Source organism: Micromonospora sp. WMMD730 (assembly GCF_049178955.1).
In the GTDB taxonomy this organism is placed as follows: Bacteria; Actinomycetota; Actinomycetes; order Mycobacteriales; family Micromonosporaceae; genus Micromonospora; species Micromonospora wenchangensis.
The window spans coordinates 6,871,390-6,983,757 of the sequence record NZ_JBMHML010000002.1; the positions used below are offsets into that span (position 1 = coordinate 6,871,390).

Below are 112,368 nucleotides of genomic sequence, written 5' to 3' on the forward strand. Positions count from 1 at the left end.
GCCGACGTTGACCCGGCCGTCACCGAGGCCGAAGATCCAGCCGTAGCCGGGCAGCAGCGCGTCGCTGTCCTTGCTGCGCAGCTCCAGCCAGGACTCCAGGTAGTCGTCGTCGTGCTTGGCCGGCGAGTGGTAGTAACGCCGCACGGCGACGCCGATCGGCCGGTCCTCCCGCTTGGCCAGGCCGAGGGCGAGCGGGAACCGGCCGGAGACGCCGTCCGCGGCGACCACCAGCGGGGCGTGGAAGGTGGCCGGCTCCCGGTCGGGGCCGACCTCGGCGGTCACCCCGACCACCCGGTCGTCGCCGTCGAGCACCGGGCCGATGACGTTGACGTTGGTCCGCAGCTCGGCACCGGCGGAGACCGCCCGCTGGGCGAGCAGGTCGTCGAAGTCCAGCCGGGTGCGGACCAGGCCGTAGTTGGGGAAGCTGGCCAGGTCGGGCCAGTCCAGTTCGAGGCGTACCCCGCCGCCGATCACCCGCAGGCCCTTGTTGTGCAGCCAGCCGGCCTCGGGCGAGGTGTCCACGCCCATCCGGATGAGCTGCCGGGTCGCCCGGGGGGTGAGCCCGTCCCCGCACACCTTCTCGCGGGGGAACTCGGTCTTCTCCAGCAGCAGCACGCGTACGCCGTGCCGCGCCAGGTGGTACGCCGTCGCCGATCCGCCGGGACCGGCGCCCACCACGATCACGTCGGCGTCGTTCTCCACCGAAGTCATCTGCGCCTCCTCCCGCACGCTCGTGAAATGCTTCACAAGCCCGATCGGGTTGGAGTCTATGACCGTGGTTACTCCGCTGCCGGGTGAGGGGTACCTAACTTCCTGGAAACATGCCGGTCGGGGTGGGTTCGTCCCTCAGTGCCGGGCGACGTCGAGCCCGTCCTCGGGCCGGATCGCCGCCGGCAGGTGGTCACGCAGCGCTCCGCCGGCCGCCCGGTCGAGGGCACCCAGCACCTCGGCCACCACCTGACGGACCTCGGTCGGGTCCGCGCCGGCCAACTCTCTGAGCTGGGCGACCAGCTCGGCGGCATCGTCGTCGCCGAGGGCCGTCGGGTCGGTGGGCACTACTCCGGTCATGCCGGGGAGCTTACGCGCCGAAAAGCGATAAATATGGACATCAGGGAAAGATGTCGTTCACCCTCGGTCAGGTTCGGACGGCCCGGTGCAGGGCCACCACCCCGCCGGTCAGGTTGCGCCACGCCACCCGGCCCCAACCGGTCGCACCGACCCGCGCCGCCAGGGCCGCCTGGTCCGGCCAGGCCCGGATCGACTCGGCCAGGTAGACGTACGCGTCGGGGTTGCTGGACACCGTCCGCGCCACCGTCGGCAACGACCGCATCAGGTACGACAGGTAGACCGTCCGGAAGGCCGGGTTCACCGGCGTGCTGAACTCGCAGACCACCAGCCGCCCGCCCGGCCGGGTCACCCGGGCCAGCTCCCGCAGGGCCGCGTCGGGGTCGTTGACGTTACGCAGGGCGAAGGAGATCGTCACCGCGTCGAACGAGGCGTCGGCGAAGGGCAGCCGCAGCGCGTCCCCGGCCAGCAGCGGCACCTCCGGACGGACCCGCCGGCCGGCCTGCAGCATGCCCTGCGACAGGTCCGCGCCCACCGCGTACGCCCCGGAGCGGGCCAGCTCCTGCGTCGACACGCCGGTGCCGGCACCCACGTCCAGCACCCGCTCGCCGGGGAGCAGCCCGAGCGCCGCCCGGGTGGCCCGTCGCCACGACCGGTCCTGCCCGAAGGACAGGACCGTGTTGGTCAGGTCGTAACGGGCGGCCACCCCGTCGAACATCGCGGCGACCTCGGGTGGCGACTTGTCCAGGCCGGCGCGCTGGCCCTGCGGGGTGCGACTCACCCCTCCACTCTGCCAGCCTGACCCCACCCACCCACCGCTGGGTCCGACCCGACCCGGGTCGGCCGGCGGCCTGCCGGCGCGGGGGTGGGACGGACGCACGGCGGGCGGGGTGGATGACCACCCCGCCCGCCGTCCTACCGTGGTACGGAAGACCTGCCTCCGGTCAGCTCCGCGGCTTCTCGTCGCCCGGTGCCACCAGCACCAGCCGACGCCGACGGGCGAGCATCAGCAGCGCGCCGCCCGCGAGTAGCACGACGGCACCGATGCCACCGATCAGGGTGGCCTGTGCGCCGGTCACCGGCAGACCGCCGTCGCCGCCACCGGTGCCACCACCGGTCGTCGGGCTGACGCTGGTGCTCGGGCTCGGCTGACCGCTGGTGCTCGGGCTCGGCTCAGCGGTCGGGCTCGGGCTCGGGCCGGTGCTCAGGTCGACGAACACGTCGAACAGCGAGGTGTTGTCACCGTCGTCGGTCTCGGTGAAGACCTTGCGCTGCGCCTTGCTGGCGACCTGCGGCTCCTCCTCCGGAGTGCCCTCGGCCTCGGTCAGCCCGGCGGCGAACAGGACGCCCGGGGTGAGCACCTTCTCGGTGACGCCCGTGCCGACCTTCACCCGTACGTCGGCGGTGTAGAACTCGCCCGGCCGCAGCACCGCGCCGCTGTCCTCGCAGTACGCCACCACGCCGCCCAGGTCCTGCGTGACGCAGCTCTCCGGCAGGTCGACGAAGCTGGCGCCGTCCGGCAGGGCGATGCCGTAGAAGATGCCGGTGGCCCGACGGCTGCCGCCGTTGTAGAGCGCCCAGTCCAGCGGGGCGGTGCCGCCGGGCTTGACGCCGGTCAGTCCGCTCTCGCCGGCCTCGTCACCGTCGACCACCACGTCGGCGTAGACGTCCTGCACCCAGGTGGTCAGGTCGTAGCCGGGCTTGACGACCATGATGTCGTGGTCGACCGAGTCCGAGGTGGTGTTGGACCCGCTCACGGTCACCTTCAGCACGCCACCCTTGCCGCGCGTGTCGGTGCCGAACAGCGGGATGCCGAACTCCTCGGTGGTGCCGGCGGCGATGTCGTCGGTGGTGCCCCCCAGGTCGGACAGGGAGCAGGTGAACGCGGTGCCGCTGACGTCGCAGGCGTCCGGTTTGAGCACCCCGACCTTGTTCGCCTTCAGGCCCGCGGTCTCGACGGTGACCTTCACGTCCTTGGCGTCGACCGTGCCACGGACGTTCTGCACGGAGAACTTGAACGGCTTGGCCTTGGCCTCCTTGACGCCCAGGGCCAGCTGGGAGCTGAGCGGCACGAGGTCGAGCTGCGCCTGGTCGGCGGCGCTGGCCGGGGCGGCGACGGTGGCCAGGCCACCGACGGCGAGCAGGGCCACGGCGCCGAGGCGGGCCAGGGCCGAGCGGTGGAACAGAGTCATCGATCCCCCGGGGGGCTAGGGACTGCTGGGAAAGGTGTGACTGATGTGGCGAACCGAGCGGACGTTATCCGAGATCGACGCCGGTACGCCAGCCGTGACGTGCGTTTTTACCCGAGACGGGGCCGAACGGACGAAGAGCGGGGGCGGGACGGTCACCCGTCCCGCCCCCGTTTTATATGAACGGCCCTCCCGGGCCGATGGAGGACGTACGACACTCGTCATCCGCTCGCCGCAGGCGGTGGGCGGAGGTACGTCGGGCGCACGTTAGCGGGCACCGCCGCGCCACGCCAACCCCCGCGCCGCAGCGCCGGGAGCGGGATATCCGCCCAGCGTGCCGCACGCCGCCCCAATTGCCGCCTCTTGTGCGGGCTGGTCCCGCGCCGCCTCGGCCGAACGGCGACCACGAATATCCCCTGGGCCGACACCCGGACCCATTCAGCCAGTCACCGCAACGACCTGATCGGTTACCCGTAGTGACGGTCGGGATGGCTCAGCGGGCCTCGACGAGCGGCAGCGTACGGCCGGCGCCACCGCCGGGCATGGCGATCGAGGAGAAGTGCGACACCACCCGCTCGTCGGTCGGGTCGTCGGCGGGGGTGTGGTGCACCGCCAGCCGACGGTAGAGGGTGTCCCGCTGGGCGGGGATCCGGTCCGCCGAACGGATCATGCCGATCAGCTCGTGCAGGTTGGACCGGTGCCGCGCGCCGGCCGAGGAGATGACGTTCTCCTCCAGCATGATGGAACCGAGGTCGTCGACGCCCATGTGCAGGGCGAGCTGCCCGACGTCCTTGCCGGTGGTCAGCCAGGACGCCTGCAGGTGCGGCACGGTCTCGAAGAACAGCCGGGCCACCGCCACCAGGCGCAGGTACTCCAGGGTGGTGGCCTGGGTGCGGCCCTTGAGGTGGTTGTTCTCCGGCTGGTACGTCCACGGGATGAACGCCCGGAACCCACGGGTGCGGTCCTGCACGTCGCGGATCATCCGCAGGTGCTCGATCCGCTCGGCGTTGGTCTCGCCGGTGCCCATCATCATCGTCGCGGTGGACTCCAGGCCCTGCCGGTGGGCCAGCTCCATGACCTCCAGCCAGCGCGCGCCGGACTCCTTGAGCGGGGCGATCGCCTTACGCGGACGGTCCGGCAGCATCTCGGCCCCGGCGCCGGCGATCGAGTCCAGCCCGGCGGTCTTGATCCGGGCGATGGCCTCGTCCAGGCTGACGCCGGAGACCTTCGCCATGTGCAGGATCTCGCTCGGCCCGATCGAGTGGATCGCGAGCTGCGGGTACGCCGTCTTGACCGAGGAGAACAGCTCCTCGTAGTACTCCACGCCGTAGTCCGGGTGGTGGCCGCCCTGGAGCATGACCTGGGTGGCGCCCAGCTCGACCGCCTCGCCGCAGCGACGCAGGATCTCCTCGGTCGGGTGGGTCCAGCCCTCGGCGTGCTTGGGGGCCCGGTAGAAGGCGCAGAACTTGCACGCCGTCACGCAGACGTTGGTGTAGTTGATGTTGCGGTCGATCAGGTAGGTGACGATGTTGTCCGGGTAGCGCCGCCGGCGTACCGCGTCCGCCGCCTCGCCCAACGCGTGGAAGGGCGCCTCGGTGTAGAGCAGCAGCGCCTCCTCGGGCGTGATCCGCCCGCCGTCAGCGCCGCGTTGCAGGATGTCGTCGATCTCCCGGTTCGCCGTCACATCCCGAGCGTACGCCGGGCTGCCTGCTGGTTCCGCACAGCACCGGGGGCGGGTGACGAGCACCCCACCGGCACCCGGTGCACACCGGAAAACCCACCCACCTCGCCCGGCGCGGGCAGTCGGGCCCGTCCGGGTGACCTGCCCGTGACTCCTCACGCCATCAGGCGGCGAGATGGCTTCGCAGCGCCATCAACCTGCCACGCATCTCCTCGGTGTCGAAGGTGCGCCGACCCAGCCGCTCAGGCACCTTCTCGGTGGTGTCCATCAGGACCGACGACCAGGCACGCGACAGACGTCCCTGGAGCATGAGAGTGACCGTGGTGGTCGACGCCGCCTCCACCCGGTGCAGCAGGTCGTACGGCATCGAGTAGGACGAGCCTGGCGTGAGTTGGACTGCCAGGGTCTCCCGTACGGACACCATGTCCACGAGGTCGAACCGCCAGGCGGATTCGCCGTCCCGGCTCGACTCCCGATAGCGGGTGAGGATCGCTCCGCTCCTGGCCGGATGGTAGTAGCGGCAGTCGAGTCGACCGGCGACCACCACCGAGGAAAAGTCGAAGCGGTGATCATGGATATCTTCGCGCATCCTGGCCCGCCCGGGCCACCAGACGTGCATACGCAACTGGCCGAGGTCACCGAAGGTGGCCAGAATGAACTTGTCGAAGCCGAGAGCATGCGGATGCGAACGAGCGGCCACAGCGTCCGCGCGGGAGTCGTCGTCCAGTAACTCGGTGAGCAGGGCGCTCAACCGTTCCGGCCGGCCAAGCCGCCGCAGGATGCTGATGGCCGACCCGGACGGCTGCCCCGAACTGCCGGCGAGTGCCGCCATGATCTGCCGCTCGACAGACGACATCGAGCTTGCGTCCAGCACGAGCGACGACATGTCACCACCTCGACACGAGATCCACCATACATAGTTCGTGATCCGAGAAATTGCTCACCAGCTTCGGCTCGACCGCCGGCGACAGGTCAGCCGAGAAGAGAATGTCGTCGATGGCCATTCCGTTGTGCGTTGCCATCTCGCCGAACGCCCGGACCATCGGGTTCTCCATCGAGCCCAGCACGAGGTCGCGATCCTCCGTGTTGAAGTCACCGCAAATGACCACCTGTCCGCTGTCGGACCGGGGCAGGGCCGCCGACACCGACTTCCATATCCCGGAGAACGCCGGCTCACCAGCGTCCCGACCAAACCGGTGGAAGGGGAACGAATGCAGCGAAGCGACGGTCACCTCGGTGAACCCGAAATCGAGCGTGCAGGACACCATTCCCTTGTCGTGCAGCGCCATGACGGTGCGGCCCCTGGTGGTGGAGAGCCGCGGGTTGGGCAGCACGACTCCCCCGATCCGGCTGACCGGGTAGCGGCTGGCGACAGCGACACCCGCCCGCTTGCCCTTCTCGAACGACGACTCGGAGAGCGGCATGGTGGCCGCGTACTGCAACGCCGTTCTGGTGAGCAGCGCCGACAGGACCTCCGACTCGCCCTCGGCGGTGAAGTCCACCTCCTGTAGGGCGAGCACGTCGATGTCGAACTCGTCCACGAGATCGACCATCTGGGCCAGGGCCTCTGGCCGGCGGGTCACGTCGTCACTCGCGGCGGGCAATCCCTCCCGGACGTTCCAGGTCGCGACCCGGATCCGATCGGTCAGGGTGGCCAGGGAAGATTCAGCATCGAGTAGTCCCGTACGACCAGCACCCCCTGATAGGTCATCCATGTGGGCTCCTTTCGCTCCTCTTTCCACTTCCACACCCCATTCTCTTGAAGATCGAGCACTGCCCTGACCGCCTGCCGCAGGTGCGGCAGGCGCCGCTCGTCGACCGCGCGACACATCAATGCCCGCGCCACCCAGGCCGGCGTGAAGTGACCGACGATGATGGTGTCCATCGCGTCGCCCGCACTGGTCAACCGTCGTAGCTGTTCATCAGTGACGTCGTAGTGGGAGTTTCGGATCAGCCATTCGATGCCCGCGTCCACACACTCGTCGAGCTTCTCCCGTCGGTCACCGCGAACGGCCTGAGCCGCCTTGCGGAGAGCCACCACGGCTCTCGCGGTGTGCGGTACGGATACCGCATTCCCGTGGTTCACTGTCATGCCCCAGGACATGCATGACGGTTCCCCCTCCGCCTGCTGCCGGACGGCCCCCTTCACCAGGTGGGTCGTCAACTCGTCGAGCTTGGCCGAGCCGGGCTCAACCTCGGCGAGCGCCGAGATCGCCGAACTGAGAACAGTCACGCGCTGCCAGCCGACAGTGTCGACATCTGGCGTCATCATGCGTTCGAGTTGTCCCACCAGCTCGGAGCGCATGGCGGGATCCAGGCCCGTTCGCACGAGTGCGGTGAGCACCCAGGCCGTGACTTCCGGCCGGGCGACATCCTGTTGTGAGCGGGCGACCCAACCCCCTGCCGGCCGTTGTAGCGCCACCACGTTCTCCACCAGCCGTCGGCGGTCGAGCCGCGCTTCCCTGATGTCCAGGGCGAGGGCGATCCGAAGGCCGTACGACGTCCCGATGGCGCTCGGCGGGACCTGCTCCCCCATGAACTGCGACCAGCCGAAGACCTCCCCCTGGCTCCCGCTGAAGGTACGCAGATCGGCCATCAACCGACTCCGGGTGCCCTCCATGATCTGCCGTGCGGAGACGAACGGCCTCGGCTGCGGTTCCCGGCCCCCGGGCAGCATGGTGCCGGCAGCCAACGAAGGGCCAAGGAATCTCTGCAGCCCCGGCCGCTGGACGAGCCATTTGAGGGCGATCCCCACGCACAGGGCGGCCAGCACGGCAAAGGCATAACGCACCCAGTCCTGGCTGAACCACTGATTGGGTAGATGATCGACCAGGAGACTGTAGGTCGCGAAGATGAGCGCGAAGGGACCCAGATCGGCTATCCGCCGTCCGAGGCTCCGGAGCCGGCCGCGAGTCGGACCGGCGGGTTCACGCTGAGGTTCATGCGCCGACAACGGCTCGTTGCCACGGGCCGTCTTCTCACTCAGCGTCACGCGCTCTCCGATCAGATCGCCCAGAGTGTGCGCCTTGGGACACAGCGTTTGATTGCCGGAGAACCCTAGCGAGACGCGTCAATGAAGAACATCGTGCGGGGGTAGGGGGCGGGAATGACCGAACGGGTATGTTTCTTCACCGCCGTTGACATGGGCTCGCCCATCTGATTTGTCATGGTCGGGAGGCCGACCAAGAAGGCCCTCCCGTACGGGCCCGTGACGCCAGCAGGTCATTCTCGATCAGCGGCAAACGGCGCGACGACCGCCTCTCAGTCGTACATTCCCGACTGCCATGTCCACGGAGCCCGGCCAATCCATCAAAAGCACGGGCTGTCTCCGAACCGACACTTGGGCGGCTCCGTCAATCCCAGAGTCCGAGCTTGGTCCCGGTGCGGCTGGACGGCGGGACAGGCCGCTTGGCGGGATTGGGACCAGCCCGCTCACCGTCACCCGTCGTAGTCGACCGTCAGCTCGTCGGTCACCGGGCTGGCCTGGCAGGTCAACACGTACCCGGCGGCCACCTCGTCCGGCTCCAGGGCGTAGTTGCGGGCCATCGTCACCGCGCCGGAGACCACCTTCGCCCGGCAGGTCGAGCAGACCCCACCCTTGCACGCGTACGGCAGCTCGCCGCGCACCTTCAGCGCCGCGTCCAGCACCCGCTCGTCGCGGCCCATCGTGAACCGGGACGACCGGCCGTCCAGCACGATGGTCACTTCCGCGCCGCCGGTCGACTCGCCGCTGCGGCGGACCGGCTCCGGTGGGGTGTCGACGTGGAACAGCTCGGTGTGCACCGCCGACTCGGGCAGGCCCCGGCCGGTCAGCACCGCCTTCGCGTCCAGCACCAACTGGTAGGGGCCGCAGAGGAACCACTCGGCGATCGCGTCGCCGGGCACGATGGTGTCCAGCAGCCGGGTCAGCCGGTCGGCGTCGATCCGGCCGGACAGCAGCGGCGACTCGCCCGGCTCCCGGGACAGCACGTGCACCAGGTGCAGCCGGGTCGGGTAGCGGTCCTTGAGGTCAGCCAGTTCCTCGGCGAACATCACCGTGCCGGCCGTGCGGTTGCCGTACACCAGGGTGAAGGTGCTGGCCGGTTCGACGGCCAGCGCGGTCGCGACCAGCGCGAGCACCGGGGTGATGCCGGAGCCGGCGGCCACCGCGCCGTAGTGCCGCACCCGGTCCGGCGTGAACGCGCTGGTGAAGTGCCCCAGCGGGGGCAGCACGTCGACGGTGTCGCCGTGCCGCAGCGCGCCGCAGGCGTAGCTGGAGAACGCACCGCCGGGGATCTCCCGCACCCCGATCCGCAGCCGGCCGTGCCGGGCCAGGTCGTCCGGCGTCGAGCAGATCGAGTACGACCGCCGCACGTCCGCACCGGCCCCGGGCCCGCCGCCGGTGCCGGCCGCGTCCGACGGCGGCGCGGGCAGCCGTACGGTCAGGTGCTGGCCGGCGGAGAACGCGAAGGTGGCCCGCAGCTCCTCGGGCACCGCGAAGGTGATCGCCACGGCGTCGTCGGTGAGCCGGTCCACGGCGGCGACCGCAAGCGGGTGGAAGGCCGGCCGGCGACGGACCGGGCGGGAGATCGTGACAGTCACAGCGCCTTCAGGTGGTCGAAGGGTTCGGAACAGGACCGGCAGCGCCACAGCGCCTTGCACGCGGTGGAGCCGAACCGGCTGAGCTGTGCGGTCTCCGGCGACCCGCAGCGCGGGCAGCGCACCGCCAGGGTCACCGGCACCGCCGTGCCGTCGCCGCGCGGGGCGGGCGGGGCGATGCCGGCGGCGGCGAGCTTGGCCCGGCCGTCGGCGGAGATCCAGTCGGTGCTCCAGGCGGGGCTGAAGACCGTGCGGACCTCGGCGTCGGGGTGCCCGGCGACCGCGAGCGCCCGCCGGATGTCGGCCCGGATCACGTCCATCGCGGGGCAGCCGGTGTAGGTGGGGGTGATCGTGACGACCACCCGCCCGGTGGCCGGGTCCTCGTCGACCGCCCGCAGGATGCCCAGCTCGTCGATGGTGATCACCCGGATCTCCGGGTCCACCACCGCCGCGACGGCCGTCCTGGGGTCGGTCACCGCCGCCGTCCCCGGCCCGACCCGCTCACCACCGCGCCCCGGGGTGGGCGCGGTGCAGCACCTGCATCTCGGCCAGCAGGAAGGACAGGTGCTCGGTGTGCACGCCGTCGCGACCGCCGCCCGGCGTCCAGCCGGTCTCCGGCCGGGTCAGGGTGGCCTCGGCGAGCACCGCGTGCACCACGGCGTCGAAGTCGGCCCGCAGGGTGGCCGGGTCGACCGGGGCCGCCGGGTCCGCCGTGAACAGCTCGTGGTGGTACGGCCAGAGCTGGTCCAGCGCGGCCTGGGCGCGGCGGTGCGACTCGTCGGTGCCGTCGCCGAGCCGCTTCACCCACAGCGCGGAGTGGTCCAGGTGGTAGGCGGACTCCTTGCGGGCCTTCGCGCCGATCGCGGCGAGCCGCTCGTCGGGGCAGCCGGCCAGCGCGGTGTAGAGCGGCACCTGGTACGCCGCGAGCAGCAGCAGTTTCACCATGGTCACCGCGAAGTCGCCGTTGGGCAGCTCGACCAGCAGGCAGTTGCGGAACTCCCGGTCGTCGCGCAGGTACGCCAACGCGTCCTCGTCCCGGCCGGCACCTTCCAGTTCCCCCGCGTACGACAGCAGCAGGCGGGCCGCGCCGAGCTGGTCGAGGGCGATGTTGGCCAGCGCGATGTCCTCTTCCATCTCGGGCGCGCGGGTGGCCCACTCGCCGAGCCGCTGGGCGGCCACCAGCGCGTCGTCGCCGAGGGCGAGGGTGAAGTCGAAGGGGCCGTTCACAGGTGGGCCACCCCGTCCGGCACCTCGTAGAAGGTGGGGTGGCGGTAGACCTTGTCGGCGGCCGGGTCGAAGAAGGCGTCCTTCTCGTCGGGGCTGGACGCGGTGATCGCACCGGCCGGCACCACCCAGATGGAGACGCCCTCCTGCCGCCGGGTGTAGAGGTCCCGGGCGTTGCGCAGGGCCAGCTCGGCGTCGGGGGCGTGCAGGCTGCCGACGTGGGTGTGGGACAGACCACGTCGGGCCCGGACGAAGACCTCCCACAGCGGCGAGGTCACCGGCGTCCGGGGCGGTTCGTTCTGCTCGCTCACGCGGCCACCTTCTCCCGCTGGTCCGTGGCCCGGCTCTGCGCGGCCCGCTTCGCGGCGTACGCCGTGGCGGCCTCGCGCACCCAGGCGCCGTCGGCGTGGGCCCGCCGCCGGTGTTCCATCCGTTGCCGGTTGCAGGGGCCCTCACCGGAGATCACCCGCATCAGCTCGTCGTAGTCGGGCTGGGTGAAGTCGTACGCCTGCCGCTCGTCGTTCCAGCGCAGGTCGGGGTCGGGGATGCGGAGGCCGAGGACCTCCGCCTGCTGCACGCACATGTCGACGAAGCGCTGCCGCAGCTCGTCGTTGGAGAACCGCTTGATCTTCCAGGCCATCGACTGCGCGGAGTGGGTGGAGTCACCGTCCGGCGGGCCGAACATCGCCAGTGACGGGTACCACCAGCGGTCGAGCGCGTCCTGCGCCATCGCCCGCTGGGCCGGGGTGCCGTGCGCGAGGGTGTGCAGGATCTCGTAGCCCTGCCGCTGGTGGAACGACTCCTCCTTGCAGACCCGGATCATCGCCCGCGCGTACGGCCCGTAGGAGCAGCGGCACAGCGGGACCTGGTTGACGATCGCCGCGCCGTCCACCAGCCAACCGATCGCACCCACGTCGGCCCAGGTGAGGGTGGGGTAGTTGAAGATCGAACTGTACTTCTGCCGACCGTCGAGCAGCAGCTCGACCAGCTCGTCGCGGCTGACGCCGAGGGTCTCGGCGGCGGCGTAGAGGTAGAGGCCGTGGCCTGCCTCGTCCTGCACCTTGGCCAGCAGGATGGCCTTGCGCTTGAGCGAGGGGGCGCGGCTGATCCAGTTCCCCTCGGGCTGCATGCCGATGATCTCGGAGTGGGCGTGCTGGGCGATCTGCCGGACGAGCGTCCGACGGTAGGCGTCGGGCATCCAGTCGCGGGGTTCGATCTTCTGGTCGGCGTCGATCACGTCGGCGAAGTACGCCGCCGGGTCCGCGCCGGGCGTGGGGGTGCCCTCCCGGGCGCGGGCCGCCGCCTCGCGCAACGCCGCCTCGGCGGCCTCGACCTGACCGAGCAGGCCACCACCGGGCGTGTCCTGCTCCGGGGCGAAGTCGTTGCCATACATTCGTCAAGTGTTACAGCTCGCCTCCTCTGACACCAGAGGGTGTAACAGGATTTGAGTAGCGGCTTCCGTTACCAGGCGGATGCGCTCGGTCGACACCAGGACACCTCCTCGGATATGACTTGGGTCACTGATCAAAGATGAATACCCACAAGGGGCGCAAACCGTGCCTATATCTCGACTTACCGGCAGTTTGCCGTGCGTCGGATTCTGGCGAGTCGGCTGTCCGGACGTAGACTTCCCCGGTCACCACCGATCGGCTACCGACGATCGCCAGCGAGACACAGGCCACTCCCCCGGCCTCGGCGGTCGAGCCGACACCCGCGGAAGCAGCCGGTCCCCCCGGCCTGACATCTGGAGTTCACCCACGCATGCGATCTCGCGTGATCATGGTGCTCGCCGTTATGGCGGTGCTGCTCGGCACCGGCCTGCTGGTGCCGACCGCGTACGCCAAGCTCGCCGGCGACGACCCGACCGGCGGTACCGGCGGCGGCACGGCGGAGAAGGTGCCCGCGCCCGCGCCGACCGCGCCCCCGACGCCCACCCTGGCCGACGCCCCGGTCTCGGTGACCTTCAAGGGGGAGTTCTTCGCCTGGGCCCTGCAGGACCGCAAGACCGGTCAGGTCTCCGGCTCGAAGAACATGACCTCGACCAGCTCCACCGAATCGATGCTCAAGGTCTGGATCGTCTCCGACTACCTGCGCGAGCTCGGCGACCAGAAACCGCCGGCATCGATGTTGAAGAACGCGAGCCTGGCCATCCGGGACAGCAACGACGACGCCACCAACCGGATCTACGCGAAGTCGGGGGGCTCGTACCGGGCGCTGGACAACGGCCGGCCCGGCCCGGTGCTCAAGCGGGCGATCGACATCTGCGGCCTCAAGGACACCAAGCCCGGCAACGTCCCCGGCTACGAGGGCTGGTGGAGCTTCACCCGGATGTCCCCCCGCGACGCCGCCCGGCTCGGTGACTGCATCGCCGACGGCAAGGCCGCCGGCCCCCACTGGACCAAGTGGGTGCTCAACGAGATGGCCCAGGTCCGGGGCAGCGTGAGCAAGCAGCTGGCCCGCGCCGGCGGCGGCCGGTGGGGCATCATCGACGGCCTGCCCGACGAGATCACCAAGCAGGGCCCGGTCGCGATGAAGAACGGCTGGACCCCCCTCAGCTACGACGGCAACTGGCACGTCAGCTGCCTCGCCGTCACCGACAAGTGGAGCCTCGCCGTGATGATGCGCTACCCGGTCCGCCAGCAGCTGACCTACGGTGCCAAGGTGTGCGCCAGCGTCGCCACCCAACTGGTCACCCCGCAGCCCGGCGCCGCGCTCAAGGTGCCGCAGCCGATCGGGAAGCTCTGATGCCGGGCAGCCGGCGGCCCGGCCGCTCCGCCCGACGGGACCACCGCCCGCTGAAGATCGTCGCGGTCGCGGCGGTCCTCACCGGCCTCGTGCTGGTCTCGCTGCGGCTGCTCCCCGGCTCGCCAATGGAGTCCACGGCCGCCTCGCGCTGGGGTGACGCGTCCACCGCGTCCCGGTCCACCGGGTCGGCCGTCGACCGCCGTAGCCGGCCGACCCCGGTGCCGTCGCCGACCCCGTCGCTCGCGCCGCTGCCCTTCGCGGACCGGGAAATCGACCTCGACATCAAGGGCTGGTACGCCTGGAGCGTGCTGGACCGCCGCACCGGCACGATCATCGGCTCGGACAACATGGCCGAGACCAGCACCACCGCCTCACTGATCAAGTCGTGGATCGTCGCCGACTACCTGCGCCGGGCGGCCGAGAACGGGCAGACCCCGAGCGACGCCAAGCTCGCCGACGCCACCCGGATCATCCGGGACAGCGACAACACCCGGGCCGAGCAGTTCTACAACGGGGTCGGCCGGTCCGCCTCGATCAAGCGGCTGCTCTCGCTGTGCAAGCTCACCGACAGCAGCGTGGCCGACGACGGAGGCTGGAGCCGGACCAACCTCTCCCCCCGCGACGCCGCCCGGCTCGGCAACTGCATCGCCGACGGTCGCGCCGCCGGACCGACCTGGACCAAGTGGCTGATCAACGAGATGCGGCTGGTCCGGGGGTCGGGTGACTTCGGCATCCGCAAGGCGTTCCCGGCCGCCCAGCAGAAGAAGATCGCCATCAAGAACGGCTGGATCGACCGGACCCGCGAGCAGGAGATGCACATCAACTGCCTGGCCATCGGTGACACCTGGACGATGGGCGTGATGGTCCGCTACCCGATCAACATGGGCTACGAGTACGGCATGAAGAACTGCCAGAAGATCACCGAGGCGTTGCTCGGCCCCAGCACCTGACCGGGTTGATCGACTCCGGATCGCCGATGTAGCGGTATCCACGGCCGGGGATACCGCTACATCGCCACACCACCGGCTGGGTCAGCCGGCGAAGAACTCCGGGCCGCCCTCGGGCAGGGCGGGAGCTTCGCCGGTCGCCGCCGCGCGGCGGGCGAACTCGCGCAGGCCGGCGACCTGCCGCTCACCCAACGAGAAGTCGAGGGCGCGGAAGTACGTGGCCAGCGTCGCCGCGTCGAACGGCTCCCAGCGGGCCGCCGCCTCCGCCACCTGGTCCAGCTCGGCCAGGCACAGGTCACGGGAACGCAGGAACGCCTCGTGCACCTCCTTGACCAGGCCAGGGTGGGCGGCGGCGAAGTCCCGGCGGACCGCCCAGACGGCGAACACCATCGGCAGCCCGGTCCACTCCCGCCACGCCTGACCGAGGTCGGTCACCGCCAGCCCCCGGCCCGGCGCCTCGTAGAGGGCGCGCAACGCCACGTCACCGATCAGCACCCCGGCGTCGGCCTCCAGCAGCATCTGGGTCAGGTCCGGCGGGCAGCGGAAGTACTCCGGGTGGACGCCGTACCGGTCGGCGAGCAGGAGCTGGGCCAGCAGCACCCCGGTCCGCGAGGTCGAGCCGAGCGCGACCCGCCGGCCGTCCAGCTCGGCCAGCGGCCGGGTGGAGACCACGTTGACCGAGAGCACCGGCCCGTCGCTGCCCACCGCCAGGTCCGGCAGGAGCAGCAGCTCGTCGGCGTGCCGCAGGTATTCCACCTGGGAGATCGGGCCGATGTCCAGGTCACCGGCGACCAACGCCGCACTGAGCCGGTCCGGCGAGTCCTTGTGCAGGTCGACGTCGAGCAGCGCGCCGGAACGCATCAGCCCCCAGTAGATCGGCAGGCAGTTCAGGAACTGGATGTGCCCGACCCGGGGACGTGCCACACGCTCAACCATGCCCCGACCGTATCCCCGCCGGCCCGTACCGGCTCACCGGGAGGCCCGGACAGTGGTCAACCCCGCACCGTCTCCCCTCGTCGCAGGGCCTGCCCCGACCGACGGGCCGGCAACCACGGCCCCGGCGTCCCCCGGCACCGTCCCACCCTTCCCGGCCCGCGACGGGTCCGCGTCCCCGGCCGGCACCGATCCCGGGTGCCCGAACGGGGGCGGTCCGGCGGCCTCCGACAGCGGCGGCCCGTCCCCGGTCCGCGTCGGTGTGCGCGGGCCGGAGCGGGAGTGACGCACCGCCCGGGTGACGACCGGCACGAACGCCAGCACCACCAGCAGGCCGGCGACCCCGGCGGCGGCGATCAGCGGGCGCGGTGGGAGCACCGCCAGCAGCACGCCGCCGAGCAGGTAGCCGGCCATCGAGCCGCCCTGGACCGCCGCGCCGATGACGGCGTACGCGCGGGCCCGCAGCGGCTCGGGCACCCGCCGGGCGGTCAACACGGTGGCGAAGACGTTGTCACCGCCGTTGGCCGCACCACCGATCAGCCAGAGCGGCACCAGCAGCGCCGCCGTCGGGACGGTCGCCGCGAGCACCACCACCAGGCTGCACCCGGCGAGCGTGGCGAGCACCCCGTGGACGAGTGCGCCGTCGTCGGTGAGCCGGCGGGCCACCCGGGCGGCCAGCCAGCTGCCGGGCAGCATGCCGGCCATCCACGCGGCCCCGACCAGGCCGTAGACGGTGGCCGAGGAGTCCAACGTCTCCCGGATGAAGAACACCTCGATCACGTTGATGCCGCCGATCGCGGTGATCACCGCCGCCGTGCTGACCACCAGGGCCAGCATCAGCGGGTCCGCGCGCAGCCGCCAGGCCGGGGCGGGACCGGTGCCGACCGTCGCGGTCACCGTCCGCCGGCCGCCCCGCCGGGTGCGCAACGCCAGACCCGCGCCGACAAGCGCCAGGTAGCTGACGGCGTCCAACAGCAGCGGTACGAGGGTGCCGAACTCCCCGACCAGCAGCCCGGCGAGCACCGGTCCGGCGAGGGCGCCGAGTGAGCCGGCGGTCTGGCTGACGGCGCTGGCCCGGGGCAGGTCGCCGGGGCGGACCATCGCCGGCAGCAGCGCCGCCAGGCAGGGCTGGGTGACGGCGAGCCCGCAGGCGAGCAGGGCGACCAGCCCGATGACGACCGCCGGTTGCGTGGCGAAGGCGAGCAGGACGCAGATCACCGCCTGGATCGACCCGACGGTGACCAGCAGGGTACGGCTGTCGACCCGGTCGGCGAGCCGACCGGCCAGCGGCGCGCACAGCACCAGCGGCAGGGTGGCCGCCAGCAGCAGCCCGGAGACGGCCAGGCCGCTCGCCCCGGCGGACTGGAGAGCCAGCGCCAGGGCGGTGGCGGCGAGGAAGTCCCCGCACATGGTGGTGCCGCGGGCGGTGGCGGCGATCCAGACGTCGGACCAGCGCGACCCGTCAGTTGTGAAGGACATACTTCGAAAATAATCCTTCACAACTGAATACGGCAAGCCCCGCTCCCGCCGACCGGTACCCGCGTCCGGCCGGGTCTTAGAGGGGGATCGTGCGGTACTGGGCCGCGACCGTCCGGGCGTCCGCCGGCGGGTCGGCCAACCGGTTCCGCTGCCGGTACGGCTCGAACAACGCCATCACCGCGTCGTTCAGCCCGGCCAGTTCCTCGGCGGTGAGCAGCAACAACGAGTCACTGAACAGGGCACCGCCATACCACTCGGCGGGCTCGTCGGCAGCGTGCCGCAGCCACGTCCGCATCCGCTCGGCGTCCCGGGCCGAGTGCGCCTCGACCAGGGCCTGTTCGGCGGCCCGCGCCTCCGGGCCGGCCCCCTGTCCGGCCTCGACCAGCCAACTCTGGCTGAACGTGCGCCACACCCGTTCCCGCGCGTCGCCCCGGCTGGGCGCCTGCTCGACCAGGCCGAACTTCGCCAACGCCCGCAGGTGGTAGCTGGTCGCGCTCGGCGACAGCCCGGCGATCTCGGCCAACTCGGTGGCCGTCCCGCCCCCCGCCCGGGTGCTCAGGTGCTCCATGATGGCGATCCGCGCCGGGTGGGCCAGCGCCCTCATCACCTGCGGGTCGCTGATCGTCATCCGGCGCGGCTCGGGGTGCGGCTCGGTCATGACCCCATGATCCCGCCTGCCCGGGACCCCGGCCAGCAACCGGCCGCCACACCGGGGCGGGGAATCAGGTGGAGATGGGGGCTGGACGGCGCGTAGGCTGATTGACCGCTCGACGGCCGTGGTGAGGTAGCCACCGCAGCGGACGTCCCCACGCGCCAGGGACCTGTCCTGGATACGCGGGCGAGCCGATCGAGACCGCCGAAGAGGATCACCGTGCCCGCAACCGACGAACGCGGCAGAAGCCGCCCCGTACCAGCAGACCCGGCACCCACCCACCTCGAAACGGAACTCAGCACCGAGCAGGCCCACCTGGAGACCTCCCGACTCGCCCTGCGCCGGATGCGCGACCGCGCCGAGTCGCTCTTCGCCACCGGTGACAAGGTCGCCGGGGACGCGTACACCGCCGAGCAGCTCGGCCGGCACCTGGCCCGACGGGTCGCCGAGCTGGCCGACGACCCGACCACCGCGCTCTTCTTCGGCCGTCTGGACTTCGGCCCCGCCGACCCGGAGCACGCCGGGCGCGGCTACCACGTCGGCCGGCGGCACGTCACCGACGACCGGGGCGAACCACTGGTGCTGGACTGGCGGGCCCCGGTCTCCCGCTCGTTCTACCGGGCCAGCGCCCGGGACCCGCAGGGCATCGCGGTACGACGGCGGTTCGGGTTCAACGCCGGAACGCTGACCAGCTTCGAGGACGAGCACCTGGACCGGGGTGAGGAGCTGGGCACGGCCAGCCGCATCCTCACCGCCGAGATCGAACGCCCCCGGGTCGGGCCGATGCGGGACATCGTCGCGACCATCCAGCCCGAGCAGGACGAACTGGTCCGGGCGGACCTGGCCGACTCGATCTGCGTCCAGGGAGCGCCGGGCACCGGCAAGACGGCGGTCGGGCTGCACCGCGCCGCGTACCTGCTCTACCTGCACCGGGAGCGGCTGCGCCGGGCCGGGGTGCTGATCGTCGGCCCGAACCGGGCGTTCCTTGCGTACATCGCGGCGGTGCTGCCCGCCCTCGGCGAGGTCGAGGTGGCCCAGGCCACCGTGGAGGACCTGGTCGCCCGGGTGCCCGTCCGGGCGGTCGACGATCCGGCGGTCGCCGCCCTCAAGCACGATCCCCGGATGGCCGGGGTGCTGCGTCGGGCGGCGGACCAGCGGATCACCGCGCCGACCGAGCCGATCATGGTGTCGGACGGGTCGTTCCGTTGGCGGATCGGGCTGGAGCCGCTGCACCGGGTGATCGAGGAGACGCGGCGGGAGGGCCTGCCGTACGACACCGGGCGGGAGCGGGTCCGGGCCCGGGTGGTCGGGTTGTTGCAGCGCCAGGCCGAGGCCCGCCGGGCCGAGTCGCCGGGCGACGCCTGGCTGCGCCGGATGGGCAGGGCCCGCCCGGTGACCGCCTTCCTCGACGCGGCCTGGCCGGCGCTCACCCCGGAGGGCCTGGTGCACTCGGTGCTCGGCGACCCGGCCGTCCTCGCCGCCGCCGCCGACGGCCTGCTCACCGCCGACGAGCAGGCCCTGCTGCGCGGCGAGGCGACGCCCACCGATCCGACCGGCACCGACCCGACCGGTGCCGGGCCGGTCAGGGGCCGGTCGGGGGCCGGCGCGGCGGGCACGAAGCTCGGCCGGACGCCGAAGGCGACCCGATGGACCGCCGCCGACACGGTGCTGATCGACGAGGCGGCCGGGCTGATCGAACGGCCCGCCGGCTTCGGGCACGTCGTCGTGGACGAGGCGCAGGATCTCTCGCCGATGCAGTGCCGGGCCATCGCCCGGCGCAGCGAGCACGGTTCGATCACCCTGCTCGGCGACCTGGCCCAGGGCACCGCGCCGTGGGCGGCGAGCGACTGGCGGGAGTCCCTGGCCCACCTGGGCAAGCCGGACGCGGTGGTGGTGCCGCTGAGCGTCGGGTTCCGGGTGCCCGCCGCGGTGGTCGCGTTCGCCAACCGGCTGCTGCCGGCGCTGGCGGTCGACGTACCACCGGCGGTGTCACTGCGCCGCGACGGTGCGCTCGACGTGCGTACCGTGACCGACCTGGTGGCGGCGACGGTGGCCGAGGTGCGCGTGGCGCTCGGGCACGACGGTTCGGTCGGGGTGATCGCCGCCGACGACGCGGTGGCCGGGCTGCGGGCGGCGCTCGCCGACGCCTCGGTGCCGACCGCGACCGCCGACGACGTGGCGGCCTCGGCGCGGGTCACCGTCGTCCCCGCGACCCTGGTCAAGGGCCTGGAGTACGACCAGGTGGTGGTGGTCGAGCCGGCCGCGATCGTGGCCGCCGAGCCGCGTGGCCTGCACCGCCTCTATGTGGCGTTGACCCGCGCGGTGTCGCGGTTGTCGGTGCTGCACACCGCCCCGCTGCCCGCCCCGCTGGCCGACCCGCCGGACGGCCCGACGCCGGCCTGACCGCACCTGCACGTCGGCCTGACCGCATCTGCGCTGGACGGCCCACCGGACGCTGTCGGGTCGGGCCCTGCTGTCCGGTGGCCGACCCGGACGACCGGCGGCTCGACTTTGTGTTTTAAAGTAGTTTGCATGACCCCCGAAGACGACGCCCCCATCGACGCCGCCGCCGCGATGCGGCTGATCCGCGAGCAACGGGCCAGCACCGTCCGCCGGCTCGAACCCGACCCACGGGTGCACTACTGGCCGTGGGGGTTCGCCTGGCTGATCGGCTTCGGGGTCTACTTCCTGCGGTTCTCCCCCGACGGCCGCACCATCGTCCCGATGCCCGCCTGGCTGCCGCTGACCGTGCTCTTCGTGCTGCTCGTCGCCGCCGCCGTGGTCTTCGGGGTGGGCAGCGCCCGCGCCTACCGGCACGTCGCCGGCGAGTCGGCCCTGCGCGGCAGGTGGTACGGCACAGCCTGGGGCCTCGGGTTCTTCGGCCTGTCCGTGGTGATCGGCCGGGTCACCGACAGCCTTCCCTCCGACCTCGCCGGGCTGCTCTGGTCGGCGCTGTCGGTGGGGCTGACCGGTGCCCTGCACATGGCCGGCGGCGCGATCTGGCTCGACCGCACCCTGTACCGCCTCGGCGTCTGGCTCACCGTCGTCAACATCGTCGGTGTCGTCGCCGGCCCCGGCTGGCACGCCCTGGTGGTGTCCGTCGCCGGCGGCGGAGGACTGCTGGTGGCCGGCGCGCTCGCCCGGCGGCGGCACGGATGAGCGAACTCGACCCGGTCATCCACGCCCAGGCCCGGCTGCGGGTGGTGGTCACCCTGGCCACCCTCGCCGACGGCGACCGGATCACCTTCCCCCGCCTGCAGGAACTGCTCGCGATGACCGCCGGCAACCTCTCCGTCCACCTGCGCAAGCTGGAGGACGCCGGCTACGTCGAGATCGACAAGACCCACCGCGGACGCACCCCGACCACCCTGGTCCGGCTCAGCCGGCGCGGACGGCGGGCGTTCGAGGAGTACACCGAGAACATCCGCGCCCTGCTCGACCCCGCCGACCCCCGGGAGCCCCGATGATCCTCGCCCATGCCGACCAGGCCACCCGCCGGTACGGCGACGTCCTCGCCCTCGACCGGGCCGACCTGACCGTCTCCACCGGCGAACTCGTCGGCCTGCTCGGGCCGAACGGCGCCGGCAAGAGCACCCTGATCAACCTGCTGGTCGGCCTGCGCCGCCCCACCGCCGGGCGGGTCGAACTCTTCGGCGGCGACCCCCGCCGGCCGGCGTCCCGACAACAACTCGGGGTCACCCCGCAGGAGACCGGCCTGCCCGGCACCCTCCGGGTCGGCGAGGTGGTCGACTTCGTCTCCGCGCACTACCCCGACCCGGTGCCCCGGGGTGAACTGCTCGACCGGTTCGGCCTCACCGACCAGGTGCGACGGCAGACCGGCGGGCTCTCCGGCGGGCAGCGGCGTCGGCTCGCCGTCGCGCTGGCGTTCGTCGGCCGGCCCCGGCTGGTCGTCCTCGACGAGCCGACCACCGGGCTGGACGTCGAGGCCCGGCACACCCTGTGGGAGGCCATCCGGTCGTTCCACGCCGACGGCGGGACGGTGCTGCTGAGCAGCCACTACCTCGAAGAGGTCGAAGCGTTGGCGCAGCGGGTCGTGGTGCTCGGGCAGGGCCGGGTGCTCGCCGACGACAGCACCGACGCGATCAGGGGCATCGTCGGCGTCCGCCGGGTCAGCCTCGTCGCCGACGACCTGCCCGCGCTGCCGGGCGTGGTCGCCACCGAACACACCGAGGGGCGTACCCACCTGCTCACCACCGACGCCGACCAACTGGTCCGCGACCTGGTCACCGCCGGGGTGACGTTCCGCGAGCTGGAGGTCCGCCCCACCTCGCTGGAAGAGGCGTTCCTCGCCATCACCGCCGACCCGGCCACCACCACGAGCGCCGCCGTCGGCGCCCGACCCACCGCCTGAGGAGTCGACGCCATGCCGCTCACCCTGGTCCACGCCCGCTACCAACTCCTGGAGACCCTCCGCATCCCCGTCGCCGTGGTCGGCAGCGCGTTCTTCCCCGCCGCCGCGATGCTCTTCTTCGTCGTCCCGTTCGCCGGGGACGACCCGACCGGCGCCACCTACGCCACCGCCGCGATGGTCACCTTCGCGGTGATGAGCGCCAACATCTTCCAGTACGGCGTCGGCGTCGCCGAGGACCGCGACCAGCCGTGGAACCCGTACACCCGGACCCTGCCGGCCGGGCCGGGACCCCGGCTGGCCGGGCGGATCCTGGCCGGGCTGGTGCTGACGTACCTGTCGATGCTGCCCGTCGTGGTCATCGCGGCGGTCGCCACGGCCGCCCGGGTCACCCCGGTCGGGCTGCTGCTCGGCGCGGCCACCGTGGCCGTGGTGTCGGTGCCGTTCACCCTGCTGGGGCTCGCCATCGGCTACTCGCTGCCGAGCAAGGCGGCGATCGTCGTCGCGCAGGTCATCTTCTTCCCGCTGGCCTTCGGCGGCGGCCTGCTCTCCGCGCCGGGCGACGCGCCCGGCTTCATCCAGACGATCGCCCCCTTCCTGCCCACCCGGGGCGCGGTCGAGCTGATGTGGGCGGCGGTCGGCGACTGGCGGCCCGACCCGCTCGCCCTGGCCATGCTCGGGGTCTGGATCGTGCTGCTCGCCACGGTCTCCGGCTGGGCGTACCGCCGGGACGAGGGTCGCCGGTTCAGTTGACCTGTGCGCCGGTTCGGCCCGGTGGCCGCCGCCCGGTGCCACGATGCCGGCAGGGCGTCCACCCGTACGCCCCACAGCCGAGAGGGGTCGACGTGCGCACCGTCGCCGCGGGTACGCCCTGCTGGACCGACCTGGCGACCGCCGACCTGGACGCCGCCCGGCGGTTCTACCCGGAGCTGTTCGGCTGGACCGGCCGGATCGCACCCGAACCCGAGCGGGCCGGCTACACCACCTTCCACCGGGACGGCCGGGCGGTGGCGGGCGCCGGCCCACCGGCCGACCCGGGCCGGGCGCCGGTCTGGTCGACATACGTGGCGACCGACGACGCCGACCTGGTCACCACCCGGGTCGAGGCGGCCGGCGGGCAGGTGCTGGTCACCCCGTTCGACGTCCTGCACGCCGGCCGGATGGCGGTCTTCGCCGACCCGGCCGGCGCGGTGTTCAGCGTCTGGCAACCGATGCGGACCCCCGGCGCGGAACTGCTCGACGCCCCCGGGGCGATGTGCTGGAACGAGCTGGTCAGCCCCGACCCGGAGGGCGCGAAGGTCTTCTACGAACTGGTCTTCGGCTGGCACCCGGAGGAACAACCCGCCGGAGGACCCGGCTACACCGGCTGGCGGTGCGGGGCCCGGATCGTGGCCGGGATGCTGCCCACCCCCGACCCGGCGCGGACGGCGTACTGGTCGGTGTTCTTCGCGGTGGCCGACGTGGACGCGACCGCCGCCCGCGCCACCACCCTCGGCGGCACCATCCTCACCCCGCCCCGGGACACCCTGCTGGGCCGCCGGAGCACCCTGCGCGACCCCGGAGGTGCCCGGTTCTCCCTGCTCCGCCCCGCCACCGACCCCACCTGACGACGGTGACGCCGCAGGTCAGGGACGCGGCGGGCCGGGGCGGCTCGGCACCACCAGCGGGCCGTGGTCGCCGGGGACGACCCGGACCCGGGCCCGGTAGTGGCGGGACAGCAACTCCTCGGTGAGCACCTCGTCGGGCGGGCCCGCCGCGACGACCCTGCCGTCGGCGAGCAGCACCATCCGGTCGGCGTACTCGCCGGCGACGGAGAGGTCGTGCATGGTGGCGAGCACGGTGAGGCCGTGCGTCCGGCGGAGCTGGTCGACCAGCTCCAGCACCTCCTGCTGGTGACCGATGTCCAGCGCGCTGGTCGGCTCGTCCAGCAGCAGCAGGGTGGCGCCCTGGGCGAGGGCACGGGCCAGGAACACCCGCTGCCGCTCCCCACCGGAGAGGGTGGCCAGCTCCCGCCCGTGGAACCCGGTCAGGTCCAGCCGGTCGAGGACGTCGTGCACGACCGCCAGGTCGGCCGCCGACTCCCGGCCCAGCGGCGCGATGTACGGGGTACGCCCCAACAGGACGTAGTCGAACACCGACATCCCCGCCGGCACCACCGGGGACTGCGCCACCGTCGCCACCACCCGGGCCCGCTCCCGGCGACGCAGTGCGCCGGACGGCGTACCGAAGAGGGAGACCGCGTCCGGGGCGGGCAGCAGGCCGCCGACGGCGCGCAGCAGGGTCGACTTGCCGGCGCCGTTCGGCCCGATCACGGTGACCCACTCGCCCGCGGCGACCGTCAGGTCGACGCCGGCCAGGATCACCTCCCCACCGAGCCGCACGTGCAGCCCCCGCACCTGCACCGCCGGTAAAGTCACGGGACTATCTCTGTTCGCGACTGCGGGGCTCGCAAAACCGGCTCACTCCTCGCGCTCACGGGAACACCCGGCGGGCGGTGCGCAGGACCAGGACGAAGAACGGGCCGCCGAGCAGGGCGGTGACCACGCCGATCGGGATCTCGGCGGGGGCGGCGGCGGTCCGGGCGACCACGTCGGTCAGCGCCAGGAACGCCCCGCCGAAGAGCAGCGACAGCGGCAGGATCACCCGGTGGCTCGACCCGGCCAGCAGCCGTACGGTGTGCGGCACGATTATCCCGACGAAGCCGATCAGCCCCGAGGCGGAGACCGCCGCGGCTGTCCCCAGCGAGGCGGCGGCGATCAACAGGTAGCGGGAACGTTGCGGGTGCAGCCCGAGGCCGCTCGCCTCGTCGTCGCCGACGGAGAGCACGTCGAGTTCCCGCCGGTGCAGCAGCACCACCACGGTGGTCAGCACGAAGTACGGCAGGATCAGCCGCACGTCACCCCAGCCGGCGGTGCCGAGCCGGCCGAGCAGCCAGGAGTAGACCTGCTGGATGCTGTCGGAGTGCCGTTGCAGCAGGTACGTCTGCCCGGCGGCGAGGAACGCGGACACCGCGACCCCGGCCAGGATCAGGGTGGCCGGGGAACGGTCCCGCCCGCCGGCCGCCCCGAGCAGGTACGTCAGGGCGACCGCACCGAGCGAGCCGACGAACGCGGCGAGCGGGATGGTGACCGGCATCCCGGTCAGCGCCCCGCCCGCCCCGACGCCGCCCAGCGTGATCACCGCGGTCACCGCGAACCCCGCGCCGGCCGCCACCCCCAGCAGGTACGGGTCGGCCAACGGGTTGCGGAACACCCCCTGGTAGCAGCCACCGGCCAGGGCGAGCATGCCGCCGACGAGCAGGCCGAGCACCACCCGGGGCAGCCGCAGCTCGGTGACGATCGCGATCTCGCGTTCGGTGAGCCCGCTGTCGAGGCGTACCCCGGGCAGCAGGTTGAGCAGTTCGGCGGCGACGCTGCCGGGCGGCAGGCTGACCGGGCCGAGGGACACCCCGGCGACCAGGGCCACCAGCACGGCGAGCACCCCGGCGGCGAGCCAGCGCTTGCGCAGGCCGGCCGGCCGGGGCGTACCGGTGACGCGGGCCGGCCGGGACGCGTCGCGCGTCCCGGCCGGTGCGGGTGTGGTGGACCGCACGGTCACCGGACCGTCACGCCGGTACCTTGGCGGTGGCGTCGACGATCGACCGGAGCAGGTCGACCACGCGCGGGCCCCAGCGCGAGGCGACGTCGTCGTCGAGCGCGACGACCTGGTTGTTCTTGACGGCGGTGACGCCGGCCCAGCCGCTGCGGGCCCTGACCGTGTCGGCGCTCTGCTGGCAGCACTTGACGTCGGCGAGGAAGACGAAGTCGGGGTTCGCCTTGACGATGACCTCCTGGGAGAGCTGCGGGTATCCGCCGTTCTTGCCGTCGGCGTCGGAGGCGTCGGCGATGTTCTCCAGGCCGGCCAGCGCGTAGATCGAGCCGATGAAGGTCTTGCTGGTCGCGCTGTACAGCTCCGGCCCCAGCTCGTGGTAGTAGGTCAGCTTCGTCGACCGCTGCGGCAGGTCCTTGGTCAGCTTGTCGATCTCGTCCTTCATCCGGGCGGTGACGTCGGCCGCCTCGGTCGGGTGGCCGGTGAGGGTGCCCAGGTCGGTGAGCTGCCGGTAGGTGTCGTCGAGGGTGGCGGCGGCCGGGGTGAGCAGCACCGGGACCTTCAGTGCGGTGAGCTGAGCGATGATCTTGTTGGTGTCGTTGGCGAGGACCACCAGGTCGGGGTTCTTGCCGGCGATCGCCTCGGCGTTCGGCTGGAAGCCCGACAGTTCGCTCTTGGGCGCGTCGGCCGGAAAGTTCGACTGGTCGTCGACGGCGGTGACCTGCTTGCCGGCCCCGATGGCGAAGAGCATCTCGGTCGCGGTGGGCGACAGCGAGACGATCTTCTCGGGCCGCTTGTCGAGGGTGAGGTTGCCCACCGTGGCCGGGAAGGCCGCCGCGCCGGAGCTGCTGCCGGCGGCAGGGGTGTCGTCGGAGGTCTTCTCGGCGCACGCGCCGAGGGCGAGGGCGGCCACCGCGAGGGTCGCGGCGAACAGCCGGGGGGTACGTCGGGACATCTGGCCTCCTGTCGGTCGAGGAGCGTGCTTCGCCGACAGGGAGCGTGGTGCGCGCCCGTCCGCGAGGCGCCCTTCCTCGAGAGCGCGTGTCGCGACCGACCGCAGGCGACCTGGCTCGTCCCCACACACGGCGACGCCGGCCACGTCGGGCCGGGCGTCGCGGCGGCTCCGGCGCGGGGCGGGGAGCCTGGGTGGGTCATCACAGTTGCGGGACAGCGCCGGTTTCGCACCGGCTTCGCTGCGGTCGATCGGGTGCCACGGTAGCGCACCACCAGCGAAGATCGTCCGGACGGGAGGGGGTGGGTGGGGCCCCGTCGGGGGCTTACGGGACCCCACCCGGGAATGACGTCCGGTAACTCAGCAGTAGGTGCTCTGCTTGTTGATCACCCGGTAGGGGCAGTCGGCGTACTCGGACAGGAGCAGCACCGCCTCCTTGTTGCGGGAGGTCTGCGCGGGGATCACCTCGTCGGGCGGGTAGAAGCCGCCGCCGGCCCCGGACGACCCGGGGTACATCTCGAAGGTGTACGCCCAGATCTTGTGGGTCGCCCACATCCAGTCGAGGCTGTCGCCGTCGGTGATGTAGAGGTCGCTGGACTGCTCGGGGGTGTAGCCGTTGGTGGCCGCCATCCGCTGCCCGAGGGTGGCGAAGGTGTTGTACTGGTCGGCGGTCATCCCGCTGGGGGTGTTCGCCGTGGTGTAGCCGAACGGCCAGAGCACCAGCTGCGAGTAGGTGTGCCAGTCGATGTTGGCCTTGATCTGCTGCACCCCGCCGACGACCCGGCTGTTGACGAAGTCCCGCAGCGCCTTGGTCTCCGGCGCGGAGAAGGCGGACGGCCCCCGGTAGGTGCTCGACGACGGCGCGCCGGACGAGCCGCCGCAGCAGCCCCAGTTGTAGCCCCAGTTGCGGTTCAGGTCGGTGCCGACCGCCGCGGCGCCGCTGTTGGGCTGCCGGTTCTTGCGCCAGGACCGGTAGGAGCCGGTGGCGATGTCGTACTCGCTGCCGTCCGGGTTGACCGTGGGGACGATCCAGATCTCCCGGGAGTTGACGATGCTGGTGATCCGCGAGTCGGTGCCGTAGCTGTCGGTGAACAGGTTCAGCAGGTAGATCGCCATCTCGACGGTCAGGTGCTCGCGGGCGTGCTGCTGGGCGTTGAACAGGATCTCCGGTTCGGCCTCGTCGGTGCCGACGTTGTCCGAGATCTTCACCGCCATCAGGTCGCGACCCTCGTACGACCGACCGATGCTGATCTTGCGGGCGATCGCCGGGTGGTCGGCGACCACCTGGTTGACCACGGTGGTCAGCTCGGCGTAGTCGTGGTAGTTCGAGTCGGCCGGCGGGAAGGCGTTGGCGCGGGCACCCTCGGCGGGGGCCGGCTCGACCTCCCGTTCCAGCCGGAAGCCGAGCCGGGTGATGGCGGCGGCCTCGGACCGGTTGGCCGAGACGTACAGCACGCCGTGCTCGGCGGAGTCGATGGCCGCGCCGGTGCGGGCGACCGCGTTGCGGTCGGCGAGGGTACGCGGACCCAGCACGCGGTAGCTGACGGCGGTGGGCTCGGGCTCCGGGGCCGGGCGGGCGGAGACCGGCCCGGTGGCGACGGCGGTGAGGCCGAGGCCGGCGACGACGGCGAGCGCCAGGCGACGCCGGAAGGGGGAGGTGCGGAAGGCCATGAACATCCTCCTCGGGGTACGGGGTATCCCGTTGTGCGCCCACTCCACCAGCAGTCACATGGTCATATCAATATCTGTGACTATCCCCAACCATCCCGACCGGATCGTCATATCGGCAATGGTTTTCCTGACGACACCCTCTGGCGAAGCTTCCTGCCAAGCGGGACAGTGAACGGCAACGATTCCCCACCCTGCGGAGTTGCCATGTCCAGCAGAGTCCTGCGCACGGTCGCCCTGGTCGGCGTCGCCACCCTCACCCTGCTCGCCAGCACCGCACCCGTCCGGGCCGGCGGCCCGTCACCCACCGGAACGAACCCGCCCACCGGAACGCACCCGCCCACCGGGGACCGTCCGCCCGCCGGGGACCGTCCGCCCGCCGGTGGGCACGACGAGCAGATCACCTTCCAGGAGTGGTCCCGCTACCCCGACTGGCGGGCCGGCACCCACCGGGGCACCCACGCCGCACCCGGCCACCACGCCGGTCTCACCATCGGCCGCCCCGCCGGCACCACCGAGTTCACCGACGAACACACCGGCACCACCCGCACCTGGGAATACGCCACCTGGACCTCCCCGCCCACCCCGATCGGCTTCGACGCCACCGAACTGGTCGCCTCCTGGAACGCCGACACCCCCGCCGGCACCTGGCTCCAGGTCGAACTCCAGGGCACCTACTCCACCGGCGACCACACCCCGTGGTACGTCATGGCCCGCTGGGCCTCCGGCGACGGGGACATCGGGAGGGCCACCCTGGACGGTCAGGGCGACCCCTGGTCCAGCGTGTGGACCGACACGTTCGCCATCGACGACGCGGACGCCGGGGTGCTGCTGCGGTCGTACCAGCTCCGGTTGACCCTCTACCGCGCACCCGGCCAGGCCGCAGCGCCCCGGGTCCGGATGCTCGGCGCGATGAGTTCACACGTGCCCGACCGGTTCACCGTCCCGCCGAGCCGGGGTGGCATCGCCTGGGGCACCGAACTGCCGGTGCCGGCCCGCTCCCAGATGATCCACCGGGGCAGCTACCCCGAGTGGGGCGGCGGCGGCCAGGTCTGGTGCAGCCCGACGTCCACCACGATGGTGCTGGAGTACTACGGCAAGCTCCCGTCGGCGGCCGACCTGTCCTGGATCGACCCCGGCCACCCCGACCCGCAGGTCGTCCACGCCGCCCGGATGACCTGGGACAGCGAGTACGAGGGCGCGGGCAACTGGCCGTTCAACACCGCGTACGCCGCCAGCTTCCCCGGCATCGAGGCACGGGTCACCCGGCTGCACTCCCTCGACGAGGCGGAACGCTTCATCCGCGCCGGCATCCCCGTGGTCACCTCGCAGTCCTTCCTCGACACCGAGCTGGACGGGTCGAACTACGGCACCTCCGGGCACCTGTTCGTGATCGTCGGCTTCACCGCCGACGGCGACGTGATCGTCAACGACCCGGCGTCCGCGTCCAACGCCGAGGTGCGCAACGTCTACCGACGCGACCAGTTCGAGCAGATCTGGCTACGGACCAAGCGGCACCGGGCCGACGGCACGGTGGCCGGCGGATCAGGCGGCATCGCCTACCTGATCAAGCCGACCGACCGCCCCTGGCCGGTCGTCCCCGGCTCGACCAACTGGTGACCCCCACCCCCACCCGCCCGAGATCCCGTCGGGCGGGTGGGCGGCGGCCGCAGTCGGCCGGTCGGATGATCGACTCCCGTGGGCCGAAGTAGCGGCATCACCGCCCGGCGACACCCCTACTTCGCCACCCTAGAGTGGATCTTGGCCGCCAAGGCCCGGATCCACCCGGGCCAGCCTCGAAGCGATGTGCTCAGGGGCCGAAACAGCGGCATCACCCTTCGGCGATACGCCACTGGCCAACCCTGACTGGATTTCTCGCCCGACCAGGCCCAGATCCGCCCCGGTCGGCCGAGAGATCCACTCAGGTGAGCCGAAGTAGCGGTATCACTGCTCAGTGATACCGCTACTTCGCTGCTCTGGGGTGGATCTCAGAGTCGCCCGGCCGCGCAGCGGGGCGCGCGACCGATGCGGGCCGGGCAGCGCGCGAACGCGCAGGGCACGAACGAGTGCGCGGGTCGGGCGGGGGGTCAGGGGGCGGGGGCGAGGGCGGGAGGTCAAGGGCGGGGGCGGGAGGTCAGGGGCGGGGGTCACCCTCGACGGGGTGGTCGTCGCCGGCCAGCGCGGAACGCAGCCGTTCCTTCTCCGCCCGACGTCGCTCCGCGGCGGCGGCCACCTCCTCGGCCATCTGGTCCCGCCAGCCCCGAAGCAGGAAGAACGACGCGGCGGCCGAGAAGATCAATGCCACCATGAGCTTGAGGAACAGGTTCATCCCGACCGGCCACAGTGCCACCACGACCAGCAGGAACAGCCCGATCCGGGCCAACGTGTACTTGACCGCCGCGCTCACCGGACCGCCTCGAGTCGCGACTGCGGGGCTCGCACAACCCGCTCACTCCTCGCGCTCACCGGACCGCCTCGACTCGCGACTGCGGGGCTCGCACAACCCGCTCACTCCTCGCGCTCACCGGACCGCCTCGACTCGCGACTGCGGGGCTCGCACAACCCGCTCACTCCTCGCGCTCACCGGACCGCCTCGACTCGCGACTGCGGGGCTCGCACAACCCGCTCACTCCTCGCGCTCATGTCTTTCCCCATTTCCTGCTTCTGCGTCGGGGCTCCGACACCGGTGGTTCAGCCCGTGCGTCGGGCCAGCCAGTGCACGCCCTGGAACCAGAGGACCGCGTACCCGACGGTGAACGCGAGTGCGGCCAGCCCGCCGGTGAGCAGTGGCGCGAGCCCGGACGCAAGGCCCGCCACCAGCAGCCCGGCGAGCACCGCGACCACCGCGGCGGACAGGGCCGCCACCACCCGGGCCGCACCGAAGTCCCAGGCCCGGAAGTCGTCCCAGAACAGCCAGGCCGGCAGGATCACCGCCAGCCAGCCGTTGGTACGGCCGAAGTCGCCCGCGCCGGCCACCGCGAACGCCCAGTCGAAGAGCACCAGTGCCAGCACGCCGATCACCCAACCGGCCAGGCTCACCCCGAGCAGGTCACCCAGGGTCAGGATGCGTCCCTCGGCGTCCCGGCGGGGAAACCCGCTGCGCTGCTGCGCGGTCGGCTGCTGTCCGGTCATGGTGTGACGAGCATACGGCCGGGTCAGGCCCAGACCTGCTGCGGCTCGGCACGCCGAGACGAAAGCGACGGCGCCCGGTCGTACTCGCGGACCACGTTGTAGCGGGTGTCCCGCTCCACCGGCTGGAAACCGGCGTCCCAGATCAGGTTGAGCAGGTCGTCGCGGTGCATGGTGTTCGGGGTGCCGTACGAGTCGGCATCGTGGGTGATCTTGTATTCGACGACCGAGCCGTCCAGGTCGTCCACGCCGAAGTTGAGCGAGAGCTGGGCCACCGACAGGCCGTGCATCACCCAGAAGTTCTTCAGGTGCGGGACGTTGTCGAACAGCAGCCGGGAGACCGCGAACGTCTTGAGCGACTCGGCCGGCGACGCCATCGTGGTGCGCGCCTGGATCCGGTTACGGATCTTGCCGTCCGCCGAGTCGACGAAGTCGTGCTGGTAGCGCAGCGGGATGAAGACCGCGAACCCGCCGGTCTCGTCCTGCAACTCGCGCAGCCGCAGCACGTGGTCGACCCGGTGCCGGGGCTCCTCGATGTGGCCGTAGAGCATCGTCGCCGGCGTCTTCATGCCCTTGGCGTGGGCCAGCGCGTGGATCCGCGACCAGTCCTCCCAGTGGCAGTTGTGGTCGACGATGTGCTGGCGGACCTCCCAGTCGAAGATCTCCGCGCCGCCACCGGTCAACGACTCCAGGCCGGCGTCCATCAGCTCGTCGAGGATCTCGTCGGCCGACAGGCCGCTGATCTTCTCGAACCACTGCACCTCGGTCGCGGTGAAGCACTTGAGCTTGACGTTGGGCAGCGCCGCCTTCAGCTCGCGCAGCACCTTGGGGTAGTAGCGCCAGGGCAGGGTGGGGTGCAGGCCGTTGACGATGTGCAACTCGGTGAGCTGCTCGTCCTCCATCTCCTTGGCCTTGCGGACCGCCTCCTCGATACGCATCGTGTATGCGTCCTTCTCGCCCGGCTTGCGCTGGAAGGAGCAGTACGCACACGAGGCGGAACAGACGTTCGTCAGGTTGAGGTGCCGGTTGACGTTGAACATCACCCGTTCGCCGTTCAACTCGGTACGCCGGTGGTGGGCCAGCCGGCCCAACCAGGTCAGGTCGTCGCTCTCGTAGAGGGCGATCCCGTCCGAGCGGGTCAGTCGCTCCCCCGCGTACACCTTCTCTTCGAGCTCACGCTTGAGTCCGGCGTCCATCGAAAAGCCACGTCCCTTCCACCTGCGGTCCCGATCGAGCCTACGTCGGACGACCGACAGGTCGGCAGGACGGGCACCGCCAGCGACCTACCTCACCCGTACTCCCAGGGTTCTCCAAGCTGCTACCGCATCGACATCGTTGTCCCGGTGCGGTAAGACAGGATGGGACGCGGCGCACACCGGCGGCGTTCCGGGTCGCCGCGCCCCACCTCACGCGGTGGCACCATCACGCGGCATCAGGGAGCGGAATGGTCGACAGCGGGCACAGGCGACGGCAGCGACGACGGGTTCCGGTGATCTCCCCGGTGCTGCGTCCGGCGCTCTGGTCGGCCCTGCTCGGCGCGGTCGCCGCGATGGCCCTGGCCACCCCGGTCTACGCCGACCCGGCCCTGCCCAACACCGTCCCGGACACCGGTTCCCGGCCGGTGGCGACCGGCTCGCTGCAACTGCCCGGCGCGGCGGCCCCCGGCTACCCGACCGTCGGCCAGCCCGGCAGCCCGACCGCGCCCGTCGGCGGCCTGCCGACCAGCCCGCTGCTGTCCCAGATCGACACGCTGACCGCGCAGAACGGCCAGCTCGCCGACCAGCTCCTCCAGCTTGAGAAGCAGCGCGACGACGCCCGGGTGCAGCTCACCGGCGTGCAGAGCGAGCTGACCCGGGCCCGGGGCGCGCTGACCGTGGCCGAGCAGCAGGCCAACGCCGTCGCCGCGAACGCCTTCAAGGCCGCCGCCGCCCTGCCGCCCGGCGAGTTCGCCCGCGACCTGCACGGGCTGAGCGTCCTGCAACGGGTCTCCCGGGGCGAGCAGGCCGACGGCGAGACCACGGCGGCGGCCGGCGAACTCTCCCGCGCCCGTACGGCCGAGCAGGTCGCCGCCCAGGCGGTCACCGCCGCCACCGACCGGGTCCGGCGCGCCGAGGAACAGTTCGCCGCGGTGCAGAAGGCGCTGCGCGACAACGATGCCAAGATCGCCAAGCTGCGGGCCGACAACCAGGCCCAGCTCATCGCCCTGGAGAAGCAGCAGGAGGCCGCCGAGCAGAAGCTCGGGTCGGCGTACGTCGAGGGACAGAGCAGCAGCGGCCTGAACGCCAGCCCGCAGGCGCTCGCCGCCGTGCGGTACGCGCTGGCGCAGCTCGGCGACCCGTACCTATGGGCGGCCGAGGGCCCGGACCGGTTCGACTGCTCCGGTCTGATGTGGGCGGCCTACCGGTCGGCCGGCTACTACGACCTGCCCCGGGTCGCCCGCGACCAGTACTACGCCACCCGTGGCCGGACGGTCTCGCAGAGCGCCCTGCTCCCCGGCGACCTGCTCTTCTTCGCCTCGGGTAGCAGCTGGACGACCATCCACCACGTCGCGATGTACATCGGCAACGGGCGGATGGTGCAGGCACCCCGCAGCGGAGACGTGGTCAAGATCTCCCAGGTGCGGTGGTCCGGCCTCTACGCCTCCACCCGGGTCGTCGGCGCGGTGACCAGCCCCGGGGCCCCGGTCACCCCGCCGCCCACGCCGAAGCCCACCACGGCTTCGCCGAAGCCCACCACCCCCACGCCGAAGCCCACCACGGCTTCGCCGAAGCCGACCACGCCCACGCCCCGGCCTACCGGAGGGCCGACCACCGGGCCGACGAAGCCGCCGACCACCCCGAGGCCGCCGGTCACCTCCGCGCCGCCGACCCCCACGCCGACCAGGACCGCCGACCCGACGCCGAGCCTCACCGGTTCCGGCACCCCGAGCCCGGAGGACAGCGGCGCGGTGGAGAGCAGCCGGTCGGCGTCCGCCCCGGCGTCGGCGGGTGCCTCGGCGAGCACCGGGAGCTGACCGGCCGGCACCGTCCCGACCGTCCCATCGGCACTCCGGCTGTGCCGACGGGACGAGATGTGGCACGGTGACACGAGGCACATCCGGTCACCGTTCGCGGGACGCGGGTGCGAGGGTGCGCGGAGGGCGAGCATGGGCGAGCAAGAGGTTCCGGTGGGGCACGTCGACCAGGGACCGGTGCCCGACCCGGCCGAACCCGCCGCCCGTACCGACGACGCCGGGCGGGCCACCCCGGAACCCGTCGACGCCCCGCCCCGCCCCGACCGGGTCACCAGCACCCCGGTCCGGCCCGGCCCGCCCGTCGACGGCACGGCCCGCGCCACGGCCAGCGTACGTACCGTGACCGCCCCACCCGAGGGTGGCGACCTGACGGCGGGGCCGGCGACCGCGACCACCTACCGGGCCGGCACCCCGGCCGCCGAGCCGGCCGTTCCGGCCTCCCGAACACCCGAGCCGGACGGCTCCGCCAGCGGAGACCCGACCCCGGGCGGCCCGACCCCGGGCGGCCCGACCCCGAGCGGCCCGACCCCGGGCGGCCCGACCTCCCGGGCATCCGCCCCGGACGACCCCGCCGACGGCAGCCCCGTCCCGGTCGGACCGGCGGCCGTTCCCGGGCAGCGCGACAGCTCGGACGGCCGTCCGGCACGGGCCAGCGTCTCCGTCCCCGGGCTCAGCCGGGTCTCCGCCGCCGAGGCGGAGGGCGCGGCGGCCGACGCGGGCATCCGCGCGGGGGACGCCGCCCCCGGGGTGTACCGGTCGACGCCTGTCAACCCGGAGCCACCCGAGCCCGCGCAGCCCCCGGAGCCGGTCCAGCCCCCCACCCCGCCGACGCCGGAGCCGGAGCCCACCCCCGAACCGTTGCCGGCCCCCACACCCGAGCCGGCCCCGGGCCCGGTCACTCCCGAGCCGCCGGCCCCCGGCCCGTTCCCCGCGCCGGTCCCGCCGCTGCCCGGTCCACCGCCGGGTCCCGTTCCGGTCCCACCCGGCCCGGTCCCACCCGTACCGGGGCCGCCGCTGCCGCCCCCTGGTCCGGCGGTGCCCCCGCCCCCACCACCGCCCGGCCCGATGCCGGCGCCCCCGTTCCCCCCGCCCCCGGCCGTGCCCGCCACCCCGACGACCTTCCGGGCCAGCGCCTCCGCCACCGTGCCCACGACCGGCGGCACCGTCGCCCCACCCGCCTCGGCACCCCCGGCCTCGGCACCCCCGGCTTCCGCGCCCCCTGCCGCGACCTCCCCCGTCTTCCGGCCGCCCACCTCCGCACCCCCGGCCGCGACGCCCTCCGCGCCGCCGGCACCCGCCAGCCTCATCCCGCCGGCCTCCGCGCCCCCGGCACCCGCCAGCTTCACCCCGCCGGCCTTCGGGTCGCCCTCCGCGTTCGCCCCGCCGGCCGCTGCATCCCCGGCACCCTCCGCCTTCGCCCCGCCCACCTCCGCGCCTCCCGCCCCGGCGGGTACCGGCCGAACGGATGCCGGCAGCGCGGGAGCAGCCGGTTCGGCGATGCCGACGTTCCGGGCCCCGGTCGTGCCCGACCCGGTGGGTGACGGCGCGACCTCGGCGCTGCCGGTGGTACCGGCTCCCGCACTGCCCAATCGGCCGGCATCCGGGCCCGCACCACGTCGCACGGCCGGCGGCACGACCCGCCCCTCCTCCGGTACGCCCTACCAGGGCGGCCCGGACCTGGCCAGCGTCGGCTACGGCGGCACCGACGGCCCTGCGCACGCCACGATCGCCTTCCCGGCCGGCAACCCGGTGGAGAACTCCGGCTCGCTGACCGGGCACATCCTGGCCCAGGGCTGGTCCGACACGCCGGCCCCGAAGTCCAGGACCACCCGGGTGGTGATCGTGCTCGCCGCCTCGCTGGGGCTGTTGGTGGCGATCAGCGTGCTCGTCGTCCTGCTCGCCAACGACGTGATGGACGGGCTGGTCGGCGGCATGCTGTCCCAGTGAGGCCGGCCGCCGGCGACGCCGGTGAAGGGGACCGGCCAGGCAGGTGGGGGATGCCCGGAACGGGTGAGTCCGCCCACTACCGTCTCGGGGCACACTGGCGACGTCGCCGGAGCGCCGTACACTTGTCGGGATCACTGACCCGGCACGCGTGGCGTGCCCCTGGGCGATCTTGCGGGCGATTCGGCGGCGTACCCATGCTGCGGCGGGCCATCGCGAAGATGCGCCCCGCTCGAAAGGCATTTCTTGACCACCTCCGTTGACCCCGGCACCAGTCCGTCCGTCCACGACCTCCCGACCGACGACGTCACCCCGGCCACCCCCGTCGGCTTCGCCGACCTGGGTCTGCCCCGGCAGCTCGTCGACGCCCTCGCCCGGCAGGGCATCACCACCCCGTTCGAGATCCAGCGGGCCACCGTGCCCGACGCCCTCGCCGGCCGGGACGTCCTCGGCCGGGGCCAGACCGGCTCCGGCAAGACCCTCGCCTTCGGCCTGCCGATCGTCGCCCGGCTGGCCGAGCTGAACCGGGCCCGGCCGCTGCACCCGCGCGCCCTGGTCCTCGTCCCCACCCGTGAGCTGGCGATGCAGGTCAACGACGCGCTGCTGCCGCTGGGCAAGGCCGTCGGGATCTTCCTCAAGACCGCCGTCGGCGGCGTGCCGTACGACCGGCAGATCGACGCGCTGCGCCGGGGCGTCGAGATCGTCGTGGCCACTCCGGGCCGGCTCGGTGACCTGATCAACCGGGGCGTCTGCGTCCTGGACGACGTCGAGGTGACCGTCCTCGACGAGGCCGACCAGATGGCCGACATGGGCTTCCTTCCCGAGGTCACCGAGCTGCTCGCCAAGACCCCGGCGGGCGCCCAGCGGCTGCTGTTCTCGGCCACGTTGGACGGTGACGTCGACGCCCTGGTCAAGCGGTTCATGACCGACCCGGTGACGCACTCCACCGCGCCGTCGACCGCCTCGGTGTCCACGATGGACCACCATCTGCTGCTGATCCCGCCGCACGACAAGTTCGCCGTGGCGGCGTCGATCGCGGCCCGGTCCGGCCGGACGATGCTCTTCGCCCGTACCCAGCTCGGTGTCGACCGGCTGGTGGAACAGCTCGGCGCGGTGGGCGTACGGGCCGGTGGGCTGCACGGCGGCAAGACCCAGCGGATGCGTACCAAGACCCTCGCCGAGTTCCGCGAGGGACGGATGGACGTGCTGGTCGCCACCGACGTGGCGGCCCGGGGCATCCACGTCGACGGGGTGTCCCTGGTGCTGCACATCGACCCGCCGAAGGACCCGAAGGACTACCTGCACCGGGCGGGGCGTACCGCGCGGGCCGGCGAGTCCGGCGCGGTGGCCACGCTGGTGCTGCCCAAGCAGCGGCGGACCACGCTGGCGATGCTGGAGAAGGCGGGTGTGGAGCCGGCCGAGACCCGGGTGCGGGTCGGCGACGCGGTGCTCGCCGAGCTGACCGGTGCCCGCGAGCCCAGCGGTGTCCCGGTCCGCGAGGAGCCCGAGCCGCGCCGGCAGGGCGACCGCCCGCGCCGCTTCGGCGACCGGGACGCCCGGGGCTACGGCGGCGACCGGGGCCACGGCGGCAGCCGGGACGGCCGCGGCGGCTACGGCGGGGAACGGCCGGCCCGGGAGCGGGGCTACGGCGGTCAGGGCGGCGACCGGCCGACCGGGGACCGTCGCTACGGCGACCGGCCCTACGGTGACCGCGCGGCCCGGGACGACCGCCCCACCGGCGACCGGGGCTACGGCGACCGGACCGGGAGCGGCGACCGGAGCTACCGCGACCGCACCGGCGGCTACCGCGATCACAGCGACCGCAGCGGCGGCGAGCGGGGCTACCGTGACCGCCCGACCGGCGGTGCCGGCTTCGGCGAGCGGACCGGCGGCGGGCAGGGCTTCGGCGAGCGGACCGGTGGCGGTTACCGCGAGCGGCCGAGCGGCGATCGCGGCTATGCCGAGCGTCCCCGGACCGACCGGAGCTACGGCGATCGCGGCGACCGGGGTTACGGCGACCGGCGCTTCGGCGAGCGCAGTGAGCCGCGTTTCGGCGACCGGGATGCCCGGGGCGAGCAGCGGTCCGGTGAGCGTCGGTTCGGCGGCGGCGAGTCGCGTGGCACCGACCGTCGGGGCGGGTTCCGCACCGAGGGACTGGTCCGTGACGACCGGCCGCGTGACGACCGGCGGGGCTTCGGCGGCCGGCCGCCGGCGCGTACCCACTGATCGAATCGGGAGCGGGCCGACCCGGCCACGATCCCCTGCGGTTCCGACGCCGCCCCGGAGCACCTGCTCCGGGGCGACGTTCGCGCATGCGCTGCCGTCGACGCCCTGCTGGCGTAACGTCCGGACCATGCCGAGGTCACTTTTCTGGAGCCGGACCGACACCGCCGGGGCCGAGCACGCCGTCCTCGACGACGGGGCCGGATTCGCCGCGCACGGCACCCAACTGGCCGTCGACCCGATCCCCTACACCTGCCGCTACCGGTTGGAGACCGGCCCGGACGGGGCCACCACCTCGCTCGCCGTGGAGGTGGAGGGGGCCGGCTGGTCGCGGAGCGTACGGCTGGAGCGCGGCGCGGACGGGTGGCGGGTGCGCACCGGCGAGCAGGGTGACCTCGACGCGGTGTTGCGGGCGGCCGGGCAGCCACCGGCCGGCCTGCCCGGCATCGAGGACACCGACCGGCTGCACGGGGCGCTCGACGTCGACCTGGGCGGCTCGGCCCTGTTCAACAGCCTGCCGATCCGTCGGCTGGGGCTGGCGGGGGCCGCGGCCAGCACCGAGCACCGGATCACCGTGGCGTGGGTGCTGGTGCCCAGCCTGGAGGTGGTGGCCGGCGAGCAGGTCTACACCGCGCTCGGGCCGGGGCGGGTGGGGTTCACCAGCGACACCTTCCGCACCGAACTGGAGGTGGACGGCGAGGGGCTGGTCCGGCACTACCCCGGGCTGGCCGACCGGGCCGACCTGGGCTGACCGGGGGGGGAACCAGGGCGGGCACGGCCGCGCCGGGTGTCAACCGGGCCGGCTCCCCGGTGCCCGCCGGGTGTCAGCCGGGCCAGCTCCCGGTGCTGAGGAACCGGTCGATGGTGGCCAGGTGCGGGGCGAGGTCGAGGCCCTGCGCGGCCACCCAGGCGTCGTCGTAGTAGGTGTCGGCGTACCGGTCCCCGGCGTCGCAGATCAGCGTCACCACCGAGCCGGGCCGCCCCTGCGCGAGAAGTTCGGCGATCAGCCCGAACGCCCCCCACAGGTTGGTGCCGGTGGAGCCGCCGACCCGCCGGCCGAGCACCGCCGAGCCGGCCCGCATGGCGGCCAGCGAGGCGGCGTCGGGCACCTGGGTCATCCGGTCGACCACCGAGGGCAGGAAGGACGCCTCGACGGTGGGTCGGCCGATCCCCTCGATCCGGGAGCCCCGGCCGGTGCGTACCGACCAGTCGGCGGCCCGCCACGCCGGGTAGAACGCCGAGTTCTCCGGGTCGACCACGCAGAGCTTGGTGGGCAGCCGCTGGTAGCGGGCGTACCGGCCGATGGTGGCACTGGTGCCGCCGGTGCCGGCGCCGACCACGATCCAGGCGGGCACGGGGTGCCGTTCCAGGGAGAGCTGCGCGTAGATCGACTCGGCGATGTTGTTGTTGCCCCGCCAGTCGGTGGCCCGTTCGGCGTAGGTGAACTGGTCCATGAAGTGCCCACCGCTGTCCTCGGCGAGCCAGCGCGCCTCGACCACCACCTTGGCCGGGTCGTCGACCAGGTGGCAGCGCCCGCCGTGGAACTCGATCTGGGCGATCTTCTCGGGTGAGGTGGAGGCGGGCATCACGGCGACGAACGGCAGCCCGAGCATCCGGGCGAAGTACGCCTCGGAGACCGCCGTCGAGCCGGAGGACGCCTCGATCACCGTGGTCGCCGGCCCGATCCAGCCGTTGCAGAGCCCGTAGAGGAACAGCGAGCGGGCCAGCCGGTGCTTGAGCGAGCCGGTGGGGTGCACCGACTCGTCCTTGAGGTAGAGGTCGATCCCCCACTGCCGGGGCAGCGGGAACGGCAGCAGGTGGGTGTCGGCGGACCGGTTGGCGTCGGCCTCCACGGCGGCGATCGCCTCGGTCACCCACACCCGGCTGGCCTCGTCGCACCGGTCGAGATGAGTCACGTCGGCAACGGTACAAGCGAGGTCAGCTCGGGTTCGGGCCGGCCCGGCGTCGTTGCCGGCGCTGACCGGCCCGGCCCGCCGCCCGGATCACCGGGAGCAGCGCCAGCGCCAGCCGGGGGTAGGCGTCCAGCAGGCGTACCTGGGCACCCCGCCAGCGGGGCAGGCTGACCACCGGCCGGGGGCGGCGGGCGAGCCGGACGACCCGGGCCGCGACCCGTTCCGGGCGCAGCAGGGTGCCGGTGAACGAGGCCACCGCGCCGTCGTCGTCCAGCCGGTCGTGCAGCATCGGCGTCCAGATGCCGTCCGGGCAGAGGCAGGAGACGTGCACGTCACGCAGCCCGGCCGTCCGCAGGTCGGCGAGGGTGCCGATGCTGAACGCGAGCAGCGCGTGCTTGCTGGCCGCGTAGACGGTTTCACCCGGGGCGGCGACCAGCCCGGCCAGGGAGACCACGTTGAGCACGTGCCCGTGCCGCTGGGCGCGCATCACGTCGAGGGCGGCGAGGGTGCCGTTCATCGCGCCGAGCGCGTTGACCTCGACCACCTGCCGTCGGGTGGCCGGGTCCTGCGTCCAGGACGCTCCGGTGACCAGGATGCCGGCGTTGTTCACCCACAGTCCGAGCCCGCCCCGACCGGCCGCCTCGGCGGCCACGGCGGCGCAGGCGGCCGGGTCGCGGACGTCCAGCGCCCGGGACCATCCGCCGAGCGGCGCGGCGGCGAGCGCGACCGCGTCGGGATCCAGGTCGGTCAGGAGTACGGTCCAGCCGTCGGCGTGCAACGCGGCGGCGACGGCCCGGCCGAGCCCACCCGCCGCCCCGGTCACCACGGCGGTGGTGGGCGTCATCGGCGCAAGGTATCGCCGTCGCCCCACCCGCACCAGCCCCACCAGCCCCGGTCGGCCGGTCAGGGGGCCGGCGGCTCGATCGGCTGGGGCCGGTTCTCCCACTTGGTCGACAGCGCGATGCCGGTGCGGGTGGAGGCCACCCCGGGGGTACGGCTCAGCCGCACGATCAGCTGTTCCAGCTCGGCGATGGTGCCGACCCGAGCCTTGAGCAGGAAGGATTCGACGCCGGCCATGAAGTAGCAGGACTCGATCTCGGGCATCTGCCGGAACGTCTCCAGCACGTCGTCGGTGTCCCCGCCGGAATCCTCGACGATGCCGATGAGCGCGGTCACGCCGAGGCCGATCGCCTCCGGCTCGACCTCGGCCCGGTAGGCCCGGATGACGCCGCTGGACTCCAGCTTGCCAACCCGTTCGTGCACGGCCGGCGCGGAGAGGCCGACCTGCCGGGCCAGCTCGGCGTACGACAGGCGGGCGTTACCGCGCAGTAGTTCGACGAGGCTCCGGTCGATCGCGTCCACGGAGGGTGAGCCTATCCGTTGGGGCGTAACGTCCGGCGACCGGCATCCGTTGCATCTGACAGCAGGTGACAGTTCGCAGACCGACGGTCAAGGGAGTCCCGCGCCGGTACCATTTACTAACTTCCCACTCCGTGCGTTTTTCGCGTTTGGCGGACAGGCCAGTTCGCTGGTGCTGTAATTGCCATACGTCCCTCATGACGGCTCTGGGCTCGCACCGGCCGGGGGCAGTGTGTTCAGCCGAGGGCTTCGTCGACGCGAGGAGGGGGCTGTGGACACTGGAGATCGCCTGCTGACACCGGGTGAGGTCGCCGCACTGTTTCGGGTGGACCCGAAGACTGTGACGCGGTGGGCGGCGGCCGGCCGGATAGGCAGCATCCGGACTCCAGGCGGGCATCGCCGGTTTCGGGAATCCGAGGTGCGGGCCCTGCTGGAAGGGGAGGGCATGTTGGACGAGGCGGAAGACATGGGCAAGCCACGTAACGTGGGCCCGGCCGCCTCGACCGGGCCGGGTCCGGCCAATGCCGGGATGTACTGAATGGTGCGAGACGGACGCGCGGGCCGGCCGAAAGGTCCGGCCCGCCGCCGACTGAACGGGCGGCGGACCCGCCGGCACCGATCGTTGCGGCCCGGCTGACCGTTGTGGCCCGGTTGATCGTTGTGGCCTGGCGGGCACCCGCCCCGATTGGCGACGGCGGTCGGGCACACACGTCCGGATCGACGGCGGTGGCCGTGGTGGTCAGCGCTCGGCGGCCAACTCGCCCGACCAGCGGCGGAACAGGGTGTGCGGCACGCCCAGGGCGTCCAGCACCTTGCCGGCGACGAAGTCGACAAGTTGCTGCGCGGTGGCGGACGCGCCCGCGCCGTAGAAGCCGGGGCTGGCCGGCAGCACCACCGCGCCGGCGTCGTGCAGCGCGATCAGGTGTTCCAGGTGGCTGCGGGTCACCGGGGTCTCCCGGGGCACCAGCACCACCGGGCGTCGTTCCTTGAGGTTGACCTCGGCGGCGCGCTGCAGCAGGTCCTTCGACAGGCCGATGGCGATGCCGGCGCAGGCCGCCGTGCTGGCCGGCACGACCGCCATGCCGCGTACCCGGTAGGAGCCGCTGCTCGGGCCGGCGGCGATGTCGCCGGCCGGCCAGTGCCGCACGTCGTCGCCGGTGAGGTCCCGGCCCAGCCAACCGGCGAGGTCCTCGGCCCAGTGGCCGTCCCGGAACGGCCGGCCGGTCTCGTCGAGGACGGTCAGCCGGGCGGCCCGGGACACGATCAGGTCCACCGGATGCCCGGCGTCGAGCAGGCCCCGGACGACGGCCGCCGCGTAGGGGGTGCCGGACGCCCCGGAAACCCCCACCACCCATGGTTCGCGCATACGCCCAGCCTGCCTGGTGTACGCCGACCGCCGACGCCCGCCCCCACAATCGGCCCCGTCGGCACGGTGCGGGACCGGCCGGTCGACCCACCGTCGCCGTACCGGCGCCTCCGGGCCTCCCGCAGCAGGCCCGGACGGCACGTCGACGCTGGACCTGCGATGCTGCGCACGGATGATCCACACGGTACGGGGGAGACATCGGTAATGGTCGACGAGATCCTCTGGTCGTTACGGTCGGCGTGCCCGATCCCACCCCGGCTCTCCCCGTACGCCGACGGGGTACAGGAGTGGCTGCTGGAGCTGCTGCCCCGGCTGGGTCTGCCGTTGGGTGCCGAGGCGTTGCACCGGCTCGACCGGGCCGGCTTCGCCCGGTACGCGGGCCGCCTCTACCCCGACGCCAGCGAGCCGGACCTGCGTACCGTGTCGGCTCTGTTCACCTGGTTCTTCCTGGTCGACGACGCCTGCGACGGGCCGGACCGGCTGCCGTCGGAGCAGATCCGGGCGCTGCGTCGCGGGACGCTGACCCTGCTGCACGACGGCCCCCGACGGCGGCACCCGGGATTCGGGGGTCCGCTGCGCCGGCTGCTGGTCGAGGCGTGGCGGATGCCCCGCCGCCGGATGCCGGCCCGCTGGCGGCTGCGGTTCGTCGACGCGGTCGGTGACCACCTGGACGGCAACTGGCGGGAGGCGGTGGCGAAGGAGAGCGGCCGGACACCCGGCGTGGCCGAGTACGTCGCGTTGCGCCGGGCCACCTCGGCGGCGTACGTGTCGTATCCGCTGATCGAGTTCGTCGGGGGCAGGGCGCTGCCGGACGCGGTCTACCACCATCCGCTGCTGCGCCGGATCGGTGAACTCGGCAACGACCTGCTCTCCTGGTACAACGACCTCGCCTCGATGGAACGGGACCGGACCACCTCGGGCGGGCACAACCTGGTGTTGGCGCTCGCCGACGAGCGGGACGTGCCGGTGGAGCGGGCCGCCGAGCTGGTCGCCGACCGCTGGCGGGACACGATGACCCGGTTCCATATGCAGTGTGCCGCCGTCCCGTCGTTCGGCCCGGCGCTTGACGACTCCGTCGCCGCCCACCTCGACGGCATCGCGAACGCCGTCCGGGGCACCATCGACTGGACCCTGGAAAGCGCCCGCTACCCCGTCCACCCCCACCCCTGACGCCCGGCGGGGCGCAGGGCGGTGCGGGAACCGAGATGAGCGAGGAGCGGGGTCAGGCGCCGAGGTCGAGGCGGATCACCAGGTCGAGCAGGGCGAAGACGAACAGGGCGATGCCGACGAAACCGTTGGCGGTGAAGAAGGCCCGGTTGACCCGGCTCAGGTCGGTCGGGGTGACCACCACGTGCTGGTAGCCGAAGGCGACCGCGGTGAGCGCCAGCCCGATCCACCACGGCCAGCCGAAGCCGACCAGCGCACCGAACCAGATGAACAGGGCGAACGTCACCACGTGCGCCACGGTGGAGGCGTGCAGCGCGAAGCGCCGGCCGTAGCGGGCGGGGACGCTGCGTACCCCGATCCGGCGGTCGACCTCGTCGTCCTGGCAGGCGTAGATCAGGTCGAAGCCGCCGATCCACAGGCCGACGGCCGCGCCGAGCAGCCAGGCCGGCCCGGAGCCGGCGAAGGTGCCGGTGACGGCGAGCCAGGCGCCGACGGGGCCGACGGCCTGGGCGACCGCCAGGATGGCGTGCGGCCAGTCGGTGAACCGCTTGCCGTAGGGGTAGACGACCAGCGGAATGACGGCGAGCGGGGCGAGCACCAGGCAGAGCGGGTTGAGCAGGGCGGCGGCGGCGAGGAAGACCACCAGGGCGACGGCCGCGCCGGTCCAGGCCGTCCGCACGCTCACCGCCCCGGTGACCAGTTCCCGCCCGGCGGTACGCGGGTTACGCGCGTCGATCCGCCGGTCGAGGATGCGGTTGGCGGCCATGGCGAACGTCCGTGCCCCGACCATCGCCACGGTGATCAGCAGCAGGTCTCCCCAGCGCACCCGACCGCCGTTGACCTGCATCGCGGTCAGCGCCGACAGGTACGCGAACGGCAGCGCGAAGACGGAGTGCTCGATCGCGACGAGCTTGAGGAAGGACTTGACCCGGCCGGGGCGGGCGGCCGGGGCGACGGCGGTGGCCATCAGATGCCGTACTCCTTCCAGCGCTTGTCGACCAGGGAGGTGACCTCCGGCGACATGGTCATCTCCTCCGGCCAGCCCCGGGTGTAGCCCTCGGCGGGCAGCTTGCGGGTGGCGTCGACGCCGACCTTGCCGCCCCAGAACTGCTGGTAGGAGGCGTGGTCGAGGTGGTCCACGGGGCCCTCGGTGAGCAGCAGGTCGCGGGCGTAGTCGACGTTGCCGAAGGCGCGGAAGGCGACCTCGTTGTAGTCGTGCACGTCGCAGTCGGCGTCGACGATCACGATCAGCTTGGTCAGCGACATCAGGTGCGCGCCCCAGATGGCGTTCATGACCTTCTGCGCGTGCTTGGGGTAGCGCTTGTTGATGGACACGATGGCGCAGTTGTGGAACACCCCGGCGGCCGGCAGGTCGTAATCGACGATGTCCGGGATCAGCAGCTTGAGCAGCGGCTGGAAGATCCGCTCGGTGGCCTTGCCGAGGCCGTGGTCCTCCTGCGGCGGCTTGGACGTGACGATCGAGTGGTAGACCGGGTTGCGCTGCATGGTCATCGTCTCGACGTGCAGCACCGGGAACGGCTCGACCGGGGTGTAGAAACCGGTGTGGTCGCCGAACGGTCCCTCGGGCAGCCGCTCGCCGGGCTCCAGGTAGCCCTCCAGCACGATCTGCGCGTGCGCGGGCACCTGCAACGGCACGGTCAGGCAGTCGACCATCTCGACCCTTTCGCCGCGCAGGAACCCGGCGAACAGGTATTCGTCGATGTCACCGGGGAGCGGCGCGGAGGCGGCGTAGCTGACCACCGGGTCGCAGCCGATGGCGATGGCGACCGGCAGCCGCTGCCCGAGCCGCTCGGCGACCGCGTGGTGGGCGGTGGAGTCCTTGTGGATCTGCCAGTGCATGCCGAGCGTGTTGCGGGAGTGCTGCTGGAGGCGGTAGAGACCGAGGTTGCGCTTGCCGGTCTCGGGGTGCTTGGTGTGGGTCAGCCCGTAGTTGTGGAAGATCCCGCCGTCGTCGGGCCAGACCTGGAGGCCGGGCAGCCGGTCGAGGTCGACGTCGTCGCCGGAGTAGACCACCTCCTGGCAGGGGGCGGTCTTCACCTTGCGCGGCGGCACCGACTTGAGCTGCATGACCTTGCCCAGCCCCTCGCGGATGCCGGACCAGCCGACCGGCAGCTCCGGCTTGATCAACGCGCCGATCCGGTCGCCGATCTCGTCGAGCGATCCGACGCCGAGCGCCATCGCCATCCGCTTCTCGGTGCCGAACAGGTTGATCGCCACCGGCATCTCGCCCCGGGTGGGCCGCTCGAACAGCAGCGCCGGCCCGCCGGCCCGGACCGTCCGGGTGACCACCTCGCTGATCTCCAGCGTGGGGTCCACCGGGACGGTCACCCGCCGCAGCTCGCCCGCGCGCTCCAGCGCCGCGAGGAAGTCCTTGAGATCGGTGTACGGGAAGCCACGAGCCGCCATACGGCCAGTCTCCCGCACCCCGGCCGGCAGCGCCCACGCCGGGTACGTCCCAGCGGTGTGCGCCTCCCCACCCGGACCGGTACGTCTGCCCGCGCCGGCGGGTGCGTCTCTCCGGCCGGCGGCTGGTCGTTGCACGGGTGACGGCCGGTCGGGCCGCGACGTCGGGACGGGGGCAGGATAGGCGACGAACGGGTTCCGGCGGGGTTCACCGAGCAGCGGGCGCAGGTCGGCGACGTGTCGATCAACTATGTCCGGGGCGGTCGGGGGCCGACCCTGGTGCTGCTGCACGGCTATCCGCAGTGCTGGCGGATGTGGCGGGGGCTGCTGCCGGAGTTGGCCGCGACGTACCAGGTGGTCGCCCCCGACCTGCGCGGTTTCGGCGGCAGCGACGCCCCACCCGACGGGTACGACAAGAAGACCGTCGCCGCCGACCTGCACGGGCTGCTGACCGGGCTGGGCCTGGCCGACGACATCCGGCTGGTCGGCCACGACGTGGGCACCATGGTCGCGTACGCCTATGCCGCCGCGCACCCCGACACGGTGTCCCGGCTGGTGCTGACCGAGGCACCGATCCCGGACGAGAGCATCTACACGTTTCCCGCGTTGACCGAGGCCGGGCCGGCGGTGTGGAACTTCGGCTTCTTCAGCCTCACCAACGGTCTGCCGGAGGAGCTGGTCACCGGCCGGGAGGCACGCTGGGTGGACCGCTTCACCGACTCGATCATGGTGCACAAGGGCAGCATCGGCCCGGACGACATCGAGGAGTACGCCCGGCACCTGAGCGACCCGGCCCACCTACGGGCCAGCTTCAACTATTTCCGGGCCTTCGCGCAGGACGTCAAGGACAACACCGCGTACCGGAAGAGCCCGTTGCCGATGCCGGTGCTGGCCGTCGGCGCGGCGGCCAGCCTCGGCGGCCAGGTCGCCGAGCAGGTACGCCGCTACGCCCGCAAGGTCGACGGCCGGGTGGTCACCGACTGCGGCCACTGGCTGTTCGAGGAGCGCCCCGCTGAGCTGACCGCCCTACTGCTCCCCTTCCTGCACGGCTGACCCGGAGCCGGCGAGATCAGGTCGATCCGCTGCGGGTGGACGCATCCTTGGTCAGGGCGTCGCGGACGACCTCGGAGCAACGGCTCGCGGCCCGCTCGGCGAGGCGGTCAAGGTGCTTCACCAGGTCCACCGGCAACCGGGCTCACCCATTCGGGGATCCCGACGGGTTCGGGGGTCAGCGGGTGCGGGCGAGCGTCAGGAAGGATCGCCAGGCTGCCGGGGTGAAGCTCAGTACGCCACCGTCGCGGTCCTTGCTGTCGCGGACGGCGACCAGCCCGGAAAGGTTGTCGGCCACCTCGACGCAATCCCCGCCGTTGGTGCTGCTCCGAGTGCTGGTGCGCCACCGCGCGTCGGTCAGCTCCATGACTTCGCCACCTCCGTCAACAGATCGATCGACTGCCGGGCCGGCAGCGCCTCCCCCTGGATCGACTCCCAGGCCGACCGGACCGCCAGCACGTCCTCGGTGTGGTCGATCACCTGGCCCTTGAGCTGATCGTCCAGATAGACGACGTCCTCCCCGGTGGGCAGCGTAGCCAGCACGAAGGCCCCGGCGACACCCGGATATGCGCCGACCGAGGCGGGCACCACGTGCAGCCGCACCCGGGGATGTTCGGTGGCAATCTTCGCCAGCCGCAGCAGTTGCTCGCGCATCACCACCGGCCCACCGACCGGGCGGCGCAACACGTGTTCGTCGAGCACCGCGACGAGTTGCGGCGGTCGTTCGCCGGCCAGCACCGCCTGCCGGGTCAACCGCGCCTCGGCCCGCTGCTCCACCTCCTGCTCGTCGAAGAGGCCGACGCTGCGGAACAGCGCGCGGGCATAGGCCGCCGTCTGAAGCAGCCCCGGCACCACCATGGGCTGGAACGACCGGAGCACGGTGGCCTGCCGCTCGTTGGCCTCCCACTCCCGCATCCACTGCGGTGACCCGAGGCGGGCCAGCATCCGGGCGAACGCGCCGCCGGTGTCGAGCGCCGCATCGACCCGCTCCCAGAAGTCGGGCGGCGGCTTCCGCGCCCCGGTCTCGACCATCGCCACCGTGGACGGCGAGTAGTTGACCGCCTTGGCCAGGTCCTCCTGGGTCATCTTCCGGGCGGCCCGCATGTGCCGCAGTTCCTCGATCAGCACCCGTAAACGCTCGTCCATCCGCACGTCTCCTCACCACCGCGACCCGCGTTCCTCACCGGCCTCACCGTCGACCCGCTCAGGTACACACGGCGACCGGATGCCTTCCGAGCGTAGTGCCGTCCTCACCAGACTGTGCCCAGCGGAACCGCCCGGATCCGACAGGACGGGCGGAACCGCGGAGGGGTCGTCCGGTACGTCGGCGACGGACGGCCCCTCCCTCCAGCGCAGTCGCCCCCCACATCGGCGACGGACGATCCCCACCCGAGCGCCCGGACCTCGGCGACGCCCCGCCCCGGGCCCACGGGCGAGAAGAGGAATACACGATGACCCGCCCTGTGCAGCGCTCCCGGCTCCACGTCCCACTCCGACCACTGTGGCTCTGCCGGGTCTGCGGCGGTCCGTGGCCCTGCGCCACCGCCCGCCTGACCCTTGCGGCCGACTACCGGAACAGCCGGGTCGCCCTGTCGATCTACCTGGCCGGGATGCTGTACACCGCCGTCGAGGATCTGTACCGGCTCCACCCCGACGACACCCCGAAACCCGCAGCGCTGTACGAACGCTTCCTCGGCTGGACCGCCCGCACCTATCGGTGAACTTTAGTTTCTGGTCGACCAGCGGCACGAACCAGAGAACTCAGTCAGACCAGCATCCGGCATTCCCGTCCATTCGGGTGTGTCACTGGTCCCCCGTGGCACGAGCCTGCGACCAATGCCCGGAGACCATCTTGTGCGCCTCAATCGCAGACGCCACCGTGAGACCGATCTCCGCTGCCAGGACTTCGTACCGGACGTTCCACGATGGCGGCGGTTCGGGGAGATCATCCGGCACGGTGTGGGTACCTCGGATGGAGAAGACGTGGTGCACCCGCCTGACCAGCGCTTCATCAGCCGGCACGCCGTCCTCCACCAGCAAGACGAGGTCGACCAGATCTCTGACCCGGGTGGACAGCCCGGTCTCGTAGAGCCGCGTCAGGGCATGCAGCTTCTCGGCGTACTGCTGCCGCAGGTCAGCTACCCAGATCGCCCGGGTGGGGATGGCGGCGAATGCCAGGTCGTCAGGCAGTTCGCGCAGCTCGACGCCGCCAAGCTCCTCGGGTCGCGCCACCACGTCCAGCTTGAGCTTGGCGAAGAGCTGGCCGGCGAGGCGACTCTCGACCGCGAAGCGCCAGGCCGGACGGCCGTACGCGTCGTCGCGTAGCCGGACCGGCGCGGTGGCCGAGTAGCTGAACCCGTCACCGTCAGGGTCGGTGAGCAGGGCCTCGGTGAGCACCTCGTGGAGTTCCGTTCCGTCGCCCGGATCTGCTACCAGGCCCGGCCGCATCACCAGGTCGACATCACGGGTCGATCGTGCGAGCCCGGGCCGCCTCAGCTCGACCGCCATACCACCCTTGAGCACCCAGGCATCGGTGTGCTGATGGACGAGTCGCACCAGGAGCCGGGTGAAGGCGAGGCGGCGACGGAGCCAGTTGGGGTCCCTACCGAGCAGTCGCGCACGTTCGAGGATGCGGTTGTCGAGGGCAGCGCGGAGCGCGGAAGGCGTCGAGTATTTCCTGTTCATCGACCTGCCGCCGCCAGGGCCGTCTGCGCACCCAGCTCCGCCGTGGGGCCCAGTTCCGTGGCGGCGGCACGTAGCCGCCTTGGGGTGATGAGGCCCCGGCTGAGCGCCTCGGCGACAGCACCGTCGAGCCACTGTTGCTCGATCCTTGCCTGTGCGCACTCGGCAAGTGCGCGACTCGGGGTCGTCACCCGGAACCCTTCTCGATCCTCGATGTCTGCTTCGGGGGGGAGTGGTCGGTGCAGGACGATCTCCGGTGCCAAGCGTCGGAACCGCGCGGGAACCGACAGATGAACCCTGGCCGGGTCGAGATCACCAAGGTCGTGCACGGAGAGCGCGCTGGCATGACTCACCACGCCCACCGCTCCGCTCCACAGCACCCAACGGACGAGATGGTCCGCCGGATGCGCCGGCCAATCCACCAGCCGGAAGACTCCTCGGTCAACCCGCACCCAGTTGCCGTGATCAACGTGGTATTTCTGCGCCTGATGCGAGTATCCGGCTTCCGCAGCCTGCGCGGCGGTGACGTAGCCGTGTTGGCGAGCAGCGAGCTGGAACAGCGCGCGCCGGTTCGTCCGCTGGCCGGATGGTGACACCCGACAAGGGTAACAAACTAAAGAAAAACTTTAGTTTCTGGTCAGTCACCAACACAGAACTAAAGTTTTCTTTTAGTTTCCGCACCGAGAGGTGCATCCTTCTCGTCGGCGGTCGGCCGGTCAGGCCACCGGCTGCCAGGCGTACGCGGCGAGGGGCGGGTCGAGCGGGGCGCGGGTGAGCCGGTTGGCGAGGGTCGAGATGGTGTACGTCCCGACCCCGAGCACCACGTCCAGGGCGTGCCGGGGCCGGTAGCCGGCGTCGAGGAAGGCGGTCAGCTCGTCGTCCGGCACGTCGCCGGCGTGGTCGAGGACGGCGAGGGTGAACCGGCGCAGCGCCGCCAGCCGGGGTTCGGGCAGGTCGGTGCCGTCGCGCAGCGCGGTGACCAGTTCAGCGGCGGCACCGAGTCGGGTCAGGGTCGCGGTGTGCATCGCCACGCAGAGGTGGCACCGGTTGCGGGTGGCGACGGTCAGCACCACCACCTCCCGCTCGACCGGCGCGAGGTCGGCGGCCTCGAAGGTCGCGGAGGCCGTCAGGAACCCCTTGAGCAGCTCGGGGGATTCGGCCATCAGCCCGACCGCGCCGGGCAGGTGGCCGAGCTTGCGCTGTACGCCGGCCATGGTCGGCCGGGCGGCGTCGGGCGCGGTGTCGAGGGTGTGGACGGTGAAGGTCGGTCGGGACATGGCGGTACCCCTCACGTACGATAGTCAACGTGGTTGTCGAGACAGTAAACCAGGTTGTCGAACATGTCGACGGGTGACCCCGAGCGCCCCGGCTTCGTGCTGCCGCTGCTGCTGCTAGCCGGCTTCCGCAGCCTCGTCGACGACCTGCACGCCGAGTTGGCCCGGCAGGGGCACCCCGAGCTACGGCCGGCGCACGGCTTCGTGCTCCAGGCCGTCGGCGTTGCCGGCACCACGGCGTCCGATCTGGGCCACCGCCTCGGCATTTCGAAGCAGGCCGCCGGGAAGACCGTCGACCGGCTGGTCGCCCTCGGTTACCTGGAACGCGCCGACGACCCGGCCGACGCCCGCCGCAAGCTGGTCCGGATGACGGAGAAGGGTGTCGACGGGCTACGCCGGTCGGCGGTGCTCTTCGACGCGCTGCGGGAGCGCTGGGTGGCGCGACTCGGCGCGGAGCGGGTGGCCGCCCTGGAGGACGACCTGCGCGCGGTCACCCCACCGGATTCCTTCCGCCTCGACGTCCCCGGCTGGTTCGGCACCTGACCACTCCAGAGCCAAGCGCGGAAGCACCGGCAGGAGCGGGCCGGTTGGGGTCAGGCGGTTCGCGGTGTCGCCGTGCTGGCCCGTGTCACCAGCCGGTTTGGCACCAGGCTGGTACCGGGCTCGACGGGCTGGTTGCGGATCTGTCGCAGCGCGGTCTCGACACATCTGCGGCCCACTTCGGCGAAGTCCTGATGGATCGTGGTCAGCGGTGGGATGAACGAGGCGCTGTCCGGGATGTCGTCGAAGCCGATCACGCTGATGTCGCGGGGAACGATCCGTTGCTTCTCGTGCAACGCCCGCAGCACGCCGAGGGCCATCTGGTCGTTGCCGGCGAAGACCGCGGTACACGACGCCTCGTCCGCCAGCAGGAGGCCGGCGCGGTAGCCGGATTCGGCCGACCAGTCGCCGCGGTACATCGACGGTACGGGCCGACCCGCCCCTTCGAGCACGCGGCGCCACGCCGTCGCCCGACGCCCGGCGGCGAAGGACTCCGGCGGCCCGGCGACGTGCCAGACGGTGTGGTGGCCGAGGTCGAGCAGGTGTTGGACGGCCTGCCGCGCACCGTCGGCCTGATCGGTGTCCACCACGCTGTAACGGTCGCCAGCATCGGAGTCGACGACCACGACATGCACCCCTGGCGGGAGGACAAACATCGCGGCGTCGAGCAGATGCACCTCCATCACCACGATGACGGCGTCCACCGCCAACTCGCCCAGTCGGGTGAACGCGCCCAGCACGCCGTGCTGGGTGGGTGTCGCCACGGGCATGAGCGTGATCGCGTAACCCGCACGGCTGGCGTGGGTGGCGATCGCCTCGAGCAGCCGGCTGTTTCCCGTGGTGGACAGCGTGAAGATGATGACGCCGATGGTGCGGAACTCGCCGTTCTTCAGCGCCCGGGCCGCGCTGTTGGGCCGGTAGCCCAACTGCTTCATCGCCGCGAGAACCTGTTGGCGGGTGGACGCGACAACCCCGGGATGTCCGGTGGAGACGCGGGATACCGTCTGCGCGGAGACCCCGGCTGCTCGGGCCACGTCCGCCATCGACACGCGCCGGTGGCGCCGGGTGACGCCTGACGATCCGGCGAGGGCCCGCGGCACACCGTCCGGCGATGCTGGGATCATCGCTACGGTGCTCCTTTCGCAGCCCGGCGGGCTGTTGAACGACACGATAGAGCAGCTGTCGGTTCTTGACGCCATCCGAGAAAGACGGTGGAGGGATCCGGAACGCCGCGTTCCGGATCCCTCCACCGTCAGGTTGGTGTCAGCCGCGGGTCCACCGCTGGTTGGCGCCTCCGTTGCAGGTCCACATGTTCACCGCTGATCCGTTCGCGGTCGCGTTGTTGGCGACGTCCAGGCACAGCCCGGACTGGGCTCCCACCACGGTGTTGTTGGTGAGGGTCCACTGCTGACTGGCACCGCTGCCGCAGTCCCAGAGGATCACCGTGGCGCCCGGCGTCGTGCTCTGACCGGAGACGTCCAGGCACTTGCCGAGCGACTGCAACTGGCGGGTGGAGGCGTTGTACGTCCACTGCTGGTTGGCCCCGGTGTGGCAGTCCCAGAGCGCCGGCCTGGTCCCGTTCGCGGAGTTGCTGTTCGGCACGTCGAGGCAACGACCCGACTGGGCGCCGATCAGTCTCGCCGTCGTCGTCCCGGTGGACGGGACCGGTGTTGTCGGCACGACGCCGCCCAGGTCGATGGTGCTGTACGTGACGGAGTTGACGGTACTGCCGTTGTAGCCGCCGCTGAGCACCACCAGGCTGTGGCCGTCGGCCAGCGGAACCATGCCGCGGCTGTACCCGCCCGCGACCTTGGAATCGACACGGGTCCAGGCGTTCGCGGCACCGCCCTGGGTGTTGACTAACACGTCGGTCGTGCTTTGCGCACTGACGACGAGGGTGCCGTTGGAGCCGCCGGTGGGAAGCCAGGTGATGTACGGGTTCCAGAAGGCGGTCTGGCCGTCGGTCGACCTCAGGACCTGGCCGGTGACTGAGCCGAACGCCTCGGGGTTGGAGGAGATCTTGTAATAGACCGCGAGGTTTCCCGCCGGCGAGCCCCCGTACTCGTACGTCATCACGTAGTTGCCGTTCGGCAGCTTCGCAACTGTCGACATGCCGGGTCGGTCGCTCCGGGTGGAGGTCGCCACGTCGTCCACGACGGGGCCCCAGTTGACGCCGTCCGTGCTGACCTGGTGCACCAGCTTCTGGCTGTGGTTGCTGTCTCGCTCGTCGGAGTAGTAGACGATGAGTCTGTTGCCGTTGACCAGGAAGAAGGGTTCCCAGACCGGTCTGCCCGCGCCGTTGACGATGTTCTTGACGAAGGTCCAGGTCTGCCCTTGGTTCGTGCTGGCGTACATGTCGATCTTGAAGCCGGAGCGGTTACTGGGGACGGAGTCGCCGGCGGCCAGGATGGTCCCGGCGGGGAAATTGCCGATCGCGGTGGGCAGTTCGAACAGCTGTGGCTGCCAGCGCATGCCCCAGCCGTTCTGCGTGTCGGCGACTTCCGAGATCTTGGTCCAGGAGTTGCCGGTGTCGGTGCTGCGGTAGATCGGGAAGACGGGCTTGCCGTTGGTGTACTGCTCGAAGGTGGCGAGCATGGTGCCGTTGGACGACCCGCTGTGCTCCAGCCGTATCCCCCTGGGGTAGAGCGTGCCGGGGGCGGGGGTGCCGGACGGCGGGGTGTACATGGTCTGCGAGGAGCGGGTGATGGCCTCGCTCACCGTGGGGAGGAAGACGGTGCCGACCGCCGCGACCAGGGCGAGCAGCAGGAGCAGGACAAGGAGGGGGAAGGGACGGGAGAGCGGGGCGGCGCCGGATCTGACGCCTGTCTGCTTCGGGAACATGTGCGGCTCCAATAGCGGGGGAACGAGGTTCTCGTCCGGGTCCGCCGCGTCGGGAGTGACCAGGTGGCGGTACGGCGGGGTTCAGGGAACTGTCAGCCGGGCGAGTTGGCGTCCAGCGGCTGGTCGTTGTCCTCTCTCCTCGCAGACGGGTGGGCCAGGGGTCAGGGCGTCTCTCCGCTGGCCGCCACCGTCGACAATGTCACCCTTGTCGATGTTTACGCAAACATTGTTCGGCGAACGATGTCATCAGCCTCATGGGGGCGTCCAGGTGTCGGCCAGCTGGAGGCATCACGACCACCGACCACCGCTGGCGGTCGGTACCGCTGAACCGGCTTCGGCAGGGATGGACGTTCGGCAGGCCAAGGCGCATCGACACACCTGGTCCTCCGGTGGAGGATGGGACGCATGGACGACGCGTACACGGTGGGCGATCCGGACGGCCTCTCCCCGCTACAGCGGGAGATCCGCGACGCGGTGGCCCGGGAGCTGCACGCCCAGCTCGCCCTGCGGGCCGAGCACCTCGAACTGGCCGACGTGCCCGAGGTCGCCTACCAGGTGACCCTGGGTGTCGACCGGGTGCTCACCGGCCGGCTCACTCCACCCCGGCGTACGAGTGCAGGCCGGTGAAGAAGAAGTTCACCCCGAACAGGTTCATCAGCACCGTCAGGAAGCCCAGCACCGCGATCCAGGTCGCCACGTTGCGCCGGACGCTGGGCGTGGCGCGGGCGTGCAGGTAACCGGCGTAGACCACCCAGGAGATGAACGCCCAGGTCTCCTTCGGGTCCCAACCCCACGCCCGACCCCAGGCCGCCTCGGCCCAGATCGCGCCCGCGATCACCGCGAACGTGAAGATCGGGAACGAGAAGGCGTGCAGCGCGAAGGTCAACCGCTCCAGGTCGGCCGCCCCGGGCAGCCGCCGGGCCAACGTGTACGGGAAGCTGCGCCGCCCCTGCTCGTAGCCGTTGCGCAGCAGGAACGACACCGCCGGCACCACGCCCAGCAGGAAGATGCCGGAGGAGAAGACGATCGTCGACACGTGGATGATGAACCAGTACGACTGGAGCGCCGGCATCAGCGGCACCACCGGGACATAGAGCTTCAGCTCGGCGAACGCCAGCAGCAGCACCATGACCAGGGTGAGGAACAGCCCGAGCCGGCGCAGCGACGGCCGCTTCCAGAGCACCACGAGCCAGGCGGCGGTCCCGATCCAGGTGACCGTCAGCACGAACTCGTACATGTTGCCCCAGGGCATCCGGTCGGCCGCGATGCCCCGGGTGACCAGCGCGCCGAGGTGCAGCGCGGCGGCGAGCACGGTCAGCGCGGCGGCGATCCGCCCGGCGAGCCGGGCCCGTCCCGCCGAACGGCTCGGCCGGGTCGACGGCGGCGTACCGGTGACGGTGTCGTCCGGCACCGGCCCGTCGACCTTGGTGACACCCGCGCCGCCGACACCCACGCCGACCAGCTCCCGGGCCGGGGCGACCCGGGCCGACACCGCGCGGACGTTGCCCAGGGCGTACTCGACGGCGTGGCTGATCATCGCGATCAGGTACACCAGGATCGCGAACGTCACCAACTGGTCGGAGACTGCGGACATCACTCGACTCCCTCTCGCGCCCGCCGGTCGGGCCGCCCGTCGTCGCGTACCGCAGCGACGAGAGACGCGAACTCCTCGGCGAACCCTGGATGCTCGGTGCGCGGCAGCCCACCGGCCGACACCAAACTACTACCGCCCGTCGGAGATCCACTGTCGGGGGGCGTCACCCGGAACCAGACCCGCCGACGGCGGCCGAACAGCGAACCCATCAGCCCGACCAGCAGCACCACGCAGGCGCCCAGCATCAGCTTCTCGCCCGGGTCGTGCCGGACGGACAGGGTGACGTACCGCTTGGTGCCCAGGAACTCCAGCTTGCTGCCGTCGTCCAGGGTCCACGTCTCGCCCGGGGCCAGCTTCCTGTCGCCCACCTGCTTGAGCTTGCCGCTGGTCACCTGGCGCTGGTCGAGCTGGTAGACCGAGCCGGGGATGCCGGCGTCCAACCCCAGGTTGCCCCGGTAGGCGGCCAGCACCACGGCCGGGTTGCGCTCCTCGGGGAACCGCGACGAGACGAACGGCGCGGTGTCCGGGGCGGTCGGCAGGTAGAGCCCCTCGAAGGCGACCTGCTGGTTCGCGTCCCGGCGGCCGGTCTCCGGGTCGACGTTGGCGTCGGGGAAGGCGGCCACCCCCTCGCTGGTGAGGTTGGCGTCGCCGCTGGTCAGGAACGGCACCGTGCTGGTCTGGCTGCGGCCGTACCGGTCGGTGTATTTCAGGATCGGGGCGTAGCCGTGGCCCAGCAGGTAGACGTTCGCCGAGCCGAGCCGCAGCGGCGAGTTGACCGAGAAGTCGGCGGTCCGCCGGTCCGAGCCGTCCGGGCGGTCCACGGTCACCGTCGCGCGGTAGCTCTCCGGCTGCCCGGACGCCAGGAACCGGGCGTCGAAGTTGTCCAGGGTCAGGCAGAACGGCGGCAGGTCGGCGCTGTCGACGCGCGGGCCGAGCTTCGCCTCGGCGTACTGCTGGCGGGTGTTGCAGAAGGCCTCGTCGGCGACCAGCAGGCGGTTGCCGTGCCAGCCGTACCACGAGCCGAGCGCGACGCCGATCAGCACGGCGACCAGCGAGGTGTGGAACAGCAGGTTGCCGGTCTCCTTGAGGTAGCCCTTCTCGGCGGAGACCTCGTTGCCGCGCACCTGCACCCGCCACCGGCGGCGGCGCAGCACCGCGGCGATGGCCTGCGGGTCGGCGGCCCCCGGCGACTCCAGCACGGTGTGCTGCGGCAGCCGGTCCATCCGCTTGGGCGCGGCCGGCGGCCGGGCCCGCAACGCCCGCACGTGGTCGCGCATCCGGGGCAGGATGCAGCCCACCAGCGAGGTGAACAGCAGCAGGTAGATGGCGGAGAACCAGACCGAACCGAACACCTCGAACGCGCCGATCCGGTCGAGCTGCGGGGCCAGCTCGGGGTGCTCGACGAAGTACCTGTCGACGTTCTCCGGGTTGACCCCGCGCTGCGGCAGCACCGAGCCGGGGATCGCCGCGACCGCGAGCAGGAACAGCAGGATCAACGCGGTACGCATGCTGGTGAGCTGCCGCCACGAGTTGCGCAGCAGGGCCAGCAGCGGGTTCGGCCGGCGGCGGGGGGCCTCGGCGGGTGGGCTGGCCGGCCGGTCGTCGACGGTCGTCATCAGATGCTCACCTCGCCGGGGCCCACTGTCGTCTGCAACCAGATCACGAAGTTCTGCCAACCGCCGGTGACCAGCGCCAGGCCGATCAGGATCAGCAGCACCCCGCCGATCCGGGTCACCCACCGGCTGTTGCGCCGGACCGCCCGGAACACCCCGAGCAGCCGGTGGAAGCCCAACCCGAAGACCACGAACGGCAACCCCAACCCCAGGCAGTACGCCACCGCCAGCACCACGGCCCGGTCGGTCTGCCCGCCGGTGGCGGCCATCCCGAGCACCGCGCCCAGCGTCGGGCCGGTGCACGGCATCCAGCTCAGCGCGAACACCGCGCCGAGCACCGGCGCACCGAGCAGCCCGGCGGCGGGCAGCCGCCGGATGCGCAGCTCCCGCTGCATGCCGGGGAGCACCCCCAGGTAGCTCAGCCCGAGCAGGACGATCAGCGCGCCGATGACGACTTGGAAGGTGCGCTCGTAGTCGAAGAAGATCCGGCCGAACCCGGCGAAGAGGATCGCGGTGGCGGTGAACACGACGGTGAAGCCGGCGATGAACAGCAGCGTCCCGGCCAGCACCCGGCCCTTGACCGCCGTCACCGGTCGGGCCGCCGTCCGGGTCGCCGTCGCCACCGGGCCGTCCGCCGGTGCCGACCCGCCGTCGTCCGGGTCGGGTCCGCCGCCGGCCGGGGTGGTCGGCCGGGCGCGGCCCTCCAGGTCGGTGCCGGCCAGGCCGGTCACGTACGACAGGTAGCCGGGCATCAGCGGCAGCACGCACGGGGACAGGAAGCTGACCAGCCCGGCGAGCGCCGCCGCGCCGATGGCCAGCAGCAGCGGGCCGGACTGGGCGAGTTCGCGGAACGTCTCGCCCATCAGCGGGAACCGGTCGACGCCGGCTCTTCGGCGGCGATCCGCTCGACGATCGGCCGCAGCCCGTCGGTGGTGACGGCGGCCCGGATCACGGTGGCGATCCGGCCCTGCCGGTCGAACACGACGGTGGCCGGGATCGTGTTCGGCGGGATGTCCAGGGCCAGCGCCAGCCGGCTGGCCGGGTCGAACAGGCTCGGGTAGGTGACCCGGCCCTCCTCGAAGGCGATCGCCTTGTCCCGGCTGTCCTGCACGTTGATGCCGAGGAAGGTCACCCCGGATGCCCTGGTGGCCTGGTAGGTGGCCTCCAGGTCGTCGGCCTCGGCGCGGCAGGGCGCGCACCAGGAACCCCAGAAGTTGACCACCACCACCTGACCCCGGGCCTGGGAGGTGTCGTACCGGCCGCCGGTGAGCAGGTCACCGGCGATCGTCGGGGCGGCGGAGCGTTGGTCGGGGGCGCACTCGACGATGCCGCCGTTGTTGGCGCAGCGGCTCTCCTCGGTGCCGGAGGAGCAGCCGACCAACGCCGCCCCGGCGGTGACGGCGGCGAGCAGGACGGCCAGCGGCCTCCGGGAACGCATCTCAGGCCCCCTTGGCCGTCCGGGCTGTCGCGGACATGGCGATCAGGTGGGCGGCCGGTTCGGAGTACCCGATCCCGACCACCTTCGCCCCGTCGAAGTGGAAGGAGGTGAGGCTGGCCAGTCCGCACTGCCGCCGGCGCGGGTCGTGCCAGAGCCGCTTGCGTTCGACGTAGCGGCGCAGCGTCCAGATGGGGAGCTGGTGGGAGACGATGACCGCCTCGCGTCCCTCGGCGGCCACCCGGGCGGCGTGCAGCCCGGCGAACATCCGCTCGGCGATGGCCCGGTACGCCTCGCCCCAGCTCGGGGTCACCGGGTCACGCAGCACCCACCAGTTGCGCGGGTCGCGGAACGAGCCGTCGCCGGGCGAGACTTTCTTGCCCTCGAACCAGTTGGCGCTCTCGATCAGCCGCTCGTCCACCCCGACCGGGAGCCCGAACTGGCCGGCGATCGGCTCGGCGGTCTGCTGGGCGCGTTCCAGCGGGCTGGCCACCACGTGCACGATCTCCCGCTCGGCGACCGCCTGGGCGGCGGCCTTGGCCATCTGCACGCCCAGCTCCGACAGCCGGAAGCCGGGCAGCCGGCCGTAGAGGATCTGGTCCGGGTTGTGCACCTCGCCGTGCCGCAGCACGTGGACGACGGTCTTGCTCATTGGTGTTTACCCCCCGCTGCCTGCCGCTGCCGCTGCTGTCGCCGCGCCGGGCAGGGCGGCGGCGATGTGCTCCAGGGCGGCGTCGTCGAGCGCCGCCGACACGAACCACGACTCGAACGCGCTCGGCGGCAGGTAGACGCCGGCGGCGAGCATCGCGTGGAAGAACGCCTTGAACGCGGGCACCTGCTGGGTGCGGGCGCTGTCGTAGTCGACCACGTCGGCGTCGGTGAAGAAGATCGAGAACATGCTGCCCGCGTACGACAGGCGGTGCGGGACCCCGGCGGTGGCCAGCGCGTCGGCGGCGAGCTTGCCCACGACGGCGGCCGTGTCGTCGAGCCGGCGGTAGAGGGCGTCGTCGGCGAGCCGCAGGGTGGCCAGGCCGGCGGCACAGGCCAGCGGGTTACCGGAGAGGGTGCCGGCCTGGTAGACCGGGCCGGCCGGGGCGAGCCGGGACATGATCTCCGTGCGCCCGCCGAAGGCGGCGGCGGGCAGCCCGCCCCCCATCACCTTCCCGTACGTCCACAGGTCGGCGTCGGACGGGTCGAGGCCGTGCCAGCCGGCGCGGGAGACCCGGAACCCGGTCATCACCTCGTCGACGATGAGCAGCGCGCCGTGGGCGTGGGCGATCGCGGCGAGCCGGGAGTTGAAGCCGTCGCGGGGGGCGACCACGCCCATGTTGCCGGCGGCGGCCTCGGTGATGACCGCCGCGATGTGCGGACCCTGCGCGGCGAACGCCGCCTCGACGGCGGTGAGGTCGTTGTAGGGCAGCACGATGGTGTCGCCGGCCGCCGCGCCGGTGACCCCGGGCGAGTCGGGCAGGCCGAGGGTGGCGACGCCGGAGCCGGCGGCGGCGAGCAGCCCGTCGGAGTGGCCGTGGTAGCAGCCGGCGAACTTGATGATCTTGGAGCGGCCGGTGAACCCCCGGGCCAGCCGGATCGCCGACATGGTCGCCTCGGTGCCCGAGTTGACCAGCCGGACCTGCTCGACCGGGGTGCGCTCGACGATCTCGGCGGCCAGCTCCACCTCACCCGGGGTGGGGGTGCCGAAGCTGGTGCCGAGGGTGGCGGCCTCGCGGACCGCCTCGACCACCTCGGGGTGGGCGTGGCCCAGGATCAACGGCCCCCACGAGCAGACCAGGTCGACGTAGCGTCGCCCGTCGGCGTCGTACAGCCAGGGACCCTCCCCCCGGACCATGAAGCGCGGGGTGCCGCCGACGGCACGGAACGCACGCACGGGGGAGTTGACCCCGCCCGGCACGATGGCCCGGGCGCGGTCGAACAGGGCCTCGGAGGCCGGCGCGTCGGCGGGGTAACGGCCGGTGCCGGCGGAAAAGGTATCGGTCACGATGCGGCCCATTGTGTCAGCGCCGGCCGGGGAATCCGCAGCCACCCCGGGGCCGGGTTACCCGGCTCACCTCACCCGACGCCGGTGGGCGGAGCTGCCGCCCGCGCGGTGATCGGCACGGCGGATCGTCTCACCGGGCCGGGCTGGCGGGATCGCGCTAGGCTGACGGCGTGGATCGTGCCGAGCTGTCCATCACGGTACACCGGACGGGCGACGAAGTGGTGCTGCGCCTGGCCGGTGAGATCGACATGCTCACCGCCGCCCAGCTGTCGACCGTCGTGAACGAGGTGCTCGCCGATCCTCCGCCGCGCATCGTGCTCGACCTGGCCGGGGTGACCTTCTGCGACTCGCAGGGGCTGGGCACGCTGGTGGTGCTCAGTCGCAAGGCCAGCCACTCCCAGTGCCTGTTGATCCTGAGCAACGTGGGCGACTTCCTGCTGCGCGTCCTCGACATCACCGGCCTCCGTTCCGCCCTGATGATCCGTAACGAGACCCCCTCCGGCTGACCGGTCAGCCGACCGGGGTGTCGCGGCGGCGGAAGGACACGAAGCCGGCCGCGCAGAGCACCCCGGCGAGCGCGGTCAGCGCCAGCAGCGGGGTGACACTCCAGCCCGCCCGCAACACCTGCGGGGTGTGCGTGAACGGCGACAGGTCGAGCAGCCACTGGCTCAGTTCCAGCACCGCGCCGAGCTGACCGAGCAGCACCGCCAGCGCGAGCACCGCCCAGGCCGCCGCGGTGAACCGGGGCAGCAGCCCGTGCAGCAGCACCGCCAGGCCGGCCAGCACCCAGGCCGCCGGCACCTGCGCCAGGGCGGCACCGAGCATCCGGGGCAGCTCACCCGGCACGTCACCCACACCCAGCCCGTAGGTCAGGCCGGCCGCCAGACCGGTCAGCGCCAGCGCCACCACCGGCCCCAGCAGGGCGAACACCAGGTGCGAGGCGAGCCAGGCCGACCGGTGCACCCCGGTGGCCAGCACCGGCTCGACCCGCCCGGCGGCCTCCTCCGACCGCATCCGCAACGCCGCCTGGACGCCGTAGCCGGCGGCAGCCAGCCCGGCCACCCCCAGCGACGCCCCCAGGTACGCCTCGGCCAGTCCCGACGCGCCACCCAGCCGGGCCATCACCTGCTCCAGCGCGGCGTTGCCGGCGACCGACCGGCCGGCGGACTCGGCAGCACCGCCGACGACCAGCCCGAGCAGGCCGAAGCCCACCGACCAGCCCAGCAGTTGCCCCCGGTGCAGCCGCCAGGCCAGCCCGAACGGCCCGGACAGCGCCCGCCCGGCCCGCGCCGGGCCCGGCCGCGACGGCAGCAGGCCGGCACCGAGATCCCGCCGCACCGACACCGGGTACGTCACCACGGCCAGCAGCACGGTCAGCGCGACCGGCAGCGCCAGCACCCACCAGCGCTCCCCCTCGTACGCGCGGATGCGCGGGGCCCAGCCCAGCGGGGAGAGCCAGCTCGGCCACCCCTGGTCGGAGGTGTCCCCGACCAGCCGCAGCGCGAACGTCACCCCGAGCACCCCGACGGCGGCCCCGCGTGCCCCGGCGGCGGTCTGGGTGAGCTGGGCGGCCAACCCGCCCACCGAGGCGAAGACCACCCCCACCAGCGCCACCGACAGCCCGTACGCCAGCGAGCCGGCCAGCGGCAACCCGGCGGCGGCCAGTCCGGCGGCGGTGAGCAGGCCGAGCACCAGACTGGCCGCGTACGTCACCAGCAGCGCGGCGGTGAGTCCGGCGTGCCGGCCGAGCACGGTCGCGCCGAGCAGTTCCCGCCGGCCGGCCTCCTCCTCGGTGCGGGTGTGCCGGATGACGGTGAGCAGGGCGGCCAGTCCGACGATCACCTGGAGGAAGCCGCCCCGCTGGGCGGTCAACGCGCCGATGCTGTCGCCGTAGACCGGGCCGAGCAGGGCCACCACCGACGGGCTGCGGGCGGTGCCGTCGGCGTACGCGGCCCGCTCGGCGGCGGTCGGGAACAGCGCGATGAAGCTGCCCGCGTACGACACCGGGAGGGCGGCCAGCGGCAGCACCCAGAGCGGCAGGACGATCCGGTCCCGGCGCAGGATCAGCCGGGTCAGGTGACCGGTGCCGGTGAGGGTGCTCATCGCCCCACCCCCGTCGGCTGGTCGCCGGTCGGGGTGCCGGCGGCCGGCGTCTCGTAGTGACGCAGGAACAGCTCCTCCAGCGTCGGCGGCTGGCTGACCAGGCTGCGTACGCCGATCTCGGTGAGCCGGCGCAGCGCGGTGTCCAGCGCGACGGTGTCGACGGCGAACCGGACCCGCCCGCCATCGACCCGCAGGTCGTGCACGCCGGGCAGGTCGGCCAGGCCGTCGACCGGACCGGCCAGTTCGGCGTCGATCGCGGTGCGGTGCAGGTGGCGCAGCTCCGTCAGGGTGCCGGTCTCGACGTCACGACCGTTGCGGATGATCGTCACCCGGTCGCAGAGCGCCTCCACCTCGGCGAGGATGTGGCTGGACAGCAGCACCGTACGGCCGTCGTGCCGGGCCCGGTCGATCCAGTGCTGGAACACCTCCTCCATCAGCGGGTCCAGCCCGGAGGTGGGCTCGTCGAGGATGAGCAGTTCGACGTCGGAGGCGAGCGCGGCGACCAGGCCGACCTTCTGCCGGTTGCCCTTGGAGTAGGTGCGCCCCTTCTTGCGGGGGTCCAGCTCGAACGACTCCAGCAGCTCGGCGCGGCGCTTCGGGTCGAGCCCACCGCGCATCCGCCCGAGCAGGTCGATCACCTCGCCGCCGGAGAGCTGCGGCCAGAGGGTGACGTCACCCGGCACGTACGCCAGGCGGCGGTGCAGCGTGACGGCGTCGCGCCACGGGTCACCACCGAGCAGTCGGACGGCCCCCGCGTCGGCCCGCAGCAGTCCGAGCAGTACCCGGATGGCTGTCGACTTGCCGGCGCCGTTCGGGCCGAGGAAGCCGTGCACCTCGCCGGCCCGCACGGTCAGGTCGAGCCCGTCGAGGGCCCGGGTGCGGCCGAAGGTCTTCACCAGGCCGGTCACCGCTATCGGAGTTTCCACAATTCGGAAGCTACACTCGTTTCACAAAGTTGTGAAGACTCTGTTCGGTGCGGCACCATCGCCTGAACCGTCCCGAGCCCGAGGAGCAGCGTCCGATGCCTGACGACCGCCGACCCGGCCACGACGACGAGGTCCACCTCTTCGTCGAACGGATGGCGATGGCCTTCGCGGACGTCGGCTTCCCCCGGATGTCCGCCCGGGTCCTGTTCGCCGTGATGAGCGCCGACGGCCCGCTGACCGCCGCCCAGATCGGCGAACGGCTCGGCGTCAGCGCGGCAGCCGTCTCCGGCGCGGTACGCCACCTGACCCAGGTCAGCATGCTGGTCCGCGAACCGGTCCCGCGCTCGCGCCGGGACCACTACCGGCTGCCCGACAACCCCTGGTACGAGGGCACCATCACCAAGACCGGCCTCTACAAGAACTTCATCGACATCGCCGACGCGGGCGTCAAGGCACTGGGCGGCACCGCCACCCCGGGCGGCGAACGGGTGGCCGAGATGCGGGACTTCTTCTACTTCATCCAGGAGGAACTGGACTCGCTCGGCGAACGCTGGCGGGCCCGCCGGGCCGCCACCGGCCACGCCGAGCCACCCGCCGCCTGACCGTCAGGGGGTGTTGCTGCCCCAGCGGGCCTGCTCCAGGACGTCCAGGGCGCGTTGCCGGGCCTCCGGGTCGTCCTCGCCCCGCAGCAGGGCGCTCGCCTCGTCGACCGCGTCGGTGAGCACCCGCCACTGGGCGTCGCGCTCCCGCACCACGTCGGACTGCGCCGCCAACTGCCGGGTCTTCACCCACAGCTCCACGAAGACCGACACCTTGGCCCGCAGCACCCACGGGTCGAATGGCTTGGTGAGGTAGTCGACCGCCCCGACCGCGTAGCCGCGCAACGCCAACTGGGCGTCCCGGTCGGCGGCGGTCAGGAAGATGATCGGCACGTGCCGGGTCCGCTCCCGGCGCTTGATGTGACTGGCCGTCTCGAAACCATCCATGTCGGGCATCTGGGCGTCCAGCAGGATGACCGCGAAGTCGTCCACCAGCAGTTGCTTCAGCGCCGCCTCACCGCTCTCCACGGCCACCGACTGGACCGGGAGCCCCTGAAGGATCGCCTCCAGGGCCATCAGGTTCTCCCGACGGTCGTCGACCAGCAGCGCCTTGGCCGTCTGCGTCACGAATTCTCCCTATCTCGGCGACCGCTGATCCAGGACGCCATCCGCTCGATCAGCCCGTCCAGGTCCACCGGCTTGGTGATGTAGTCGCTACCCCCGGCCGCCAGCGCCGACTCCCGGTCACCGGGCATCGCCTTCGCGGTGAGGAAGACGATCGGCAGGTCGGCGAAGCGGTGGTTGCGGCGGATCTGCCGGGTCGTCTCGTAACCGTCCTGGTCGGGCATCATGGCGTCCATCAGCACGATGTCCACCTCCGGATGCTCGGCCAGCACGCGAACCCCGTCCGCGCCGTTGTCCGAGTACAGCACGGTCATCCCGTGCAGTTCCAACGCGCTGGTCAACGCGAACACGTTGCGTACGTCGTCGTCGACGATGAGTACGGTGGCGCCGTCCAGTTGCCGGGTGGCCGGGGCCTCCGGCGTGGCCAGCAGCTCCACCGGCGGCATCAGCAGCGACGACGGCAGCCCCGCCCGCTCCGGCGACGGCGACTGCGGGGCCACCACCGCGTCCGGTGCCAGCACGTCCGGTACGAAGAGGGTGAACGTCGAACCCTGCCCCGGCGCGGAGGTCACCGTGATCGTGCCGCCGATCAGCCGCGCCAGGTCCCGGCTGATCGACAGGCCCAGCCCGGTGCCGCCGTACCGCCGGCTGGTGGTGCCGTCGGCCTGCTGGAACGCCTCGAAGATGATGCTCAGCTTGTCGTCGGAGATGCCGATGCCGGTGTCGATCACGGTGAAGGCGATCACCTGCCGGGCGTTGGTCAGCGCCGGCACGTCGAAGACGGCGTTCTCCGCCGCCGGGGCGATCCGCAGGGTGACCGCGCCGTTGTCGGTGAACTTCACCGCGTTGGAGAGCATGTTGCGCAGGATCTGCTGCAACCGTTGGGCGTCGGTCACCAGGGCCGGCGGCAGTTCCTTGGCCACCCGCACCTGGAAGTCGAGGTTCTTGTCCTCCGCCTGCGGGGCGAACGCCTGCTCCACGTAGTTGCGGATCTCGGCGAACCGGATCTCCGTCGGCTCGACGTCCATCCGACCGGCTTCGATCTTGGACAGGTCCAGGATGTCGTCGATCAGGCGCAGCAGGTCCGAGCCGGAGCCGTGGATCGTCCGGGCGAACTCGATCTGCTTCGGGGTGAGGTTGCGTTCCGAGTTCTCCACCAGCAGCCGGGCCAGCAGCAGCAGCGAGTTCAGCGGCGTACGCAGCTCGTGGCTCATGTTCGCCAGGAACTCCGACTTGTACGCCGACGCCCGGGTGAGCTGCTGGGCCTTCTCCTCCAGCCCCAGCCGGGCCAGCTCGATCTCCCGGTTCTTGGTCTCGATGTTGCCCTTCTGCTCGCTGAGCAGCTTCGCCTTGTCCTCCAGCTCGGCGTTGGTGCGCTGCAACTCCGCCGACTGGTCCTGCAACTCCAGCGCCAGCCGCTGCGACTGGGCCAGCAGTTCCTCCGTACGCCGGTTGGCCTGGATGGTGTTGACCGCGATGCCGATGGTGAGCACCAGCCGCTCCAGGAACCCCAGGTGCAGCTCCGAGAAGCGGGCCACGCTGGCGAACTCGATCACCCCGAGCAGTTCGCCCTCGAACAGGATCGGCAGCACCACCAGGTCGGACGGAAGCGTGTCGGCCAGCCCCGAGCGCAGGGTGATCCGGCCGTCGGGAAGCGCGTTGAGCCGGATCGTCCGGCGGGAGAGCGCGGCCTGACCGACCAGCCCCTCACCGGGCCCGAAGGTCACGTCGTGCCCCCGCGCCACATACCCGTACGACGCGGTCAGCCGCAGCCGCATCACCCCCTCGGCGGTGTCCGCCAGGAAGAACGCGCCGAGCTGCGCGTCGACCAGTGGGGTCACCTCCATCATGATCATGCGACAGACCTCGCCCAGGTCCCGCTGGCCCTGGAGCAGGCCACCGATGCGGGCCAGGTTGGAGTCGAGCCAGCCCTGCTCGGCGTTCTTCTTGGTCGTCTCCCGCAGGGTGACGATCATCTGGTTGATGTTGTCCTTCAGCTCGGCGACCTCGCCCTGCGCCTTGACCGCGATCCGCTGGGTCAGGTCGCCCCGGGTCACCGACGTGGAGACCTGGGAGATCGCCCGGAGCTGGGTGGTCAGGGTCGAGGCGAGCTGGTTCACGTTCTCGGTGAGGTCCCGCCAGGTGCCGCTCACGCCCTTGACCTGCGCCTGACCGCCCAGCTTGCCCTCGATGCCGACCTCGCGACCCACCCGGGTCACCTCGTCGGCGAACGACGAGAGCTGGTCGACCATCGTGTTCACGGTGTTCTTCAGCTCCAGGATCTCGCCCTGCGCGTCGACGGTGATCTTCTGACCGAGGTCGCCCTTGGCCACCGCCGTGGTCACCGACGCGATGTTGCGCACCTGGGACGTCAGGTTCGACGCCATCGAGTTCACGTTGTCGGTCAGGTCCCGCCAGGTGCCACTCACGCCCTTCACCTGCGCCTGACCGCCCAGCTTGCCCTCGGTGCCCACCTCACGGGCCACCCGGGTCACCTCGTCGGCGAACGACGACAACTGGTCCACCATCGTGTTGACCGTGTTCTTCAGCTCCAGGATCTCGCCCTGCGCGTCCACGGTGATCTTCTGCGACAGGTCACCCTTGGCCACCGCCGTGGAGACCTGCGCGATGTTGCGCACCTGACTGGTCAGGTTCGACGCCATCGAGTTCACGTTGTCGGTCAGGTCCCGCCAGGTGCCGGCGACCCCGCGTACCTGCGCCTGCCCGCCGAGCTTGCCCTCGGTGCCCACCTCACGGGCCACCCGGGTCACCTCGTCGGCGAACGACGACAACTGGTCCACCATCGTGTTGACGGTCGACTTCAGCTCCAGGATCTCGCCCCGGGCGTCGACGGTGATCTTCTGGCTGAGATCGCCCTTCGCCACCGCCGTGGTCACCGAGGCGATGTTGCGCACCTGGGACGTCAGGTTCGACGCCATCGAGTTCACGTTGTCGGTGAGATCGCGCCAGGTGCCGGAGACGCCCTTCACCTGCGCCTGGCCGCCGAGCTTGCCCTCCGTGCCCACCTCACGGGCCACCCGGGTCACCTCGTCGGCGAACGAACTGAGCTGATCCACCATCGTGTTGACCGTGTTCTTCAGCTCCAGAATCTCGCCCTGCGCGTCGACCGTGATCTTCTGCGACAGGTCACCCTTCGCCACCGCCGTGGAGACCTGGGAGATGTTGCGGACCTGGCTGGTCAGGTTGCCGGCGAGCTGGTTGACGTTCTCCGTCAGGTCCCGCCAGGTGCCGGAGACGCCGCGTACCTGGGCCTGACCGCCGAGCTTGCCCTCGATGCCGACCTCGCGGGCCACCCGGGTCACCTCGTCGGCGAACGAGGAGAGCTGGTCCACCATCGTGTTCACGGTGTCCTTCAGCTCCAGGATCTCGCCCTGCGCCGCCACGGTGATCTTCTGGCTCAGGTCGCCCCGGGCCACCGCCGTGGAGACCTGCGCGATGTTGCGCACCTGAGAGGTCAGGTTCGACGCCATCGAGTTGACGCTGTCGGTGAGGTCCTTCCAGGTGCCCGCCACGTTCGGCACGTCGGCCTGCCCACCGAGCTTGCCCTCGGTGCCCACCTCGCGCGCCACCCGGGTCACCTGCTCGGCGAACAGGCGCAGCGTGTCGGTCAGCGAGTTCATCGTGTCGGCCAGCTCGGCGACCTCGCCCCGCGCCCCGACCGTGATCTTCTGCGACAGGTCGCCCCGGGCCACCGCCGTCGCCACCTGGGAGATCGACCGCACCTGGCCGGTCAGGTTCGACGCCATGGTGTTCACCGAGTCGGTGAGGTCCTTCCAGGTGCCGGCGACGCCCCGCACGTCCGCCTGACCACCCAACTTGCCCTCGGTGCCCACCTCCCGGGCCACCCGGGTCACCTCGTTGGAGAACGACGAGAGCTGCCCGACCATCGTGTTGACCGTCCGGCCGATCCGCAGGTACTCACCGCGCAGCGGGCGGCCGTCGATCTCCAACTCCATGTGCTGGGAGAGATCGCCGTCGGCCACCGCCATGATCACCCGGGCGATCTCGGTGGTCGGCCGGCCCAGGTCGTCGATCAGCGAGTTGACCGCCCGCTGGCCCTCCGCCCAGGAGCCGTCCAGGCCCTCCTCGTCCAGACGTTCGGTCAGCCGCCCGTCCCGACCCACCACCCGGCTGATCCGGCGCAGGTCCAGGTGCTGCCGCTCCTGGAGCGACACCACCTCGTTGAAGGCGTCCGCCACCTCACCGGCCGCGCCCGCCCGCCGGGGCAGCCGCACCTTGAAGTCGCCCCGGCCGACCCGTCGAAGCGCCTCCGACAACTCACCGAGGAGCGCGTCATGCTCGGAAGCGGACCCGTCCGCCGTCACCGACTGTTTCGCGGTCATCATTCCTCGCTCGACTCGGAGGGCTCCCGACGTGCCGACACGCCGACTTCCCCTCATTGTGCCCGGGTCGCCGCCGGACCCCCGGATGCGACGTGCCCCCGGATACGACGTGCCCAGCGACGACGCGGCGTCCGCCCCGCCGCGCACCTGCGTGTTGCACCACGCCGCCCGCCGACAGGCCCCGGCGGAGCGTGATCGGCACCGACGGACCGGCGCGGCGGGTGTGACGGTACGTGGTGCGGCTTGGCACCCGGCCGGTGGCGGTAGAGGATACGGGGGTGTCAACGGAGCCGGGGGCCGGGACAGACGCGGGACGGGACGAGCACGTCCGGCGCGTCCGGCTGCCCGCCGACAACCGCACCCCGGCCGCCGCCCGCGCCGTGGTCCGCTCCGTACTCGCCGAAGCCGACCTCGACGAACTGCTCAACGAGGCGCTGCTGCTGACCACCGAACTCTCCACCAACGCCGTCGAACACGCCCGCACCGAACTGGACATCGAGGTCGTCGCCGACCAGATCGGCCTGACCGTCACGGTCTCCGACTTCGCCGCCGGGCCGGTCGACGAGCTGGTCGTCGGCATCCGCAACGACACCGACCAGATCGGCGAGGTCTCCGCGCGGGGGCGGGGACTGCTCCTGGTCGACCACTTCGCCAGCCGCTGGGGCACCACCTACCTGCCCACCGGCAAGGGGGTGTGGTTCCGGCTCGACCGGCACGGCGACCACGGCGACGCGCCACCCTCCCCGCACCCGCCACCCGGGCGGACCGACAGCGAACCGTCGACCAGCGCGCCGAGCGCCGCCGCGATGAGCGAACTCACCCAGACCCGCCCCGACCCGTACGCCGACGAACCGCTCACCGAGTTCGCCACCGACCTGCTCACCCGGGTCGCCGACATGGTGGGCGCGGCCGGCGGGGTGATCCGGTTGGACCGGGGCGAGGGGGAGGGCCCGCAGGTGCTGGCCCGCTACGGCCGTCAGCCCCGCCCCGGCAACGAGCTGCTACGGGTGCCGCTGGCCGTGCACCGGCCGTACGCCGGGGAGCTGGAACTGGACGCCGCACCGTCGGCGTACGCCAGGCCGTTGGCCGTCCTCGCCGCCGAACGGCTCGCGCTGCACCTGGAGAACGACCGGCTGCGCCGGGCCGACGTCCGCCGCTCGGCCTGGCTGACCTTCCTCGCCGAGGCGAGCGAACTGCTCGCCCAGTCGCTCGACGTCGACCTGACCATGGCGCTGATCCCGCAGCTGGTGGTGCCCCGGCTCGGCCAGTGGTGCGCGGTGCACACCACCGACGAGTGGGGTCGGCTCAGGCTCGCCGCTGCCAGTCACGCCGACGAGTCGGTCCTGCCCCAACTGCACAAGGTGCTGGAGGAGTCCGGGCCGGACTCGGTCCAGGCCCGGCTGCGGGAGGCGTCGCGGACCGGCTCCCAGGTGCCGCTCGGCGGGCCGATGGAGGGTTTCGCCGTGCCGCTGATCGCCCGCAGCCAACGCCTCGGCACCCTGGCCGTGGGACGGCACCAGCGACACCGGCACGACCCGGACGAGGTCGCGGTGCTGGAGGACGTCGCCCGGCGGGCCGGGCTCGCCATCGAGAACGCCCGCATCCACGCCGAACGGCGTCGGGTGGCGCAGACCCTCCAGCAGTCGCTGCTGCCGCCCGTGCTCCCGGTCGACGAGCGCATCGGCTTCGCCGCCGAGTACGTCCCGACCGGCGACGAGGCCGAAGTCGGCGGCGACTTCTACGACGTGGTGCCTCTGCCGGACGGACGCTGGCTGGTGGTGGTCGGCGACGTGTCCGGCAAGGGCGTGCAGGCGGCGGCGGTGACCGGGCTGGTCCGGGACGTGATCCGGGTGCTGGTCGGGGACGGCAAGCCGCTGCCCGAGGCCCTGGCCCGGCTCAACGACACGCTTGTCGAGCGGGGTGGGGGGCGGTACTGCACGCTGGCCCTGGCGGCGGTCGGGCCGGGCGACGGCGACCGGCTCGACGTCTCGTTGCACCTGGCCGGGCACGACCGGCCGGTCCTGCTGCACGGGGGCGGTGGGGCCAACTTCGTCGGCATCGGCGGCACGGCGCTCGGTCTGCTCGACGCGATCACCTCCCCGGCGGCGGAGATCGTGCTCGCGCCGGGCGATGCGCTGATCTTCTACACCGACGGGGTGACCGAGCGGCGGCGCGGCCGGGAACTCTTCGGCACCGAACGGCTCCGGGAGGCCGCCGCACCGCTGGCCGGCTACTCCGCCGACGTGGTCGCAGCCCGCCTGCGGGCCACCGCGATCAACTTCTCGGTCGAGTCGCCCCGCGACGACATCGCCATCCTGGTGCTGCGCAACGACGCCCTCTGAGTACGCCCCCCGCCCCGATCCCTCCCCGCTCCCTCCCGCCCCCGCTCCCCCTCGCCCGACCTCTTGATCCACTCCGTTTCGCCTCACCGGCGGTGTCCAACGCGCCGGATGCCGCAACGGGGCTGACAACGAGCCATCACCGCATCCCGCTCCCGGGTGCGGGGCCGGTCAGAGGCCGCCGGGGAGGCGTCCGGGGGCGAGCCTGCGGTGCGGGTCGAGGTGTTCCTTCGCCTCGCGCAGCCGGGGGATCACCGCGGCCTCACCCCACACGTCGATCTCACGACGCACCGCCGGAGGCGCGGCGACCACCACGCACCGGCCCCGGCGGGTGAACAGCACCCCGCGGACGGCGGCGAGGATGCCGGCCACCCGGTCGACCGGGAGCGACCCGGGCAGCGCGGCGTGCACCACGCCCAGCCCGGCGGAACCGCGCACCGACAGCGGGGCGCCGGCGGCGTCGCGCAGCGCGTAGACGGCGGCGTGCAGGTCGGCGGCCGGGGCCTCGACCCGCAGTGCGGTGTCGCCCGGGGCGAACGGGTAGCGCCGCCACCAGGCCGGGGCGTCCGGGGCGAGGCTTGCCGTACCGCCGAACAGGGCGAGCAGGCGGTCGGCCTGCTCGGCCACCTCGGACCGGCCGCCCTCCAGCAGGACGGCCAGCTCACCGGCACTGCCCCGGGGAGGCGGCGGGGCGGTCCGACGGCCGGCCATCGCGGGATGGTTGGCGCGGGCCGACGCCTCGGCGGCCGACATCGGGCGACCGCCCGGCCCCGACGTCGCGCCCGCCGCCGGGGCGGCGGGCGGACGTGGCGGCGACCCGGCGGCCGGCAGGTCCAGCTCGACGGCCGCCGGGTCGAGGTCGGCGGCGAGCACCGCCCGGACCAGGTCGTGCACCTCCAACGGGCTCCACACCGGCCGGGTCACCCACACCCGGCTCGGCGGCAGGGTGTGTGCGCGCAGCGTCGCCGAGACGAGCACGCCCAGCCCGCCCTGCGAGCCGCAGAGCAGCCGGCCCAGATCGAGGCCGACCGGTGGGGCCGCGCCGGCCAGCTCGGCCGCGCTGCGCCCGGCGCTGACCAGCTCACCGTCGGCGTCCAGCCAGCGCAGGCCGACGAGCTGCTCGCAGGCGGTGCCGTGCCGGTGCCGCAGCGGACCGGACTCGTCGGCGGCGAGCACCCCGCCGAGGGTGGCCCCGGGCGACGGCGGGTCGAGGGCCAGCCGACGGCCGGTGCGTTCCAGGGTGGCCTGCACGGCCCGCAGCGGGGTGCCGGCGCCCACCTCGACGACCGGGGATGCTGCCGGCCGGTGGCCGACCCCGGCGAGCCGGCCGGTGTCGAGCATGATGTCGACCCGGGCCGGTGCCGCACCCCAGTCGATCTTCGTGCCGGCGCCCCGGGGGACCACCGACAGATCGTGCCGGGCGGCGAGCCGCAGCACCTCGGCCGCCGCCCGGGGCCCACCGGGGACGGCCACCCACCGGGCGAGCCGGCCGGCGACCTCGTCGGCCGCGCCCGCGAACCGGGCGAAGGAGGGGCCGCAGATCGCGGCCAACCGCTGGGTGATCTCCGTTGCACCGATCGAACCCGCTCCCGTCGACATGGCAGTCATCGTACACATGTTCTAAAGCGGCGCGTGGTGGTTCGACCGCGCGGCGGAGCGCGACGGGCCGGTAACGTGACGCCGTGACCACCGAGACCACCCCGCCCGTCGCCCGACAGGTCCGCGCGGAGCGCACCCACCACGGCGACACCGTCGTCGACGAGTACGCCTGGCTGGCCGCCAAGGACGATCCGGCGACCATCGCCCACCTCACCGCCGAAAACACCTACACGGAGCAGCGCACCGCGCACCTGGAAGCGTTACGCGGCACGCTGTTCGCCGAGACGAAGCAGCGCACCCAGGAGACCGACCTGTCGGTGCCCACCCGCAAGGGCGGCCACTGGTACTACACCCGCACCGTCGAGGGCCAGCAGTACGGCGTGCACTGCCGCCGCCCCGTCCGCGACGGCGAGACCGACCCGCCGGTCAGCGTGGACGGCGCCCCGCTCGACGGCGAGGAGGTGCTGCTCGACGGCAACCAGCTCGCCGAAGGGCACGACTTCTTCTCCCTCGGCGCGTTCGACGTCAGCCCCGACGGGCGCTGGCTGGCCTACTCGACGGACTTCTCCGGCGACGAACGCTTCACCCTGCGGATCAAGGACCTGAGCACCGGCGAGCTGCTCGGCGACGAGGTGCCCGACACCTTCTACGGCACCGCCTGGTCGGCCGACGCCAGCGTGCTGTTCTACATCACCGTCGACGAGGCGTGGCGGCCCAACCGGGTGTGGCGACACACCGTCGGCACCCCGTCGGGCGAGGACGTGGTGGTGCACCTCGAGGAGGACGAGCGGTTCTGGGTGGGCGTCGAGCTGACCCGCTCCGAGCGGTTCGTGCTGATCGACAGCACCAGCAAGGTCACCAGCGAGGTGCGGGTCATCCCGGCCGACAACCCGACAGGTGAGCCGGCGGTGATCGCCCCGCGCCGGCAGGGCGTCGAATACAGCGTCGAGCACCACGGACACCGGTTCCTGATCCTGCACAACGACGGCGCGGAGGACTTCGCGCTGGCGTACACCTCGGCGGACGCGCCCGGCGACTGGGTGCCGCTGATCCCGCACAGCCCCGGCACCCGGCTGGAGTCGGTCGACGCGTTCGCCGACCACCTGGTCGTCTCGCTGCGCAGCAACGGCCTGACCGGGCTGCGGGTGCTCCCCGTCGGCGGCGGCGACGGCCACGACATCGAGTTCCCCGAGCCGATCCACAGTGTCGGCCTGGACGCCAACCCGGAATACCGCACCCGGCAGCTCCGGTTCCGCTACACCTCGCTGGTCACCCCCGACTCGGTCTACGACTACGACCTGGTCACCCGGGAGCTGACGCTGCGCCGCAGCAAGCCGGTGCTCCCCGGCCCGGACGGTCGCGCGTACGACCCGGCCGACTACGAGCAGCACCGCGAGTGGGCGCTCGCCGACGACGGCACCCGGGTGCCGATCTCGCTGGTCTGCCGCCGGGACACCCCGCGCGACGGCTCCGCCCCCGCCGTGATCTACGGGTACGGCTCGTACGAGGCCAGCATGGACCCGTGGTTCTCGGTCGCCCGGCTCAGCCTGCTCGACCGGGGCGTGGTGTTCGCCGTCGCGCACATCCGGGGCGGCGGTGAACTGGGCCGCCGGTGGTACGACGAGGGCAAGCTGCTGGCCAAGAAGAACACCTTCACCGACTTCGTCGCCTGCGCCCGGCACCTGGTCAAGTCCGGGTGGACGGCGGCCGACCGGCTGGTCGCCCGGGGTGCCTCGGCCGGCGGCCTGCTGATGGGCGCGGTGGCCAACCTCGCCCCGGACGCGTTCACCGGGATCGTCGCGCAGGTGCCCTTCGTGGACGCGCTCACCTCGATCCTCGACCCGTCGCTGCCGTTGACGGTCACCGAGTGGGAGGAGTGGGGCAACCCGCTCGCCGACCCGGAGGTGTACGCGTACATGAAGTCGTACACCCCGTACGAGAACGTCGCCCCCGTGGACTATCCGGCGATCCTGGCGGTGACCAGCCTCAACGACACCCGGGTGCTCTACCACGAGCCGGCCAAGTGGATCGCCCGGCTGCGGGCGGTGGCCCCGCAGGGCGACTACCTGCTCAAGACCGAGATGGGTGCCGGCCACGGCGGCCCCAGCGGCCGGTACGACGCCTGGCGCGAGGAGGCGTTCATCAACGCCTGGATCCTCGACCGGCTGGGCCGCGCCTGACCACCGTCGTCGCGCACCGGCTGGCCACGGTCAGCCGGTGCGGATCTCCTCGACGGCGGTGCTCGTCCGCAGGAACAGCAGCCCGACCCCGACCGTGACCAGTACGGCGGCCAGCGCGGTCGCGCCGACCCCGGCGAGCTGACCCCACGGCAGCTCGGGTGTCACCACGGATTCGGGCACCCACACGGTGCGCAGGGCCGAGGGGTCGGCGCAGCCGGCGGCATCGCCGGGGCAGACCTGGACGGTCTGCCCCCCGTAGCTGTGTGGGCGGCCACCGGTGGTCCAGGTGAGCAGCAGGCCGACGGCGAGCGCCAGCACCGTGGCCGGCACCGCCGGGGCCAGCGCCTGCCAGGCCACCGAGCGGCCGATGACGCTGCGGGGCACCCCGGAGGCGACCAGCGCCGCGTACGTCCGGCGGCGGGCGACGATCCCCTCGACCAGGGCGACGACCAGGCCACCGGCGGCCAGCGCCACGGCCAACTGGGCGGCCCGGTCGACCAGGTCCATCGTGTTCAGGTAGAAGTCGTCGCTGGCGGCCAGGCCCTGGCCGGTGGCCCGGTTCGCCGTCATGTCGGCGATCATCGAGGCGCGGAGCCCGGCCGCGCCCGCCCCCACGATCACCGCCGCCAGCAGGGCGGCCAGGGTCCGGCTGCCGGCCCACGGGTCGGCGGTCAACCTTCGGGCGGCCAGCAGCGTGGCCGGCCCGCGACCCCACCGGTGCAGCAGCCGCCCGGCCGTGTGCGACAGCCAGCCGGTGCCGACCACCACCCCGACCAGCGCGGCCAGCGCACCACCGAGCATCAGCAACGGTTCCAGCACGGCAGGCGGGTCCTGACCACGGGCGGCGTACCACCGGCCGACCGGGACGAGCAGACCGTACGCGGCCACCCCGGCCACGATCAGCAGCCCGGCCCACGGACCCGGGGCACGTTCCCGGCGGATCCGCCGGACCACCCCGAGCGGGGTCGCGGTGACCCGGCGCAGCAGGACGACGCCGACCAGCCCGGCCAGCACTGGCAGGCCGAGCACCACCGCCCCGATCGCCGGCGGCGACGGCAGCACGTCGGTGGGCAGAGGGAGCAGCCCCCGGGCGTCGGGCCGGTGCAGCAGCACCCGGCCCACCAGGTACGTCCCCAGCCCGACCAGGGTGCCCAGCAGACCGGCCAGCCCCGTCTCCACCGCGACCAGCACGGTCACCTGCCCGGGAGTGGCCCCGGCCAGCCGGAACGCGGCCAGTCGCCGGTCCCGGGCCGGCGCGCCGAGCCGGACGCACTGCCCGGCCAGGGCGAGCACCGGGACGGCGAGCAGCAGCAACGCGACCGCCGTCCCGCCGCGCAGGCCGGGCTCGCGCAGCAGCGCGTTGCCGTACTGCTCGGAGTTGTTCGCGCCCCGCCCGCCGGGTGGGGTGGGGATGGCCAGCACGGTGAGGGCCGCCAACGCGGCGAGCGCGGCCAGGGCCGCGCTGAGCGCGGTGAGGACGACCCGGGCGGTGTCGGTGCGGTTGCCGGCCAGGGCGAGCCGCAGCGCGACGACCGGTGTCACCTGGCGACCGCGCCGGGACCGGCCACCGGGGCGAGGGGTTCGTCCAGGCCGAGGCCGCTCGGGTCGACCACGCCGTCGCGGAGCATCACCTCGCGGTCGGCGTACGCGGCGATCCGGGGTTCGTGGGTGACCAGGACGATGGTGGTGCCCTGTTCCCGGGCGAGCTGGACGAGCCGGGTGAGGACCTCCTCGCCGCCGAGCGTGTCGAGCGCGCCGGTCGGCTCGTCGGCGAAGAGCACCCGGGGCCCGGTGACCAGGGCGCGGGCGGTGGCGCAGCGCTGCTGCTGCCCGCCGGACATCGCGCCGGGGCGTACGTCGGCGAGGTGGGCGACGCCGAGCCGGTCCAGCCATTCGCGCGCCACCCGCCCTGCTCCTCGCCGCCCCGTGCCGGCGAGGAGCAGGGGCAGGGCGACGTTCTCCGCCGCGGTCAGCTCGGGGACGAGCTGACCGAACTGGAACAACACCCCGAACTCGCTACGGCGCAGCCGGGACCGCGCCGCCTCGGGCCAGGTGTCGATCCGCTCCCCCCGCCAGTGCACCTCACCCTCGTCGGGGCGCAGGATCCCGGCGAGGCAGTGCAGCAGGGTGGACTTGCCGCAGCCGCTGGGCCCGGTCACCGCGACGATCTCCCCCTCGGCGACGTCGAGGCTGACGCCGCGCAGGGCCGGGGTCGGACCGTACGACCGGACCACGCCGCGTGCCTGGAGTCCGCTCACGGATGCACCTCCCGGTGCCAGTCGGCGACGCGGGTCAGGGTGGTGCGCAGCCACCGCAGGTCGGCGTCGAGGTGGGCGATGACGTAGTCGACGGCGACGACGTCGGCGAGGGTGGACGCGGGCGCCGTCTTGACGGCGGTGAGTTCGCGCAGCCGCTCGGTGTGCGCCCGCGCCTGGGCGATCAGGTAGGACCGGGCCGCGTTGAGGTCGGCGACCAGCAGCGCCACCGCCACCTTGGTGAAGAGCGCGCTCGTCACGTACGGCATGGGTGGCTCGACGGCGGCGAGCCAGCCGGTGAGCGCGGCCCGGCCCTGGTCGGTGAGGGTGTAGGCGGTGCGGTCGGGGCCGGCCTCGCGTTCCTGGCCGGCGCTGACCACCAGGCCGTCGCGTTGCAGGCGGCCCAGGGTGGCGTAGACCTGCCCGAAGGCGAGCGGCTTGGCCCGGGGCAGCCGGGTGTCGTGGGCCCGCTTCAGCTCGTAGCCGTGCCGGCTGCCGGCAGCCAGCAACCCGAGCAGCACGTGCGACGTGGACACCTGACTAACTATTCATTCGGCGAATAGCCGGTGTCAAGCAGCCTGGTCGACGTGACGGTGGGCGACCGCCCGGGCCGGACGCGGCGGTCCCGCCACGCCCGACCGGTGGTGGGGTCAGCCGACCCAGGCCGGGTCCCGGCCGGTACGACCGAGCAGCCGGTCCAGCTCCGGGCGGGCCGCGTCGACCGGCACCTCCGGCCCGAACGCGCCCATCTGCCGGCCCGTCGGCCCCATCTCGTCCATGAAGCGGTGCAGCGCCCCGATGCTCTCCGGCGTCGGCTCGTACGGCTGGCCGGTGGCCCGCGCCAGGTCCCAGCCGTGCACCACCAGGTCCACCACGCCCATCAGGCCGACCGTCGACCGGGGCAGCCCCATCGCCGGCGCGACACCCTCCTCGCTGGCCGGGTCCTCCCAGGCGGCGGCGAGCCGGTCGGCCTCGACGGCGAACCGGTCCCGCCAGCCCGGCTCGGCGACGTGGTCGGTCTTGACCGACCAGTCCGTCTCCTGCCCGGCGGCCAGCCGCTGGAAGTTGACCGCCACGTCGTACACGTGGTTGATCAGGCCCCCGACGGTGTAGTCCGCGCACGGGGTGGGCAGGTCGAGCTGGTCGTCGCCGATCGCCCGGACCAACGCCACGGTCCGCGGGACGGCGGCACCCAGCAGCTCACTAGTCTTCGTTGCCATATTGCCAGCGTATGAAGGTGGTCTTGAACGAATGCGACAGCCACGCGGGGACGACCGGGGCATCCTCGATCCGGCCCGGTTCCGCCGGGAGCTGCGGTTCCGGCGGCACCTGCCGGACCCCGCGCTGCGCCCCTGGGTGGAGCACTACTGGCTGGTCGACTGGGCGCTGACCACGCCGTTCACGCAGCAGGTCGTGCCGCACCCGGCCGTCAACGTGGTGTTCCGTCGCGACGCCGCCGGCCCGGAGACCGCCGAGGTGGCCGGGGTCGGCCGCACCCTGTTCACCGTCACCATGGCCGACGCCGGAGCGGTCAGCGGCATCCAGTTCCGCCCCGGGGGTTTCCGCCCGTTCTGGCGTCGCCCGGTCTCCGGTCTCACCGACCGGCACGTGCCGCTCGACACCGACCCGGCCGCCGCCCGCGCCGCCCGGTCCGTCGAAGCCGAGCCCCGCTGCGACGGTACGGACGACGAGCGCAGCCGTGCCCTGGACGCCTTCCTCCTCGCCTGGGCGCCACGGCCCGACCCGGCGACGGCCGAGGCGATCGTCCTCGCCGAGACGATCCGCACCGACCGCAGCGTGCTGCGGGTCGACGACCTCGCCCGCCGCCACGACCTGTCCGTACGGCGGTTGCAGCGGCTCTTCCTGGACCACGTCGGCGTCGGCCCCAAGTGGGTGATCCGCCGGTACCGCCTCCTGGAGGCGATCGAGCAGGCCGCCGCCGGGATGCCCGACTGGGCGACCCTCGCCGCCGACCTCGGCTACAGCGACCAGGCGCACCTGGCCCGCGACTTCGCCGCCGTCACCGGCCGCACCCCCACCGGCTACGCCCGCTCCCTGCGCTGACTCCCACCCACCCCCACCGGCGACCGCCTCCGTGGCCGGTCGCACCCTTGTGGAGGGTTCTTGTCGTCATAGCCGCAAGAACTCTCCGCGATCCGGGTGCGTGCGCCGCGCACCCGTATCGGTCAGCTACCGCGTGCACCGCGCCGCCGCGCCGGCCGATCCGAACAGCGGCCGGGCCCGGCAGCGCCCAACCCACCCATGGCGACAACAATGAGTAACCACAGCCTCCCCACCCCCGGTCCCGCCCGCATCCTTTGCTCTGCTGCCATCACAGCGCCAGCTACTCACCGTGCCGGGCGATGGGCACGACACACTCCCGGGCATCTTCTGAATTGGCAGTTCAGCGCGCTGGCGCGAATAGGTCAGCAGAGCAAAGGAGGGAGAAGGGAGTTATGGGGGATCGGCCTGCGATCACGGGGAGCAACATCGAAAGCGAAACCCTCGCGTGAGCACCCTGAGTAATCAGGGCAGTGGTTGGGGTCGCCCGGGTCCGGGATGAGGGGCCGGAATTCGGGGGCGGGGTGGGCGTGGCGTACGGGGAAGCCCTCAGCGGCGGCGGACCGCCACCACAGCGACGTCGTCGTGGATCTCCGGCGGGGCCAGCTCCACCAGCAGCCGCTGGCAGAAACCGTCCAGGTCGTCGTCGACCACCGTCGCGCAGGCCGCCAGCGCGGCCAGGCCGTCGTCGATGGTGGTGTCCCGCCGCTCGATCAGCCCGTCGGTGTAGAGCACCAGTGTCGCCCCGGCCGGCAGGGTGAACTCCAGGTCCTCGGGGCGGTCCGCGCGCACCCCGAGCAGCGGGGCCGACTGCTGGACGAACTCCACCCGGCCGTCCACCGTCACCAACGCCGGCAGGTGCCCGGCGCTGGCCAGCCTGATCCGGCCCGTCGAGGGATGCAGCAGCAGGATGCACAGGGTCGCCAGCTCGTTGCGCAGCAGCGTACGCATCAGCACGTTGAGCCGGTCCACGATCACCCCCGGCTGGTGTCCCTCCACCGCGTACGCCCGCATCGCGTGCCGCAGCTCGGCCATCACCGTCGCCGCGTGCAGCGAGTGGCCGGCGACGTCGCCGATCGCCACCAGCAGGTGCCCGTCGAGCATCACCAGCTCGTAGAAGTCCCCGCCCACCTCGGTCTGCGCACTGGCCGGCTCGTAGCGGACCGCCAGGTCGAGGCCGGCGACGTCGGGCAGTCGGCGGGGCAGCAGGCTGCGCTGGAGGGTGACCGCGATCCGGTGCTCCTCGTCGTAGGAGCGCTGCGCCTCCACCGCCGAGGCGACCGCCTGCGCGAGCTGCACCAACACCGGGGTCCGGGCGGTCTGGGTGGCGGTGGGCACCACCACGTACAGCGGGGCGCGGTCCTCCCGCAGCTTCGCGGCGGCCACCGTCACCGTGTCGTCGGCCGGCCACCGCACCAGCGCCCACCCCTCGGGGGCGTCCACCCGGACGGTCGCGCCGGTCGGCACGCCGGTGTCGTCGACCGCCCACGGCACGATCTCCGCCACCGCGCCCGGCCCGGCGGCGACCCCGGCCAGGCACTCCCCGTCGAAGGTCTCCGCGACCACCGCCGCCGGACTGCGGAAGATCTGCGCCGCACCCGCCGCCGCCTCCTGCAACAGGCGAACGAAGGTGGACGCGGCGTGCACCGCCACGGTGGTGTCGGCCAGCCCGGTCAGCCGCTCGGCGAGCAGTTCCGCCCGCTGCCGCGCCTGGTAGTAGCGCAGCACCGCGTGCGCGGTGGCGACCAGCTCCTCCGGCTCGATCGGCTCGGCCAGGTACGCGTCCGCGCCCCGGGTCAACCCCTGGGCCCGGTCCACCACGTCGACGGCGTGCGCGGACACGTGGATCACCGGAATGGCCGGATGGTCCGCCTTGATCCGCTCGCAGACCTCGAAACCGCTGAGATCCGGCAGCCGGACGTCGAGCACCACCAGGTCGATCGGGTCCACCCCGACCCGGGCCAGCGCCTCGGTGCCGTTCTCCGCCTCCCGCACGGTGAAACCCGCCCGGGTCAGCCAACTCACCAGCAGGTAGCGCTTGGTGGGACTGTCGTCGACCACCAGGATCGTCGGCGGGGCGGCGGCCACCTCACACTCCCGCCACGGGCAGGTCAACCGTGAAACTGCTGCCCCGGCCCGGTTCGCTGGTCAGCGTCAGGGTGCCGCCGAGCAGCGTCACCAACCGCCGGGCGTACGGCAGGCCGAGGCCGGTGCCGCTGCGCCGGCTGGTGCCGGGCACCTGGTAGAACTCCTCGAACACCCGTTCGTGCAGCTCGGCGGGGATGCCCGGCCCGGTGTCCGAGACACAGACGCGGAGCCGGTCGTCGACACGTTCGGCGCGCATCCGCACCTCACCCCGGTCGGTGAACTTCACCGCGTTGTGCAGCAGGTTGCGCAACACCTGGGCCAGCAGCACCTCGTCCGAGCGGAGCACCGTGCCCGGGGGCGGCTCCTCAACCAGCAACTCCACCTCGGAACGCAGGGTGAGCGCACGCAGCGTCCCGCGCAGCTGCCCGAAGACCGCCCGCAGGTCGACCTGCGCCCACTCCGGCTCGATCCGGCCCGCCTCCGCCTTGGCCAGGTCGAGCAGATCGTTGACCAGGGAGAGCAGGTCGGCGGCCGAGGACCGGATCAGCTCGACCTGCTGTGCCTGTTCGCCGGTGAGCGGGTCCGACGCCGAGTCGGTCAGCAACCGCCCCAGCCCGATGATCGCGGTCACCGGCGCCCGCAGCTCGTGGCTGACATTGGCCAGGAACCGGCTCTTCGACTCGCTCGCCGCGCGGAGCTGGGCCGACTTCTCGTCCAACTCGGCGTAGAGCGCCACCACGCCCCGGTTGGTCTCCTCCAGCTCCTCGGAGAGCTGGGTGTAGAGCGCCATCACACCCCGGTTGGTCTCCTCCAGTTCGGCGTTCAGCACGGCCAGCTCGTCGCGCTGGCTGCGTACCTCGTCGAGGGCGGCGATGAGCTGCCCGTTCTGGGTGGCCAACTCGTCCAGGGCGCTGGCCGGCGCGCTGGCACCCAGTTCGGCGCGCAGCTCCGCCAGGCGCTGCGGAGTCAGCGCCGCAGCGGCGGGCGGGACACGTCGGGACATCCTCACGACGGTATCTCCCTGCACGTCCGCCAGCCCCAGGGTGTCCACCAACCGCGCCACCGCGCCGGACTGCGGCTCGTACCGGTTGCCGGGCAACGGGCGCAGCGGGGCGAGGTCGACGCTGAGCAGCCGCCGGCCGTCCGGCTCCGTCACGCAGGAGAAGGTGACGTCCGCGCCGTCCACCGCGCGCAGCAGGTCCCGGGCCACCTCGCTGAGGGCGGTGGCGAACCGGACCTGGTCCTGGTGCTCCAGCCCGATCGCGGCGGCGACCTCCCGGCCCCGCTGGCGTACGCCGAAGATGTCCTGTTCCACCCGCAACGCCATCCGCAGCAGGGCTTCGCGGGCGGTCACGACGGGATTCTCGCGGCCAGCACACAGGCGTCGTCCCGACGTACCCCGGCATCACGCAGCAGGGTCGCCGCGACGACGACCGGCGCCCGCCCGAACAGACCCGGATAGTCCTCGGCGCGCCACCGGTCCACCACCCCGTCGCTCTGCATCACCAGCGTCGCGCCGGACGGGAACGGGTAGTCGTACCCGCGTACCGTCGGGCGCTGGTGGCCGGCGATGCCGGGCAGCGAGACCAGCCCCCGCCGGGTGCCGTCGGGGGCCAGCACGGTCCCGGTGATGTTGCCCAGGCCGGCGTAGCGCAGCAGGCCCGCCGCCGGGTCCAGCTCCGCCACCGCCACCGCGGCCCCCCGGGTGTGCGACATCGCCCGGTGCAGGTGCGTCACGACCACGGCGGGCGGCCCGTCCGGTGCGGACCGGAAGGCGGCCACGGCCGCCTCGGCGGCGACGTTGGCCAGCGGCCCGTGCCCCAGGCCGTCGCAGACGAGCACCTGATGCCGGCCGTCCCCGGTACGCACCGCGTGGCTGTCACCGCTGACCTGCTCGCCGGTGATCGGGCGGGTCAACCCCGCCGCCCAGGCCGGGGTGACCGCGACCTCCTTCGCCCACACCTGCACCGCGAACACGGTGCCGCGTCCCGGCCGGGACCAGGCGTCGTACCAGCTGGCCTGCCGGGTGATGGCACCTAGCCCGATGCCCAGCGTGCCGGTGGTGGAGTGGCCGTCGCGGGAGGACACGGTCAGGTCGGCCATGCCGGGGCCGGAGTCGACGGCGACCAGTTCCACCCCGGCGGCGTCGGCGGTGCGCACCGGCCGCAGCAGCAGGACGCCCTCCTGGGCGTGCTTGACCAGGTTGCTGGTCAGCTCGGCGGCGACGATGGCCAGTTCGGCGACCCGGTTCTCGCCGAGGCCGAGCTGACCGCCGAGGCGTTCCGCCGCGCGACGCACGGTGCTGGCGGCGCTGCCGCTCTCCACCCGGTACCAGTGACCCGCGTCCGGCACCACGTCGTAGTTCATCGGGACCACTTGGTGATGGTGATCCGGGTGCCCTCGCCGGGGGCGGTCTGGATGTCGAAGTCGTCGACCAGCCGGCGGGAGCCGCTCAGACCGAGGCCGAGGCCGCCACCGGTGGTGTAACCGTCGGTGAGGGCGAGGTCCAGGTCGACGATGCCCGGCCCGGAGTCGACGAAGACGATCCGCACCCCGCGTCGCCGGCCGTCCTCGACGACGCTCACCTCGGCGGTGCCGCCGCCACCGTAGATGAGCGTGTTGCGGGCCAGCTCACTCGCGGCGGTGACCAGTTTCGTCTGGTCGACGAGGGACAGCTTGGTCGCCACCGCCATGGTGCGCACCAGCTGGCGGACCCGGACGACATCCTCGTCGCTGCCGATCGCCTGGGTCTTCGGGCCCAGGTCGACTCCCGCGGTCATGGCGATGTCGCCGCCGTCCCGGACTCGACGTCCTCGGGGTCGTCGGCGTACCCGGGGTCGTCGTCACGGGTCGCCGCGATCAGCTCCATACCCCGTTCGACGTTCAGTGCGGTCCGGATGCCGTTGAGCGACAGGCCCAGCTCGACGAGGGTGATGGCGACCGCGGGACGCATCCCGACGACCACCGTCTCGGCGTCGAGCACCTTGGAGATCGAGGCGATGGTGGAGAGCATCCGGCCGACGAACGAGTCGACGATGTCCAGGGCGGTGATGTCGATGATGACGCCGTGGCAGCCGGTCGCCACGATCCGCTCGGCCAGGTCCTCCTGGAGGGTGACCGCCGTCTGGTCGGACATGTCGATCTGGATGGAGACCAGCAGGATGTCGCCGATCTTCAGGATCGGCACCCGTTCCATCACGCCTCCCGGCGCGGGTGCCGGCGGGACGTCTCGACCCCGTTCAGGCGCAGCACGTGCCGCAGGGCGTCGGCCAGGCTCGCCTTGGTGGCGATGTCGCCGAACTCGATGCCGAGGGCGACGATGGTCTGCGCGATCTGCGGGCGGATGCCGGAGATGATGCAGTCGGCCCCCATCAGCCGGGCGGCCACCACCGTCTTGAGGATGTGCTGGGCGACCTGGGTGTCGACCGCCGGTACGCCGGTGATGTCGATGATCGCGTACGGCGAGCCGGTGTCGACCAGGGTCTGGAGCAGCCGCTCCATCACCACCTGGGCACGCGCCGAGTCGAGGGTGCCGACCAGCGGCACGGCGACCACGCCGTCCCAGATCTTCACCACCGGGGTGGAGAGTTCGAGCAGCTGCTCGGCCTGGTCGGCGATCAGCCCCTCGCGGGTCTGCACGTAGGTCTCGAAGGTGAGCAGCCCCATCCGGTCGACCAGGCCGGTGAGGTCCAGGACGTCCCGCAGCGACAGTTCGACGCCGTCGGTCTCGGCCAGGTCGACCAGGACGTCCTTGAGGGCGTAGATGCTGATCGCGGTCTCGGTGGCGGTGAAGCTCTGCCGGGCCCGGCTGCGGGACAGGTCGGCGAGCACCGCGCGCAGCTCGCCCGCCTCGGGCTTCTGGAGGTCGGCCAGGCCCGCGCCGCCAGCGTTGATCATGCTAGCGTGCAGTTCCTGCACCTGCAGGCGCAGCTCGGCCTGGCTCAGCCGACCGCGCAGCGAGGCGGCGACGAGTTCGGTCCACCGCTGCACGACCCGCTCGGCATGCTCACCCAACAGCCCGACGAGCCGGTCGCCCCCGTCTGCGGTCAACGCCATGGTTACCTCCTGTGAGCTGGGCCGGCCGGACTCTATCACCGGAGGCAGACCCGGTAGTTGCCGCGCGGCAAAGGAATGATCGCTCCCACCGGAACCGCTCCCGTTCTGCGGGTCCCCCCGTTCGTGGGATACCGTTCCACCGATAACAGGAGGTCTGAATGTCCCTGACGGTGCACACGGAACAGCGCGGCGACGTGGTCGTCGTGTCGGTCGCGGGCGAACTCGACATGGCGACCGCACCGCAGCTGCAGGACCAGATCACCGACCTGCTCGACAAGGGTCGCAGCCGGCTGGTGTTCGACCTGGCCGAGGTGTCGTTCTGCGACTCGACCGGGTTGTCGGTCTTCGTCCGGGCCAAGAACAGCTGCGACGAGGCCGGCGGTGTGGTCCGGCTGGCCGCCCCGCAGCGCGGGGTGCTGCGCATCCTTGAGGTCAGCGGCCTGGTGGAGGTGCTGCACACCTATCCGACGGTCGAGCAGGCCGTCGCGGGTGACCCCACCCCCGCGTCGTCCTGACCGGTTTCCTCAGCGCTCGTCCTCGATGAACCGGGGACGAGCGATCACCATGCCCGCAGTCGTCTGCACCGCCAGCGCGGCGAGCAGGAAGCCCATCGGCGCGGTCCAGCCGCCGGTCGCCTCGTAGAGCACCCCGACGAGCAGCGGGCCGAGCGCGGCGATCACGTAACCGGTGCTCTGCGCGAAGGCGGACAGCGCCACCGTGCCGTCGGCCGTACGGGCCCGCAGGCCGATGGTGGTCAGGATCAGCGGGAACGCGCCCTGACCGAAGGCGAGCAGCAGCACCCAGAGCAGCGCCCCGCTCCGTGGCGCGAACGCCAGCCCCAGGTAGGCCGCCGCGGAGAAGGCGGTCAGCCCGAACACCAACGGGCGCAGCGTCCGGAGCCGGCCGGCCAGCGTCGGCATCAGCAGGGCCACCGGCACCCCGAGCGCGGTGACCCCGGCGAGCAGCAGGCCGGCGCTCTCCGGCCGGAAGCCGGCGTCCCGGAAGAGCTGGGCCAACCAGCCCATCACCGCGTACCCGCTGAGTGACTGCGCGCCGAAGTAGACGGCCATCGCCCAGCCGAGCCGGGTGCGGGCCGGCCGGACCCGGGTGCGGGCGGCCGGGACCGCCGTCGGGGTGGCGGCCCGTCGGGCGGCGCGGGCCCGCAGCGCCAGCGGCACCCACGGGAGTACGGCCACCGCCGCCAACGCCGCCCACACGCCGAGCCCGGCCCGCCAGGAGCCGAAGGCGTGCGCCACCGGCACGGCGGAGGCGGCGGCCACCGTCGTGCCGGTGGTCAGCGCCATCGTGTACGCACCGGTGACCAGCCCGGTCCGGTGCGGGAAGTGCTGCTTGACCAGCATCGGCAGCAGGATGTTCGCCACCGCGATGCCGGCCAGGGCGAGCGCGCTGGTGAGCACGAAGACCGTCGCCGAGTCGGTGACCACCCGGAGCAGCTGACCGACGGTGAGCGCGAGCATCGCCACCACCAGCACCCGGGCGGCCGGCCAGCGCCGGATCAGCCACGGGGTGAGCGCGCCGAGGCCGGCGAACGCGATGGTGGGCAGGGTGGTGACGAACCCGGCCATCGCGCCGGAGAGCCCGAGTCCGGTGCGTACCTCGTCGAGCAGCGCGCCGAGGCTGGTCACCGCGGCCCGCAGGTTGAGCGCGACCAGCAGCATCCCCACCAGCACCAGCGCGCCGCCGGTGGCCGGCGACGGGGTGCGGTGGGCCGGCCGGTGGGCGAGCGGTTCGGGTGCCTCGACGGCGGGAGCGGTTGGCGGGGTCATGACCTCGAACCTACAATCATGGGATGAATTTCGGCAGCTGGTGTAACCGGTGACACCGTCGGTCGATTCCCCACCCGTGCCCCCGCGCGGTCAGCGGGTGCAGCAGACCATCGAGCAGCTCCGGGGGCGGATCCTCGGCGGCGAGTGGCCGGTGGGCGGGCGCATCCCCACCGAGCCGCAGTTGGTGACGGCGCTCGGGGTGGGGCGCAACACCGTCCGGGAGGCCGTCCGGGCGCTGGTGCACGCCGGGGTGCTGGAGTGCCGGCAGGGCTCCGGGACGTACGTGGTGTCGACCGACGAGCTGGCCCCGGTGGTGGCCCGCCGGCTCACCGACGACCGGATGGCCGAGGTGGTCGAGGTCCGCCGGGCGTTCGAGGTCGAGGCGGCCCGGCTGGCCGCGCTGCGGCGTACCCCGGAGGACCTGGTGGCGCTCGACGGCGCGCTGGCCGCCCGGGAGGCCGCCTGGCGGTCGGGCGGGGTCGCCGAGTTCGTGGAGGCCGACGTCACGCTGCACACGGCGGTGGTCGCCGCCGCGCACAACGGCATGCTGGCCGAGCTGTACGCCTCGGTCGGCGCAGCCCTGCGCAGCACCGTGGCATACGTGACGGGTGACTCCCTGCAACCGCAGCGGTACGTCGACCACAGCCGGCTGGTGGCCGCGATCCGGGACGGCGATCCCGGACGGGCGGCGATCGAGGCCAGTGCTTTTCTGGAGCCCCCGTCCGGGGCATAGGTTGTCCCCGACGGAGAATCGGACGGCACAGGAGTACGGATGCTCAAGGGCTTCAAAGACTTCATCATGCGCGGCAACGTCGTCGACCTGGCGGTCGGTGTCGTCATCGGCGCCGCGTTCACGGGCGTGGTCACCCAGCTGACCAAGTCGTTCCTCGAACCACTGATCAAGGCGGTTGGAGGGGGGGCCGGCCAGTTCTCCGGGCAGTGGGAGATCACCGAGAAGAACTACATGGACTGGGCCGGCTTCATCAACGCCCTGATCACCTTCCTGCTGACCGCAGCGGTGCTCTACTTCCTCGTGGTGTTCCCGATGAACAAGCTCGCCGAGCGGCGTAAGCGGGGCGAGGAGCCGCCGCCCGCCGCGCCGAGCGAGGAGGTCAAGCTGCTCACCGAGATCCGCGACGCGCTGCTCGCCGGCGGGCACGCCACCCCGGGGCAGCGCGGTGCGCTGGACGACGTGCTCGGCCGGCGTCCGGAGCCGCCCGCTCCGCGCTGACCCCTGCGGCGCACATCGGCCCCTGCGGAATTCCCGCAGGGGCCGCTTCCTGTCGTACACATGTTCGATAGAGTCCGACCATGGAGCAGCGTAGGCACTGGTGGAACGGCAAATGGGGACGACTGGCACGGCGGGACGTCTTCCTCCGCGTCGACGCCGACCGGTGGCACGTGGAGCAGCGGGCCGGCGGTGCGGAGGGCGTCTCCCAGTTCTACGAGTACGGCAGCGTCGACGAGGCCGAGGAGACCGTCCGGGCCCTGCTGGAGGGGACGGACGCCTGGCGGGAGCTGTCCCCGCGTCCACCCGGTGCCTGGGGCCCGGCGGTTTAGCGGTGGGTGGGGCAGGGAACCGCCCGGGGATGAAGCAGCAGGGCATGGCAGAGCAGGCGGTCATCTCCCGGATCACCACCGGCATGCGGGTGGTCGACACGGTCGGGGTCGAGATCGGCACCGTCGACCTGGTCCAGCGGGGCGATCCCAACGCGGTGACCGTGCAGGCGTCGACCGCCGATCCGGGCGGCAGCCTGGACGAGCTGATCGAGTCGGTGGCCGTCGAGGAGCCGGACGTCCCGGCCGACCTCGCCGCCCGCCTGCTGCGCACCGGCTACCTCAAGGTCTCCACCGAACTGGCCCGCACCGGCGCGGTGTACGTGCTGGCCGACCAGATCGCCACGGTCACCGACGACCAGGTACGCCTGCACGTCCCCGTGGGCGACCTGCCCCCGGAGGAGTGACCCCACCCACCACCTGCGCTGGCCGGGGGCGACAACCCTGTCACGCATCCTGGGTGAGTCGTCAACGTCATCAGCTCGAAAGGACCCGTAGAGGTATCGCTGCCCGTCGGCAGAGGTGGTCCGGCAGAGCCCGGGGTTCGTCCGTGGCTGGTGGGGGCCGGGCGAGGCGGACCAGGCGACCGGGCACGCCCTGGTGTTCAGCGCCCCGTGACCTGCCTGGACTGACCCCCGACCACCGGGTTCCCCTCCGGTTCCTGCGGCCTCGGCAGCCCCACGGCCGGAGCCGGCGTCCGGCGCCGGAAGAGCAGCAGCATCAGGCAGCCGGCGAGCAGTCCCCAGAACGCCCCGCCCACGCCGAGCAGGCTCACCCCCGAGGCGGTGACCACGAAGGTGACCACGGCGGCCTCCCGGCTCCGGGGATCGGGAACGACCGACGGCGGGGTGGAGGAGAGGGCCGAGGTGAGGGCGCCGGCCAACGCGCCGAGCAGCGCGAGCCCGGCGACCGCCTCGATGAGCACGGGCGGGGAGAGCAGCACCAGCGTGGTCGCCGCGCCCGCGCCGAGCCCGAGCAGCGCCAGGCCGATGCCGGCGGTCACCGAGGCGATCCAGCGTCGGTCCGGGTCCGGGTGGGCGTCGGGGCCGGCGGCGAGGGCGGCGGTGATCGCGGCGAGGTTGACCGCGTGCCCGCCGGTGGCGGCACCGAGCGCACTGGCCAGCCCGGTGGCGCGTAGCGCCGGGGCGAGCGGCGGCCGGTAGCCGAAGCCACGCAGCACCGCCGTACCGGGCACGTTCTGCGCGGCCATGGTGACCAGGAACAGGGGCAGCGCCAGGCCGACCACGGCGGGCAGGGTGAACGCCGGCACGGTCGGCGACACCACCGGCCGCAGGTCGCCGGGGGTGACCCCCACGCCGGTCGTGGTCAGGGCGATCACCACCGCCGCCGCCACCAGCGCGGCCGGGACGGCCCAGCGGGGGGCGAACCGGTGCAGCACCAGCCAGGTGACGATCACCGGGGCGGCCAGGGCCGGCACCTCGACCAGCGCGCGTACCGGGGCGGTGCACAGCGGCAGCAGCACCCCGGCCAGCATCGCGGCCGCCACCGGGGCGGGGATGGCGGCCACCGCCCGCCCCAGGGCGGGGAACAGGCCGGCGGTGACGATGAGCAGCCCGCACAGCGCGAACGCGCCCACGGCGGCGGGCCACCCGCCGGGGACCGGCCCGGTGGCGACCAGCAGCGCCGCGCCCGGCGTGGACCAGGCGATCGCGATCGGCATCCGGTGCCGCAGGCCGAGCCAGGTCGCGCAGATCCCGGCGGCGACGCTCACCGTGAGCAGCCCGGAGGCGGCCTGCGCCTCGCTGGCGCCGACCGCCCGCAGCCCGGCGAGCACGACGGTGAACGAACTGGCGAAGCCGACCACGGCGGTCACCACCCCGGCCAGCACCGGTTGCAACCGATCCCCCACCACACTCCCCCTCGCGCCCGGCCGCCCATCGTTCCGTTTACGGAACAGCGGCGTGTAGCACCATAGCCGGATGACCCCGCCCCGCCCAGCCCGCCGGCCCGCGCTCGACACCGACGCCGGGGCGGTCGGCCACCGGCTGCGCGCGCTGCGGATGGAACGCGGGGTCTCCCTCTCCACGCTGGCCCGTACCGCCGGGGTCGGGAAGGCCACCCTCTCGGCACTGGAGAACGGCACCCGCAACCCCACCCTGGAGACGCTCTACGCGATCACCGCCCAGCTCGGCGTACCGCTGGCGGCCGTGCTCGCCGGGCCCGCCGCCACCCCGACCGTGCGGGGCACCACGGTCGTCGCCACCCTGCTGGAGTCGTTCACCGACACCGACGCCAGTTACGAGCTGTACCGGCTGCGGGTCCGCCCCGGCGGGGAACAGGTCTCCCCCGCCCACCAGTCGGGGGTCACCGAACACGTCACGGTCTTCGCCGGGGTGCTCCGGGCCGGCCCGGTCGACGCCCCGCTGACCGCCGCCGCCGGTGGCCACCTGCGCTGGACCTCCGACGTACCGCACGGCTACGCCGCCCTCGGCGACGAGGAGGTCGCCGCCAGCCTGCTGCTGCGCTACCCCCGCACCTGACCCGCGCCGGGCACCCGGTGCTGCACCGCCCACAGCGCCGCCTCGGTACGCGACGCCGAGCCGGTCTTGCGCAGCAGGTTCGACACGTGCACGGTCACCGTCCGCACCGAGATGCCCAGCGCCCGCGCGGCCTGCTTGTTGGACATCCCGGCGACCAGGCAGCCCAGCACCTCGACCTCCCGGCCGGTCAGCTCGGCCTCGGGTGGGGCGGCGGCCCGGGGCGACGGCATCCGCAGGTGCTCCGGCAACGGTTCCCGGACCAGCGCGTCCAGCCCCCGGCCGGCGTGCACCGCCAGCAACTCGGTGAGCGCGTACGGGTTGCCGCCGGTGCGTTGCCAGACGTCGGCACAGACCCGCGCCGGGGGTGGGCTGTCGCCGTACACCTGGGTGAGGATCTCGGCCACCTCGGCGACGCCGAGCGGGCCGAGGTGCTGACGCACCGCGCCGCGTACCCCGCAGAGGCGGGCCAGGACGCGGCGGGTGAGGTCGGGTGCGACCGCGTCGACCGGCGGCCGGCTCGCCACCACCAGCAGCGCCGGCAACTGCGGCGCGGTCGCCAGCTCGACGACCAGGTTGAGGCTGGCCGGGTCGAGATCGTGCAGGTCCTCCACCACCAGCACGGCCGGGCCGGCACCCACCAGCGACCGGACGGTACGCACGGCGAGCCGGAGCAGCGTGCCGGGGGCGTACCGCTCGCGCGGCGCGGCCGGATGCTGGGCCAACCAGGCGAGCGCGTCGGACGGCAGGTCGAGCGCGCCGACGTCACGGACGCTGAGCACCGCCGCCAGCCAGTCGTAGGGGGCCGGATCGTGCACCCGTGCCGTCCCGGTGAGGATCACCGCCGGCCGGGGGGAGAGACCCTCGACGGCCGCCGCGACCAGCCGGCTCTTGCCCACCCCGGCGGCCCCGGTGATGACGGTGACGGCGGGGGCCGACCGGCCCGTACCGGCCACGGTGGACCACGCCCGGTCGAGCTCGGCGAGCTCTCCGACGCGACCCACCATGGACACCGGGATCATTTCTCCCACCCTACGTACTAGTGCGTAGAGACGGAGCGAGGGTGTATCCGGCAAGCTTGTCCCATGACGCTGATCCTCCGCTCGGCCATCCTCAACGACGTCGGCCTGGTCCGCACCAACAACGAGGACTCGGCCCTCGCCGGTGAACGCCTGGTCGCGGTGGCGGACGGCATGGGTGGGCTCCCCGCCGGCGAGGTGGCCAGCGAGATCGTCATCCGCATCCTGGACGAGCTGGTCCCCCCCACCGGCACCGACGAGGCCGCCGAGGCGCTGCGGGCCGTCGTCTCCACCGCCAACCGGCGCATCCGGGCGGCGATCTCCGCCGACCCGGCCCGCGAGGGCATGGGTACGACGCTGACCGCCGCCCTGCTCGCCGGGGACACCCTGGTCCTCGCGCAGGTCGGCGACTCCCGGTGCTACCTGCTGCGCGACGGGGAGCTGACCCAGCTCACCCGGGACGACACCTTCGTGCAGGCGCTCGTCGACCAGGGGGCGCTCTCCCCCGACCAGGCCCGCCACCATCCGCAGCGTTCCCTGGTCACCCGGGCGGTGCAGGGGGCGGACGCGCCCCCTGCGATCGGGGTGCTGACCGTCTTCGCCGGGGACCGGGTGCTGCTGTGCAGCGACGGGCTCTCCGACTACGTGGCCGACGAGGCGATCCACGGGGCGCTCGTCACCTACCAGGACCGCCGGCACTGCGGCGAGCAACTGGTGAAGCTGGCCCACCAGGCCGGCGCGCCGGACAACGTCACCGTGGTGGTCTCCGACGTGACCGAGGGCTGAACCCGGCCAACCGGGTTGCGGCCGACCGCCGGCCGGGTTGGGATGGACGGATGCTCATCCGTCGCCTGGCCGCCGAGGAACGACTGACCACCAGCTTCCCGCTCCAGGCGTACGCCTTCGAGGCGACCCCGCTGAGCCGGGAGCGGGTCGACGCGTTCCACCGCTACCTGCCGTACAACAAGGGCAACCGGACCCTGGTCGTCGAGGAGGGCGGCGAGGCGCGGGCCACCGCCAGCGCGGTGCCGATGCGGCAGAACCTGCGCGGCGCGGTGCTGCCGATGGCCGGGGTCGCCGGGATCGCCACCCACCCGCTGGCCCGCCGCCAGGGGTACGTCCGCGCCCTGCTCTGCCAGCTCCTCGACGAGATGCGCGACGGAGGGCACCCGGTGACCGCGCTGTACCCGTTCCGGGCCAGCTTCTACGAGCGGTTCGGCTACGTGGGGCTGCCCCGGGCGCGTACCGTCCGGTTCGCCCCGGCCGACCTGGGCCCGCTGCTGCGCGCCGAGCTGCCCGGCACGGTGGGCTGGGAACGGATCGGCGTCGGCTATCCGCACTACCGCTCGTTCACCGAGCGGTGCCTGCGGGAGCGGCACGGTTTCGCGATCTTCCCCGACTTCCGGGACGTGGGACTGCGGGACCGGGACGACAGGTGGCTGATCACCGCGACCGTCGACGGCAGCGTGGTCGGCGCGCTCACCTACCGGATCGACGACCACGGTGGCGAACTGGTCGGCGACGACCTGCTCGCCAGCGACCCGTACGCCCGCGCCCTGCTGTTGCAGTTCCTCGCCCGGCACGTCGACCAGGTGGAACGGATCAGTCTCCGGGTGCCCGCCGACGAGCTGCCCGAGCTGTGGCTGACCGACCTGGCCGTGCACGTCGAGGCCCGGGTGTCCCGGCCCGGGTCGCCGGCGCCGATGGCCCGCCTGCTGAGCGTGGACGCCCTCGCCGGGCTGCCCGCCGGGCCGGGCCGGGTGCGGGTGGACCTGGTCGACGACCGGTGGCTCGCCGGCACCCACCTGCTCGACGGCGTCGACGGGCGGCTGGTGTTGGCCCCCGGCGGCCGGTCGGCGGTGACCGGCGGTGGCCGGGTGCCGACGGCGACGCTCACCGCCGCCGGGTTGTCCGCGCTGGCGTACGGGGTGCTCGACCCGGCCGAGGTGCACATCCGGGGGCTGGGCCAGGTCGGCCCGGAGGCGGGGAACGAGTTGCGCCGGATCTTCCCCCGCGCCCTGCCCTACCTGTTCGCCGACTTCTGAGCGGCCGGCCACCCGCCGGGCCGCCGGGTCTGGTTGACGCGGTGCGGGGGCGGGTACGGTCCCCGGAATGCCGCAGTGGTTGCAAGCCGGGGCATGGGGCCTGTTGGCCGGTTCCGCGCTCCTGGTCGGGGCGGCCGTCGGGTTCTTCCTGCCGGTGCCCCGCAAGGTCGTCGCGTCGATCATGGCGTTCGGTGCGGGGGTCCTGCTCTCCGCGGTCTCGTTCGAGTTGATCGCCGAGGCGCACGAGCAGGGTGGACTGCTGCCGACCGCGATCGGGGCGGCGGGCGGGGCGTTGGCGTACACGGGGGCCAACCTGCTCCTCGCCCGACGGGGTGCCCGGCACCGGAAACGCTCCGGCGGGGAACAACCCTCCGAGCGGGAGCAGCCCGGTTCGGGCTCGGCGATCGCGGTGGGCGCGCTGCTCGACGGCATACCCGAGTCGGTGGTGATCGGCGCGAGCCTGCTGGCCGGTGGCCCGGTCAGCCTGGTCACGGTGGCCGCGGTCTTCCTCAGTAACGTCCCGGAGGGCCTGTCGAGCGCCGCCGGCATGCGCCGGGCCGGCCGTTCCCGCCGGTACGTCTTCGGGCTCTGGACGGCGATCGCCCTGGTCAGCGGGGTCGCCGCGCTGCTCGGCAACACCCTGCTGGGTGGTGCGCCGCCGGAGCTGCTGGCCACCATCACCGCGCTGGCCGCCGGGGCGATCCTCGCGATGATCACCGACACCATGGTCCCGGAGGCGTTCGAGGACGCCCACCTGCTGGTCGGCCTGATCACCGTCCTGGGCTTCCTGACCGCGTTCGCCCTCTCCCACGCCTGACGGACCGGCCGCCGTTGACGGTCAGTAGGGGTCGCCCTGGCCGGGGGCGCGGCCCCGGAGCAGGCCGGCGGCCCGACCGGGCAGGTCGGCGACGCCGGACATCGGCGGGCCGGCGGTGTGCGCGCCGTCGGCCATCCCGGCGAACAGTTCCCTCAGCGCGGTCACCGCGTCGACCCGCGGCTGCCAGCCGAGTTCGGTCTCGGCCCGCGCGCTGGACATCAGCGGCGCGGCGAGCCCCAGCTCGACCCAGCCCGCGTCCACCGGTTGCAGCCGGCACCGCCAGGTCAGCGCGGCGGCGGCGCGCAGCACCGGGGCGGCCACCGGCACCGTCCAGCCCTTGAAGTGCCGGGCCACCAGCTCCGGGGTCAGCACCGGGTCCGCGGCGACGTTGAACGCGCCGCGCGCCTCACCGAGGACCGCCCGGGCGTACGCGTCGGCGACGTCGTCGGCGTGCACCGCCTGCATCCGCAGCCGCCGGTTGGCCGGTACGAGCGGGATCCGGCCGTACCGCAGCAGCCGCACCGGGGCCAGTGGCCCGAGGAAGTACCTGGTGATCTCGGTGCCGGCGTCCCGTTGAAAGATCAGTCCGGGGCGCAGCCGGACCACCCGCAGCCCCGGCTGGGCGGCCTCGACGGTGTCCAGCATCGCCTCCACCTCGGCCTTGTCCCGGCTGTACGAGGAGCCGGGCACCCCGGTCGCCGGCCACCGTTCGCTGATCGGGTGGTCCTTCGGGCCGGGCGCGTAGGTGCCGACCGACGAGGCGTACACCAGGGCGGGCACCCCGGCCCGGACGGTGGCCTCGGTCACCGCGCGGCTGCCGCCGACATTGGTCCGGTGCAGGGTGCGCTGGTCGTGGCTGGGCTGGATCTGCCAGGCCAGGTGCACCACCGCGTCGGCCCCCGCGACGATCGCGGTGAGCTGGTCGACCGCGCCCGGCGCGCCGATGTCGCAGGAGTGCCACCGCACCCCGGCGTAGGGCGCGCCGGCGTCGGGGCCGGGCAGCCGGCGGGCGATACCGACCAGGTCGAGCCCCGGTTCCCGACCCAGCCGGCGCAGCACCGCCGTGCCCACGTTGCCGGTGGCCCCCACGATCACGATCCGCATGCCGGGTGCGGTACCCGCTGGGCCGTCCGCCAACCCCGCCGGGGCGGATCGTGGGTCAGCCGCCGGCCGGGGTACGGGCCGGACCGTTGTCGACCAGCTTGAACGTGCTGCGCAGCGGCGCGTCGCCCAACTCTTCGAGGATCAGGCCCCGGCTGGGCGAGAACTGGAGGAACGCCGAGTCGTTGCTGATCGCGTATGCGCCCTTGCCCTTGCTGACGATGCTGAACAGCTGCGTCGGCTTCCGCTTGTCGCAGGCCGTCCCCTCGACGGTGAGCGGCGTGCCGTCGCCGGGGTTGACCACCTGCCAGCAGGCCGGGTCGTCGTTGGCGGGGTGGCCGTCGCGCCGGCCGTACGCCTTGATCAGGTACTTGCCGCCGCCGACCGGCGTCGGGACGAACAGTTGGCGTCCGCTGTCGTCGTCGACCTCGACGAGCGTGCCGCCGTCGAGGGCCACCCCGGACTCGGTCGCCTGCACCCGGACGATGGTGACCTCCCGCTTGCCGGACAGCACCCCGCCGGCACCGGCTGTGGCCGACGGCTTCCCGGCGGGTCGGGACGGGCTCGCCGACGCCGGGGGCGCGGTCGGGTCGGGTGCCGTCGTGGCGGTGGGCGTCACCGCGGTGGAGGGCGTCGCCGACCCCGACGGCGTGGCCGTGGCCGACCCGTCGGCGGCCGGCGTGCCGCCGTCCCCGCAGGCCACCAACGCCCCGGAGCACGCCAGCACCGCGACCCCGGTGACCCACTTCAGCTTCGACATCCCCTGCTCCTCCACCGGCGACCCCGCGCGGGTGCGCGGGGTGTCCACTGCGCTCCATCCGGACGATGGACGCGCCACAGCATCGAACTGGACGCCGGTGACCCCCCGGCGGTTTCCCCGTACCCGGAGGAACCCGAATCTATCTGCGCCACCGCGCACCGGGGCCGGCGGCCGGGCGGGCCGTGCCGGGACCGGCTCCGGCGGCGGCGTCCACAGTGACCCGGGTCACGTCAATGTCGCGTTCTTCCATCGACCGTGACCCCTGCCAAATGGCTGACCAGTACGAACAGCACGACCGTCCACTGTCGTCGAATCGTGGGCGGGTACGGGTCCGGATAGACGGTAGGGTTGTCACACATCGGCGTCGACCAGTGGCGTAGGACCGCCGCTGTCTGTGGCTTGACCAGGATTGGATACGACGACTTTGGCGCACAAACAGGCCGACCGCGAAGAACCGCGCCGTGCCTCAGACGACCAGGCCGCACCGACGACACCGGGTCGTCGTGCCGGTCGACCGCAGTCGATCAAACGGCGCGTGATCAGGCTGGTGCTCATTCCCAGCGTCGTCGCCCTGGTGGTCTGGCTCGTCGCCTCCGGCTATCTCATCTTCCAGGGTTTCTACAACCGCCAGGTCGCCAACAGCGTCCGGCAGGTGTCGATCCCGGCGGTCTCCGCGTTGTCCTCGATCCAGCAGGAACGGCGGCTGAGCGTCAGCTACCTCACCCAGCCGTCCCGGGATCTCAGCCGGCTCATCGAGCAGCGGCAACAGACCGACCAGCGGGTGGCCACCCTGCGTCCCGCCGCCAACGCCGCGCTGGGCAACGCCCCGGACTCGATCGTGACCCGGTGGGAGACGCTCGCCGGCCTGCTCGACGAATTGGCGAGCGTGCGGAGCACCATCGATTCCCGGTCGGCCAACGGGACGGGTGTCTACGATTTCTACAACCGTCTGCTCGACGCCGCGACCGACCTCTTCGACACCCAGGCGAGAATCGTCCCGGACGCCGCCGCAGCCCAGGGCGGTATCGCGGCGACCGAGGCTTTCCGCGCCAGTGACCTGATGTCCCGGGCCGGTTCGACCATTGACGGCGCTTTCGGTGCCCGTACCCTCAGCCCGCAGGACCATCTCGACTTCACCAACCTGGTCGGGGCCTATCACGCCGGCCTCAACAACGTGGCTCCGCACCTCGAACCGGAAGCCCGGGAACGCTTTGCCGCGATCACCACGAGCGACTCCTGGAAAGAACTCGTCGCGGCAGAAAACGCCCTGGTCAGCAATGGGCCGTGGCGTTCCGGCGTACCGCGTGCCCTGTCGTTCAACCGGGCCCGGTGGGAAGTCCTCACCCGGCAGGTGTCCGACGATCTGATCAACCTGACCGTGGTGCAGGCCGACACGGTCTCGGCGCGGACCCTGCGCACCGGCAACACCCAGCTGTTCACCGCCTCCCTGGGCAGTCTGGTCGCGCTGCTCGTCGTCGTCGCCGCGATCATCTGGGCGATCCGGCAGTCGCAGATCCTGGTGGACCGGGCGTTGTCGGTACGCCTCGCCCAGCTCGGCCGGGACGCCGAGGCGGTGGTCGACAAGCAACTGCCGGCGATGATGGACCGGCTACGCCGACGGGAGAAGGTCGACCTCGCCTCCGAGCTGCCGCTACCGGATTACGGCAGCGACGAGATCGGCCGGGTGGCCGAGGTGATCAACCGGTCGTTGCAGGCGGCGGCGGGTGCGGCGGTCGACGAGGCGAAGACCCGGGCGGCCGGTATCGCGATGCTGATGGGTGTGGCCCGCCGCCCACAGCGCCCCCTGCAACGCGGCCTGAAGGTCATCGAGGACCTCCAGAACCGGATCGGCGACGAGAAGCTGCTGGCCGAACTGTTCGACATCAACCACCAGCTCACCCAGACCCGCCGGTTCCTGGAGAACCTCGTCATCCTGGCCGGCGGTCAGATCGGCCGCCGCTTCCAGAACCCGGTGCCGGTGCGCCGGGTGCTGCTGGCGGCCTTCGCGGAGGCCCAGCAGTACCAGCGCATCACCCTGCGCAGCGCGCCGGACGTGGCGGTCGCCGGGCCGGCGGTGGCCGGCACCGTCCACCTGATCGCCGAGTTGCTGGACAACGCGCTGGCGTTCTCGCCGCCCGAGACCACGGTCTGGGTGACCTGCATCGAGGTCAAGCGCGGCATCGCGGTGGAGATCGAGGACGCCGGCGTGGGGATGCGGGCGGACGCGTTGGAACGGGCGAACGACCTGCTCGCCACCGCGCCGACCCCGGACGTGACGGCGCTGAAGGACGGCGCGCAGGTCGGCCTGCACGTGGTGGCGGAGCTGGCCAAGCGGGACGGCGTCCAGGTGAGCCTGCGGGCGTCGGCGTACGGCGGCCTGCTGGCGATCGTGCTGCTGCCCGACCGGGTGATCGTCACCGAGTCGTACGTCGCCGAACTGGACCGTACCGACCCGGGCGTCCTGCCGCTCGGCGGCGTCGCCACGGCGATGTCGCGGCCCGGTGTCGGCGCGGTGCTGCCGGTCGGCGGCGGCCGGCGGGAGCTGCACCCGGCCGCCGGAGCCCGACCCACCGCCGTGGCGACCACCGCACCGGGCGGGGCCGGGCGGGCGCCGGCCGGTCCCACCGGGGAGCGACACTCCGACCGCAGCGGGGGCATCATGACCGAGGTTCCGGCGCAGCGTGGCCCGGCCCGTGGCGGTTCGTCCGGCCCGCAGGTCGCCGCCCGGCCGCCCCTGCCGCACCGCCGGCCGCAGCAGCACCTCGCCCCCGAGTTGCGCGACGAGGGTCTGCCCGGGCCGAAGCCCGACGCCGCGCCGGCTCCCGCCCGGTCACCCGAGGAGGCCCGGGACCGGTTCAGCAGATACCAGAAGGCCTGGGCCGCCGGCCGGGCGGCGAAAAACGGGGACTCCGCCAGCAGAGACGACCAAGGCAGGAACGTATGACCCACTCGGCATCGCAGAACGATCTGACCTGGATCCTCGACGATCTGGTGGAGGTCCCTGACGTGGTCTACGCGGTCGTCCTGTCCACCGACGGGCTGATCGTGCAGAAGTCCACGTCGCTCCCGCAGGACGCCGGGGAGTTGTTGGCCGCCGGCGCGTCGTCCCTGCACAGCATCGCCGCGGGGATGGGCCGCCGGTTCGACAGCGGCCCTGTCCAACAGGTCATCATCGAGTACGAGGGACGGACGCTGTTCGTCGCCGCCGCCGGCCAGAACGCGCGGCTGGCGGTGCTCTGTGAACAGTCCGTCGACATGGGCACCGTCGCGTACGAGATGAGCCGCCTGGTGACCCGCATCGGTGACTATCTCGGCTCCGAGGCCCGCCTCGACGGACCTCTACTCACCGACCGACCCGGGTCGAAACCATGAGTCACGACGTGTGGGACGGCGACGACGAGGCGGAGGCCGGCCGGCTGGTGCCGTTGTACATCCTCGTCAACGGGCGGACGAGCCCCCGCAACACCAGCCTCGACCTGGCCACCCAGGTCATCGCCCTGCCGGCCGACCAGAGCCGGCTGGAGCTGGAGTACCGGGAGATCCTCCACCAGTGCACGGGGTGGATCTCCATCGCCGAGATCGGCGCCTACCTGCACCGGCCGCTCGCCATCACCAAGGTGATGGTGGACGTGCTCCACGAGCAGGGGTTTCTGGACATCGGCTCACCGGCGCAGGAGAAGATCGCCGACCGGTGGCTGCTGGAAACGGTTCTCGCCGGCCTGCAGCGGATATAGAAGAGGGACTGATACGCGTGGATCGGAAATCGGTGAAGGTCGTCGTGGCGGGCGGCTTCGGCACCGGCAAGACCACCCTGGTCGGCTCGGTCAGCGAGATCCCACCGCTGGTCACCGAGGAGGTCCTCACCCAGGCCAGCATCGGGGTGGACGACCTCACCGGCGTGGAGGACAAGTCCAGCACGACCGTCGCCCTGGACTTCGGGCGGATCACCATCAGCAACGACGTCGTGCTCTACCTGTTCGGCACCCCGGGTCAGGACCGGTTCTGGTTCATCTGGGACGAGCTGGCCCAGGGCGCGGTGGGGGCGATCGTGCTCGTCGACACCCGCCGGCTCGGCACCAGTTTCCCGGCCGTCGACTATTTCGAGCGCCGGGGCATCCCGTTCGTCGCCGCCGTCAACCGGTTCTTCGGTGAGTGCCCCTACACCGAGGAGGAGATCCGCGCCGCCCTGGAGCTGGACGAGACCGTGCCGCTGCTGTGGTGCGACGCCCGGGACCGGGCCTCCAGCAAGCAGGCGCTGATCGAGCTGGTGCGGCACGCCCTGTCCCGGCTGCCCGCCACCGCCTGAGCGCCCCGGCAGGCCCCGCCCCGCCGGTGTCGGCCGGCTCCGGCCGCGCTGACCGGAGCCGGGCGTACCGGGTTCAGTCGGCGCCGCCGCCCCCCGTCGGGAGCTGCGCCAACCGCACCTTGAAGTGCCGGAGCAGGGATGGCGACGAGACCACCCGGTAGCCGGGGACCCGGCCGGGTTCCTTGGCGATGTCGGCGAGCACGGCGGCCACGTACTCGAAGTGGGTGTCGGTGTAGACGCGGCGCGGGATGGCCAGGCGCACCAGTTCGAAGGGGGCCGGGGTGACCAGCCGGTGCCGGTCGTCCATGCCGCCGAGATAGAGCGAGCCCAGCTCGGCGCAGCGGATGCCCCCGTCGAGGTAGAGCTGGCAGCCGAGGGCGTGCCCGGGGAACTCCGCCGGGGACAGGTGGGGCAGCAACCGTCCGGCGTTGAGGTAGAGGGCGTGGATGCCGGCGGGTTGCACGGTGTCCACCCCCGCCTCGTTGATCAGCCGGGCCAGCCGGGCGGTGGAGGCGGCCCGTGCCCGCAGGTACGCGGGGTCGACCACCTCGCGCAGCCCCTGGGCGAGCCGTTCGAGGTCGTGGCCGGCCAGCCCGCCGTAGGTGGAGAACCCTTCGGTGGCGATCAGGTTGGCCTCGCACCTGGCGAACAGGTCGTCGTCGCGCAACCCGATGAGCCCGCCGATGGCCGACAGGCCGTCCTTCTTGAGGCTCACCACGCAGCCGTCGGCGAGCCCGAAGGCGTGGGTGGCGATCTGCCGGGGCGTCCAGTCCCGGTAGCCGGGCTCGCGCTGCCCGACCAGCCAGGCGTTCTCGGCGAACCGCGCCGCGTCCAGGAAGAACGGCACGCCGTGCGCGCGGCACAGGTCGCGGACGGCGGTGAGGTTGGCCATCGACACCGGTTGCCCGCCGAGGCCGTTGTTGGTGATCGTGATGAGGACGAGCCCGACCCGGTCGCGTTCCGGTCCGGTGAGCGTGGCGGCCAACGCGTCGAGGTCGATGTCGCCCTTGAACGGGTCCGCGCTGTCGAGGTCGAACGCGGCCGGGCAGGGCAGGTCCCGGGCCTCCGCGCCGGCCAGCGTGACGTTGGCCCGGGTGGTGTCGAAGTGGGTGTTGCTGAGGCAGAGCTGGCCGGGTTCGAGCAGGCTGGTGAAGAGCACGCGTTCGCCGGCCCGGCCCTGGTGCACGGGGAGCAGGTGCGGATATCCGGTGAGGTCGCGTGCCTCGTCGCGGAACCGGAACCAGGAGCGCGCCCCCGCGTAGGACTCGTCGCCGAGCGCGGCGGCGGCCTCCTGCGCGGCCGAGGTGGCCCCGGTACCGGAGTCCGACAGCAGGTCGATGGTGATCTGGTCGGCGCGCAGCTCGAACGGGTTGTATCCGGCGCCCGCGAGGGCCTCCCGCCGCTGCTGCGGGTCGAGGAAGGGGATCGGTTCGACCACCTTGATCCGGTACGGGGGCAGCATCGCGTAGGCGTCGACGGGCACTGTTCGCTCCTCGATGGACGGTCAGGGGTGTCCCGCGCCGGCCCGGCCGGTCGGGGTGGCCAGCGCCGTGCGGTCGACGGTCAGCGGGCGGCGTACCGGCGGGGTCACCCGGTACGCCTCGGCGGACAGGTAGACGGTCACCCCCGGCCGGGGTGCACCCAGCCGCAACGACAGGTGCGGGATCAACCCGACGCCGTCACGCAGCGGCCGTCGGGCCACCGCGGCGAGCGCCCGGTCCAGCAGCGTGTGGCCGAAGCCGTAGCGGTCCAGCACCGCCACCACCCGGTCGTACGCTTCCTCGTCGTCGTCGACGTAGCCGCGGATCGGCACGTAGAGGCTGTAGCCGACCGGCCGGTCGACCCCCTCGACCAGGGTGTAGCTGCCCACCAGGGGAAGACCGGCGAACCGGGTCCGGCAGCCACCGGCCAACTCGACGAACTCGGCGAGCCGGGTCGCGTCCGCGTCGTGGACGATCCCGGCCGCCCGGACGACGTCGCGCACCTCGGCGTCGTGGTGGGTCAGGTAGAGCTTGACCCGGGCCTGGGCGTCGTCGTGCAGATCGAGGGCGAAGAACGTCAGCCGGTCCCGACGGCCCAGCTCGCCCGGCCGGATGCCGTGGTCGAGCATCGCCCGGTGGGACCTGCCGAGCCCGAGCCGGTGCAGCGCCTCGGCGATCAGGCCCGGCGCCCGGTCGACCCCCCGCAGCTCCGGATTGAGGTAGACCTTGAACTCGGGGCGCCGGCCGCTGCGGAACACCAGTGAGCACCAGAGCGCGAAGGCGCCCTGCGGGTCGTCGGTGGTGAACAGGTCGCTTACCGAATCCAGCCGGGAGGTGGACAGGCCGGCACGGTGCGCCTGCCGGTCGAGGAACCGTCGGGTGGCGACCATGTTGGCCGACCGGCCGGGTGGCGCGCCCAGGGTCTCGCCGAGAATGCGCACGGTCGGCGGTTCGGTGGCGCTGAAGGCGATGGAGAACTCCACCGGGGTGTGGTCGTCGGCGATGTCGGACGGCCAGCGTGGCGGGGCCGACAACGGCTGCGAACCGGCCGTTCCGAGCAGGCTTTCCAGCAGTCCCACCGGTTCTGCCGCGGCGATTCCGCTGACCTCGCACAATCGCCTCAGCTGGTCGCCCAGACGATCGGAAAGGGACACCTCGTCCATTAATTCTCTCTCCCGATCAGGCTGACGACCAAAAGAGACCCTAGGAAGCATTTCACGACAAGGTCAAGATTGATCACAACTTGCAATGACATAACGGGAGCGAGAGTGGCAAATCACCTCCGACAATTACCCAGAGTCGCGTACAGGATACGTCACACCGAGTTGATGAACTGCCCGGGGGTCTTCGTTTCCCGGGTCCCACCCCGGCCGCCACCGCCACATCGGGCGACAACCCCCAACACATCCATGTGCGACACTGTCCGTCACGGTGCGACACCGGTCACACACCGAACGGAAGGGCAGGCGATGGCCACCGCTGCGGCACCATCAGTGCTGATCGGCGCGGTCGTCCGCGTCATGCGGGACCTGGCGGTCCACCCGCTCGCCCTGGAGATCGACAGCACCGGGGCACGCGTGCTGACCACCATGCACGCGAGCGCGCTGCGGACCCGCAGCCGGGGCCCGTACCGGCCGGACAACCCGCCGCCCGAGGCCCTGAAGATGGTCGACCGGCTCAGCCTGCGACTGTCCGTCGATCCCCAGCCGGTCGACGTCACCATCGAGGGCGGCGGACCCTGGCCCCGCCTGCTGCTGGAGTTGCCCGCCAAGCGGGTCACCGTACGGTTCGTGGTGCCCGAGGACGCGCCGCCCGGATACCAGCCGGAGTCCAACAACATCACGTTGTCGGGTGACGTGAACATCGCCCTGGAGTTCCTGGCCGGTTCCCTGCGCGCACTGGGCGGTCGGCTGCGCGGCGAGCCACCGATCACCCTGACGCTGAGCTATCCCGACGATCCCCACTACGAACGCAACACCGCCGGACTGCCGGCGGAGTTCCGGGATCTCGTCCCGCCGGTCGTGGCCGACCTCGCGGTCGACCGCAGCCGCTTCTCCCGCACGCAGCGGGCCGCCCACGACGACGCGCTGCGCGCGGCGGCGTACTCCGACCAGCCGATGGAGCCCGTGGCGGGCGGTGGGCTCAGCACCCGGCTCGGCTCGGCCCGGTTGCGGGTCAGCCCGTGAAGTCGTAGTCCCAGTCCAGCTCCCACCGCCGGATCGCCGGCCGGTTGTCCATCGACACCAGGCTCCGGCCGTCCGCCGTGAACGCCACGGACGTCACCGGCTCCGGGTGACCGTCGCACGTGTGCACGCGTCGTCCCGTCCGCACGTCCCAGATGCGCAGCGTACGGTCCGCGTCGGCGGTCACCACGTGCCGCCCGTCGGGGCTCACGTCGAACACGTCCGCCTCGGAGGCGAGTTCACACAGCACCCGCCCGGTCGCCGTCTCCCACACCGACACCACCCGCCCGTACGACCCATCGTACGCGGGGACGAGCCCGACCCGTCCGTCCCGGCTCAACGCCACGGCGTCGCCCCGGCTCGGCAGGGCGTACCGCTGGCGGCCGGTGAGCACGTCCCATCCGGTCAGTTCCCTCGCCGAGTTGACCAGGAGCTGCCGTCCGTCCGGGGTGAACCGCAGCGTCGTCCGCCCGAACCCGACGGGGACCGTGAGCACCGGGCTGCCGGTGCCCGTACGCCACAGCCGGCACGTCCGGTCCTCCGCACCGGCCGACGCGGCGTACCGACCGTCGTCGCTGAGTCGGACCGACCCCACCGGCCCCTGGTGCGCCACCATCGTGCGGCTCAGGTGGAACCGGTGCAGGCTCCACAGGCACAGGTTCCCCTCGGCGTCACCGACGACCGCGTACCGGCCCGCACCGTCCAGGGCGACCGCCCGTACCGCGCCGTGGTCGCCGTGCAGTTCGGCCCGCCGCCGCCCGGCCGTCAGGTCCCACAGGTGGGCGGTCCCGGCCCAGTCCGCGCTGACCGCGAGCCGGGCATCGGTGGAGAGCACGAGGGTGTGCGCCTTACCCACCCGCTCCGCGAAGGTGTGCCGTTGCCGGCCGGTCCGCAGCTCCCACACCCGGATCAGGCCGTCGGCGCCACCCGTCACCGCCAGCTCGCCGTCGACACTGAGCGCCGGTTCCAGCCCGGGTACGAAGGTGAACTGGCCGCCGCGCAGCTCGTAGCCCTGCCAGATGCCCAGCGGTGCGGTCCGCTCGCCCGCCGCCCGCCCCAACCGCTCCCACAGGTCCCGCAGCTGCGGGTGACGCTCGAACCCGACCAGGTCGCGGGCGGCCCGCAGTTCCCCGGCGGCGGCGGCCGTCCGGCCCTCCCGGCCGAGCGCCTCCGCCCGGACGATCCGTTGCCGGACCTGCGCCTCGGCGGCCAGCACCGCGCGCGCCGCCAGGGGCCGCTCGTAGCTCCACGGCGCGCGCAGGTCGGGACGGGGCAGCCGGTGGACGTGCAGCCCTCCGTACTCGTCCCCGACCACGACCAGCGCGCCGTCGCCGCTGATCGCCCCGCAGGTGAGCCACAGCAGACCGGCCAGCTCCGGTGACAGCCCGTCGGTAGGCGTGGCGACGGTACGCAGGCACCGGCCGGAATCCGTCTGCCAGATCCGTACCGGCTGGTCGGCGCTGCCCACCCCGACCGAGGCCGCCCGTTCGCCGTCACCGCTGAGCACGACCGTCGAGTGCCGGTTCAGGTTGTTCGGCACCGGCCCCCGCACCCGGTTGGGCCGGGTCTCCCACAGGTGCGCCACCCGCGTCTGGTGCCCGATCAGCAGGGCGTACCTGCCGGACCCGCCCAACGCCACCCGGTCGACCCCGGTCATCCGCATGTCGGCGGACTTGACCAGGCGGTGCAGCCAGCGTCCGGTGTCGACCTCCCAGACCACCACACTGCCGTCCCGGGGTGCCGCCGACACCGCGACCGTGCCGTCCTCGCTCAGGCCCAGCACGGTGACCTCGGCGGGGCTCTCCTGGATCTCCGGCAGGATCCGGCCCGTCGCGGGGTCCAGCCGCTGGTAGGTGCCCGGCGGATGCTCCAGGGTGCGCCGCAACCGGCCGTCCGCCGTGTCCCGTACCTCGATCCGGCCGTTGTCGTACCCGATGGCGGCCGTGCCCGAGGCGGTGAGCGCCAGTGCGGTCACCGCCGCCCCCTGGTCGGACGGCACCCGGACGCACCCGCCCCGCGCCAGGTCCCAGCACTCGACCCGGCCCCCCGCGCGGGCGACGAGCGCGGCCCGGCCGTCCCGGTCGACCGTCAGGGCCGTGACCTCGGCACCGGTCCCGTCCACACCGAGTTCGGTGCCCACCGGCGGCCCGGTCAGCGACCACGTCCGGAGGCTGCCGTCCGCGCCGCCGGTGACCGCCACCCGACCGTTCCCGTCCACGGCGACGGCGGTCACCCGGCCCCGGTGGCCGGACAGCCGCAGCGACCCGGGCTGCGTCCTGCGTCGGGCCAGGGCGGCGGTCACCTCGGTGACCTCGGGGCCGGCGGGCGCGGCGGCCAGCAGCGGCCGGGCCGCCGCGTCGTCACCCCGTTCCGCGTGGACGAACGCCAGCAGGTGGTCGGCCCGCCAGTTCTCCCCGGCGATCTCCCGCGCCGCCAGCAGCTCCGCCAGCACCTGTTCGTCGGTGATCCGGCCCTGCCGCCACCGGTACAGCGCCCAGTTGTAGACCGCGCCGGGATGGTGCGGGTCGATGTCGACGGCGGAACGCCACAGGTGTTCCGACTCCGCCGGCCGGTCGAGGTCGAGCAGCGAGAGCGCCTGGTTGGAGAGGCTGCCGGCGAGCAGGCCCGCCGCCGACGGCGGCACCCGTGGATAGCGGACGCCGAGGATGTCGGCGTACGTCCCGGCGACCTCGGTGGCCAGGTCGGCGAGGCTGTGCGGGCGGGTCGACGGGTCGACGTCGAAGCACCGCCGGAGCAGGTCGACGATCCCCGGCGGCATCGGCTGCGCCCCCGGCCGGGTGTCCCCCGCCGCCAGGTGCTCGGCGAACGCCTCCCGCGCCGCCTGACCGTAGCGGCAGGGGCGGTGACCGGCGAACATCTCCCACACGCACAGCGCCCACGACCAGACGTCGGTGGCCCGGGTGAGGGTGACCCGCGCGCCGGCCGCCGCCTCGGCCTGCTCGGGCGAGCAGTAGGCGGGGGTCATGCCGCCGAAACTCGCGCCCAGGCTGGCGTCCGGCCCGGTGCCGTCGGCCCCGTCGACGGCGGCGCGGGCACCGGCCAGCCCGAAGTCGGTGACCTTCGCGGTCCAGTCACCGTCGAGCCCGACCATGATGTTCGCGGGCTTGACGTCCTGGTGGACGAGGCCCTGCCGGTGGGCGTGATCGATGCCCCACGCCGACTGCACCGCGAGGTCGAGCGCACGGGCGAGGAACCCGTCGTCGGGGCCGTCCGGTCCCCCGTGCAGCCGCCCCGTCCGGACCAGGTGGTCCAGCGACCCGCCGGTGACCCACTCGGCGAACACGCAGGGCAGCCCGTCGACCCGGCGCACGTACGCGCAACTGACCACGTGGGGGTGCAGGCCCAGTCCGACCCAGGTGCCCGCCTCGGATTCGAAACGGGTCCGTCGCGCCTCGGTGGACAGTTGCTCGGGGCGCGGCACCTTGACGGCGAGGTCGGTGTCCCAGCCGGGGTGCCGCACCCGGTAGACCAGTCCCATGCCACCGGCGAGGGGTTCGTCGAGCACTTCGTAGAGGTCCAGAATCCGGTCCCCGGGACGCCACGGCATGGTTCGAGCCTGGCACCCCCGACCACACGGGACAACCGTCGGTTGGTCGCGGAGGGTAACCTCGTGGGCCGGGCCGCGTCGTCAGGGAGTGACCGTGAGTTTTCGTTACTACCTCTACGTCAGCGACGCCAAGGTGGACATGTTGCTGTCCCAGATCGACCCGGGTCACCAGCGCAGGCGCGCCGCCGAGTTCAGTGTGAACCTCACCGTCGTCGGGGTGAAACGCAGCGTCGAGAACCCCGGCACCGACCGGTTGGCCCGCCTGGAACGGGTGACGCGCTACCTGGACGAGCACGCCGACGTCGGTTCCGTGGACGAGCCGGGGCAGTTCTTCCGGGGGCTGCTGCCGATGCGGTGGGGCATCGTCCCGACCACGGGCGAGCTGTCGCTCGTCTACTTCGGCGGCCGTACCGACGACACCATCGTCGGCCTCGGCGGGTCACCGTTGCACCTCATCGGCGCGACCTCGACGGCCGAGTCCACCGTGCGCGGGCTCGTGGGTTCGTCCACGATGCCGGCGCTGCTCGCCGGGCTGGTCGACGAGGGGGCCGAACCGGTGCCGGGCACCCCGCCCGCCGGCGTGGACGAGCCGGACGCGGCCGAGGTGGCGGCGCTGGCCTCGGTGCACCAGGCCGGCACCCGCCTGCGTGGGCCGACGCAGAACGTCGAATTCCTCGCCAAGCGGCTGCTCCACGGGCCCAGCCCGTACCCGGAACTCGACGGGCGGCCCGGCATGACCGTGCTGCTGGGCAGCCCGTTGTACGTGGCGTTGGTCGACTGACCGGGCGGCCGGACGTGGGCACCGACGACCCCGGGGCCGGGCGACCCGCCGGGGCGGCGTCGGCTCCCCCGCCCGTCACGGTGACCGTCCGGGCCGGTTCCACCGTCGACACGTACGTCTTCGACCGTCGCACCTCGGTCGTGGTGGGGCGGGCCGTCGACTGCGGGATCCGGGTCGACGACGGGCACCGGCGGGTCTCCCGCCGGCACTGCCGGCTCGACATCGATCCGCCGCAGGTGTGGGTACGCGACCTCGGCAGCCGGCACGGCACCTGGCTCGACGGCCGACCCGTCGACGGCGGGCGGCTCCTGTCGGCCGGTGACGAGGTGCGGATCGGGGGCGCGACGTTACGCGTCACCCTTGCCGGCGACGGGACGCGGGCGGCCGTAACGACCGGACCGGGCCGGGGTCGGGCCCTGCCGGCGTTGGCTGTGGCCGCCGCGCTCGGGGCCCCCGGCCTCGACGGCTTCGCCGACCACCGGGTGCTGCGCGAGCTCGGGCGGGGCGGCCACGGTGTCGTCTACCTGGCCCGCCACGAACCGTCCGGCCGGCTCGTCGCCCTGAAGACGCTGCTCGCCGACCGGGCGGTGGACCCGGCCGCGCGGGACGCCTTCCGCCGTGAGATCGCCTGCACCCGGGGGCTGCGGCACCCCAACATCGTCGCGCTGCACAGCAGCGGTGCGGCCGACGCCGCGTTCTTCCTCACCTGCGAGTACTGCCCGGGTGGCAGCGTCGCCGAGTTCGTGGCCCGGCGCGGCGGCCGGCTCACGGTCGACGAGGCGCTGCCGATCACGCTCGACGCGTTGGACGCGTTGGCCTACGCCCATCGGGCGGAGCTCGCGGTCGTGCTGGCCGACGGCCGGACGGAGACCGCCCACGGGCTGGTGCACCGGGACGTCACCCCGCACAACCTTCTGCTCGCCACCGGGCCCGCAGGGGAGGTCGTCACCAAGGTCGCCGACTTCGGGCTGGCGAAGGCGTTCGAGAAGGCGGGCCTGTCCGGGCACACGGGAACCGGCGCGACCGGCGGCAGCCTCGCCTTCCAGCCCCGCGCCCAACTGGTGGACTACCGGTACGCCCGCCCGGAGGTGGACCTCTGGGCGGTCACCGCCTGTCTCTACTGGATGCTGACCGGGGCGACGCCCCGGGACTTCCCCGCCGGGGCCGACCCGGTCGCGGTGGTCCTGCGTACCCGGCCGGTGCCCGTGCGGCAGCGGGCCGGGGCCGTGCCGCCGCGGCTGGCCGGGGTGATCGACGCGATGCTCGTCGACCAGCCCCGGGTCACCGCGACGACGGCCACGGAGCTCGCCGACGCGCTCCGGCAGGCCCGCTGACGGTGTACCGGGCCGGTGCCGGCCTGTCGCGCCGGCACCGGGCGACCCGGTTCGGCGGGCGGCGGCCGGGTGGGCCTGGGTCACTGCCGGGTCCGGGGCGGTGAGCTGCCCGGACGGGGCACGCTAGCCTCTGCCGGCATGTCAGCATTCGGCAACTCGCCCAACGTCCTGTTCGCGACGACCGTGACGGCGACCCGGCGGCTGTCGCCCGGGTTCGTCCGGGTGACGCTCGGCGACGAGCGGCTGCGGGAGATGGCCCCGTACCAGCTCGACCAGCGCATCAAGATCATGCTTCCGGTCGACGGCGGCTACCCGGCCGAGCTGCGGGCGGGGCTGCCCGAGCAGACGTGGCGACGCGAGTGGC

Annotated in this window: 105 protein-coding genes and 1 pseudogene (2 of these 106 cut by a window edge); 41 read left to right on the top strand and 65 right to left on the bottom strand. The window is 72.7% G+C overall.

Going from position 1 to position 112,368, the window contains the following annotated elements; translation table 11 throughout:
* The 13 genes from ACN265_RS29340 to paaA all read right to left on the bottom strand — a co-directional run.
* Positions 1 to 711, bottom strand: partial view of a geranylgeranyl reductase family protein gene (locus ACN265_RS29340; RefSeq protein ID WP_421410715.1) — the 5' portion only. It extends 564 nt beyond the left edge of the window; only the first 711 of its 1,275 coding nucleotides appear in the window; the start codon lies at positions 709 to 711; its stop codon lies beyond the left edge, outside the window.
* Between the two features lie 135 nt (positions 712 to 846).
* Positions 847 to 1,068, bottom strand: a complete 222-nt coding sequence (locus ACN265_RS29345) for a hypothetical protein (RefSeq protein ID WP_204925766.1) — start codon at positions 1,066 to 1,068, stop codon at positions 847 to 849.
* A gap of 67 nt (positions 1,069 to 1,135) precedes the next feature.
* Positions 1,136 to 1,846 (bottom strand): demethylmenaquinone methyltransferase, encoded by a 711-nt coding sequence (locus tag ACN265_RS29350; RefSeq protein ID WP_421410716.1) that lies wholly within the window; start codon positions 1,844 to 1,846, stop codon positions 1,136 to 1,138.
* 163 nt (positions 1,847 to 2,009) lie between these two features.
* Positions 2,010 to 3,257, bottom strand: coding sequence for an LPXTG cell wall anchor domain-containing protein (locus ACN265_RS29355; RefSeq protein ID WP_421410717.1), 1,248 nt, complete (start codon positions 3,255 to 3,257; stop codon positions 2,010 to 2,012).
* 490 nt (positions 3,258 to 3,747) lie between these two features.
* Positions 3,748 to 4,938, bottom strand: a complete 1,191-nt coding sequence (mqnC, locus tag ACN265_RS29360; RefSeq protein ID WP_420117134.1) for a cyclic dehypoxanthinyl futalosine synthase — start codon at positions 4,936 to 4,938, stop codon at positions 3,748 to 3,750.
* 160 nt (positions 4,939 to 5,098) lie between these two features.
* Positions 5,099 to 5,821 (bottom strand): hypothetical protein, encoded by a 723-nt coding sequence (locus tag ACN265_RS29365; RefSeq protein ID WP_420117133.1) that lies wholly within the window; start codon positions 5,819 to 5,821, stop codon positions 5,099 to 5,101.
* A 1-nt stretch (position 5,822) separates the two neighbouring features.
* Positions 5,823 to 6,650 carry an endonuclease/exonuclease/phosphatase family protein gene (locus tag ACN265_RS29370; RefSeq protein ID WP_420117132.1) on the bottom strand — a complete coding sequence of 276 codons (828 nt, stop codon included), beginning with the start codon at positions 6,648 to 6,650 and terminating at the stop codon, positions 5,823 to 5,825.
* A complete protein-coding gene (locus ACN265_RS29375; protein WP_421410718.1) occupies positions 6,581 to 7,927 on the bottom strand; it encodes a hypothetical protein in 1,347 nt (448 codons plus the stop codon). Before ACN265_RS29375 ends, ACN265_RS29370 begins: the two co-directional genes overlap by 70 nt.
* 446 nt (positions 7,928 to 8,373) lie before the next feature.
* The gene (gene paaE / locus ACN265_RS29380) at positions 8,374 to 9,516 is read right to left on the bottom strand and encodes a 1,2-phenylacetyl-CoA epoxidase subunit PaaE (protein ID WP_421410719.1); all 1,143 of its coding nucleotides are present in this window, start codon (positions 9,514 to 9,516) and stop codon (positions 8,374 to 8,376) included.
* Positions 9,513 to 9,989 carry a 1,2-phenylacetyl-CoA epoxidase subunit PaaD gene (paaD, locus tag ACN265_RS29385; RefSeq protein ID WP_420117129.1) on the bottom strand — a complete coding sequence of 159 codons (477 nt, stop codon included), beginning with the start codon at positions 9,987 to 9,989 and terminating at the stop codon, positions 9,513 to 9,515. Before paaD ends, paaE begins: the two co-directional genes overlap by 4 nt.
* A gap of 25 nt (positions 9,990 to 10,014) precedes the next feature.
* Entirely contained in the window at positions 10,015 to 10,740 is a 726-nt protein-coding gene (gene paaC, locus ACN265_RS29390) for a 1,2-phenylacetyl-CoA epoxidase subunit PaaC (protein ID WP_420117128.1), read from the bottom strand.
* Positions 10,737 to 11,048, bottom strand: coding sequence for a 1,2-phenylacetyl-CoA epoxidase subunit PaaB (gene paaB, locus ACN265_RS29395; RefSeq protein WP_421410720.1), 312 nt, complete (start codon positions 11,046 to 11,048; stop codon positions 10,737 to 10,739). The genes paaC and paaB overlap by 4 nt, the downstream gene beginning before the upstream one ends.
* Positions 11,045 to 12,130, bottom strand: a complete 1,086-nt coding sequence (gene paaA / locus ACN265_RS29400; protein WP_420117126.1) for a 1,2-phenylacetyl-CoA epoxidase subunit PaaA — start codon at positions 12,128 to 12,130, stop codon at positions 11,045 to 11,047. The genes paaB and paaA overlap by 4 nt, the downstream gene beginning before the upstream one ends.
* Positions 12,131 to 12,498: 368 nt before the next feature.
* On the opposite strand from paaA, the gene ACN265_RS29405 reads away from it, so the two are divergent.
* Together ACN265_RS29405 and ACN265_RS29410 are read left to right on the top strand one after the other, a co-directional pair.
* The gene (locus ACN265_RS29405; RefSeq protein WP_421410721.1) at positions 12,499 to 13,482 is read left to right on the top strand and encodes a hypothetical protein; all 984 of its coding nucleotides are present in this window, start codon (positions 12,499 to 12,501) and stop codon (positions 13,480 to 13,482) included.
* Positions 13,482 to 14,432: a hypothetical protein gene (locus ACN265_RS29410; RefSeq protein ID WP_421410722.1), complete on the top strand. Its 951-nt coding sequence runs from the start codon at positions 13,482 to 13,484 to the stop codon at positions 14,430 to 14,432. Before ACN265_RS29405 ends, ACN265_RS29410 begins: the two co-directional genes overlap by 1 nt.
* Positions 14,433 to 14,513: 81 nt before the next feature.
* On the opposite strand, the gene ACN265_RS29415 is transcribed toward ACN265_RS29410, so the two are convergent.
* The 3 genes from ACN265_RS29415 to ACN265_RS29425 all read right to left on the bottom strand — a co-directional run bounded on the left by ACN265_RS29415 (position 14,514) and on the right by ACN265_RS29425 (position 17,499).
* On the bottom strand, positions 14,514 to 15,365 hold the full coding sequence (locus tag ACN265_RS29415) for a menaquinone biosynthetic enzyme MqnA/MqnD family protein (protein ID WP_363650115.1): 852 nt from the start codon (positions 15,363 to 15,365) through the stop codon (positions 14,514 to 14,516).
* A gap of 33 nt (positions 15,366 to 15,398) precedes the next feature.
* Positions 15,399 to 16,841: an MFS transporter gene (locus ACN265_RS29420; RefSeq protein WP_421410723.1), complete on the bottom strand. Its 1,443-nt coding sequence runs from the start codon at positions 16,839 to 16,841 to the stop codon at positions 15,399 to 15,401.
* A 76-nt stretch (positions 16,842 to 16,917) separates the two neighbouring features.
* Positions 16,918 to 17,499 (bottom strand): ArsR/SmtB family transcription factor, encoded by a 582-nt coding sequence (locus ACN265_RS29425; RefSeq protein WP_204925753.1) that lies wholly within the window; start codon positions 17,497 to 17,499, stop codon positions 16,918 to 16,920.
* Positions 17,500 to 17,712: 213 nt separating this feature from the next.
* Here ACN265_RS29425 and ACN265_RS29430 point away from each other — a divergent pair, with 213 nt between their 5' ends.
* From ACN265_RS29430 to ACN265_RS29455, 6 genes are all read left to right on the top strand, one after another.
* Positions 17,713 to 19,896: a HelD family protein gene (locus tag ACN265_RS29430; protein ID WP_421410724.1), complete on the top strand. Its 2,184-nt coding sequence runs from the start codon at positions 17,713 to 17,715 to the stop codon at positions 19,894 to 19,896.
* A 129-nt stretch (positions 19,897 to 20,025) separates the two neighbouring features.
* Positions 20,026 to 20,652 (top strand): transporter, encoded by a 627-nt coding sequence (locus tag ACN265_RS29435; RefSeq protein ID WP_204925751.1) that lies wholly within the window; start codon positions 20,026 to 20,028, stop codon positions 20,650 to 20,652.
* On the top strand, positions 20,649 to 20,960 hold the full coding sequence (locus ACN265_RS29440) for a winged helix-turn-helix domain-containing protein (RefSeq protein ID WP_088646174.1): 312 nt from the start codon (positions 20,649 to 20,651) through the stop codon (positions 20,958 to 20,960). Before ACN265_RS29435 ends, ACN265_RS29440 begins: the two co-directional genes overlap by 4 nt.
* On the top strand, positions 20,957 to 21,865 hold the full coding sequence (locus tag ACN265_RS29445) for an ABC transporter ATP-binding protein (RefSeq protein ID WP_204925750.1): 909 nt from the start codon (positions 20,957 to 20,959) through the stop codon (positions 21,863 to 21,865). The genes ACN265_RS29440 and ACN265_RS29445 overlap by 4 nt, the downstream gene beginning before the upstream one ends.
* A 12-nt stretch (positions 21,866 to 21,877) precedes the next feature.
* Positions 21,878 to 22,615, top strand: a complete 738-nt coding sequence (locus ACN265_RS29450) for an ABC transporter permease (protein ID WP_204925749.1) — start codon at positions 21,878 to 21,880, stop codon at positions 22,613 to 22,615.
* Between the two features lie 92 nt (positions 22,616 to 22,707).
* The gene (locus tag ACN265_RS29455) at positions 22,708 to 23,469 is read left to right on the top strand and encodes a VOC family protein (protein WP_421410725.1); all 762 of its coding nucleotides are present in this window, start codon (positions 22,708 to 22,710) and stop codon (positions 23,467 to 23,469) included.
* 18 nt (positions 23,470 to 23,487) lie between these two features.
* Here the strand turns inward: ACN265_RS29455 and ACN265_RS29460 are convergent, their stop codons facing one another.
* From ACN265_RS29460 to ACN265_RS29475, 4 genes and pseudogenes are all read right to left on the bottom strand, one after another.
* Positions 23,488 to 24,279 carry an ABC transporter ATP-binding protein gene (locus tag ACN265_RS29460; protein ID WP_421410726.1) on the bottom strand — a complete coding sequence of 264 codons (792 nt, stop codon included), beginning with the start codon at positions 24,277 to 24,279 and terminating at the stop codon, positions 23,488 to 23,490.
* 55 nt (positions 24,280 to 24,334) lie between these two features.
* Complete coding sequence (locus ACN265_RS29465) at positions 24,335 to 25,369, bottom strand: FecCD family ABC transporter permease (RefSeq protein ID WP_420117136.1); 1,035 nt, start codon at positions 25,367 to 25,369, stop codon at positions 24,335 to 24,337.
* 97 nt (positions 25,370 to 25,466) lie between these two features.
* Positions 25,467 to 26,405, bottom strand: coding sequence for an ABC transporter substrate-binding protein (locus ACN265_RS29470; protein ID WP_421410727.1), 939 nt, complete (start codon positions 26,403 to 26,405; stop codon positions 25,467 to 25,469).
* 360 nt (positions 26,406 to 26,765) lie between these two features.
* Positions 26,766 to 28,073: pseudogene (locus ACN265_RS29475) on the bottom strand (M14 family zinc carboxypeptidase); the annotation flags it as partial.
* A gap of 204 nt (positions 28,074 to 28,277) precedes the next feature.
* Here ACN265_RS29475 and ACN265_RS29480 point away from each other — a divergent pair.
* Entirely contained in the window at positions 28,278 to 29,690 is a 1,413-nt protein-coding gene (locus ACN265_RS29480; RefSeq protein ID WP_421410728.1) for a peptidase C39 family protein, read from the top strand.
* Between the two features lie 514 nt (positions 29,691 to 30,204).
* On the opposite strand, the gene ACN265_RS29485 is transcribed toward ACN265_RS29480, so the two are convergent.
* The 3 genes from ACN265_RS29485 to mqnE form a co-directional block, all read right to left on the bottom strand.
* Positions 30,205 to 30,477, bottom strand: coding sequence for a DUF4229 domain-containing protein (locus tag ACN265_RS29485; protein ID WP_204925744.1), 273 nt, complete (start codon positions 30,475 to 30,477; stop codon positions 30,205 to 30,207).
* A gap of 284 nt (positions 30,478 to 30,761) precedes the next feature.
* The gene (locus ACN265_RS29490; RefSeq protein ID WP_204925743.1) at positions 30,762 to 31,202 is read right to left on the bottom strand and encodes a hypothetical protein; all 441 of its coding nucleotides are present in this window, start codon (positions 31,200 to 31,202) and stop codon (positions 30,762 to 30,764) included.
* 23 nt (positions 31,203 to 31,225) lie between these two features.
* Positions 31,226 to 32,395 carry an aminofutalosine synthase MqnE gene (mqnE, locus tag ACN265_RS29495; protein WP_204925742.1) on the bottom strand — a complete coding sequence of 390 codons (1,170 nt, stop codon included), beginning with the start codon at positions 32,393 to 32,395 and terminating at the stop codon, positions 31,226 to 31,228.
* 248 nt (positions 32,396 to 32,643) lie between these two features.
* Between mqnE and ACN265_RS29500 the strand changes: the two genes are divergently transcribed.
* The 4 genes from ACN265_RS29500 to ACN265_RS29515 all read left to right on the top strand — a co-directional run bounded on the left by ACN265_RS29500 (position 32,644) and on the right by ACN265_RS29515 (position 39,130).
* Positions 32,644 to 34,212, top strand: a complete 1,569-nt coding sequence (locus ACN265_RS29500) for an NlpC/P60 family protein (RefSeq protein ID WP_421410729.1) — start codon at positions 32,644 to 32,646, stop codon at positions 34,210 to 34,212.
* Positions 34,213 to 34,344: 132 nt separating this feature from the next.
* Positions 34,345 to 36,159 carry a hypothetical protein gene (locus tag ACN265_RS29505; RefSeq protein WP_421410730.1) on the top strand — a complete coding sequence of 605 codons (1,815 nt, stop codon included), beginning with the start codon at positions 34,345 to 34,347 and terminating at the stop codon, positions 36,157 to 36,159.
* Between the two features lie 243 nt (positions 36,160 to 36,402).
* Positions 36,403 to 38,382 (top strand): DEAD/DEAH box helicase, encoded by a 1,980-nt coding sequence (locus ACN265_RS29510; protein WP_421410731.1) that lies wholly within the window; start codon positions 36,403 to 36,405, stop codon positions 38,380 to 38,382.
* Positions 38,383 to 38,509: 127 nt separating this feature from the next.
* Positions 38,510 to 39,130, top strand: coding sequence for a putative glycolipid-binding domain-containing protein (locus ACN265_RS29515; protein ID WP_421410732.1), 621 nt, complete (start codon positions 38,510 to 38,512; stop codon positions 39,128 to 39,130).
* Between the two features lie 73 nt (positions 39,131 to 39,203).
* On the opposite strand, the gene ACN265_RS29520 is transcribed toward ACN265_RS29515, so the two are convergent.
* Genes ACN265_RS29520 through ACN265_RS29530 form a run of 3 tightly spaced genes read right to left on the bottom strand, consistent with a single transcriptional unit; the run spans position 39,204 to position 41,654 of the window.
* A complete protein-coding gene (locus tag ACN265_RS29520; protein WP_421410733.1) occupies positions 39,204 to 40,295 on the bottom strand; it encodes a PLP-dependent cysteine synthase family protein in 1,092 nt (363 codons plus the stop codon).
* 22 nt (positions 40,296 to 40,317) lie between these two features.
* A complete protein-coding gene (locus ACN265_RS29525; RefSeq protein WP_421410734.1) occupies positions 40,318 to 41,136 on the bottom strand; it encodes an SDR family NAD(P)-dependent oxidoreductase in 819 nt (272 codons plus the stop codon).
* 59 nt (positions 41,137 to 41,195) lie between these two features.
* Positions 41,196 to 41,654, bottom strand: a complete 459-nt coding sequence (locus ACN265_RS29530) for an Lrp/AsnC family transcriptional regulator (protein WP_204925735.1) — start codon at positions 41,652 to 41,654, stop codon at positions 41,196 to 41,198.
* Between the two features lie 268 nt (positions 41,655 to 41,922).
* On the opposite strand from ACN265_RS29530, the gene ACN265_RS29535 reads away from it, so the two are divergent.
* Positions 41,923 to 42,189, top strand: a complete 267-nt coding sequence (locus ACN265_RS29535) for a BldC family transcriptional regulator (RefSeq protein ID WP_334452084.1) — start codon at positions 41,923 to 41,925, stop codon at positions 42,187 to 42,189.
* A gap of 201 nt (positions 42,190 to 42,390) precedes the next feature.
* Here ACN265_RS29535 and ACN265_RS29540 read toward each other — a convergent pair whose 3' ends face one another.
* A complete protein-coding gene (locus tag ACN265_RS29540; protein ID WP_204925733.1) occupies positions 42,391 to 43,017 on the bottom strand; it encodes a UbiX family flavin prenyltransferase in 627 nt (208 codons plus the stop codon).
* A gap of 204 nt (positions 43,018 to 43,221) precedes the next feature.
* On the opposite strand from ACN265_RS29540, the gene ACN265_RS29545 reads away from it, so the two are divergent.
* Complete coding sequence (locus tag ACN265_RS29545) at positions 43,222 to 44,187, top strand: terpene synthase family protein (protein WP_421410735.1); 966 nt, start codon at positions 43,222 to 43,224, stop codon at positions 44,185 to 44,187.
* 52 nt (positions 44,188 to 44,239) lie between these two features.
* On the opposite strand, the gene mqnP is transcribed toward ACN265_RS29545, so the two are convergent.
* The gene (gene mqnP, locus ACN265_RS29550; RefSeq protein WP_421410736.1) at positions 44,240 to 45,151 is read right to left on the bottom strand and encodes a menaquinone biosynthesis prenyltransferase MqnP; all 912 of its coding nucleotides are present in this window, start codon (positions 45,149 to 45,151) and stop codon (positions 44,240 to 44,242) included.
* Entirely contained in the window at positions 45,151 to 46,611 is a 1,461-nt protein-coding gene (locus ACN265_RS29555; RefSeq protein WP_420115328.1) for a menaquinone biosynthesis decarboxylase, read from the bottom strand. Before ACN265_RS29555 ends, mqnP begins: the two co-directional genes overlap by 1 nt.
* A 234-nt stretch (positions 46,612 to 46,845) precedes the next feature.
* On the opposite strand from ACN265_RS29555, the gene ACN265_RS29560 reads away from it, so the two are divergent.
* On the top strand, positions 46,846 to 47,661 hold the full coding sequence (locus tag ACN265_RS29560) for an alpha/beta fold hydrolase (RefSeq protein WP_421410737.1): 816 nt from the start codon (positions 46,846 to 46,848) through the stop codon (positions 47,659 to 47,661).
* Between the two features lie 175 nt (positions 47,662 to 47,836).
* Here ACN265_RS29560 and ACN265_RS29565 read toward each other — a convergent pair whose 3' ends face one another.
* Entirely contained in the window at positions 47,837 to 48,025 is a 189-nt protein-coding gene (locus ACN265_RS29565; RefSeq protein ID WP_421410738.1) for a DUF397 domain-containing protein, read from the bottom strand.
* On the bottom strand, positions 48,016 to 48,804 hold the full coding sequence (locus tag ACN265_RS29570; RefSeq protein WP_421410739.1) for a helix-turn-helix domain-containing protein: 789 nt from the start codon (positions 48,802 to 48,804) through the stop codon (positions 48,016 to 48,018). The genes ACN265_RS29565 and ACN265_RS29570 overlap by 10 nt, the downstream gene beginning before the upstream one ends.
* Positions 48,805 to 49,109: 305 nt before the next feature.
* Between ACN265_RS29570 and ACN265_RS29575 the strand changes: the two genes are divergently transcribed.
* On the top strand, positions 49,110 to 49,379 hold the full coding sequence (locus tag ACN265_RS29575; RefSeq protein WP_421410740.1) for a hypothetical protein: 270 nt from the start codon (positions 49,110 to 49,112) through the stop codon (positions 49,377 to 49,379).
* A gap of 82 nt (positions 49,380 to 49,461) precedes the next feature.
* Here the strand turns inward: ACN265_RS29575 and ACN265_RS29580 are convergent, their stop codons facing one another.
* From ACN265_RS29580 to ACN265_RS29590, 3 genes are all read right to left on the bottom strand, one after another.
* Positions 49,462 to 50,343 (bottom strand): nucleotidyl transferase AbiEii/AbiGii toxin family protein, encoded by an 882-nt coding sequence (locus ACN265_RS29580; RefSeq protein ID WP_420115333.1) that lies wholly within the window; start codon positions 50,341 to 50,343, stop codon positions 49,462 to 49,464.
* Entirely contained in the window at positions 50,340 to 50,936 is a 597-nt protein-coding gene (locus ACN265_RS29585; protein ID WP_420115334.1) for a type IV toxin-antitoxin system AbiEi family antitoxin domain-containing protein, read from the bottom strand. The genes ACN265_RS29580 and ACN265_RS29585 overlap by 4 nt, the downstream gene beginning before the upstream one ends.
* Positions 50,937 to 51,056: 120 nt before the next feature.
* Positions 51,057 to 51,617 (bottom strand): carboxymuconolactone decarboxylase family protein, encoded by a 561-nt coding sequence (locus tag ACN265_RS29590; RefSeq protein WP_421410741.1) that lies wholly within the window; start codon positions 51,615 to 51,617, stop codon positions 51,057 to 51,059.
* 63 nt (positions 51,618 to 51,680) lie between these two features.
* Between ACN265_RS29590 and ACN265_RS29595 the strand changes: the two genes are divergently transcribed.
* Positions 51,681 to 52,157 (top strand): MarR family winged helix-turn-helix transcriptional regulator, encoded by a 477-nt coding sequence (locus ACN265_RS29595; protein WP_421410742.1) that lies wholly within the window; start codon positions 51,681 to 51,683, stop codon positions 52,155 to 52,157.
* Positions 52,158 to 52,207: 50 nt separating this feature from the next.
* Here ACN265_RS29595 and ACN265_RS29600 read toward each other — a convergent pair whose 3' ends face one another.
* The gene (locus ACN265_RS29600; RefSeq protein ID WP_421410743.1) at positions 52,208 to 53,278 is read right to left on the bottom strand and encodes a LacI family DNA-binding transcriptional regulator; all 1,071 of its coding nucleotides are present in this window, start codon (positions 53,276 to 53,278) and stop codon (positions 52,208 to 52,210) included.
* Between the two features lie 139 nt (positions 53,279 to 53,417).
* Entirely contained in the window at positions 53,418 to 54,995 is a 1,578-nt protein-coding gene (locus ACN265_RS29605; protein ID WP_421410744.1) for a ricin-type beta-trefoil lectin domain protein, read from the bottom strand.
* 405 nt (positions 54,996 to 55,400) lie between these two features.
* On the opposite strand from ACN265_RS29605, the gene ACN265_RS29610 reads away from it, so the two are divergent.
* Positions 55,401 to 55,622 (top strand): hypothetical protein, encoded by a 222-nt coding sequence (locus tag ACN265_RS29610; protein WP_204925723.1) that lies wholly within the window; start codon positions 55,401 to 55,403, stop codon positions 55,620 to 55,622.
* Here the strand turns inward: ACN265_RS29610 and ccsB are convergent.
* Genes ccsB through hemL form a run of 6 tightly spaced genes read right to left on the bottom strand, consistent with a single transcriptional unit; the run spans position 55,588 to position 61,633 of the window.
* The gene (gene ccsB, locus ACN265_RS29615; RefSeq protein ID WP_420115339.1) at positions 55,588 to 56,589 is read right to left on the bottom strand and encodes a c-type cytochrome biogenesis protein CcsB; all 1,002 of its coding nucleotides are present in this window, start codon (positions 56,587 to 56,589) and stop codon (positions 55,588 to 55,590) included. The two genes, ACN265_RS29610 and ccsB, sit on opposite strands and share 35 nt — an antisense overlap.
* Complete coding sequence (gene resB / locus ACN265_RS29620; RefSeq protein ID WP_421410745.1) at positions 56,589 to 58,205, bottom strand: cytochrome c biogenesis protein ResB; 1,617 nt, start codon at positions 58,203 to 58,205, stop codon at positions 56,589 to 56,591. The genes ccsB and resB overlap by 1 nt, the downstream gene beginning before the upstream one ends.
* Complete coding sequence (locus ACN265_RS29625; RefSeq protein WP_357925356.1) at positions 58,205 to 59,065, bottom strand: cytochrome c biogenesis CcdA family protein; 861 nt, start codon at positions 59,063 to 59,065, stop codon at positions 58,205 to 58,207. The genes resB and ACN265_RS29625 overlap by 1 nt, the downstream gene beginning before the upstream one ends.
* Entirely contained in the window at positions 59,065 to 59,640 is a 576-nt protein-coding gene (locus tag ACN265_RS29630; RefSeq protein ID WP_421410746.1) for a TlpA family protein disulfide reductase, read from the bottom strand. The genes ACN265_RS29625 and ACN265_RS29630 overlap by 1 nt, the downstream gene beginning before the upstream one ends.
* 1 nt (position 59,641) lies before the next feature.
* Positions 59,642 to 60,289: a histidine phosphatase family protein gene (locus ACN265_RS29635; protein WP_088642050.1), complete on the bottom strand. Its 648-nt coding sequence runs from the start codon at positions 60,287 to 60,289 to the stop codon at positions 59,642 to 59,644.
* Positions 60,290 to 60,295: 6 nt separating this feature from the next.
* Positions 60,296 to 61,633, bottom strand: a complete 1,338-nt coding sequence (gene hemL / locus ACN265_RS29640; protein ID WP_421410747.1) for a glutamate-1-semialdehyde 2,1-aminomutase — start codon at positions 61,631 to 61,633, stop codon at positions 60,296 to 60,298.
* Positions 61,634 to 61,803: 170 nt separating this feature from the next.
* Here hemL and ACN265_RS29645 point away from each other — a divergent pair, with 170 nt between their 5' ends.
* On the top strand, positions 61,804 to 62,139 hold the full coding sequence (locus ACN265_RS29645) for an STAS domain-containing protein (protein ID WP_145917415.1): 336 nt from the start codon (positions 61,804 to 61,806) through the stop codon (positions 62,137 to 62,139).
* A 4-nt stretch (positions 62,140 to 62,143) separates the two neighbouring features.
* Here ACN265_RS29645 and ACN265_RS29650 read toward each other — a convergent pair whose 3' ends face one another.
* Complete coding sequence (locus ACN265_RS29650) at positions 62,144 to 63,736, bottom strand: ABC transporter permease (protein ID WP_421410748.1); 1,593 nt, start codon at positions 63,734 to 63,736, stop codon at positions 62,144 to 62,146.
* Entirely contained in the window at positions 63,733 to 64,662 is a 930-nt protein-coding gene (locus ACN265_RS29655; RefSeq protein ID WP_421410749.1) for an ATP-binding cassette domain-containing protein, read from the bottom strand. The genes ACN265_RS29650 and ACN265_RS29655 overlap by 4 nt, the downstream gene beginning before the upstream one ends.
* Before the next feature lie 95 nt (positions 64,663 to 64,757).
* Here ACN265_RS29655 and ACN265_RS29660 point away from each other — a divergent pair, with 95 nt between their 5' ends.
* Positions 64,758 to 65,264, top strand: coding sequence for a GbsR/MarR family transcriptional regulator (locus ACN265_RS29660; RefSeq protein WP_281901274.1), 507 nt, complete (start codon positions 64,758 to 64,760; stop codon positions 65,262 to 65,264).
* 3 nt (positions 65,265 to 65,267) lie between these two features.
* Here the strand turns inward: ACN265_RS29660 and ACN265_RS29665 are convergent, their stop codons facing one another.
* Both ACN265_RS29665 and ACN265_RS29670 read right to left on the bottom strand, forming a co-directional pair.
* The gene (locus ACN265_RS29665) at positions 65,268 to 65,828 is read right to left on the bottom strand and encodes a response regulator (RefSeq protein ID WP_204925714.1); all 561 of its coding nucleotides are present in this window, start codon (positions 65,826 to 65,828) and stop codon (positions 65,268 to 65,270) included.
* The gene (locus ACN265_RS29670; protein ID WP_421410750.1) at positions 65,825 to 70,192 is read right to left on the bottom strand and encodes a HAMP domain-containing protein; all 4,368 of its coding nucleotides are present in this window, start codon (positions 70,190 to 70,192) and stop codon (positions 65,825 to 65,827) included. The genes ACN265_RS29665 and ACN265_RS29670 overlap by 4 nt, the downstream gene beginning before the upstream one ends.
* A 275-nt stretch (positions 70,193 to 70,467) precedes the next feature.
* On the opposite strand from ACN265_RS29670, the gene ACN265_RS29675 reads away from it, so the two are divergent.
* Entirely contained in the window at positions 70,468 to 72,531 is a 2,064-nt protein-coding gene (locus tag ACN265_RS29675; RefSeq protein WP_420115346.1) for a SpoIIE family protein phosphatase, read from the top strand.
* Between the two features lie 168 nt (positions 72,532 to 72,699).
* On the opposite strand, the gene ACN265_RS29680 is transcribed toward ACN265_RS29675, so the two are convergent.
* Positions 72,700 to 74,136, bottom strand: a complete 1,437-nt coding sequence (locus tag ACN265_RS29680) for an FAD-binding oxidoreductase (RefSeq protein WP_421410751.1) — start codon at positions 74,134 to 74,136, stop codon at positions 72,700 to 72,702.
* A gap of 74 nt (positions 74,137 to 74,210) precedes the next feature.
* Here ACN265_RS29680 and ACN265_RS29685 point away from each other — a divergent pair, with 74 nt between their 5' ends.
* A complete protein-coding gene (locus ACN265_RS29685) occupies positions 74,211 to 76,307 on the top strand; it encodes a S9 family peptidase (RefSeq protein WP_421410752.1) in 2,097 nt (698 codons plus the stop codon).
* Between the two features lie 30 nt (positions 76,308 to 76,337).
* On the opposite strand, the gene ACN265_RS29690 is transcribed toward ACN265_RS29685, so the two are convergent.
* The 4 genes from ACN265_RS29690 to ACN265_RS29705 all read right to left on the bottom strand — a co-directional run bounded on the left by ACN265_RS29690 (position 76,338) and on the right by ACN265_RS29705 (position 79,782).
* Complete coding sequence (locus ACN265_RS29690; RefSeq protein WP_421410753.1) at positions 76,338 to 77,849, bottom strand: FtsX-like permease family protein; 1,512 nt, start codon at positions 77,847 to 77,849, stop codon at positions 76,338 to 76,340.
* Positions 77,846 to 78,565, bottom strand: a complete 720-nt coding sequence (locus tag ACN265_RS29695) for an ABC transporter ATP-binding protein (protein ID WP_377682225.1) — start codon at positions 78,563 to 78,565, stop codon at positions 77,846 to 77,848. Before ACN265_RS29695 ends, ACN265_RS29690 begins: the two co-directional genes overlap by 4 nt.
* Positions 78,562 to 79,098, bottom strand: a complete 537-nt coding sequence (locus ACN265_RS29700) for a PadR family transcriptional regulator (protein WP_357925334.1) — start codon at positions 79,096 to 79,098, stop codon at positions 78,562 to 78,564. The genes ACN265_RS29695 and ACN265_RS29700 overlap by 4 nt, the downstream gene beginning before the upstream one ends.
* 114 nt (positions 79,099 to 79,212) lie before the next feature.
* A complete protein-coding gene (locus ACN265_RS29705) occupies positions 79,213 to 79,782 on the bottom strand; it encodes a TIGR03086 family metal-binding protein (protein ID WP_421410754.1) in 570 nt (189 codons plus the stop codon).
* Positions 79,783 to 79,813: 31 nt separating this feature from the next.
* Here ACN265_RS29705 and ACN265_RS29710 point away from each other — a divergent pair, with 31 nt between their 5' ends.
* A complete protein-coding gene (locus ACN265_RS29710) occupies positions 79,814 to 80,626 on the top strand; it encodes an AraC family transcriptional regulator (RefSeq protein WP_421410755.1) in 813 nt (270 codons plus the stop codon).
* A gap of 546 nt (positions 80,627 to 81,172) precedes the next feature.
* Here the strand turns inward: ACN265_RS29710 and ACN265_RS29715 are convergent.
* From ACN265_RS29715 to ACN265_RS29740, 6 genes are read right to left on the bottom strand one after another with little or no spacing between them, the layout of a single operon-like run.
* Positions 81,173 to 82,711 (bottom strand): SpoIIE family protein phosphatase, encoded by a 1,539-nt coding sequence (locus ACN265_RS29715; protein ID WP_421410756.1) that lies wholly within the window; start codon positions 82,709 to 82,711, stop codon positions 81,173 to 81,175.
* Position 82,712: 1 nt separating this feature from the next.
* Positions 82,713 to 84,038 carry an ATP-binding protein gene (locus ACN265_RS29720; protein ID WP_421411683.1) on the bottom strand — a complete coding sequence of 442 codons (1,326 nt, stop codon included), beginning with the start codon at positions 84,036 to 84,038 and terminating at the stop codon, positions 82,713 to 82,715.
* Between the two features lie 23 nt (positions 84,039 to 84,061).
* Complete coding sequence (locus ACN265_RS29725) at positions 84,062 to 85,078, bottom strand: SpoIIE family protein phosphatase (protein ID WP_421411685.1); 1,017 nt, start codon at positions 85,076 to 85,078, stop codon at positions 84,062 to 84,064.
* On the bottom strand, positions 85,075 to 85,491 hold the full coding sequence (locus tag ACN265_RS29730; RefSeq protein WP_420118984.1) for an anti-sigma regulatory factor: 417 nt from the start codon (positions 85,489 to 85,491) through the stop codon (positions 85,075 to 85,077). Before ACN265_RS29730 ends, ACN265_RS29725 begins: the two co-directional genes overlap by 4 nt.
* Entirely contained in the window at positions 85,488 to 85,907 is a 420-nt protein-coding gene (locus ACN265_RS29735; protein WP_363650032.1) for an STAS domain-containing protein, read from the bottom strand. The genes ACN265_RS29730 and ACN265_RS29735 overlap by 4 nt, the downstream gene beginning before the upstream one ends.
* Positions 85,907 to 86,767, bottom strand: a complete 861-nt coding sequence (locus ACN265_RS29740; protein WP_420118985.1) for an STAS domain-containing protein — start codon at positions 86,765 to 86,767, stop codon at positions 85,907 to 85,909. The genes ACN265_RS29735 and ACN265_RS29740 overlap by 1 nt, the downstream gene beginning before the upstream one ends.
* Positions 86,768 to 86,925: 158 nt before the next feature.
* Between ACN265_RS29740 and ACN265_RS29745 the strand changes: the two genes are divergently transcribed.
* Positions 86,926 to 87,282, top strand: a complete 357-nt coding sequence (locus ACN265_RS29745; RefSeq protein WP_088642031.1) for an STAS domain-containing protein — start codon at positions 86,926 to 86,928, stop codon at positions 87,280 to 87,282.
* 9 nt (positions 87,283 to 87,291) lie between these two features.
* Here ACN265_RS29745 and ACN265_RS29750 read toward each other — a convergent pair whose 3' ends face one another.
* Entirely contained in the window at positions 87,292 to 88,446 is a 1,155-nt protein-coding gene (locus ACN265_RS29750) for an MFS transporter (RefSeq protein WP_232377989.1), read from the bottom strand.
* Positions 88,447 to 88,603: 157 nt separating this feature from the next.
* On the opposite strand from ACN265_RS29750, the gene ACN265_RS29755 reads away from it, so the two are divergent.
* The 4 genes from ACN265_RS29755 to ACN265_RS29770 all read left to right on the top strand — a co-directional run bounded on the left by ACN265_RS29755 (position 88,604) and on the right by ACN265_RS29770 (position 90,518).
* The gene (locus tag ACN265_RS29755) at positions 88,604 to 89,287 is read left to right on the top strand and encodes a FadR/GntR family transcriptional regulator (protein ID WP_421410757.1); all 684 of its coding nucleotides are present in this window, start codon (positions 88,604 to 88,606) and stop codon (positions 89,285 to 89,287) included.
* A 39-nt stretch (positions 89,288 to 89,326) separates the two neighbouring features.
* On the top strand, positions 89,327 to 89,785 hold the full coding sequence (gene mscL, locus ACN265_RS29760; protein ID WP_421410758.1) for a large conductance mechanosensitive channel protein MscL: 459 nt from the start codon (positions 89,327 to 89,329) through the stop codon (positions 89,783 to 89,785).
* 80 nt (positions 89,786 to 89,865) lie between these two features.
* Positions 89,866 to 90,114, top strand: coding sequence for a hypothetical protein (locus ACN265_RS29765; RefSeq protein WP_088642027.1), 249 nt, complete (start codon positions 89,866 to 89,868; stop codon positions 90,112 to 90,114).
* A 44-nt stretch (positions 90,115 to 90,158) separates the two neighbouring features.
* Positions 90,159 to 90,518, top strand: coding sequence for a hypothetical protein (locus ACN265_RS29770; protein ID WP_145917392.1), 360 nt, complete (start codon positions 90,159 to 90,161; stop codon positions 90,516 to 90,518).
* Positions 90,519 to 90,715: 197 nt separating this feature from the next.
* On the opposite strand, the gene ACN265_RS29775 is transcribed toward ACN265_RS29770, so the two are convergent.
* On the bottom strand, positions 90,716 to 91,981 hold the full coding sequence (locus tag ACN265_RS29775; RefSeq protein ID WP_421410759.1) for a benzoate/H(+) symporter BenE family transporter: 1,266 nt from the start codon (positions 91,979 to 91,981) through the stop codon (positions 90,716 to 90,718).
* A 70-nt stretch (positions 91,982 to 92,051) separates the two neighbouring features.
* Here ACN265_RS29775 and ACN265_RS29780 point away from each other — a divergent pair, with 70 nt between their 5' ends.
* Positions 92,052 to 92,612 carry a helix-turn-helix domain-containing protein gene (locus tag ACN265_RS29780; RefSeq protein WP_357925303.1) on the top strand — a complete coding sequence of 187 codons (561 nt, stop codon included), beginning with the start codon at positions 92,052 to 92,054 and terminating at the stop codon, positions 92,610 to 92,612.
* Here the strand turns inward: ACN265_RS29780 and ACN265_RS29785 are convergent.
* Positions 92,597 to 93,631 carry a response regulator transcription factor gene (locus tag ACN265_RS29785; RefSeq protein ID WP_363650022.1) on the bottom strand — a complete coding sequence of 345 codons (1,035 nt, stop codon included), beginning with the start codon at positions 93,629 to 93,631 and terminating at the stop codon, positions 92,597 to 92,599. The genes ACN265_RS29780 and ACN265_RS29785 overlap by 16 nt on opposite strands.
* A gap of 63 nt (positions 93,632 to 93,694) precedes the next feature.
* On the opposite strand from ACN265_RS29785, the gene ACN265_RS29790 reads away from it, so the two are divergent.
* The 3 genes from ACN265_RS29790 (at position 93,695) to ACN265_RS29800 (ending at position 96,490) form a co-directional block, all read left to right on the top strand.
* Entirely contained in the window at positions 93,695 to 94,414 is a 720-nt protein-coding gene (locus ACN265_RS29790) for a PP2C family protein-serine/threonine phosphatase (RefSeq protein ID WP_088642022.1), read from the top strand.
* 50 nt (positions 94,415 to 94,464) lie between these two features.
* Positions 94,465 to 95,673, top strand: coding sequence for a GNAT family N-acetyltransferase (locus ACN265_RS29795; RefSeq protein WP_421410760.1), 1,209 nt, complete (start codon positions 94,465 to 94,467; stop codon positions 95,671 to 95,673).
* 67 nt (positions 95,674 to 95,740) lie between these two features.
* Positions 95,741 to 96,490, top strand: coding sequence for a ZIP family metal transporter (locus tag ACN265_RS29800; RefSeq protein ID WP_421410761.1), 750 nt, complete (start codon positions 95,741 to 95,743; stop codon positions 96,488 to 96,490).
* 21 nt (positions 96,491 to 96,511) lie between these two features.
* Here ACN265_RS29800 and ACN265_RS29805 read toward each other — a convergent pair whose 3' ends face one another.
* Positions 96,512 to 97,594 (bottom strand): NAD-dependent epimerase/dehydratase family protein, encoded by a 1,083-nt coding sequence (locus ACN265_RS29805; RefSeq protein WP_421410762.1) that lies wholly within the window; start codon positions 97,592 to 97,594, stop codon positions 96,512 to 96,514.
* Positions 97,595 to 97,649: 55 nt separating this feature from the next.
* A complete protein-coding gene (locus ACN265_RS29810; protein WP_421410763.1) occupies positions 97,650 to 98,351 on the bottom strand; it encodes a hypothetical protein in 702 nt (233 codons plus the stop codon).
* A gap of 535 nt (positions 98,352 to 98,886) precedes the next feature.
* Here ACN265_RS29810 and ACN265_RS29815 point away from each other — a divergent pair.
* From ACN265_RS29815 to ACN265_RS29830, 4 genes are read left to right on the top strand one after another with little or no spacing between them, the layout of a single operon-like run.
* Positions 98,887 to 101,295, top strand: a complete 2,409-nt coding sequence (locus ACN265_RS29815; RefSeq protein WP_357925286.1) for a nitrate- and nitrite sensing domain-containing protein — start codon at positions 98,887 to 98,889, stop codon at positions 101,293 to 101,295.
* The gene (locus ACN265_RS29820) at positions 101,292 to 101,723 is read left to right on the top strand and encodes a roadblock/LC7 domain-containing protein (protein ID WP_204925689.1); all 432 of its coding nucleotides are present in this window, start codon (positions 101,292 to 101,294) and stop codon (positions 101,721 to 101,723) included. The genes ACN265_RS29815 and ACN265_RS29820 overlap by 4 nt, the downstream gene beginning before the upstream one ends.
* Positions 101,720 to 102,085, top strand: a complete 366-nt coding sequence (locus ACN265_RS29825; protein ID WP_204925688.1) for a DUF742 domain-containing protein — start codon at positions 101,720 to 101,722, stop codon at positions 102,083 to 102,085. Before ACN265_RS29820 ends, ACN265_RS29825 begins: the two co-directional genes overlap by 4 nt.
* 17 nt (positions 102,086 to 102,102) lie before the next feature.
* On the top strand, positions 102,103 to 102,657 hold the full coding sequence (locus tag ACN265_RS29830) for a GTP-binding protein (RefSeq protein ID WP_245854165.1): 555 nt from the start codon (positions 102,103 to 102,105) through the stop codon (positions 102,655 to 102,657).
* 73 nt (positions 102,658 to 102,730) lie between these two features.
* Here ACN265_RS29830 and ACN265_RS29835 read toward each other — a convergent pair whose 3' ends face one another.
* Together ACN265_RS29835 and ACN265_RS29840 are read right to left on the bottom strand one after the other, a co-directional pair.
* A complete protein-coding gene (locus ACN265_RS29835) occupies positions 102,731 to 104,140 on the bottom strand; it encodes a tryptophanase (RefSeq protein WP_421410764.1) in 1,410 nt (469 codons plus the stop codon).
* A gap of 21 nt (positions 104,141 to 104,161) precedes the next feature.
* A complete protein-coding gene (locus ACN265_RS29840) occupies positions 104,162 to 105,217 on the bottom strand; it encodes a tryptophan dimethylallyltransferase family protein (RefSeq protein ID WP_421410765.1) in 1,056 nt (351 codons plus the stop codon).
* Positions 105,218 to 105,607: 390 nt separating this feature from the next.
* Between ACN265_RS29840 and ACN265_RS29845 the strand changes: the two genes are divergently transcribed.
* Positions 105,608 to 106,324 carry a hypothetical protein gene (locus ACN265_RS29845; RefSeq protein ID WP_421410766.1) on the top strand — a complete coding sequence of 239 codons (717 nt, stop codon included), beginning with the start codon at positions 105,608 to 105,610 and terminating at the stop codon, positions 106,322 to 106,324.
* On the opposite strand, the gene ACN265_RS29850 is transcribed toward ACN265_RS29845, so the two are convergent.
* Positions 106,314 to 109,889 (bottom strand): protein kinase domain-containing protein, encoded by a 3,576-nt coding sequence (locus ACN265_RS29850; protein ID WP_421410767.1) that lies wholly within the window; start codon positions 109,887 to 109,889, stop codon positions 106,314 to 106,316. The two genes, ACN265_RS29845 and ACN265_RS29850, sit on opposite strands and share 11 nt — an antisense overlap.
* 94 nt (positions 109,890 to 109,983) lie before the next feature.
* Here ACN265_RS29850 and ACN265_RS29855 point away from each other — a divergent pair, with 94 nt between their 5' ends.
* The 3 genes from ACN265_RS29855 to ACN265_RS29865 all read left to right on the top strand — a co-directional run.
* Positions 109,984 to 110,670, top strand: coding sequence for a DUF7019 family protein (locus tag ACN265_RS29855; protein WP_421410768.1), 687 nt, complete (start codon positions 109,984 to 109,986; stop codon positions 110,668 to 110,670).
* Positions 110,671 to 110,684: 14 nt separating this feature from the next.
* Positions 110,685 to 112,004, top strand: coding sequence for a protein kinase domain-containing protein (locus ACN265_RS29860; protein WP_421410769.1), 1,320 nt, complete (start codon positions 110,685 to 110,687; stop codon positions 112,002 to 112,004).
* A 138-nt stretch (positions 112,005 to 112,142) separates the two neighbouring features.
* Positions 112,143 to 112,368: the start of a siderophore-interacting protein gene (locus tag ACN265_RS29865; RefSeq protein ID WP_421410770.1), read on the top strand. 626 nt of this gene lie beyond the right edge of the window; the window shows 226 of its 852 coding nt (coding positions 1–226); the start codon lies at positions 112,143 to 112,145; its stop codon lies off the right edge, out of view.

Excerpts from the sequence above, each read along its gene's own strand:
- ACN265_RS29810 (WP_421410763.1), bottom strand. The coding sequence starts at position 98,351 with ATGTCGAAGCTGAAGTGGGTCACCGGGGTCGCGGTGCTGGCGTGCTCC.
- ACN265_RS29610 (WP_204925723.1), top strand. The coding sequence starts at position 55,401 with ATGGACGACGCGTACACGGTGGGCGATCCGGACGGCCTCTCCCCGCTA.
- ACN265_RS29575 (WP_421410740.1), top strand. The coding sequence starts at position 49,110 with ATGACCCGCCCTGTGCAGCGCTCCCGGCTCCACGTCCCACTCCGACCA.
- ACN265_RS29625 (WP_357925356.1), bottom strand. The coding sequence starts at position 59,065 with ATGGGCGAGACGTTCCGCGAACTCGCCCAGTCCGGCCCGCTGCTGCTG.
- ACN265_RS29355 (WP_421410717.1), bottom strand. The coding sequence starts at position 3,257 with ATGACTCTGTTCCACCGCTCGGCCCTGGCCCGCCTCGGCGCCGTGGCC.
- ACN265_RS29770 (WP_145917392.1), top strand. The coding sequence starts at position 90,159 with ATGGCAGAGCAGGCGGTCATCTCCCGGATCACCACCGGCATGCGGGTG.
- ACN265_RS29710 (WP_421410755.1), top strand. The coding sequence starts at position 79,814 with ATGCGACAGCCACGCGGGGACGACCGGGGCATCCTCGATCCGGCCCGG.
- ACN265_RS29780 (WP_357925303.1), top strand. The coding sequence starts at position 92,052 with ATGACCCCGCCCCGCCCAGCCCGCCGGCCCGCGCTCGACACCGACGCC.
- ACN265_RS29445 (WP_204925750.1), top strand. The coding sequence starts at position 20,957 with ATGATCCTCGCCCATGCCGACCAGGCCACCCGCCGGTACGGCGACGTC.
- ACN265_RS29635 (WP_088642050.1), bottom strand. The coding sequence starts at position 60,289 with ATGAGCAAGACCGTCGTCCACGTGCTGCGGCACGGCGAGGTGCACAAC.
- ACN265_RS29425 (WP_204925753.1), bottom strand. The coding sequence starts at position 17,499 with ATGACCGAGCCGCACCCCGAGCCGCGCCGGATGACGATCAGCGACCCG.
- ACN265_RS29345 (WP_204925766.1), bottom strand. The coding sequence starts at position 1,068 with ATGACCGGAGTAGTGCCCACCGACCCGACGGCCCTCGGCGACGACGAT.
- ACN265_RS29370 (WP_420117132.1), bottom strand. The coding sequence starts at position 6,650 with ATGGATGACCTATCAGGGGGTGCTGGTCGTACGGGACTACTCGATGCT.
- ACN265_RS29740 (WP_420118985.1), bottom strand. The coding sequence starts at position 86,767 with ATGGCGTTGACCGCAGACGGGGGCGACCGGCTCGTCGGGCTGTTGGGT.
- ACN265_RS29600 (WP_421410743.1), bottom strand. The coding sequence starts at position 53,278 with ATGATCCCAGCATCGCCGGACGGTGTGCCGCGGGCCCTCGCCGGATCG.
- ACN265_RS29365 (WP_420117133.1), bottom strand. The coding sequence starts at position 5,821 with ATGTCGTCGCTCGTGCTGGACGCAAGCTCGATGTCGTCTGTCGAGCGG.
- ACN265_RS29555 (WP_420115328.1), bottom strand. The coding sequence starts at position 46,611 with ATGGCGGCTCGTGGCTTCCCGTACACCGATCTCAAGGACTTCCTCGCG.
- ACN265_RS29850 (WP_421410767.1), bottom strand. The coding sequence starts at position 109,889 with ATGCCGTGGCGTCCCGGGGACCGGATTCTGGACCTCTACGAAGTGCTC.
- ACN265_RS29435 (WP_204925751.1), top strand. The coding sequence starts at position 20,026 with ATGACCCCCGAAGACGACGCCCCCATCGACGCCGCCGCCGCGATGCGG.
- ACN265_RS29595 (WP_421410742.1), top strand. The coding sequence starts at position 51,681 with ATGTCGACGGGTGACCCCGAGCGCCCCGGCTTCGTGCTGCCGCTGCTG.
- ACN265_RS29580 (WP_420115333.1), bottom strand. The coding sequence starts at position 50,343 with ATGAACAGGAAATACTCGACGCCTTCCGCGCTCCGCGCTGCCCTCGAC.
- ACN265_RS29730 (WP_420118984.1), bottom strand. The coding sequence starts at position 85,491 with ATGACCGCGGGAGTCGACCTGGGCCCGAAGACCCAGGCGATCGGCAGC.
- ACN265_RS29825 (WP_204925688.1), top strand. The coding sequence starts at position 101,720 with ATGAGTCACGACGTGTGGGACGGCGACGACGAGGCGGAGGCCGGCCGG.
- ACN265_RS29720 (WP_421411683.1), bottom strand. The coding sequence starts at position 84,038 with ATGGCGTTGCGGGTGGAACAGGACATCTTCGGCGTACGCCAGCGGGGC.
- ACN265_RS29490 (WP_204925743.1), bottom strand. The coding sequence starts at position 31,202 with ATGACCGGACAGCAGCCGACCGCGCAGCAGCGCAGCGGGTTTCCCCGC.
- ACN265_RS29630 (WP_421410746.1), bottom strand. The coding sequence starts at position 59,640 with ATGCGTTCCCGGAGGCCGCTGGCCGTCCTGCTCGCCGCCGTCACCGCC.
- ACN265_RS29725 (WP_421411685.1), bottom strand. The coding sequence starts at position 85,078 with ATGAACTACGACGTGGTGCCGGACGCGGGTCACTGGTACCGGGTGGAG.
- ACN265_RS29540 (WP_204925733.1), bottom strand. The coding sequence starts at position 43,017 with ATGCGCGAACCATGGGTGGTGGGGGTTTCCGGGGCGTCCGGCACCCCC.
- ACN265_RS29800 (WP_421410761.1), top strand. The coding sequence starts at position 95,741 with ATGCCGCAGTGGTTGCAAGCCGGGGCATGGGGCCTGTTGGCCGGTTCC.
- ACN265_RS29785 (WP_363650022.1), bottom strand. The coding sequence starts at position 93,631 with ATGATCCCGGTGTCCATGGTGGGTCGCGTCGGAGAGCTCGCCGAGCTC.
- mscL (WP_421410758.1), top strand. The coding sequence starts at position 89,327 with ATGCTCAAGGGCTTCAAAGACTTCATCATGCGCGGCAACGTCGTCGAC.
- ACN265_RS29650 (WP_421410748.1), bottom strand. The coding sequence starts at position 63,736 with ATGAGCACCCTCACCGGCACCGGTCACCTGACCCGGCTGATCCTGCGC.
- ACN265_RS29420 (WP_421410723.1), bottom strand. The coding sequence starts at position 16,841 with ATGTCCTTCACAACTGACGGGTCGCGCTGGTCCGACGTCTGGATCGCC.
- ACN265_RS29605 (WP_421410744.1), bottom strand. The coding sequence starts at position 54,995 with ATGTTCCCGAAGCAGACAGGCGTCAGATCCGGCGCCGCCCCGCTCTCC.
- ACN265_RS29545 (WP_421410735.1), top strand. The coding sequence starts at position 43,222 with ATGGTCGACGAGATCCTCTGGTCGTTACGGTCGGCGTGCCCGATCCCA.
- ACN265_RS29505 (WP_421410730.1), top strand. The coding sequence starts at position 34,345 with ATGGGCGAGCAAGAGGTTCCGGTGGGGCACGTCGACCAGGGACCGGTG.
- ACN265_RS29570 (WP_421410739.1), bottom strand. The coding sequence starts at position 48,804 with ATGGACGAGCGTTTACGGGTGCTGATCGAGGAACTGCGGCACATGCGG.
- ACN265_RS29750 (WP_232377989.1), bottom strand. The coding sequence starts at position 88,446 with ATGCTGCTGGTCGCGCTCAACCTGCGGGCCGCGGTGACCAGCCTCGGC.
- ccsB (WP_420115339.1), bottom strand. The coding sequence starts at position 56,589 with ATGTCCGCAGTCTCCGACCAGTTGGTGACGTTCGCGATCCTGGTGTAC.
- mqnP (WP_421410736.1), bottom strand. The coding sequence starts at position 45,151 with ATGGCCACCGCCGTCGCCCCGGCCGCCCGCCCCGGCCGGGTCAAGTCC.
- ACN265_RS29735 (WP_363650032.1), bottom strand. The coding sequence starts at position 85,907 with ATGGAACGGGTGCCGATCCTGAAGATCGGCGACATCCTGCTGGTCTCC.
- ACN265_RS29660 (WP_281901274.1), top strand. The coding sequence starts at position 64,758 with ATGCCTGACGACCGCCGACCCGGCCACGACGACGAGGTCCACCTCTTC.
- ACN265_RS29590 (WP_421410741.1), bottom strand. The coding sequence starts at position 51,617 with ATGTCCCGACCGACCTTCACCGTCCACACCCTCGACACCGCGCCCGAC.
- paaA (WP_420117126.1), bottom strand. The coding sequence starts at position 12,130 with ATGTATGGCAACGACTTCGCCCCGGAGCAGGACACGCCCGGTGGTGGC.
- ACN265_RS29410 (WP_421410722.1), top strand. The coding sequence starts at position 13,482 with ATGCCGGGCAGCCGGCGGCCCGGCCGCTCCGCCCGACGGGACCACCGC.
- ACN265_RS29765 (WP_088642027.1), top strand. The coding sequence starts at position 89,866 with ATGGAGCAGCGTAGGCACTGGTGGAACGGCAAATGGGGACGACTGGCA.
- ACN265_RS29470 (WP_421410727.1), bottom strand. The coding sequence starts at position 26,405 with ATGTCCCGACGTACCCCCCGGCTGTTCGCCGCGACCCTCGCGGTGGCC.
- ACN265_RS29525 (WP_421410734.1), bottom strand. The coding sequence starts at position 41,136 with ATGACGCCCACCACCGCCGTGGTGACCGGGGCGGCGGGTGGGCTCGGC.
- ACN265_RS29480 (WP_421410728.1), top strand. The coding sequence starts at position 28,278 with ATGTCCAGCAGAGTCCTGCGCACGGTCGCCCTGGTCGGCGTCGCCACC.
- ACN265_RS29790 (WP_088642022.1), top strand. The coding sequence starts at position 93,695 with ATGACGCTGATCCTCCGCTCGGCCATCCTCAACGACGTCGGCCTGGTC.
- ACN265_RS29805 (WP_421410762.1), bottom strand. The coding sequence starts at position 97,594 with ATGCGGATCGTGATCGTGGGGGCCACCGGCAACGTGGGCACGGCGGTG.
- ACN265_RS29745 (WP_088642031.1), top strand. The coding sequence starts at position 86,926 with ATGTCCCTGACGGTGCACACGGAACAGCGCGGCGACGTGGTCGTCGTG.
- ACN265_RS29845 (WP_421410766.1), top strand. The coding sequence starts at position 105,608 with ATGGCCACCGCTGCGGCACCATCAGTGCTGATCGGCGCGGTCGTCCGC.
- ACN265_RS29565 (WP_421410738.1), bottom strand. The coding sequence starts at position 48,025 with ATGGAGCTGACCGACGCGCGGTGGCGCACCAGCACTCGGAGCAGCACC.
- ACN265_RS29440 (WP_088646174.1), top strand. The coding sequence starts at position 20,649 with ATGAGCGAACTCGACCCGGTCATCCACGCCCAGGCCCGGCTGCGGGTG.
- ACN265_RS29670 (WP_421410750.1), bottom strand. The coding sequence starts at position 70,192 with ATGATGACCGCGAAACAGTCGGTGACGGCGGACGGGTCCGCTTCCGAG.
- ACN265_RS29680 (WP_421410751.1), bottom strand. The coding sequence starts at position 74,136 with ATGACTGCCATGTCGACGGGAGCGGGTTCGATCGGTGCAACGGAGATC.
- ACN265_RS29500 (WP_421410729.1), top strand. The coding sequence starts at position 32,644 with ATGGTCGACAGCGGGCACAGGCGACGGCAGCGACGACGGGTTCCGGTG.
- ACN265_RS29820 (WP_204925689.1), top strand. The coding sequence starts at position 101,292 with ATGACCCACTCGGCATCGCAGAACGATCTGACCTGGATCCTCGACGAT.
- ACN265_RS29415 (WP_363650115.1), bottom strand. The coding sequence starts at position 15,365 with ATGGTTGAGCGTGTGGCACGTCCCCGGGTCGGGCACATCCAGTTCCTG.
- ACN265_RS29515 (WP_421410732.1), top strand. The coding sequence starts at position 38,510 with ATGCCGAGGTCACTTTTCTGGAGCCGGACCGACACCGCCGGGGCCGAG.
- mqnE (WP_204925742.1), bottom strand. The coding sequence starts at position 32,395 with ATGGACGCCGGACTCAAGCGTGAGCTCGAAGAGAAGGTGTACGCGGGG.
- ACN265_RS29405 (WP_421410721.1), top strand. The coding sequence starts at position 12,499 with ATGCGATCTCGCGTGATCATGGTGCTCGCCGTTATGGCGGTGCTGCTC.
- ACN265_RS29795 (WP_421410760.1), top strand. The coding sequence starts at position 94,465 with ATGCTCATCCGTCGCCTGGCCGCCGAGGAACGACTGACCACCAGCTTC.
- ACN265_RS29450 (WP_204925749.1), top strand. The coding sequence starts at position 21,878 with ATGCCGCTCACCCTGGTCCACGCCCGCTACCAACTCCTGGAGACCCTC.
- ACN265_RS29705 (WP_421410754.1), bottom strand. The coding sequence starts at position 79,782 with ATGGCAACGAAGACTAGTGAGCTGCTGGGTGCCGCCGTCCCGCGGACC.
- resB (WP_421410745.1), bottom strand. The coding sequence starts at position 58,205 with ATGACGACCGTCGACGACCGGCCGGCCAGCCCACCCGCCGAGGCCCCC.